Raw genomic sequence first — 110,884 nt, forward strand, 5'->3', positions numbered from 1 at the left:
TACTTTGTCTTAAGACACGGGAGAGTAGGTCGCCGCCAGGTCTGCAAAATGCAAACATCTCAATCCTCTTCACAATCCGCGCTCTCGGTATTCTGCGATAGCAAAATACCTGCCGCGGTTTAGCCGTTCCGGACTAAACGATATTTTGCATCACGCAAAAATCGGTCGGTATTTTGGCTCAGCCAAAAACCTGTTAACGCGGGGTGGAGCAGCCCGGTAGCTCGTCAGGCTCATAACCTGAAGGCCGCAGGTTCAAATCCTGCCCCCGCAACCAAAAAATCAAAACACATAAACATCAGCCCCAATGCACATCCGCAGAGGGGCTGTTTGCGTTTGAGGATGCGGAAACAAAGCCGTCATTAAGACAAAATTAACGTTTAAATATGCGTCGAGTAAATCCTTCCGGGATAGACGGAACCGCGGACTTCTCAGCCCCGTTCGGTAAATGTACCGAGGCCATATGATGCATGACAAATTCAACAGTGATTCGAAGGCGATAGACGCCGCTTCACCCAGACTTCGCGGCCAGATGCTTCGTGACTGCGACCAGGCCGCCATGACGAGGGCGATCTGGGCTTTGGCCGATTGCCCGGTGCTTCGGCTCTTCGCCGTGGCCCCGCCGTCGGACGATCGCCGCTATCATTGACTGCATAGCCAGCTGTGAATGCCATCGGCGGCCCTTGCGCCGGTCGAAAAGCAGGCCGTCAGCAGATAGCCTCCCGTCGGCGCCTCCCAATCCAGCATCTCTCCGGCCAGGAACAGGCCGGGCCTCTTTCTCACCATGAAACCGTCATCGAGTTCTGACCAGGCGACGCCGCCGGCGCTTGAAATCGCCTCTTCGATCGGCCGCGGCGCGACGACGGGGATCGGCAAGCGCTTGATCAGGCGCGCGACGCTGTCGGGCGTATAGGCCGCCATGTCATGGATGATTTCCCGCAACAAGGCCGCCTTGACGCCGTCGAGGCCCGCTCCCTTGCGCAGGCGATTGCTGAAGCTGACCTTGGCGCTTTGGCGGCGCAGTTCCTGCGCGATGCGGTCCATGCTGCGATCGGGTTGAAGATCGACGATAAGAGGCTCCGCCTCCCCTCTCTCCAGACCATCGCGAACGGCGGCGCTGTGGCCATAGACCAGGCTGCCCTCGATGCCATGCCGGGAGATCACGAATTCGCCGCGCGTCTCGCCGGCGGCCGATGTGAGCGCGACGGATTTGAGAGGCGCGCCGGCGAAACGGTCGCGAAAATGGGCGCTCCAGGCGACGTCGAAACCGCAATTGGCCGGGCGGAGCGGCGAAACCGCGACGCCGCGATCCCTCAGGAGGGAAACCCAGGCGGCGTCCGAGCCGAGCCGCGGCCAGCTCGCGCCGCCGAGGGCGAGCAAGGTCGCCGCGGGCTTGATGGCGATCTCCCCATCCGGCGTCGAAATGAGCAGCCTGTCGCCGTCGAAGCCGATCCATCTGCTGCGGGTTCTGATGTCGACGCCGAGATCCGCGAGCCGTCGCAGCCAGGCGCGCAGCAGCGGCGAGGCTTTCATCGATTGGGGGAAGACCCGCCCGGATGTGCCGATAAAGGTTTCGGCGCCGAGGGCGTCGGCCCAAGCGCGCAAAGCGTCGGGTGGAAATGCGTCGAGCGACGCCCGCAACCGGTCGGACGCGGCGCCGAAGCGCGCGGCAAAGCGCGCATAGGGTTCCGCATGGGTGAGGTTGAGACCCGATTTTCCAGCCAGCAGGAACTTGCGCGCCACGGTCGGCATCGCCTCATAGACAGTGACCTCATGGCCCAATCCCGCCAGCCGTTCCGCCGCCATCAGCCCCGCAGGGCCGCCGCCGATGATCGCAATATCCCTGTTCATGGCCTGTCATGGCCAAGCCGCGGCGGTGACGCAAGGGCTTTTATCGGAGAAGACGGCGACGATTGGCTTGCACGGCGCGGAGATAGCGGGAGACGGAGCGCGCCTGCGTGGTTTCGAAGGATTGGCCTCCGGCGAGAGCGAAGGCGTTTTCGACCGTCAAGAGGGCGGCAAGCCGCAGTTTTTCGGAAATCATCAGCTGCGCTTCAGCGGCGGCCTTCTGGCCGCCTGCTCCAAACGTCATCAATCTGAGACCGATCACCATGTTGGATTCGAAGGCCAGCTGCATCATGTTGAAGCCGAGGGCGACGGGCGGAAAGAACATTGGGAGACCTTTCGGCGCGGAAGGCGCGAGGGCTCAACGCTTCGCGGGCAGGCCGGTTCCCTTCAGGCAACGGTCTCGCCGCCATCGGCGACCAGGATCTGCCCAGTGATGTAAGAAGACCGCTGCGAAACGAGAAACAGAATCGGTTCGGCAATCTCCTCGACTTGGGCCCAACGGCCCATCGGCACGCGCCGGGAGATATAGGCCTCGATCGCCTCGCGGCCGCCGACCTGGCGGATGAAGGGGTCGTTGAACGGCGTGTCGACCCAACCCGGGCAGAGCGCATTCACCCGCACGCCATATTTGGCATAATCGCCGGCCATCTGCTTGGTCATGGCGATCACCGCGTGTTTGGTGGTGCAATAGGCGATCATTTCGCGATCGTAGAGTATGCCCGAGCTCGAGGCGGTGTTGAGGATGACGCCTCGTCCCGCAGTCTTCATGAACGGCATGACCGCCCGGGCGGCGATGAAATGCGCCCGGACATTGAGATCCCAGGACTTGTCGAAGCCGTCGAGGCTGACCTGCTCGAGATCGCCCTCGACCTGGGCGCCGGCATGATTGTGGAGAATGTCGATGCGGCCGCGGCGGCTATGAAGATCGGTGATCGCGGCGGTGAGGCCCGCGTCGTCGGTGACGTCAACGATCACAGCCTCCGCTTCCCCGCCGGCATCCTTGATCCGTTTCACGGTTCCCTCGGCGCCGGTCCTGTCGCGATCGAAGACGGCGACATAGGCGCCTTCGCGCGCCATGATTTCGGCGCCGGCGCGGCCGATGCCGGAGCCTGCGCCGGTGACGATCGCCGTCTGGTTTGCGAGGATCATGTCAGTCTCCTTCGGCGGCCCGGGGCTTCTTGTCGCGCATCAGCATACGCGCCAGGCCGATCAGCATGAGCGAGGCGACCAGCACCGAGGTGGCGATCGCGTTGATTTCAGGGGTGACGCCGCGACGGATCGAGGCGAAGACGTAGATCGGCAGCGTCGTCTTCGAGCCCGCGACGAAAAAGGCGATGATGAAATCGTCGAAGGAGAAGGTGAAGGCCAGCAAGAAGCCCGCCACGATCGACGGCATGATCTGCGGCAGCACGATCAGCCTGAAGGTGGTGAGCGGCGTGGCGTTGAGATCGCTGGAGGCTTCGACGATATCGCGGCCGAGCGAGGCGACGCGCGCCTTGACGATCATCGTCACCAGCGCCAGCGAAAACAGGCCATGCGCAGCGATGATCGAACCATAGCCGAGACCGAGCTTCGGCGGCGTCTCGCCCGGCCAGAGGCTCGCGATCAGCGGATTGACAGCGCCGAACACCGCCACCAGCGCCACCAGCGTGGCGATGCCGATCACCACGCCGGGCACGACGATGGCCGCAGCGAACAGCGCGTCGAACACCAGCCGGCTGCGCTTGCCCAGCCGCTCCATGCCGAGTGCGGCCATCGTGCCGAACACGGCGGCGAGGCCGGCGGAGACGAAGGCGATCAGCAGCGAATTCTGCAGCGCTTCGAGCAGAAACCGGTTGGAAAAGGCCTTGCCGTACCAGGCGAGCGAAAAGCCGGTGAATTCGGAGGCGCTGCGGCCGGCATTGAAAGAAAACAGCACCACCAGCGCGATCGGCGCATAGAGGAAGAGATAGACGGCTGTCACAAGCGCCCGCATCAGATCAGGTCCACCTGTTTGGTTCCGGCAATGCGGAAAGCGAGGCGCATCGACACGGTCAGCACGATCACCACCACAGCGACCAGCGTCAGCGCGATCGCCGAGCCGAACGGCCAGTTGCGCGATTGCAGGAAGAGATCGACCAGCGCATTGCCGATGAAGAACACCTTGCCGCCGCCCAGCAGCTGCGGGATCAAATATTCGCCGAGAAGAAGAATGGTGACGAGCGCGACCCCGGTCATGACTCCGGGGAGGGAAAGCGGCAGCGTCACCTGAAAGAAGGTCGCGATCGGCTTTGCGCCGAGATCGGAGGAAGCTTCGAGCAGGCGCCGGTCGAGTTTTTCGAGGCTGACATAGATGGGCATGATCATCAGCGGCAGATAGCCGTAGACGATGCCGACGATGACGGCGAAGGGGGTGTTGATCAGACGGAGATCTTCGATGCCGATCATGCCGAGCAGATTGGGAATGCCGCGCGAGCCGAGAATATACATCCAGGCATAGGTCCGGACGAGAAGGCTGGTCCAGAAGGGCGCCACGATCAGCGACACCAAGAGCAGCCGATAGCGCCGGTCGGCCTTCACCGCCAGGAAATAAGCGACCGGATATCCAACGATCAGGCAGACGAAGGCGCCCGTCGGGGCGAGGATCATCGTATTGAAGAAGGCCGTGGCGCGGCTCGGCAGATTGGCGAATTGGGCGAAGGTGAAGGCGGCCTGATAGCCGCCTTCGGGCGCCCGTTCGCCGAAGGCGAAGACGATGATGGCGATGAAGGGCAGGACGAGAAAGACCAGCATCCAGATCGCCGCCGGAGCCATCAGCCCCGCCGTCGTCAACGCCTGCTTTCTTTCCGCCGTCATCGCCATGGTTCGAGCTTTCCCGTCAGGCCGACTTGAAGCGCGCCATGACTTCGGCGCGGCCCGGATCGGTGAGCGTCACGGCGGCGCCGAATTCGAGCGGCGTCAGCGAGGCTTCGTCGGGATAGACGATAAGGTTGGAGGTGACGTCCTTGGGCAGGAGCGCCATGACGCGGGAATCGGTGGTCGGCGCGCCGTTGAAGATGTGCTCCTTCACCGCCACGTCTGGGGTCATCAGGTAGTCGAGCAGCGCATAGGCCGCCGCCTTGTTCGGCGCATCCTTGGGGATGGCGTAGAAGTCGCACCAGATCTCGCCGCCATCCTTGCCGAGCACGAATTTGATCTCCGGCATGTCGCGGTTGAGCTGGGCGCCGTCATTGGTCCAGCACATCGTCATCCAGGCGTCGGTCGAGCGCATCGACGGCTGGTAGTCGGAATTGATCGCAAACAGATGCGGCTTGACCTTGATCAGCAATTCCTCGGCCTTGGCGAGTTCGTCCGCCGCGATCGAGTTGAAGCCGTAGCCCAGCGCCACCAGCGCGCTGCCGATCGTAGTGAGCTGATAGTCATGCACCATGACGCGGCCGTCGGCCTCGCCTTGGGCGAGGTCGAAGAACTCCTTCCAGGAGGTCACCGGGCTCTTGAGCTTGGAAGAGTTGAAGGCGATACCGGTGGTGCCCCAGTTCTTCGGGACGGCATAGGTCTTGCCGTCGATCGCGCCTTCATGGGTAAAGCGCTGGTTCTCTGTCGCCGGCGAGAAATTCGGCAGCTTGGCGAGGTCGAGCTGGTCGATCAGGCCGAGCTTCTGATAGGTCGAGATGGTGTAATTGGTCGGAACGAACAGGTCCCAGCCCGAAGCGCCGGCTTGCAGCTTGGCGAGCATTTCCTCATTCGACCCGAAGACATTGACCTCGACGGCGACGCCGGTCTTGGCGGTAAAGGCTTCGAAGGTGGCGGGGTCGTGGTAATTCGGCCAGGTGGCGATCGACATCTGCGTGCCGAGATCGCCGGCGGCGTAAGCGGGCGAGCCGAAAAGGCCCGTCTGGCGACCCAGCACAGCCGCGGCCAGGCCGAGGCCGGTCACCTCAAGGAAATGGCGGCGGCTCACTGAGCCGCGCTTGTAGCGCATCAGTTCGTCGGCGAAACGTTCCTGCGTCAAAGGCTTGTCATTGGTCGTCATCACACTGTTCCCTTTGTTGTCGGTTATGTTGCGTCATGCGAAAAGACATGCGGGGCGGCGGGCGAGATCGTCAGCTCCACCCGCGCGCCCGGTTCGAAGAGGCTGGCCGCGCCGCTCTGTTGCGCGCGATCGGCATAGACCAAGAGATCGCCGAGGCCGGGGACGGCGACCGAATATTCGACCGACGAGCCGAGAAAGATCCGGTGCGTGACGTCGCCGACGAGACCTGTCGAGGCAGGTGTCGCAGGCTGGAGCGCGATGGCTTCGGGACGGATGGCGACGACGGATTTGCCGACCGCAACGCCAGGGCGGGAAAGCGGCAGAACGAGACCGTTGCCGAAGCGGGCCGCCACGGATCCACCCTGCTGTTCGACCACCGCGTCGAGACGATTGGTCTTGCCGACGAAATCGGCGACGAACAGGCTGGCGGGATTGTCGTAGATGTCCTGGGGACTCGCGAGTTGCACGATGCGGCCTGTATTCATCACGCAGACCTGGTCGCTCATCGACAGCGCTTCTTCCTGATCGTGCGTCACCAGCAGGAAGGTGATGCCGAGTTCGCGATGCAGGTTCTGCAGCTCCAGCTGCATGGCGATGCGCAGCTTCTTGTCGAGCGCGGCGAGCGGCTCGTCGAGCAGCAGCACGCGGGGACGGTTGACGATGGCGCGGGCGAGCGCGACGCGCTGCTGCTGGCCGCCCGACAATTCGTGGATGCGGCGCTTGGCGAATTTGCCGAGATGGACCATGTCGAGCGCTTCGGCGGCGCGGCGGCGGATCTCCCGGTCGTCGAGGCGCGGGCGGATCTGCCTGAGGCCATAGGCGACATTGGTCTCGACATCGAAATGCGGAAACAGCGCATAATGCTGGAACACCATGTTGACGGGGCGGCGATAGGCCGGCACGCCGCGCATGGACTGGCCGGCGATCAACAAATCCCCATCGCTCGGCTGTTCGAAGCCGCCGATCATGCGCAGGCAGGTGGTCTTGCCGCAGCCGGACGGGCCGAGCAGCGCGATGAAGGTGCCCCGCTTCAGCTGGAGATTGATCCCGGAAACCGCCGTCACCTCGCCGTAACGCTTGGCGACGCCGCGGAATTCCACATCGAATTCGGCTGGTTGGTCCACTGTTCTGTTCCCCTGGGGTCGCGGCGATTGCCTCGCCATCTATTCCCCTGATGTTGAAAGACTATGCGGATACCGCTTTTGGGGTATATACCCCGAAAGAGGTATTTTTCTAACATTTTGCACATCGGGGGAGTATGAGCGATCGGGGGAGCCGACCATGAGCGTCGATTTCAAATCCATGTTTCACGCGGCGGCGATGCTGTGGGCTGTGGCGGAAGATGCGGATGAGGAGCTTGGCCGCGGGCTAGCCGACATGCTCGGGGCGCTGGCGCGGTTCGATTACTGCGTGATCTTCGCCTATCGCGGCGAGGCCAGGCCCATCGATCTCTATTCGAGCTTCAACCGGCAGGATTATCATGTCTTCGTGAGGCTCTATCAGGAAGGACCCTATCTCCTCGATCCCTTCTACCGGGCCGCGACCCAGCCGCGGCCGGGCGTCTGGCGCATGCGCGACCTTGCGCCCGACAGATTCTTCGCCAGCGAATATTACCGCACCTATTATGTCGAGACGCGTCTTGCCGAGGAGATCGGTTTCTTCATCCCTGTCGAGGAGGGCGCGACCGTGGTGCTGTCCCTGATGCGCGCCCAGGCGACCGGGCCGTTTCGCGCCGCCGATATCGATCTCCTGCGCAAGGCGGAGCCTTTGGTCGCGGCCATGGTCAAACGCGTCTGGCGCAATCTCGCCCGGCGGTTTGCGCTGGCTGCGCCGTCGCCTCAACCTGCTTCCGACGCCGGGTCGCGGCCGATGCTGACCGAGCGCGAAAAGGCGATCATCGAACTGGTGCTGCAGGGACATTCCTCTGAGTCCATCGGACTGACGCTCGGCATCGCCACGGGAACCGTCAAGGTTCATCGGCGCAATATCTATCGCAAGCTCGGCATCGCCTCGCAGACGCAACTGATGTCGCATTACCTTGAAAGCCTCAAATCCAAATAAATCCGCGGCATTCCGGCGCGGAACCGGCCATTACTCGATTTCGACGCGACGAAGAAAATTTCTGTTAAGGCCTTGGGTCTAGTCTGGCGGAAAAATAATACTTTGCAGGCAGCCGCACGATGACCGCGACCAAGGCGCATTTCCTGAACAAGGAAGAGTCCTTCATGTATGATCGGGAGCACCGGTTCCCGATGGAAGAAACCATGAACGCCGCCCGGCTCGAATATACCGAGAAGGGCGTCATGCATATGGCGGCGCGGCGCTGCGACCTGATCATGATCGGACCGAGCGGCGCCGTGCTGGCGCTCAACACCCGATTCAATCTGCCAGAACAGTTCTATCTTGATGTTCCCGACGCCAAGATCGCCCGGGTCGGGTGCCTGATGATGCGCATCTACGCCAACAACACCGTGCAGGTTCGCTTTCTGTCGATCATGCCGCAGAAGGATATCGACCGCATCTTCGTCTACAGCACGCATCCGAAACACCGCAACAAACTGCTCGATCTCCGGGCCTGAGGGTATCTGATGGCGACCCAGCCGGTCATTCTGGTCGCGCCGGTGTTTTCGACGCTCGCCAATCTGGGCTTCCAGTTGCGCCGGACTGTGTTCGTGCTCGAGCAGAAAGTGCCGGCCGAGGAAGAGGTCGACGCAGACGATCTCACGGCGATCCATATGGTGGCGCTGATGGAGGGCGAAGTCGCGGGCGTGCTCCGCATCGTGCGCCGACCTGAACATCTGAAGATCGGTCGCGTGGCGGTCGACAGCGCCTTTCGCGGCCGCGGCATTGCCGGGGCGATGATGAGCCGGGTGCTGGAGGACTATTCGGGTGAAGTCGGCGGCCGGTTCTTCCTGACTGCCCAGACCGACAAGGTCGGTCTCTACGAGCGCTTCGGCTTCAAGGTCTTCGGTCAGGAATTCATGGATGCGGGCATTCCGCATCTCGCCATGAAGACCTATTAGAGTCTCAGCTTATCCGCCTCATTCTGTTGGTCCAAACCGGGATGATCCGCAAGGAGAAGGGCGCAGGTCGTAGCTGATGCTACGGCCAAGCTCTTCGACGACGCGGGCGCCCGGTTTCGACCAACCCTTCGGGCCGGATGAATTTCGGCCATTATCTTCGGCTTTTGGCTCCGCCGTACATCTGGGTACGCCCTCGCCAAAAGCCTTGATCCTGACCGAAATTGATCCGGCAGAATGAGGCGGATAAGCTGAGATACGCTCTAAGAGAGCCGCCCGGCGGACCGGGCGGCTCCTGAAACATCACTTTTCGATGTCGATGTGCTGGGTTTCCTCGCCCAGGAACAGGGCGATCAGCGTCAGACCCGCCATGACGGTGAGATAGACGCCGACCCAGAACGGGCTGCCCTGGCCATAGCTCCACAGCGCCACCGCGATGAACGGGGCGACAGCCGCGCCGAGGATCGAGGAGACGTTATAGGCGATGCCCGAGCCGGTGTAGCGCACATTGGCCGGGAACAACTCCGGCAGAAGCGCGCCCATCGGGCCGAAGGTCATGCCCATCAGGCTGAAGCCGATCACCAGCCAGGCGAGTACGCCGACTTTGCCGAGCGACAGGAGCGGAACCCAGCTGAGGCCGAACACGGCGATCCCGAGCGTCACTGCGATCAGCATCTTGCGGCGACCGAACTTTTCCGCCCAGGGACCTGACAGGAAGGTGAAAATGCCGAAGAACACCACGCCGAAGATCAGCATCATCACGAAGCTGCGATAATCGTAACCGAGGCCGGGCACGGCGGCGTCGACGGGCTTGCTGCCGAAGCTGAGCGAGAAGGCGGTCATCAGGTAGAACAGCACATAGGTCGCCAGCATATAGAAGGTGCCGAGCACGATCTGCTTGCCATGGGTCTGGAAGGCGGCGGCGAGCGGCAGCTTGCGCACCTGGCCCGTCTTGACCGTCTTGGCGAAGGCGCTGCTTTCGACGAGGTTCAGGCGCACCCACAGGCCGACGATGACCATCACGGCGGAGGCGAGGAAGGGAATGCGCCAACCCCAGCTCAGGAAGGCTTCGGACGGCATCGACGGATCCGACGACGGCAGAACCGCCGCGATCAGCAGGAAAAGCCCGTTGGCGAGAATGAAGCCGATCGGCGCGCCGAGCTGCGGGAAGGTGCCGAACACGGCGCGCTTGCCCTTGGGCGCGTTTTCGGTGGCGACCAGGGCTGCGCCCGACCATTCGCCGCCGAGCGCGAAGCCCTGCGCCATGCGCAATACGACGAGCAGCAGCGTCGCGAGCCAGCCGACGGACGGATAGGTCGGCAAGGCGCCGATCAGGAAGGTGGCGACGCCCATGGTCAGGAGCGCGCCCACCAGCGTCGCCTTGCGGCCGCGCTTGTCGCCGAGATGGCCGAAGAAGATCGCGCCGAGCGGCCGGGCGACCATGGCAGCGCCGAACACCGCAAAAGACGCCAGAAGCGCGGTGGTCGGATCGCCCTTCGGAAAGAACAGATGCGGGAACACCAGCACGGCGGCGGTGGCGTAGACATAGAAATCGTAGAATTCGATCGTGGTGCCGATCAGGCTCGCCAAAATCACTCGCGCGCGGCTGTTGGCCGGGGCGCCCGCCGATGCGGCGTCGTAGGAAGACATGATTTTACTACTCCGGTTCTTCTTGTTTTGCGGGTGGCCTACACGAATGAGGATGCGATAAAAAGTCGGAAATGGCTGAAAGCGTTCGGTTTGGCGGGCTTTTCGCGTGGGATCTGTCACAAAAGCTCGACTTGGGGCGGTTTCGCTGCCATAGAGTCTCGGGGGGAGCCAGGCGTTGCCACCAAGTAAACATTTACTAAAAATCGTTTGCCATGGCACGGCGCAGCGCCTAGCATCGGGGGAATGTCGGACTTACGCTCATGGTGACTATCAAGGAAATTGCAAAGGCCGTCGGCGTGTCGTCGGCCACCGTGTCGAGGGTGCTCAATTACGATCCCTCGCTGTCGATCTCGGCCGCCAAGCGTCAGGCGATCATCGAAACGGCCGAGGCGTTGAACTACGCCACGCCGCGCAATCGCAACCGGCCGACCGCGCTTCCCGGCGCCTTCGTCAATCACACCGCCCCGCTCACGGCGCTGCCGCGCCTCGCCATCGTGCATTTCCTCGAGCCGTCGGACGAGTTGGGCGATCCCTATTATATCGGCGTGCGACTGGGCATCGAGAACAAATGCCGCGAGTTCAAGACCGAGATCGTCAAGGTCTTCCATTCCGACGCACTGCCCGACCCGGCGCTGTTGCAGAGCGTCGCCGGCGTCATCGTCATCGGCAAACATTCCAAGAACGAGATCGACTGGCTGTCGAGCCATTGCAAGCATCTGGTCTTCGCCGATTTCGATCCGCGCAGCAGCCGCATCGACAGCGTGTTCAGCGATGTCGGCCTCGCCACTGAAACCATGCTTAACGACCTCGTTTCCACCGGTTACAGGCGGATCGCCTTCATCGGCAGCTACGAGCATCTGGACGGCCAGACCCAGCCCTTTGGCGAGCGCCGCTGTCGCGCCTATATCGACTGGCAGAAGGAGCGCGGCGGCTTCGATCCGGAGCTTTTGGCGCTCGGCCAGAACTGCAATTTCGGCCAGAACCTGCGTCTCGAGACCGGCTATATGCTGGCGCAGAACATTCTGAGCCTCGCCGAACGGCCCGACGTCATCCTCGCCGCCAACGACAATATGGCCATCGGCGCCTATCGCGCCATCCAGGAAGCGGGTCTGCGCATTCCCGAGGATATCGCCGTCGTCTCGTTCAACGACATTCCCGTGGCGCAATTTCTCAACCCGCCGCTGTCGACCATGAAGATCCATGGCGAGCATATCGGCGAGACGGCGGTCGACCTGCTGATCGAGCGGCTCAACGGGCGCGACTACGCCAAGACCGTCACCATCGCCACCGAAATGATCTGGCGCGACAGTTGCCGCAAGCCGGATTATTCCGCACCTGCGTAAGGCCATTTCGCAGGCGCAATAAATATTTACTAAAAATTTTCTTGCGTTCCCTGTTTTTTTGACGATACTTCGCGACAGGCAGGAGGGGCCTGCCGGCGTAACGCCATTTCCAGGGAGGATTTAATGGCTATTTCTCCGATTATGAAACGTATTGCGACCGCTGCTCTGGCAAGCGTCAGCGTCTTGACCGCGACCGCCGCCTTCGCCGGCGAGATCACCATCTGGTGCTGGGACCCGAATTTCAACGTGGCGATCATGAAGGAAGCCGGCGCGCGCTACACCGCGAAACACCCGGAAACCACCTTCAACGTCGTCGACTTCGCCAAGGCCGACGTCGAGCAGAAGCTGCAGACGGCTCTGTCGTCAGGCGCGACCGACACGCTGCCCGACATCGTGCTGATCGAAGACTACGGCGCGCAGAAGTATCTGCAGTCCTTCCCGGGCTCTTTCGCCGCTTTGTCCGACAAGATCGACTATTCCGGCTTCGCGCCCTATAAGGTGCAGCTGATGACCGTGGACGACAAGGTCTATGGCATGCCCTTCGACTCGGGCGTGACCGGCATGTATTACCGCAAGGATTACCTCGAACAGGCTGGCTTCAAGCCCGAGGACATGCAGAACATCACCTGGGACCGCTTCATCGAAATCGGCAAGGAAGTCGAGGCCAAGACCGGCCACAAGATGATGGGCTTCGACCCGAACGACGCGGGCCTGACCCGCATCATGATGCAGTCGGCTGGCGAATGGTATTTCGACAATGACGGCAACCTGAACATCGAGAAGAACGCCGCGCTGAAGGCCGCTCTCGAAACTCAGGGCAAGATCATGCAGGCCGGCATCTTCAAGCCGACCGCCGGCTGGAACGAATGGCTCGCCTCCTTCACCTCCGGCGATGTCGCCGCTGTCGTGACCGGCGTCTGGATCACCGGCACCGTCAAGGCTCAGGCCGACCAGTCCGGCAAGTGGGGCGTCGCCGCCACGCCGAAGCTGTCGATCGAAGGCGCGACCTCCGCCTCCAACCTCGGCGGCTCCAGCTGGTACGTGCTGGAAAGCTCCAAGGAGAAGGACGAGGCCATTGACTTCCTCAACGAAGTCTACGCCAAGGACACCGAATTCTACCAGAAGATCCTCACCGAGCGCGGCGCCGTCGGTTCGCTGATGGCGGCGCGCGAAGGCTCGGCCTATGGCGCTGAAGATCCGTTCTTCGGCGGCGAAAAGGTCTGGCAGAAGTTCTCCGATTGGCTCGCCCAGATCCCGGCCGTCAATTACGGCATCTTCACCAACGAAGTCGATACGGCCGTCACCGCCAATCTCGGCTCGATGGGCAAGGGCGCCAAGGTCGAGGATGTGCTGAAGGCCATCCAGAGCCAGGCTGAAGGCCAGATCCAGTAATCACCAAAAACGGGCGGCGGCTGCGCCGTCCGTTCCTCCCCGGGGCAGCGGCGGCGACGCCGCGGCCTTGATGCGCATTTCGACATCTGTCGACACCTCACACCAGCCAGTAGACGGACGACCATGGCCACTGCGAAACCCGGCGGATTGAAACGATATTTCGACGTGAACGGATGGCTGTTCGTGGCCCCCGCTCTCTTGTTGATCGGGACCTTCATGATCTTCCCGATCCTCAGGTCGCTCTGGCTGTCGCTCTATGCCGGCAAGGGCATGATGATGAAGTTCGCCGGCTTCGCAAACATCATGCGCCTGACCAACGATCCCGTCTTCCTGAAGGCGCTCACCAATACGGTGACCTTCTTTGTGATCCAGGTGCCGATCATGATCACGCTGGCGCTAATCCTGGCCGCCGCGCTCAACGATCCCAAGCTCAAATTTTCGGGCTTTTTCCGCACCGCGATCTTCCTGCCCTGCGTTTCCTCGCTGATCGCTTATTCCATCCTGTTCAAGAGCATGTTCGCGCTGGACGGCGTCGTGAATTCGGCGCTGATCGCGATCGGCGTCGTCGATACGCCGATTTCCTGGTTCACGGAGCCATTCTGGGCCAAGACGCTTGTGATCCTCGCCATCACCTGGCGCTGGACCGGCTACAACATGATCTTCTATCTCGCGGCGCTGCAGAATATCGACAAGTCGATCTATGAAGCCGCCCGCATTGACGGCGTTCCCGCCTGGGCCCGCTTCGTCTATCTCACCGTGCCCATGCTGAAGCCGGTGATCCTGTTCACCACCGTCACATCGACGATCGGCACGCTGCAGCTCTTCGATGAAGTCTACAGCCTGAGCGCCGAAGGCAAGGGCGGTCCGGCGGATTCGACCCTGACGCTCTCGCTCTACATCTACAATCTCACCTTCCGCTACATGCCGAGCTATGGCTACGCCGCGACGGTGTCTTATGTGATCGTGATCATGGTGGCGATCCTGTCCTTCCTGCAATTCTACGCCGCGAGGGAACGCAAATGAACGCGCAGCGCCTCATCCGCACCCTGCCTGCGGTCTTCCAATATCTGTTCCTGAGCATCGCGGCTTTTCTGTCGGTGTTCCCCTTCATCTGGATGGCGATCAGCGCCACAAACACCAATTCGCATATTCTCGAAGGCAAGATGACCTTCGGCAGCGCTTTCTTCGACAATGTCAACGCCTTCATGGCGGCGGTCGACCTGCCGCTGGTGCTGTGGAACTCCGCCAAGATCGCCATCATCGGCACGGCGGTGACCATGCTGATCTCGTCGCTCGCCGGCTATGGCTTCGAAATGTTCAAGTCGAAGTGGCGCGAGCGCATCTATGCGCTGATGCTGCTCACGCTGATGGTGCCCTTCGCCGCGATCATGATCCCGCTGTTCATGATGATGGCCAAGGCCAAGCTGATCGACACCCATATCGCCATCATCCTGCCCACCATCGCCTCGGCCTTCATCATCTTCTACTTCCGCCAGGCGACCAAGGCCTTTCCGACCGAGTTGCGCGACGCCGCCAAGGTCGACGGCCTCAAGGAATGGCAGATCTTCCTCTATATCTACATGCCGGTGATGCGCTCGACCTATGCGGCGGCTTTCGTCATCGTCTTCATGGCCAACTGGAACAACTACCTCTGGCCGCTGATCGTGCTGCAGTCGAACGACACCAAGACCATCACGCTGGTCGTGTCGTCGCTGGCCTCCAGCTACACCCCGCAATTCGGAACGGTGATGATCGGCACGATCATCGCCACGCTCCCGACCATCTTCGTGTTTTTCGCCATGCAGCGCCAATTCGTCCAGGGCATGCTTGGCTCGGTGAAATAGGATAGAACCATGCGTAGATACGAGACTTTCAATGGCGGCTGGACCTTCACCGCCGGCTTCGAACCGTGTTGGGTGAACGCCGCCCAGGCTGGCGAAACGGTTCGCCTGCCGCATACCGCGGTGGAACTGCCCTACAACTATTTCGACGAGACCAGCTATCAGAAGGCCTTCACCTATCAGAAGGTCATCGCCTGGGAGCCGTCTTTCGAGGGCCGCGAAGTCTCGCTCGTGTTCGATGCGGCCATGGCCGATTCCGTCGTCTATCTGAACGGTCATGAAATCATCGCGCACAAAGACGGTTACACCCCGTTCGAAGCGCGGCTGACGCCCCATCTCAAGCAGGGCGACAACCTGCTGACCGTCAAGATCGACGGTTCTGAAAATCCTGAAATTCCGCCCTTCGGCGGCATGATCGACTATCTCTGCTATGCCGGCATCTATCGCGATGTCTGGTTGAAGGTGACGAGCCCGGTCGCGATCAAGAATGTCAAGATCGAGACCCCGGACGCGCTGGCCGACGTTAAGACGGTGACCGCCAAGATCCAGCTCGCCAACCATCAGGGCCTCGACGCTGCCGGCTCCGCAACCGTGACGATTTCCGACAAGGCCGGCGCGACCATCGCGACCGCCAAGGCGACGCTGTCCGGCCCCGAGACGCTGGTGGAACTCTCGGGCATTTCAGGCGCAGAGATCTGGGATCTCGACACGCCCGTTCTCTACACGCTGACGGTCGAGATCGAGACCGCTTCGGGCAAGGACGCCTATTCCAGCCGCTTCGGCTTCCGCACCGCCGAATATCGCGTCGACGGCTTCTTCCTGAACGGCCGCAACGTCAAGCTCCGCGGCCTCAACCGCCACCAGGCCTGGCCGCATCTCGGCTACGCCATGGGCCGTCGCGGTCAGGAGAAGGACGCCGATATCCTGAAATATGAGCTGCGCTGCAATGTCGTCCGCACCTCGCACTATCCGCAGTCCAAGTGGTTCCTCGACCGCTGCGATGAGATCGGCCTGCTGGTGTTCGAAGAAATTCCCGGCTGGCAGCATATCGGCGACAAGGCCTGGCAGCAGGAATCGATCGAAAACGTCCGCCGCATGATCGAGCGCGACTGGAACCATCCGTCGATCATCATCTGGGGCGTACGCATCAACGAATCCCAGGACAATCACGATTTCTATCTCGAGACCAACCGTCTCGCCCATGAACTCGACACGACCCGCCAGACCGGCGGCGTGCGCTTCATCACCAATTCCGAACTGCTGGAAGACGTCTATACGCTGAACGACTTCATTCTCGGCCAGGAAGAAATGCCGGGCAACAATCGTGGCCGCGTCGTGCTGCGCGACCAGTCCGAAACCACGGGCATCCCGCACAAGGTGCCCTACATGATCACCGAATATAACGGTCACATGTATCCGACCAAGCGCGTCGACCAGGAACAGCGCCAGGCCGAGCACGTCACCCGCCATCTTCTGGTGCTCAACGCCGCTGCCGGCGACCCGTCCATCTCCGGCTCCACCGGCTGGTGCATGTATGACTACAACACCCACAAGGACTTCGGCGCCGGCGATCGCATCTGCTATCACGGCGTGATGGACATGTATCGCGAACCGAAATTCGCGGCCTATGCCTATGCCTCGCAGGGCGGCCCGGAAACCGGCGCGGTGCTGATGCCCGTTACCTATTGGGCGCGCGGCGAGCGCAATATCGGCGGCGTGCTGCCGTTGATCATTCTCACCAATTGCGACTATGTCGAAATCCAGTTCGGCGAATTCGCGCCCAAGCGCATCCATCCCGATCGCGACAGCTATCCGCATCTGCCGCATCCGCCCGTCATCGTCGACCTGCGCTCGGTGACGCCCGAGGAATTCGGCACCTGGGGCCGCATCTGGCGCGAAGGCGTGATCACCGGCTATGTCGACGGCAAGGCGGTGAAGACCGTGACGCTTCCGGCTGACCCGCTTCCGGCCAAGCTCGAAGTCGCTCCCGACGACACCAATCTTCGCGCCGGCGAAAAGGACACGGTCCGCGTGATTCTGCGCGCGCTCGACCAGAACGGCAATATCCTGCCCTTCATCGACGACCCGGTGGAACTGTCGGTCGAAGGCGCCGGCCGCCTCGTCGGTCCGACGCTCGCGAGTTTCAAGGGCGGCGCAACCGGCCTCTATATCGAAGCCGGCGATAACGCCGGAACCATCACCCTGACCGCCCGCTGCCGTCCGTTCGGCGAGCAGACGGTCACCTTTACCGTAAGCTGAGGCTGAAACCATGGCAGATGTGTCGCTCACCCAGATCCGCAAGATTTTCGGATCGCTTGATGTGATCAAGGGCGTGGACCTGGACATCAAGTCCGGGGAATTCGTGGTCTTCGTCGGCCCCTCGGGCTGCGGAAAATCCACGCTTCTGCGCATGATCGCGGGGCTCGAGGACATCACCTCGGGCAGCTTGAAGATCGGCGGCGTCGAAATGAACGACGTCGACCCTTCCAAGCGCGGCATCGCCATGGTGTTTCAGACCTATGCGCTCTACCCGCATATGACGGTGCGCGAAAACATGGGTTTCGCGCTCCGTTTCGCCGGCATGGCGAAGGACGAGATCGAAAAACGCGTCTCGGCCGCCGCCAAGATCCTCGAACTCGACGCGCTGATGGACCGCAAGCCCAAGGCGCTGTCTGGCGGCCAGCGCCAGCGCGTGGCGATCGGCCGCGCCATCGTGCGCAATCCTGATGTCTTCCTGTTCGACGAGCCGCTGTCCAACCTCGACGCGGAACTGCGCGTGCACATGCGCGTCGAGATCGCCCGCCTCCACAAGGAGCTCAACGCCACCATCATCTATGTGACGCATGACCAGGTTGAGGCGATGACGCTCGCCGACAAGATCGTCGTGCTGCGCGCGGGCAAGGTGGAGCAGGTCGGTGCGCCGCTCAAGCTGTATGACGATCCGGACAATGTTTTCGTCGCCGGCTTTATCGGCTCGCCGAAGATGAACTTCCTGCCGGCCCATGTGATCTCGGCTGAAGGCGGCCAGATTTCGGTGGGGCTGGACGACCAGCCGGAGACGCAGGTGACGCTGCCGATCGCCGCCGCGCTCAAGCAGGGCGACAAGGTGACGATCGGCCTGCGTCCCGAACATTTCCTGAAAGCCGGTCAGGGCGACGCGCAATTGACCGTCACGGTCGACGTCACCGAACATCTCGGCCATACCAGCTATATCTACGCCCATCTCAAGCCGGGCGAGCAGATCATCATCGAGCACGAGGAGAGCCGCGACAGCCGCGCGGCGGACAAGATGACGGTCGGCGTTTCGGCGGCTCAGGCGTTTCTGTTCGACAGCGCAGGCCAACGTCTGCGTTGAATTTGCCCGGCCCTCCCGGGCTGGGCTGGATCCGCCTCGACAATTGGATGTCCGGCGGGTCGCGATCGGGAGGAGTACGATCATGACGCAAGACAGACTGCGCTGGGGCATCATCGGCCCCGGCACGATAGCGCGCACCTTTGCAGAAGGCGTCGCCCATTCGAGAACCGGCCGCATCGCGGCCATCGGCACGCGCAATCCCAACAGGCCGGGTCTTGCCGAGGGATTTCCCGGCGCCCGCATCGTGTCAGGCTACCAGGCGCTGATCGATGATCCCGAGGTCGAGGCCGTTTATATCGCCACGCCGCATCCGTCCCACCCGGAATGGGCGATCAAGGCCATTCGCGCCGGCAAGCATGTGCTCGTCGAAAAGCCCTTGGCGCTCACCGCTTTCGACGCCGACGCCGTCTATCACGAAGCGCGCAAGGCCGGCGTCTTCGCCGGCGAAGCCTATATGTACCGGCTGCATCCGCAAACGGCGAAGCTCATCGATCTCATTCGCTCGGGCGTGATCGGTCAGGTCAGGCTGATCAAGTCGAGCTTCGGTTTCGACATGGGCGGCGTGCGCCCCGAACACCGGCTCTTCTCACAGGCGTCTGCCGGCGGCGGCATTCTCGATGTCGGCGGCTACCCCGTGTCCATGGCGCGGCTGATCGCCGGCGCGGTCGAGGGCAAGCCCTTCCTCGATCCCGTCAAGGTCACGGGCGCAGCGCGTCTCGGCGAAACCGGCGTCGACGAATGGGCTTCGGCCGTGCTGAAATTCCCCAACGACATCGTGGCTGAAGTCTCCTGCTCGATCATGGCCGATCAGGACAATGTCCTCCGGGTGATCGGTTCGGAAGGGCGGCTTGAGGTCGCCGATTTCTGGTTCGCCGCCGGCCACAAAGGCGGCGTCGGCAAGATCGAACTCTTCCGCAAGGATGGGGCGCACGAGACCATCGAATGCCCTGAGGACCGTTGGCTCTATTCCTTCGAGGCCGATGCGGCCGCTGACGCCATCCGCGCCGGCGAACGCGAATTCCGCGCCCCCGGCATGGGCTGGGCCGATTCGCTCGGCAATCTCCGCGCCATGGACGCCTGGCGGGCCGCGGTCGGGCTGAAATACGAACTCGAGACGCCGGCGCTCAGAACGAAGAATATCGCCGGTGATGTCGTGAAGGCGGGCCATAAGGTTCCCCGGCGCGCCATTCCCGGCCTCGCCAAGCAGGCGTCGACGGTGGCGCTGGGCTTTGAATTCTTCCCGGATTTCGCCTCGGCCTCGCTGACGCTCGACGCCTTCTACGAGGCGGGCGGTAATCTGTTCGACACCGCCTATATCTATGGCAACGGCGTCACCGAAGCGGTGTTCGGCGACTGGCATGCGAGCCGGGGCATCGACCGCGAGGAGATCGTGCTGATCGGCAAGGGCGTGCATTCGCCGCTCTGCTATCCCGACCAGATCGGCAAGCAGCTGACCGTGTCGCTGGAGCGGCTGAAGACCGACTATGTCGATGTCTATTTCATGCATCGCGACAATCCCGATGTGCCGGTCGAGGAATTCGTCGACGCCATGGATGCGGAAGCGAGCGCTGGCCGGATCCGCGGCATCTTCGGCGGCTCAAACTGGACGCGCGACCGCATGGACGCGGCGATCGCCTATGCCGAGAAAACCGGAAAGCGGGCGCCGTCGGCGCTGTCGAACAATTTCTCGCTGGCCGAAATGATCGATCCGATCTGGGCCGGCTGCGTCGCCGCTTCCGACAAAGACTGGAAGGAGTGGCTCTACAGGACGCAGACGCCCAATTTCGCCTGGTCGAGCCAGGGGCGCGGCTTCTTCACCGACCGCGCCGGCCGCGACCGCTTCGACGACGAGGAAATCGTCCGCTGCTGGTATTCGGAGCAGAATTTCATCCGTCGCGACCGGGCCTATGAACTCGCCGCCAAGAAAGGCCGTAGTCCTATCCACATCGCGCTCGCCTATGTGCTCGCGCAGCCTTTCCCGGTGATCCCGCTGATCGGGCCGCGCACTCTCAGCGAATTGGAAGACAGTCTTTCGGCGCTCGATATCGCGCTGACGCCGGATGAGGTCCGCTGGCTCGAAGGCTGACCGGCGCCAACCGGATCAGGCCGGCCCAGCCGGCCTGTCCAGGCCCGACCATTTCACCACCAGCCGCGCCAGCGCCGGGCCGGTGACCAGAATGAACAGGAAGCGGGCCAACTGCATGGCCATGACGAAGGAGACGTCGACGTCGCTGGAGGCGGAGATGATCGCCACCGTATCGGCCCCGCCGGGACTTGTCGCGAGATAGGCTGTGAGGGGATCGACCCCGGCGACATGCACCAGCACATACGCGAAGCCGCCGCAGATCACGATCAACGCGAGAATTGCGGCGACCACCCGTGGCAGCGCCTTTAGCGCATAGACCAGGATCGTGCGGGTGAACCGCCCGCCAATGCCCCAGCCAACCACGGCGTAACTCGCCGCCAGCAACCAGGGCGGCAATTCGATCTGCATCAGCCCGAGATCCTGCAAGAGCGCGCCGAGCGCCATGGGAACCAGCATCATGCCGGCCGGAATATTGGCGAGGTTCACGATCACGGCGGAAACCGCGATCAACAGAGCGGTCTGGCCGAGCGGCGCCCAGTCGATGGGCGGAAACCAGATGACCGATTGGGCGGCGCCCGTTTCGCCGATGAACATCCGCGACACCAGCGCAGCGGCCAGCGCCACGCAGAGAACCCGCATATATTGCATGATGGCGACAAGCCGCATATCGGCGCCGAAGCTCTCCGACATGATGGTCATGGCGGACGCCGCTCCAGGCACCGAGCCCCAGATGGCGGTCGAGCCCGGCAGCACCTGCATGCGGGCGAGCAGCCAGCCGAAGCCGACGGAGACGGCGATCACCGAGACGACGCCGGACAGAAAGATCGGCCAGGCGCGGCCGATCTCGACCAGCAGGTCCAGCGGGATGGCCTTGGCCATCAGGCAGCCGATCACCCCCTGGGCGATGAAGGTCGCCTGTTTCGGCACCGGCGCGGCGCGCCCCGCCGCCGCCAGAATGATCGCGGCGATCATCGGCCCCAGCAACAGCGCCGCCGGAAGATGGAAGATTTCGAGTCCCGCCACGAACGCCGCCGAGATGAGAAGAAGAATGAGCCAGTCCGTCAGGATGCGCGATAGAGACTGGGGCGGCATGAAAATTCCTTTTTCAAACAGTCGCGGCTATTGATTTGCCGGCTAACAAGGTCAGCCGGCTCGCCGGTCATAAGTCCTCGCTGTCGATGGCGAGCCGGCCGCTCGTCAGATCGACCAGCGATCGGATCAGCGCGTCGGCCTGATCGGCCGGCAACAGGCAGCGAAGAAACACCCCGTCTGCGCCGAACGTCTCCGATAGAATGGTCGCGCCCTCTATGCGCTCCAGGCGCGATTTTATCAATCCATGATCGGAAAAGACGATCTGCATGCCCTTTTCCACCTGCGGCGTCAGCCGGATTTTCTCAGCCGCCCGCAGGCATTCCGCGGCCGAGCCGCCATAGGCGCGGATCAAGCCGCCGGAGCCGAGCAGAATGCCGCCGAAGAAGCGGGTCACCACGACCGCCACCCCGTCGAGATCCTGCCCGTCGATCGCCTGCAGGATCGGTTTGCCCGCCGTTCCCGAGGGTTCGCCATCGTCGTTGAAACGATAGACCTGGCCGATACGATAGGCCCAGCAATTATGATTGGCCGAGGCGTCGCTTTCCGATGCTATGAAGGCTTTTGCGGCGGCCTCGTCGGCCACAGGCGCAGCAGCGACGATAAATCGGCTCTTCTTGATCTCGACGACATGGCGCGCAACGGCGGTGATGGTCTGCATGGAGGGATCTCAGGCTGCACTCAGTCTCCCATAGAGGCAATCGACGGCTTCGCCAAAGAAAAATGCCCGGGACGCCCAACCCCTGGATCGGTTCACGCTGCGCTGCAATTGTATTTTTCTATCACGCGATTGGAGCCGCGCCCTTGATCTTTCCTGGCGTTCGTCAAATACCTGACCAATGACAACAAGTTTTCTCGGAAAGAAGTCCTCGGCCGCCGGCGGCTGGGGCGCGTTGAAAAGCTGCGGCAAGCGGCTCCTGGAAACCGGCGCCCCGCTGTCGGGGGCGCGCGCCATGCTGAAGGCCAACCAGCCCGATGGCTTCGATTGCCCGGGCTGCGCCTGGGGCGATCCCGAACATGGCTCGTCCTTCGAATTCTGTGAGAACGGCGTCAAGGCGGTCGCCTGGGAAGCCACCGAGAAACGTGCGACGCCGGATTTTTTCGCCCGGAATCGCGTCTCCGATCTGCGCCTGTTGTCAGACTACGAGATCGAACGTCATGGCCGGCTGACGCATCCCCTGCGCTATGACGCGGCGTCGGATCGTTATCTTCCCGTCGCATGGGACGCCGCCTTCGCCGAGATCGGCGCACTGCTGAAGGGGCTCGGTAATCCCGACCGCGCCGAATTCTACACGTCCGGCCGCGCCAGCAATGAGGCGGCCTATCTCTATCAATTGTTCGTCCGCGCTTATGGCACCAACAATTTTCCCGATTGCTCCAACATGTGCCACGAGGCCAGCGGCGTGGCGCTGCGCCAGGCGATCGGCGTCGGCAAGGGCACGGTGCGGCTCGGAGATTTCGAACAGGCGGACGCGATCTTTGTCGTCGGGCAGAATCCCGGCACCAATCATCCCCGAATGCTCGGCGATCTCCGCCGCGCCGCCCTGCGCGGCGCCCGCATCGTGGTGTTCAATCCGGTCAGGGAGCGGGGCCTCGAACGCTTTTCCGATCCGCAGGACAAACTCGAAATGCTGCATGCGGGCTCGACGCCCATCGCCAGCCGCTATGTCCAGCCGCGGCTGGGCGGCGACATGGCCGCATTCCGCGGCATGAGCAAGGCTGTGTTCGCCGCTGACGACGCGGCGCTGGCCGCCGGCCGCGCTTCGGTTCTGGACCGTGATTTCCTAGCGACGCATTGCGAGGGTTTCGACGCCTATCGCGCCTCCGTCGATGCGACCGGCTGGGATGAGATCGAAGACCAGTCCGGGCTGAGCCGCGCGGAGATTGAAGAGGCCGCCGCGATCTATCTCAGCGCCGAACGCGTGATCGCCACCTGGGCGATGGGGGTGACGCAGCACCTGCATTCGGTGGCCACCATCCGCGAAATCACCAATTTCATGATGCTGCGCGGCCATATCGGCCGGCCGGGCGCGGGCCTCTGCCCGGTGCGCGGCCATTCCAATGTCCAGGGCGACCGCACCGTCGGCATCAATGAAAAGCCTGGAGACGCGTTTCTCGACGCGCTGGAAGCGCGGTTCGGCCTGCCCATGCCGCGCCAGCACGGACACAACGTGCTGGCGGCGATCGGCGCGATGCTGGACGGCTCGGCCCAGGCGTTTATCGGCCTTGGCGGCAATTTCGCGCGCGCCACGCCCGACAGCGCGCTGGTCGAAACCGCGCTCAGGCGACTGAAGCTCACGGTTCATATCGCCACCAAGCCCAATCATTCGCATCTGATGCCCGGCGAGATCTCCTTCATCCTGCCCTGCCTCGGCCGCACCGAGATGGATCTCAATTCTGAGGGACAGTCGCAGCTGATCAGCGTCGAGGATTCCATGAGCATGGTGCATGGCTCGGCCGGCATCAACCGTCCGGCCTCGCCGCATCTGCGGTCGGAAACCGCCATCATCGCCGGCATCGCCGCAGCGACCGTCGGGTCCGACAGCATCGACTGGCTGGCGCTCGCGGAGAACTACGATCTGATCCGCGACCATATCGAGGCGACCATACCAGGGTTTGACGACTTCAATCGTCGCCTGCGCCGACCACGAGGCTTTCATTTGCGCAACAGCGCCGCCCATCGCGAATGGGAGACGCCGTCGCGAAAGGTCGAATTCTCCTCCGGCGCCCTCCCGAAAGCGACGGTCCATCAGCAGGCGCTGGCGGCGAACAATCGCTTCGCGCTGCAGACCTTCCGCTCGCATGACCAGTACAACACCACCGTCTATGGTTTGGATGATCGCTATCGCGGCGTCTATGGCGAAAGACAGGTGATCTTCATGCACCCCGCCGATCTCGAAGCGCTGGGCGCCAAGGCGGGTGATCGCGCCGATGTGGTGGGCGAATGGCACGACGGCGTCGAACGCATCGCCCGCAATTTCCGCTTTGCGCCCTATGACATTCCGCGCGGCAGCGTCGCGGGCTACTATCCCGAGCTCAACGCGCTCGCGCCGCTCGACAGCGCCGGCGAAGAAAGCGACACGCCGACCTCGAAATCGATCCTCGTATCCTTCCGTCTCCTGAGCGCGGCGTGAGCGAAGACGAGGAGATCGCAGCGTTTCTCGCCGAGGTCGATCGCCTCATCGCCCGCGCGCCGCGTCTTGATCCTTTGCAGGCGGCGCTGCTCGCCGCGGCTGCCTCCGGCTTGCCGTCCGACAGCCGCAGCCTCTCCCGCCGTCTCGGCCTCGAGCATGCGCTGGTTCTCCGGGCGATCCAACAACTGCAACAGGCGCCGCCGCTAATCCGGATCACCCGCGAGGATCCCCGCACGATGAGGCGATGGTTCGAATTGACGGAAGAGGGGATATTCGTTTCCGAAGCCTAGCGCAAAAAAGTTAAGCCTGTGACTTTGTTGGAAGAAATGGCGGACAGAGAGGGATTCGAACCCTCGGTACGCTTTCACGTACACACGCGTTCCAGGCGTGCGCCTTCAACCGCTCGGCCACCTGTCCTTCACCCTGAAAGGGCGTCGCGAAGCGCTTGATTGGGACCGGTTTTGTCCGGCGCTTCGTTCGGGCGCGATCTATACCGATGCTGTGGCGATAATCAACCCTTCATGACAGAATTTTGATGCGGAAAATGAGGGCGATGGCGGGGCGGCATTGAAAGTCGGGGTGCGGACCGCTACTTCTTGGGCTCGGGGCGCGCATGGCGCTTCAGCCAGGATGGCCCGAGCGCGTTGCGCAAAGCGGCTTTGCGGAGAAAGGTCCCGGTGGCGGCATGCTTCTGGTGTTGCGATTCGTCAGTATGGTGTTTCTGGCCTCGGCCGTGATCGCCGGCGTGGTCGATTCCATTCAGTCGGTGGCGGCCAACGGCGTGATGATCACCTCGCTCGGCAATGCTTTGTTCGGCCTCTATCCCGATGTCGTGCTGGAAGCTGAACTTTATGTGCAGTCGCATCTCTCCGATTTCATCTGGGACGATGTGATCGCCTGGCTGTTGATTCAGCCCGCTTTCGCCGTGTTTCTCTGCCTGTCGCTGATCCTCTATCTCGCGGCCTATCGCAGCCCGGTCGCGGTGGCGAAACTGCCGTCTCGCCGCAAGTTCGGCTGAGAATATTGCTGCTTCAGGCCGATCGCGCCGCTTTCGATGGTTCGAACAAGGAAAGGAAAGACCATGTTCCTGATCGACATGTTCAACAAGAAGACCGTGATGCCCGATCCCGCCCATGCGCTGCCGGGGCGCGACGTCGAATTGCCGACGGCGGACACCCATTTCGTCAACGGCCAGCCGCTCAAGGGCCCCTATCCCGAGGGAACCGAGAAGATCCTGCTCGGCCTCGGCTGCTTCTGGGGCGCCGAGCGCCTGTTCTGGAAAACCCCCGGCGTCCATGTGACCGCAGTCGGCTATTCCGGCGGCTTCACCCGCAATCCGACCTATCAGGAAACCACCACGGGCCTGACCGGCCATACGGAAGTGGTGCTGGTGGTGTATGATCCCAAGGCCGTGTCGCTGCAGCAATTGCTGAAACTGTTCTTCGAAGAGCATGATCCCACCCAGGGCATGCGCCAGGGCAATGATATCGGCACGACCTACCGGTCGGCGATCTATGTCTACAATGAAGAGCAGAAGCGCGTGGCCGAGACGGTGCGCGACGCCTACCAGCAGGCGCTCGACCGCGCCGGCCGCAAGGCGCGCATCACCACGGAAATCGCCGAGGTCGGCCCGTTCTATTTCGCCGAGGAGTATCACCAGCAATATCTCGCCAAGAATCCCGGCGGATATTGTGGATTGAAGGGTACGGGCGTCGCCTGCATCGCCTAGCCAAAGCTGCTGAAGAATGACCCCATCCCTCTGTTTTTCATAGAGAAAGCAGAGGGATGAACCGATTTTTACCAACTGAAAAATTTTTGGTGAATTTTTCCCCTAGCCATGCAAGGATGCCGCGCGCTCGTCTCGAGAGGGAAAGAGGCAGGGCCGTTAGTTGAGAGCCGTTAGAGGGGTCTCCGGCTAATTCCGCAAACTGTGAGGCAACAGGGAAAAACAATGAAAAAAATCCTTTTGACACTGATGGCGACGGCGTCGATGGCCGCATCCGCTTTCGCCGCCGATGTGAAGCCGGCGATCATCTATGATCTGGGCGGCAAGTTCGACAAGTCGTTCAACGAAGCCGCCTATAACGGCGCAGAGAAGTTCAAGGCCGACACCGGCATTGCTTATCGCGAATTCGAAATCGCCAACGACGCCCAGCGCGAACAGGCGCTGCGCAAGTTCGCCGGCGACGGCAACAACCCGATCGTCGTGGCCGGCTTCTCCTGGGCCGCGGCGCTCGAGAAGGTCGCGGGCGAATATCCCGACACCAAGTTCGCCATCATCGACATGGTTGTAACAGGCAAGCCGAACGTCAAGTCGATCGTCTTCAAGGAACAGGAAGGCTCCTACCTCGTCGGCGTGCTCGCCGGCTTGGCCGCGAAGTCCGGCAAGGTCGGTTTCGTCGGCGGCATGGACATTCCGCTGATCCACAAATTCGCCTGCGGCTATGTCGGCGGCGTGAAGTCGGTCAACAAGGACGCCGAAGTGTTCCAGGCCTATACAGGCTCTGATCCGAGCGCCTGGAACGACCCGGTCAAGGGCGGCGAAATCGCCAAGTCGCAGATCGCTCAGGGCGCCGACGTGGTTTACCACGCTGCCGGCGGCACTGGCGTCGGCGTTCTCCAGGCTGCGGCTGAAGCCGGCAAGCTCGGCATCGGCGTCGATTCCAACCAGAACGGCCTGCAGCCGGGCAAGGTGCTGACCTCGATGCTCAAGCGCGTCGATGTCGCCGTCTACAACTCCTTCAACGATGTCAAGAACGACAAGTTCGTGGCCGACATCCAGAATCTCGGCCTGAAGGAAGAAGGCGTCGGCGCCGCCATGGATGACAACAACAAGCCGCTGATCACGCCCGAAATGAGCGCCGCCCTCGAAAAGGCCAAGGCGGACATCATCTCCGGCGCCGTGCAGGTGCACGACTATATGTCGGATGAAAAGTGCCCCTATTGATCGGTTGAATAATAAAAAGACCCGTCCTGGCCTGGGCCAGGGCGGGTCTTTTTTGGGACAAGAACCCTGCGGATGAACGGGGCTGACAATCAATAATGGGGCGGTTTGGTGACGGCGGGCGCTTCGAGCGTCGCGTCTTCAAGCGCGCGGAACTGCTCGGTGAGCCGTTCCAGGCGGAATTGAAGCTGGTCGATGATTTTCCATTGCCCGGCGATCTCCCCGGACAGATCTTCGATCGTCCGGCTCTGATGCGCGATTGTTTCCTCGAGCAGCGTCACGCGGGCCGAAAGGTCTTCGTCGCTCATGGCGTTTTCTCCGTCGCTGTCGGGCGAAAGCCGCTGGACAGGCGTCCCAAACCTCAACACTATCCGTCCAGAAAGCCGCGCCAGGTGGCCGGCCGTTCCGATATGGGCTGTCATGAGCGAATTTGCAATTGAACTCAAGGGCATCGACAAGAGTTTCGGCCCCGTCCACGCCAACAAGAATATCGACCTCAAGGTCCGCAAAGGCGCCATCCACGGCATTATCGGGGAAAACGGCGCCGGTAAATCCACCCTGATGTCGATCCTCTACGGCTTCTACCAGGCCGACAAAGGCGAGATCCACATCAACGGCCAGAAGGCCCACATCAAGGATCCCAGCGCGGCGATCTCCGCCGGCATCGGCATGGTGCATCAGCATTTCATGCTGGTCGAAAATTTCACCGTGCTCGAAAACATCATGCTCGGCGCGGAAGATTCCCCCATTCTCAACAAGGGCATCGCCAAGGCTCGTGCCGAGCTGAAACGGCTCGAGCAGGAATATGAGATGGAGGTCGATCCCGACGCCACGATCGAGGAATTGCCTGTCGGCATCCAGCAGCGCGTCGAAATCCTCAAAGCGCTGTTCCGCGGCGCGGAGATCCTCATTCTCGACGAGCCGACCGGCGTCTTGACGCCGGCCGAGGCCGATCACCTGTTTCGCATCCTCGCCCAGCTCAAGGCGCAGGGAAAAACCATCATCCTCATCACCCACAAGCTCCGCGAGATCATGGCGATCACCGATGAAGTCTCGGTCATGCGGCGCGGCGAAATCGTTGCGACGCGCAAGACCTCAGAGACGACGGTGGAAGAGCTTGCCGAACTGATGGTCGGCCGCCGCGTGCTGCTCAGGGTGGAAAAGGGCGAGGCCAATCCCGCCGGCGTCAAGCTGTCGGTGCGCAATCTCACCGTCAAGGACAGCCGCGGCGTGACCATGGTCGACGACGTCTCCTTCGATGTGCGCGCCGGTGAAATCGTCGGCATCGCCGGGGTCGCCGGCAACGGCCAGTCGGAACTCCTGGAAGCCATCGCCGGCATGCGTCGGGCCGTCTCGGGCGCCGTCGACCTGAACGGCAAGTCGGTCGACGTGACGGCTCACGGCGATCCGGCCGAGCTGCGCCGCCGGGGGCTGGCGCATGTTTCCGAAGACCGCCATCACACCGGTCTGGTGCTGAAGTTCGAGGAGGCCGAAAACGCTATTCTCGGCTATCACAATTCGCCGCAATACACCAAGGGCTGGCTGCTCGATGTCGATGCGATCCGCAAGGACGCCGAAGCTAAGATCGCCCAATATGACATTCGTCCGCCCAATCCGCGTCTCAAGACCGCGAATTTTTCGGGCGGCAACCAGCAGAAGATCGTGCTGGCGCGCGAGATGGAGCAGAACCCCGATGTGCTGATCATCGGTCAGCCGACGCGCGGCGTCGATGTCGGCGCGATCGAATTCATCCATCGCCGCATCATCGAAATGCGCGACGCCGGCAAGGCGATCCTACTGGTGTCGGTCGAACTCGACGAAATCCGTTCGCTGTCCGACCGCATCCTGGTCATGTTCGCCGGCCGCGTGGTCGGTGAGCGTAGTCCGGACGCGCCGGAAGGGGAAATCGGCCTGCTGATGGCGGGCGTGGAAGACAAGAAGGAGGCAGCCGAATGAGCGCGCCCTTTGCCAAGCTGCCGAATTGGGCCGAATACGGCCTGATCCCGCTGCTCAATCTCATCGCGGCCTTTCTGATCTCGGGGCTCGTCGTGCTGTTCGTCGGAGAAAATCCGCTCCGCGCCGCTGAACTGATGATCACCGGCGCTTTCGGCTCCGGCGAGGGCGTCGGCTATACGCTGTTCTACGCCACGAACTTCATCTTTGCAGGGCTCGCTGTGGCGGTCGCCGCCCATGCCGGCCTGTTCAATATCGGCGTCGAAGGACAGGCCTATATCGGCGGCATCGGGGTCGCGGTCGCCTGCCTGATGTTCGATTCGACCCTGCCCTGGTATGTGGTGTTTCCGCTGGCGATCATCGGCAGCATCGCCACCGGCGCGCTCTGGTCGCTGGTGCCGGCCTGGCTGCAGGCCTATCGCGGCAGCCATATCGTCATCACCACGATCATGTTCAACTACATGGCCAACAGCCTGATGCTGTGGATGCTGATCAATGTCTTCAAGCCGTTCGGCTCGATGGCGATCCAGTCCCGCACCTTCGAGGCCGGCGGACAATTGCCGAAACTCGATTGGCTGCTGGCGATCTTCGGTCTCGACAACCGCAATTCGCCGTTCAATCTCAGCTTCCTGCTCGCGCTTCTGGCCTGCTATCTGGTCTGGCTGCTGATCTGGCGCACGCGACTGGGCTATGAAATGCGCACGCTCGGCCATTCCTCGGGGGCGGCGCGTTACGCCGGCATCTCGGAAAAGAAGATCATCATCGTGACCATGCTGATTTCGGGCGCGCTGGCCGGCCTGCTTGCGATCAATTCGATCATGGGCGACCAGTTCCGCATCCAGCAGGAATTCGTCGCCGGCGCCGGCTTTGTCGGCATCGCGGTGGCGCTGATGGGTCGGTCGCATCCGGTCGGCATCATTCTCGCCTCGATCCTGTTCGGCATGCTCTATCAGGGCGGCGCCGAAATCGCCTTCGAGATGCCCAATATTTCGCGCGACATGATCGTCATCATCCAGGGTCTCGTCATCCTGTTCGCCGGCGCGCTGGAGCATCTGTTCCGCCCCGCTGTCACCCTGACTTTTGCCCGCATGCGCCGCGGCGGCGCGCCCACCACTGAAACTGCCGGAGGCTGATCATGGAAAATATCGATTGGTGGGTCTCCATCCTCCAGGGCACGATCCGCATGTCCGTGCCGCTCATCCTGACGGCGCTGGCCGGCCTCTATGCCGAGCGCTCCGGCGTGGTGGATATCGGTCTCGAAGGCAAGCTGCTGGCGGCCGCCTTCGCCGGCGCCTCGGGGGCGGCCGTCACCGGTTCGGCCGTGCTCGGCATCGCCTCGGCCATTCTCTGCGCCGTGGCGTTCTCTGCCGTGCATGGCTACGCCTCGATCTCCCAGCGCGGCAACCAGGTCGTCTCCGGCACGGCGATCAACTTCGTCGCGATGGGCGCGACCGTGATCATCGGTCAGGCCTGGTTCAATATGGCCGGCCGCACGCCCTCGCTGTCTGGTTCGGCCAAGCTGCAGACGGTGCAACTGCCTTTCGCCGCCGAGATCGGCCAGATTCCGGTCATCGGCGTCATTTATGAACGCCTCCTCTCGGGCCATCATCTGCTCACCTATTTCGCCTTTGCGATGATCCCGATCACCTGGTGGATCCTGTATCGCACCCGTTTCGGCCTGCGCCTGCGCGCCGTGGGCGAAAATCCGGGCGCGGTGGATACGGCCGGCATTTCCGTGGCGCGGCTGCGCTATATGGCGGTGCTGCTCGGCGGCGTGTTTGTCGGCCTCGCCGGCGCGTTTCTGTCGATGGCCGTCAGCGGCGGCTTCACCAAGGGCATGTCGGCGGGCAAGGGCTTTATCGCGCTCGCAGCCCTGGTCTTCGCCAATTGGAAACCGAAGAACATCCTGCTCACCTGCCTGCTGTTCGGCTTCCTGGAATCGCTTTCCATCGCCATGCAGGGCCAGCCGGTGCCGTTGATCGGCGAAATCCCGGTGCAGCTCTGGACGGCGCTGCCCTATATCCTCACCGTCGTGCTGCTCGCGGGCTTCATCGGCAAGGCCATGCCGCCCAAGGCGGCCGGCGTCCCCTATGTGAAGGAGCGTTGAGATGTCGCTGGACCAGCTTTTCGAGGCGGCGAAAGACGCCATGGGCAAATGCTATGCGCCCTATTCCAAATTCCCCGTCGGCGCGGCCATCCGCGCCGAGGACGGCGTGATCTACAAGGGCGCAAATATTGAAAATCTCGCATTTCCGCAGGGCTGGTGCGCCGAATGCACGGCGATCGGCGCCATGGTCATGGGCGGGGCCAAGAAGATCGTCGAGATCGCCGTGATCGCAGAGAAGATGGCGCTCTGCCCGCCCTGCGGCGGCTGCCGGCAGAAGATCGCCGAATTCGCCGACCGCAACACGCGCATCTATCTCTGCGACGGGACTGGCGTGAAGAAGACGATGACGATGGACGAATTGCTGCCGTTCAGCTTCGACACCGACGTCATCGGCTGAAGGAGACGGAAAGCATGATCCCGCAGGAAGTGATCCGCGCCAAGCGGAACGGCGAGACATTGCCGCCCGACGCCATTTACGAGTTCGTCAGCGCGCTGTCGCGCAATGCGATTTCGGAGGGGCAGGTGGCGGCCTTCGCCATGGCCGTGTGGTTTTCCGGCATGAGCGCCGAGGAAACCGTGGCGCTGACGCTGGCTATGCGGGATTCCGGCGACGTCCTGTCCTGGCCGGATCTCGATCGCCCGGTTGGCGACAAGCATTCCACCGGCGGCGTCGGAGACAATGTCTCGCTGATGCTGGCCCCTATCGTCGCCGCCTGCGGGCTAGCCGTGCCGATGATATCAGGGCGCGGCCTCGGCCATACCGGCGGCACGCTCGACAAGCTGGAATCGATACCGGGCTATGACATTTTCCCGAGCAAGCAACGCTTTTCCGAGATCGTTCGCGATGTCGGCTGCGCCATCATCGGCCAGACCGGCGAGATCGCGCCTGCCGACAAGCGCCTTTACGCCATCCGCGACGTCACCGCGACGGTGGATTCCGTGCCGCTGATCACCGGCTCCATTCTCTCCAAGAAGCTGGCGGCCGGCCTGCAATCCCTGGTCATGGACGTGAAGACCGGAAACGGCGCCTTCATGCAGACCATGGAGGAGGCGGAAACGCTGGCCCGCTCGATCGTCGACGTCGCCAATGGCGCGGGCGTGAAGACCACGGCGCTGATCACCGACATGAACGAACCGCTCGCCGATTGCGCCGGCAACGCCGTCGAAGTCGCCCACGCCATGGAATTTCTCGAAGGAGGCAAGTCCGGCACGCGCAGCTACCGGGCGGTGATGGCGTTCGCGGCCGACATGCTGGTCAATGCGGGCCTTGCAGCCGATCTCGCCGAGGCAGAACAGCGGGCCTCCGAAGCCCTGTCTTCGGGCCGCGCCCTGGAGGTTTTCGGTCGGATGGTTCATGCCCAGGGCGGACCCGCCGATTTCGCGAGCTCCTGGCGCGCGCATCTGCCGAAAGCGCTGGTCGTCAAGCCGGTCGCAGCGCCGAAATCCGGTTTCGTCGCCGGTTATAAGACGAGGGATATCGGTCTCGCCGTGATCGGGCTCGGCGGAGGACGGCTGAGGCCGGAAGATGCTGTCGATCATCGCACCGGCTTCACCGGCATCATTCCGGTCGGTGGAAGCGTCTCCGCAGGCGAACCGCTTGCCTTCGTGCATGCCGCCGATGACGCAGCGGCAACCGCCGCTGCTGCGGCCTATCTCGATTGCGTGACGATTTCGGACGAGCCGACGACGGCGCTCCCCGTCGTCTTCAAGCGGATCAGTTGACCAGCCGCATTTCGCTGTCGTCGGCGGAATAGGAATCGAGCTTTCGCATGAAGCTCATGCCGATGAGCGGCGAGGCGAGCTTGCGGCCTCTCAACACCAGCGCATCGACATTGCGGACTTGCACCGTGCCGATTTCCACCGAGCGCAACTGGATGCGCGCCGCCTTGGCGGGGCCGTTGGCTGTGTCCACCTCATAGCGGAAGTTCAGTTCGTTGCCGCCATAGCCGAGGTTTCGCGCATCCGCTTCGTTGACGGTGACGAAGGTCGCGCCGGTGTCGATCATCGCGTCCAGCGGCTTGCCGTTCAGGCGGAACCGGCCTTCGAAATGGCCGGCGTCATTGGATTTCAGCACATAACTGCGCGACGGCGACGTGGCGACGTTGATCGCTGCGGTCTCGCCGCCCAATGCTGGTTTCTTGGCCGGTTCGACCATTGCCGGCACGTTGACGGCCACCACAATCACCGAGGACCAGATGAGAAGCGCGCGCCCGATCATAGAATTCTCCTATTCGCACAGGAGAACGACGCTAGGACGGAATTGCTAAGAGATGTGTAAAAACAAAGGCGCCGAGCGGCGCCTTTCAGGCTTTTTCGAGAAAAGCGTTAAACCCGATTTAAGATAATCGTTCACTTTGTTCCGTACATGCGGTCGCCGGCGTCGCCGAGACCGGGAACGATATAGCCTTTCTCGTTCAGATGGCTGTCGATCGAGGCGGTGTAGACGGGCACATCCGGATGGAAGGCATGGAAGTTCTTGATGCCTTCGGGCGCGGCCAGCAGGCACAGGAAACGGATATTGGTCGCCCCGCGCTCCTTGAGCTTGTCGATCGCGGCGATCGAGGAATTGCCGGTGGCGAGCATCGGATCGACCACGATCACCAGGCGCTCGTTGATGTCTTCCGGAGCCTTGAAATAGTATTCGACGGGCTTCAGCGTTTCATGGTCGCGATAGACGCCGATATGCGAGACGCGGGCCGAGGGCACGAGATCCAGCATGCCTTCAAGCAGGCCGTTGCCGGCGCGCAGGATCGAGGCGAAGACCAGTTTCTTGCCTTCGAGGATCGGCGCGGTCATCGGAACCAGCGGCGTCTCAATCTCTTCATAGGTGATTTCGAGGTCGCGGGTGACTTCATAGCAGAGCAACGTGGAAATCTCGCGCAGCAGGCGGCGGAAGCCGGCGGTCGAGGTTTCCTTCTTGCGCATGATCGTGAGCTTGTGCTGCACGAGCGGATGATTGATGACTGTCACGCCGTCCATGTCGGAATGCCTCTTCTTGTTCACTTGTCTGCTGTCGGGCGAGTTTTTTCACGATGGCGGCGACCCCGCAAGCGCCCATTTCGCCTTTGTCCCGTCATCCCCATCAAAGAGGCGGAAATCAGGCCTTTCAGGCCGACGTCGACCAGAAGCCCGCCCCATGCGGACCCGGCTGCACGTCGAGGATCTGCGCGACCGTTTCTCCGATATCGGCGAAGCTCTTTCGCTGGCCATGTGAGGCGGGGCGCACGGACGGGCCGAAGATCAGCACCGGAACCTGTTCGCGCGTGTGGTCCGCGCCGCGCCAGGTCGGATCGCAGCCGTGATCGGCGGTGAGGATCGCGACGTCGCCCTGCTTCATGCGCGCAGCGAAGTCCGGCAGCCTGGCGTCGAAGGCTTCGAGCGCCGCCGCATAGCCGGCGACATCACGGCGATGGCCGTAGAGCATGTCGAAATCGACGAAATTGGTGAAGACGAGATCGCCGTCTTCGGCCGTCTCCATCACCTTCAGCGAGGCGTCGAACAGCGCCATGTTGCCGTTCGCCTTGGTCAGCGTCGACACGCCCTGATGGGCGAAGATGTCGCCGATCTTGCCGACGGCGTGAACCTTGCGGCCGGCGGCGACGAGGCGGTCGAGCAGGGTCGGTTCAGGTGGCGGCACGGAGAAGTCACGGCGATTGCCGGTGCGTTCGAAGGTTTCGGCGCTGTCGCCGAGGAACGGACGGGATATCACCCGACCGATATTCAGAGGATCGAGAATGACGCGCACCGTCTCCGACAGCGCCATCAACCGTTCCAGCCCGAAGCTCTGCTCATGGGCGGCGATTTGAAACACCGAGTCCGAGGATGTGTAGCAGATCGGCTTTCCGGTCCGCATATGCTCCTCGCCGAAACGGGCGATGACCTCGGTCCCCGAGGCGTGGCAATTGCCGAGAATGCCAGGCAGATCGGCCGCCTGGCAAATCTTCTCGACGAGATCAGGTGAAAAAGCATCGCCTTCGCTCGGGAAATAACCCCAGTCGAACATGACGGGCGCGCCGGCGATCTCCCAATGGCCCGAAGGCGTGTCCTTGCCTTTCGACGTCTCCTGGGCGGCGGCAAAAGCGCCGAGCAGGCGCGGCGCATGGCGCATTCCGGCCGGCAGCCCGCCATTGGCCGCCTCATAGGCGTGCAGCAGGCCGAGGCTGGTCATGTGCGGCAGCAGAAGCGGCCCTTCACGAAGACCGGCGCGATCAGCCGCGCCCGCCGCGCAGAATTCCGCGATATGGCCGAGCGTATCGGCGCCGAGATCGCCGTAGCGCTCTGCGTCGGGCGCGTTTCCGATGCCGAAAGAGTCGAGCACGAAGAGAAAGACGCGGGCCATGTGGATCCTGTGGGATGAAAATGAAGCTGTCCCCGTCAGTTAAGCGGCCCCGCCGCCCTTGGCAAGAAGTGCGTCTCTTCAGGAACAGTCGCCGCAGGGAATTTCGTCGCCCAATCGCTGCTTGAAGTAGAATTCGCGGTTGAGAGTGATGCTGCGCGTCGATCTGTCGAAGGAGCCCGCGCTGGTCATGTAGAGCAGGATTTCGTGGGGAAGTGATGCTTCGGCCCTGATGAGAAAGCTTGATGGTGTTTTCAGATCGTCGGGCGCATCGACCTCGCTGCCTTTGACATAGGGCGCGTTGCCGTCTTGATCCCACGACCAGAGCACGCTCGCATTGCCGGCGCTGTCGACAGATACACCGGTGATCTTCAGACCGAGCCCATCGGCGCTTTCAGGCGCAAGCGTTGCCTTTGCCGCGTCGATCATTTCGGCAAGCGTCGCCTTGGTCACCGTACTATGCCGCGCAACCGAATCCGCCACCGTGCTCGCCGCCTTCAAAACTTTCGTCGAAGCGGTATAGGCGGTGGTGATCTCGTAGGAGCTGAGATAGAGCGCGATCAGCACCGGCATCAGAAACGCGAATTCGATGGCGCTCGCACCTGAGCGACTGTCGAGAAGGCGCTGAAGAGCGACAAGCCGTAGACGCCACGAGTTCCCCCTCCGCTCACTCATAATCTTCATTCTCGAAAACAGATGTTGCGACGATCAGGAATTGAGTGGGGCGCGTCTCGCCGGATGGCTTGAGATTGGCGACATAGGGGCGGACGAGATCGGTGACGACGCCCCAGCGATAATAGGCGCGCACCATGTTCTTGCTGTCGGCGCCGCCGGGCGAAAAGGCGAATTCGCTGGTGTCGAGGTCGGAATAGGCCGCAGTCGAGATCTTGGGAACATCGAGCGGCATGTCCGAATAGGTCGAAAACTGGCGGACATCGATATAGAGCTTGGAAGGCGTGGCGGCTTCCGCGTCGTCGCACATGTGAAAGATGGCGATCTCGTCGCAAAACGCCTGCCGAAACTCCGCCTCGGTCATATCAGTCGATTTGCCCTGGCCGAAGGTGATCTCGCCGGTGCGGATCTTGCGCGCCATGGTGTCGACCGCATTGCCGACAAGCTGTTCGCCAGCAAAGGCGGTGAACGTCTCGAAGATCGCGAACACCAGGATCGAGAACGGCAGAATAAGGATGGCGAATTCGATTGCCGCAGCGCCGTCGGAGGCGCGTCGAAAGCCGCCAAAGGCGCGTGCCGCCCTGTCAAGAAATTTGTCTCCCAACATCGGAGCCCTTCATCGTCATCATGAACGTGCGGCGATGATAGGCGTCCCGATTTAAAACCGGGTTTGTCCGACTGCTGCAAATTTAACGGTTTTCTCGACCGTATTGGAGTGAGTTAGTTGCTGCTCGACGATGTCAGAGCCTGATGCTGCTCGCAGGCTGGGGTGCATGAGAAGACCGTGCGCTCAGTTTGCCGGAAGAGACGGAGCGTGTTGTCTTCATCGATGGAGACGAGCACGCGCTCGTCAAGCATAGCGTTGCCCGATGCATCGAGCAGCACGAGATTGGTTGTTCCGAAGGCCTTGCCGGTCAGCACGATTGTTTTGGCGTCCGCTACAGTCGCATCCGCGACGGCCGCGTTGCCGACGATGACCTTCGCTACCGGACGGTCAAGCTTCAGGACTTTCGCATGATTGAGGAAAACCTGCATGAAGTCGTCTTCCGCATGCGCGAACGCGACGCCGAAGGTGGCGGCGAGGCAAGATCCAAGCAAAGCGATGAGGGCCGGCGAACGCATAGGCAGATCCGATCATAGAGCGATTTGCCGAAATTATGCGGCGAAAGGGTAAATGGCCGCTTAACGCCGCACTAAGCGCTTTCGAACGCAAAGGTCGAGGGGAAATCTTCAGCGCGTCCTCTGAGCAAGGTGTTTTGTGCGGTTTTCGCTGGTGAAAAACAACATAGGCGAGATGCTCGACGAGGCTGTTAACCAAAGATCTAAAGTGAAATTCAAGACTATCGCCCTAGCGTTCGGCGGTGTCGCTAAATGGAAGATCGTTTGGCAGCTATCGAGGGTAAAGCGTTTTGTCTCTTCCCCCTGATAGTCAACAAATGAATCCGGCGCTGCCGAAATCGAATGCGGCCTACCGCCGTTTTGGGTGATGAGTTCGATAATGAGTTTGACAACCTCGCAAGCAAACTGACCGTGAACTGGCCTTGGCAAGAATACTGCGACTTGCTGAAATCTGGATTGCTGCAATCAGAGCATCATTTCGCGCAGCGGCAAAATTAAGACAAACGCAATTGTGGTGACCTAAAGTCGCAATTGATTGTCGGGTGTCGGAAAGGAAGCGTATGACGAAATTGATCGAGAGTTTCCTTGCAGACAGATCCGGTGCGACTGCCGTGGAGTATGGCTTGATCACTGCGATCATTAGCGCTGCTCTGCTAGGGGGACTCGGCACATTCAGCAACAAGCTAAACGCCCAGTTTTTCTTCATCACCAACACGATCGAAAATGCTGTGGCGGATCAGTAAAGCCTTTTTTGGCGAACAAGTAAGAGGAAAGACGTCATGCTGATAGCTGCAGTTCTGGTTATATTTCCGCTCTGCATGGCGATGACGGCAACGAATGACTTCTTGTCTATGACGATTCCGAATCGCCTTTCCGTTATTCTCGTTGTGTCCTTTCTGTGCCTGGCGCCCTTTTCCGGATTGGGCGTCATGGATATTGGCTGGCATCTTCTCGCCGGTCTTGTGGTTTTTGCAGCGGGATTTGCGCTTTTCGCGCTCAGGGTTATGGGCGGCGGCGATGCGAAGATTTTGGCGGCAAGCGCCATCTGGTATGGTTGGACCGCCTCGACCACTACCTATTTCGCCTATGTTGGTTTGTTTGGTGGGTTATTGTCTGTCTTGGTGCTTTTGTTGCGGGCCAACGCCAACTTCATCATAGTCTCCCGGTTGCCTGTTCCCGCCACCATGATGCAACAGAAGAAGGTGCCGTATGGCATCGCGATCGGCGCGGCGGCCTTCGCGACCTTTCCGCAATCGCCAATGTTTCAGAACATTGTCGGCATTCTGCCGGGCTGATCACCACCAAACTCGCGCGGCGCACCGGCAAATATTTTTCTTGTTGATCGACGGCCCTGCCGTCGATCTCTTTTTTGCCGCTGATTGCCTTAGATGTCGCCGAACAGTCGCGCTCAGCGCGCTGGGTGAACGATACAGTCATTCCCTGCGATTTGTTAAATTCGGTCGATCACCTTCATCTGTAGACGCAAGGACTGTTTCGTATCCGGACACGACGCCTGATGCCTTGTTCGACAATGACCTTGGTTTTGTCACGACGTCTTGCGGCGTGTGAATCGTGTTTCGGTTCAACGCCTTGAAAACCAGTGGGTCGGCAAAAGCCGACCTCGTCACATTTAAGCGCTCGAATTTTACAAATCACTTTTTCAAATGATTCACCACAAGAAATAGCTTGGCCTCGTTAGGGCGATTTTAACCTCGTCTGTTAAGGCGGTCGCAATCAGCTCGCGGCTAGGGTGTGCTCATCCGATCGACGGAAACAGTTGACGGAAGTGCTGAAGTTCATCCCACAGGAGACAATGATGTCCTCGATTTTTTCTCGCTTCATGAATGACGAGTCTGGCGCCACCGCAATTGAATACGGCCTGATCGCCGCCCTGATCTCCGTCGCCCTCATCACCGGCGCCACTGCGCTTGGCAATGCGCTCGACAACAAGTTCGACGACCTGGCCACCACGCTGAACGCGACCTGATCGTTACACGCATATCGATTTCGATTTCGATATCGCTTCGAAGAGCCCGCCCCACCAGGCGGGCTTTTCCTTTTTGTTCGGGGCGCGCCGTTTGCGAGCGCCATGCGATGTAAAGGCTTCCTTTACCAGTCTCGTAGTTATTTTGTTAACTATAATTACACCAATTCCTGATCATTCTGCGGACGGAAATTCACCCATTCGCAGGGACCATGGAATGAAACCCGCCCGTCTGATCATTCTCACTGTCGCCGTCGTCGCGGCCGGCGCGGCCGCCTTCATGGCCATGAATCTCAAGCGTGGTCAAACGGTCGTTCAGATGCAGTCTGAAACGGTCGTCCAGAAAGAGCCTGTCGTCGATGTCTTGGTCGCCTCTGCCAATCTGCCCATCGGGGCACGTCTCAACGAAGAATCGATGAAATGGGTGGGATGGCCGCAAAGCGGCGTCGTCGAAGGTTTCATTACGGTCGAAAAGCGGCCGGAAGCGCTCAAGGAACTCAACAACGCCATCGTCCGCATGCCGATCTTCGAAGGCGAGCCGATCCGGCCGGAAAAGATCGCCGATCCAAACGGCGCCGTGATGTCCTCCCTTCTTCCATCTGGCAAACGCGCCGTGGGCACGGAAATCTCGGTGTCCACGAGCGCCGGCGGCTTCATCCTGCCCAACGATCGGGTTGACGTCATCATGGTCAAGAAGTCCGACGAGGGCGCCTATGACACGGAAACGATCCTGAGCAATATCCGCGTTCTCGCCATCGACCAGGAAATCCAGGAAAAAGAAGAGGGGCAAAAGACGGTTGTCGGCACCACCGCGACCCTCGAACTGACCCCCGATCAGGCCAAGGTGATCGCGGTGGCCCAGCAGATGGCAGACAAGTTGACGCTCGCCCTGCGTTCGGTCGCCGATGCGCAAGAGCCGGATTCGGTCGTTGCCAAGCATCTCTTGTCCGGTGAGGCGGGCGAAGGCTCGGTCCAGGTCATCAAGTCGGGCGTGATCCAGAAGCTCAGCACCAGCCAAGCCCCAGAAAACGATAGTCATTGACCGGGAGCGGAACCGTGAGAGTCACAAACAAGAAAATTCTTCTGCCCATGACCACGGCGCTCAGCTTCTCGCTTGGCTTCGCGGGCATTCCCGGCGCGCCCTTCATGTCGATCTCGCCGGCTCTGGCGGCGACGCAGTCGATCTATAAGATCTCCCAGGTAGGCCCGGGGGTGAGCAAGAGCCTGAAGCTTGGCCTCAACAAGGCGATCGTCATCGATCTCCCTGTCGACGCGCACGACATTCTCGTCGCCGATCCATCGATCGCCGACGCCGTTACCCGCACTTCCACGCGCCTCTACATTTTCGGCAAGACCGTCGGTCAGACCAATGTGTTCATCTTCGGCGCAGGCGGCGAGGAACTGGTGACGATCGAGCTCGAAATCGAGCGCGACATCTCCACGCTGCAGACACAACTCAAGCGCTTCCTTCCGGACTCCGACATTCAGGTCGAAATCATCTCGGACAACATTGTCTTGTCGGGAACGGTGCGGACTCCCCAGGATGCGGCTCAGGCCGAACGCCTGGCGCAGATCTTCGTGACGGGCGGCGAAGCGACGACCCGCAATGCCACGGCGTCGTCGAGTTCCACAAACGGGGACACTGAAGTGGCGATGTTCAACGAAGTCCGCCAGGAATCGCAAATCGTCAACATGCTGACGATCGAGGCGGAAGATCAGGTGACGCTCAAGGTCACCGTGGCCGAGGTTAGCCGCAGCATCGTCAAGCAACTTGGCTTCAACACTTCCATCTCCGGGGACAATGGCGGAATCAGTTTCCAGAATCCGACCAACCTCGGCGGCTCCGTCAATTGGACGGCGGCGGCTAACGCAAGCGGCTCAATCGGCAGTCTCGACATCTCGTCCTATATGAACGCGATGGAGCAGGCCGGTGTGATGAAGACGCTTGCCGAGCCGAGCCTCACCGCGATCTCCGGCGAGCAGGCCAAATTCTATGTGGGCGGCAGCTTTCGGATGGCGTCCAGTCAGGATATTGGAGACGACGGCTCGATCTCGCGCGAATATGAGTCCGTGGACTACGGCATCCGTTTGAATTTCAAGCCAGTCGTCCTGTCTCCGGGACGCATTTCGCTCAACGTTCTCACCGAAGTGTCGGAACCGACCTTCGAAGGCTCCGCCACGATGGCGACGCAGAAATCTGTTCCGGGCCTCACTTATCTCGGCATTCGCAAGCGTGAGGCGTCGACCACTGTCGAGCTGCCTTCTGGCGGCTCCATCGTCATCGGCGGCCTTGTGCGCGACGAAGTCCGGCAGGCCATGTCGGGAAATCCGGCCTTGGCGCAAATCCCGATTCTCGGCACGCTGTTCCGCTCGCGCGACTTCCAGCGCAACGCTACCGAACTGGTCATCATCGCCACGCCCTATCTGGTGCGTCCGGTCGAGCGCTCCAAACTTGCGCGCCCCGACGACAATCTCGTGCCCGAGGGAGACGTCGCGATGTATTTCCTCAATCGCGTCAACAAGGTCTACGGCCTGCGCGAAACGACCAAGACTCCGGGCCGCTACAACGGCGCTGTCGGTTACATCTACAAGTAAGGATTTCGAGCGATGACGACCTTTTCGACCAAGCGCCAGATCCGCACCGCATCCCGTCTTCGCCGGAGCGGCGGCCTTGTCCTCGCGCTCATTGCGGCGCTGACGGCGTCGTCCTGCGCTTCGAGGCGCGATATGCAAACGACGGGCTCGATCCCCGACGATTATCGCACCCGCCATCCGATCACGCTCGCTGAAGTTCGTCACGATCTCGACGTGCCGCTCGGCGCTGGCGAGACGGACCTCACCGCAGCCACCCGCGACCTGATCCGCGGCTTCGCGCAGGATTACACGACGACGTCCAAGAGCACGATGACCATCGCCATTCCGGTCGGCGCCCCCAATTCCGGGGCCGCCCATCGCTTGAGCGGCGCGATCCGGCAGACGTTGGTCGGCTATGGCGTCAAGCCGCAGCGCATCGTTATGTCCTCCTATGGCTCGTCCTCGTCTGACGGCTCTGCGCCTGTCCGCCTCAGCTTCGTGGCGGTCAAGGCGGTCACCGAAGGATGCGGGCAATGGCCGACCGACATGTTCGGCCGCACCCTGCGCGACAACGAGAACTGGGAGAACTTCGGCTGCGCCAGCCAGCAGAACCTAGCCGCCCAGATCTCCAATCCCACCGATCTCGTCGGCCCGCGCGGCATGAGCCCGATCGACGCGCAACGCCGCGCCACCGTGATCACCACCTATCGCGACGGGGAGTGAGGCGCATGCGCGATCTCCTTTCCGCCCAAACCGAGAGCCATATGTCATGAACGCTGTCGAATATGGAATTCTTCGCGACGAAGGGCCCGTGGTCGAAAACGAGATCCGGCCCGGAGATCTCGATCAGATGCGTCCTCTGCCGCGGATCTCGGTGCATGCTTTCTGCGAAACGGAGAACATGTTCCGGCTGATGGAAAAGCTGGCGCAGGATCGCCGCATGGCAAAGGTCAGCTTCCGCATCAATCAGGGAAGTACCGAAGCCGCCGTCAACATGTTCAGCGGCGCCCCCACGCCAAATCTGATTCTGCTCGAAACCAGCGCCCAGCCCGGCGCCATTATGGACGAACTCGCGCCGCTTGCCGACGTCTGCGATCCCACCACAAAAGTGGTGATCATCGGCCGCCATAACGATATTCCGCTCTATCGAGACCTGATCCGCAACGGCATCTCCGAATATATGGTGTCGCCGATTTCCCTGGTCGATGTGATCTCCGCCATCTCCGCCATCTTCGTTGATCCCGACGCCGAGCCGCTCGGCCGCTCCATCGCCTTCATCGGCGCCAAGGGCGGCGTCGGTTCTTCCACGATCGCCCACAACATCGCCTGGGGCGTCTCCTCGCTGTTTTCCTCGGAAGTCATCCTGGCCGATCTCGATTTTCCGTTCGGAACCGCCAATATCGACTTCGACCAGGATCCCGCGCAGGGGATCGCCGAAGCCGTCTATTCCCCCGAGCGGCTGGACGAGGTGTTCCTCGATCGTCTCCTGACCAAATGTTCGGAACATCTGTCACTGCTCGCCGCGCCGTCCATCCTCGATCGCGCCTATGATTTCGATCGCGCCGCCTTCCAGCCGGTGCTCGAAATTTTGCAGCGCGCCGCGCCGGTCAACGTTCTCGACGTGCCGCATGCCTGGAGCGAGTGGACCCGCACGCTGCTGGCGGATGTCGACGAGGTCGTGGTCACCGCCGCCCCCGATCTCGCCAATCTCCGCAACGCCAAGAACATGTTCGATCAGTTGCGCAAGCTGCGCCCCAACGATCGGCCGCCGCATCTGATCCTCAACCAGGTCGGCCTGCCCAAGCGTCCGGAGATTTCGATGGCGGATTTCTGTGAGCCGCTCGAGATCGAGCCGATCGCCGTCATCCCCTTCGACGCCGCGCTGTTCGGGTCGGCTGCGAACTCCGGTCGGATGATCGGCGAGTTGGACGGGAAATCGCCGGTGGCGGAAGTGCTGTCGCAGATCGCCCATGTCGTGACCGGCCGCGTGAGCGTGAAGAAGGCCAAGAAGAGCGCCCTCGGCTCGATCCTCGGCAAGCTCACGGCCAAGAAGTAAACAGACTTAAGACACTGGAGCGGACGCGCCGATGTTTGGCAAACGTGGAAATGATGGGTTCGGCAAGGCAGGCGGAGCGACCTCCGCTCCTCCGCCCGTAACGACGGCGGCTCCGGCACCCATGCCGTCCCCGGTCGCGCCGCCGCCGCTCGCGCCGTCGCATGTCCCCGTCCTGCAGGAGCCGCAGCGCGACGCACAGTCGGCCCTGCGCATGGCGCCGCCAGCGCCGCGCCGCAAGACGCAGCGTTCTGAGAGTTACTACACAACCAAGAGCCAGGTGTTTTCCGCGCTGATCGACACCATCGATCTGTCGCAGCTCGCAAAGCTGGACTCGGAAAGCGCACGCGAAGAAATTCGCGACATCGTCAACGACATCATCACCATCAAGAATTATGCGATGTCGATTTCCGAGCAGGAGGAACTGCTCGACGACATCTGCAACGACGTTCTCGGCTATGGCCCACTCGAGCCGCTTCTCGCCCGCGACGACATTGCCGACATCATGGTCAACGGCGCCGGCCAGACCTTCATCGAAGTCAACGGCAAGATCGAGGAGAGCGAAATTCGCTTTCGCGACAATGCCCAGCTCCTGTCCATCTGCCAGCGCATCGTCAGCCAGGTCGGCCGCCGCGTCGACGAATCCTCGCCGATCTGCGACGCGCGTTTGCCCGATGGCTCGCGCGTCAACGTCATCGCGCCTCCGCTCGCCATCGACGGTGCGGCGCTCACCATTCGTAAATTCAAGAAGGACAAGCTCACCCTCGACCAGCTGGTCAAGTTCGGCTCCATCACGCCCGAGGGCGCGGCGGTGCTGCAGATCATCGGCCGCGTGCGATGCAACGTGGTCGTCTCGGGCGGCACCGGCTCAGGCAAGACGACGCTTCTCAACTGCCTGACGCGCTATATCGACACCGACGAACGCATCATCACCTGCGAAGACTCGGCTGAACTGCAACTCCAGCAGCCGCATGTGGTGCGCCTCGAAACGCGTCCGCCGAACATCGAAGGCGAAGGCGAGATCACCATGCGCGATCTCGTCAAGAACTGCCTGCGCATGCGTCCCGAACGTATCATCGTCGGCGAAGTGCGCGGACCGGAGGTGTTCGACCTTTTGCAGGCGATGAACACCGGTCACGACGGCTCGATGGGCACCATCCACGCCAACAGCCCGCGCGAATGCCTCAATCGCGTCGAATCGATGATCGCCATGGGCGGCTTCACGCTGCCGGCCAAGACTGTCCGCGAGATCATTACGGGCTCGATCGATGTCATCGTCCAGGCCGCGCGTCTGCGCGACGGCTCGCGCCGCATCACCCACATTACCGAGGTGATCGGCATGGAAGGCGACGTGATCATCACCCAGGATTTGATTCGCTATGAGATCGAGGGCGAGGACGCCAACGGCAAGCTGATCGGTCGCCACAAATCCACCGGCATCGGTCGGCCGCATTTCTGGGATCGCGCCCGCTATTACGGCGAAGACAAGAGGCTGGCTGCCGCGCTCGACGCCATGGAACAGACAAGAGGCTAACTGTAACGCCGGCTAGCCTTGGGCTTTCCGGATGTTGGGGATACGGGAAAAGGCTATGTTCGGATTCGACCTGACGACGATTGCGATCATTGCGCTGGCTGCCATTTCGGCAGCCGCGGTCGCCTATGGCGTCCTGTTCTCCGATCTCGAGAATGAAAAGAAGACCAAGAGCCGGTTCGAAAAAGTCGGCATGTCTGATGTGGACAAGACCAAGGTCAAGGCATCCCGCGATCGCCTCGCTGAATTGTCCAAACGACGAAAGTCGGTGCAGGATTCGCTCAAGGAACTGGAAAAGAAGCAACAAGAGGCCAACAAGAAGAAGGCCGCCACCCTGAAGTCGCGGATCGTGCAGGCGGGATTGAATTTCACTGAAACGCAATTCTATCTCGGCAGCGCGATGCTTGGCGGCGGCGTAGCTCTCTTGCTGCTCCTGTCAGGCGCTTCCATTCTCATCATCGCAGGCGTCAGCTTCGTGGTCGGGGTCGGTCTGCCGCGGCTCTTCGTGGCGTTCATGTTCAAGCGCCGGATGAAGCGTTTCATCGAAGAATTGCCCAACGCCCTTGATGTCATGGTGCGCTCGATCAAGTCTGGTCTGCCGCTCAACGACGCCATTCGACTGATCGCATCGGAAGCCAAGGAGCCGGTAAAGACCGAATTCCGACGCGTCATCGAGGCGCAGCAGATGGGAATGAGCATCCCTGAAGCGGTGGGCCGAATGTCACAAACCGTTCCGCTGCAAGAAGTCAATTTCTTCGGCGTCGTGATCGCAATCCAGGCCCAGGCGGGCGGCAATCTGTCGGAAGCGCTCGGCAACCTCTCACGCGTGCTGCGCGACCGGAAGAAGATGAAGGCGAAAGTCTCCGCTCTTTCGATGGAAGCGAAAGCCTCCGCCGTGATCATCGGCGCATTGCCGTTCATCGTCGCCTTTCTGGTCTACCTGACATCGCCGGGCTATATGATGATCCTGTTCACGGATCCTCGCGGTCATCTCATCATGGGATTGTCGGCGGTCTGGATGTCGATTGGCATTTTCGTCATGCGCAACATGACCAACTTCGAAATCTAGGACGGAACCGCCATGGAGCTTGCACAAACGCTCACAAATCCACAGGTCGTGTTCGCCGTCCTCGTCGGCATCGCGGTCTTTGCCACTCTATACAGCCTCGTTCTGCCCTATTTCGACAATGGCGGCCTGCAGAAGCGCATGAAGGCGGTGACCACCGAGCGAGATCAGATCCGCAGCCGTGAACGCGCGCGGCTCAATGCCGAAGGCGCAATTCAGCGCAGCAGCCTGCGTCATCAGAACAACACCAATATCCGCCAGATCGTCGAGCGGCTCAACCTGCGCGAAGCGCTGGTGGACGCCGGTACAGTGGATAAGCTGAAGGCGGCCGGTTATCGTTCGCAGAACGCTCTCAACGTTTTTCTGTTCGCCCGATTCTTCCTGCCATTCATCTTCATGATGGTGGCGGCTTTTTATGTCTTCTTCCTGGGCTATCTCGCCGATCAGACCTTCATGGTGCGGCTGTTGACCGTACTTGGCATCGGCTATCTCGGTTTCTATGCGCCAAACATCTTCATCTCCAACAAGATCAACAAACGTCAGGCCTCCATCCGCAAAGCATGGCCCGACGCCCTAGACCTGATGCTGATCTGCGTGGAATCGGGTGTGTCGATCGAAGCGGCGATCAAGCGCGTGTCGGAGGAAATGACGGCCAACTCGCCTGAACTGGCCGAGGAAATGGTGCTGACCAATGCAGAACTCTCCTTTCTGCAGGAGCGGCGTGCGGCGTATGAAAATCTTGCCAAGCGCACGCAACTCGATGCGGTGCAAGCGGTGACCCAGGCTCTCATTCAGGCGGAGCGCTACGGCACGCCGATCGCGCAGGCCCTGCGCGTCTTGGCTCAGGAAAGTCGCGACCAACGCATGAACGAAGCCGAGAAGAAGGCCGCCGCTCTGCCGCCGAAACTGACGGTGCCTATGATCCTGTTCTTCCTGCCGGTGCTGATCGCCGTCATTCTTGGGCCTGCCGGCATTCAGGTTTCCGACAAGTTCTGATTCAGATCCGCTGGGGGCCTTGGCCCGGGCGGGTCACATTGTCCTCAAACGACAATCGCCGCCCCAAAAAGGGCGGCGACGGCATTGGGAGCGGTGTAGAAAAATCAATTGGTTCCGTTGTCGGCGTTCGCCAGCTTCTTCCAGCTGTTGTCTTGCGAAAGCATGCCCTTGAGATAGGCTACGTTGGCTTCGGCCTGTTCCGCGGTCAGCTCCTGCCGAGCGATGTTTTCCGCCTCCTGGAAGCGGCCCTGAAGTCCGACGACGAGGGCGAGGTTCTGCCGGACGCGGCTGTCGGCGCCGGGTTGGGCGACGGCGGAGCGGAGATAGGTTTCGGCCGTGCGCAGATCGCGGGTCAGGAGATAGGACATTCCGAGATTGGAAAGCACGGATGGCTCGTTGGGATGAATGTCGAGCGCGTTGCGATAAGCGAGGCGGGCCTCCTGGGTGCGCCCCAGTTGATCGAGGATCGCGCCCTTGGCGGATTCGAGCTTCCAGTCCGGCCGGTCGGGCGTCTGTGCTCGGTTGACCGTTGAAAGCGCCTGTTCGAGTTGACCGGCGGCGGCCTGCGCCTTGCCATAGGCGGCGAGCACGACGCGATCATTCGGATTGTGGATCGCCACCTGCTGCATCACGGCCAGCGCCTGATCGTTCTTGCCGTTCATCCGCAGCAGGGCGGCGTAGTTGAGGCCGGCGTTGCGGTCATTGGGACTTTTGGCGTAGGCCTCGCCGATTTTGCGCGAGGCGGCCTGCAGCTCCGGCTGCGTCATCGATTCGACGGGCTTGTTCAGATTGGCGGGTATTGACCCAGTCGTCTCCCGGCTTGCCGTCGAGCAGGAGCTCAGGAGAATGGTCAGGAAAATCGCGGCGCCGACCGACGCCATGGTCTTGGACTTCATCCTATCGCCTCGTGCCAATACATGCGGCGTTTCTAAAAAATCTCGAGCCGCAACTTTCGCTCCAGCAATACTCTGTTAACCCTAACAGAGTGTTAATTTGGCGAATCCGCACCAACCGATTCCCGCAAGGACTGTGAATGGCCCCCTTTCAATTCATCGAGCGTCCCACACCGTTCAACACGAAGCTAGGCAAGACGCTGCCGATTTTTGCGGTGACGCCGGCCCATATCGAGACGGGGCTCGTCGACCCCATTGCGCTCGATTGGGCGCGCAAGGTCGGCTATAAGGCCGAAGCCGGATCATTGCTGCTGGTGCCGACGGAAGACGGCCATCTCGGCGGCGCGCTTTTCGGTCTCGGCGGCTATCCGTCTGAAAGCCCCTACCTCACCGGAAAACTGCCGCGCATCCTGCCTGCCGGCGAGTGGCATATCGAAACGGCGCCCCTGACCGCGAACCGCCTGGCTTTGGGTTATGGGCTCGGAAGCTATCGTTTCGAAAAATACAAGAGCGGATCGACAACTCCGCCGACGCTTCTCATTCCTTCCGACGCCGACGCCGCCCGGGTCAAGCGCCTGCTGGCCGGGGTTTTCCTCGCTCGCGACCTGATCAATACGCCGGCGAATGATATGGGGCCGGATGCGCTTGAGGCCGCCTTCCGCGCTCTTGCGGCCCATTACAAGGCGGAAGTGTCCGTTGTCAGGGGAGATGCCCTGCTGCAGGAGAATTTTCCGCTGATCCACGCAGTCGGGCGCGCCTCCGAACAGGCGCCGCGCCTTCTCAAGATGCGCTGGGGCAAGAAGGGCCACAAGCGCGTGACTCTGGTTGGCAAGGGCGTGACATTCGACACCGGCGGGCTCGATATCAAGCCTTCCTCCTCTATGGCGCTGATGAAGAAGGATCTGGGCGGCGCGGCCAATGTCCTGGGTCTCGCCCTGATGATCATGGACGCCAAGCTGAAGATCGACCTGACCGTCCTCGTGCCCGTGGCGGAAAACTCGATCTCCGGCAACGCCTTCCGCCCTGGCGACATCTATCGCAGCCGCGCCGGCCTCACCGTGCAGATCGACAATACCGACGCCGAAGGCCGGCTCATTCTCGCCGACGCTCTGGCGCTGGCGGATGAGGACGAGCCCGATCTCCTCATCGACATGGCGACGCTGACCGGCGCCGCCCGTGTCGCGCTCGGCCCGGACGTGCCGCCATTCTTCACCGACGACGAAGATCTCGCCCATCAGCTGATGGAATCGAGCCTCGAAGTCGACGATCCCATCTGGCGGTTGCCGCTCTACAAGGGTTACGAGAAGGACGTGACCGCCAAGATCGCCGATCTCACCAATGCGCCGGCCGGCGGCATGGCTGGGGCGATCACGGCGGCGCTGTTCCTCAAGCGCTTCGTCAAGAAGACGCGCAGCTGGGCGCATTTCGATATCTATGCCTGGACGCAGACTGAGCGCCCGCATTGCCCGGGCGGCGGCGAGGCGCAGGCGATCCGCGCCATCTTCGACATGCTCGACGCCAAGGGACGCGCGGATTAACCCTCCGCGCAGGCCGCGCTTGCGGGGGCGGCAGGTTTGTTCAAGAATGAAACGGTTACGAAACAATCCTGCCGGAGGGGCGAGTGACCGTCGAACTAACCGCCTCGCAGGCGCTGGGGCTTTGGCATGCGGTGTCGGTGGATGCGGTGCGCTCCGGCGATGGCGATCTCTCGATGCGCCAGATGGCCATTCTGCTGCATGTCTATCTGACGCCGCCGCCGCACACGGTGCGCGGTCTCGCCGCGACGCTCGGCGTCACCAAACCGGTTATCACCCGCGCGCTCGACACGATGGGCGCGATGGGGGTAATTGATCGCATCCGTGACGACAAGGACCGGCGCAATGTGCTGATCAAGCGCACGCTGGCCGGCGCCGTCTATCTAGAAAAATTCGGTGATGTCATCATCGCCAAGGCCCGTGATCTCAGCTGACGGATCAGTCATGACGCTAGACAGACGCATTCACGCATTCCGCCCAGATCTCGCCGAGGCGTCGCTTCAAGGCCGCGTCGAAGCGGAGCGCTTCACCGAGGGGGCGGTCGCGCAGGTGCGGGTTCCCAAGATCGCGCTCCGGGCCAAGCCGGATGTGTTCTGCGGTCTGGACACCGAACTGATGCTGGGCGAGGGGGTCAAGGTGCTCGACGTCGCCGAAGGCTGGGCCTGGGTGAAATCGGACCTCGACGACTATGTCGGCTATCTGCCGCAGGCGGCGATTATCGATACGGCGCCCGCGCCGACCCATTGGGTCACTGTTCCCCGCACCTTTCTCTATCCGGAACCGGACATGAAGCGCCCTCCCGTCGACGCGGTGTCGATGGGCAGCCGCATGACGGTGACGGGAGAGACTGAGACGCGCGGAACTCGCTATCTTCTCACCACCGAAGGCGCTGTGATCGCCCGCCATCTCGCTCCGCTCGGCGCGACGATCTCCGACGACTATGTCGATATCGCCAGTCTCTTTCTCGAAACGCCCTATCTCTGGGGCGGACGCACCGGCTTTGGTCTCGATTGCTCGGGTCTCGTGCAGCTTGCAATGATGATGGCGGGCCGCGCCGTGCCGCGCGATTCCGATCAGCAGGCGGCAATGCCGGGCGAGGCGCTCACGCGCGCCGATCTCGCTCGCGGCGATCTGGTGTTCTGGAAAGGACATGTCGGGGTCATGGAAAATCGCGATACGCTTCTGCACGCCAATGGCCATACGATGAGCGTGGCGCGGGAGAAACTGGATGACGCCATCGGCAGGATCGCGTCCCTCTACGGCCAGCCGACCGGCTTCAAACGACCGAACTGTAAATAGAATATATCTCCGTTCAAAATTCCTGTCTTCGTTTTGTGAACAATCCGTGCCTGTCGGAGGGGATACACGGATCGGGGCGCAAGGGGCATATTCGCATCCAGAACGGAACGCCGCTTGGGCGCTCCCGAAAATCAGGCCTCAGCGCCGGAAAGGATGCCATCATGCTCGATCAGATCAAGGGGCTTCACCACGTCACCTCCATGGCCGCCAATGCCCCGGTCAACAATCACTTCTTCACCAAGACGCTCGGCCTTCGCCGCGTCAAGAAGACGGTGAACTTCGATTCGCCTGACGTCTACCACCTCTATTATGGCGACGAAGTCGGCACGCCCGGCACGGTTATGACCTATTTCCCCTTCCCCAATATCGGACGCGGTCGTCCGGGCACGGGCGAAGTCGGGACCACGGTGTTCTCCGTGCCGAAGGGCGCACTGGGCTACTGGTCCGAACGGCTCTCTAGCCAGGGCGTCGATGGCCTGCAGGCCGAGGAAACCTTCGGCCAGAAGCGGCTGAATTTCGCCGGCCCCGATGGCGACGGCTTCGCGTTGGTGGAAGTGGACGGCGATGACCGCGCGCCCTGGACTGACAATGGCGTCGACGCCGACCACGCCATTCGCGGCTTTCATTCGGTCGCCATGCGTCTGCGCGATGAAGGCGCGACCGCCGAACTGTTGAAATATATGGGCTACCAGGAACTCGACCGGAAGGACGGCGTCGTCAGGCTCATCGTGCCCGGCGGCAACGAAGCCTCCACCGTCGATCTCGAAACCATGCCCAACATCAACAGAAGCCTGCAGGGCGCGGGCTCGGTGCATCACGTCGCTTTCGCGGTCGAAAATCGCGCAAAGCAGCTGGAAGTGCGTAAAGCGCTCATGGACACCGGCTATCACGTCACCCCCGTGATCGACCGCGACTATTTCTGGGCGATCTATTTCCGCACCCCGGGCGGCGTGCTGTTCGAAATCGCCACTAACGAACCGGGCTTCACCCGCGACGAGGATGTCGCCACGCTCGGCGCCGATCTGAAACTGCCGCAGCAGCATAAGCATCTGCGTCCGATTCTGGCCCAGCATCTCGAAAAGCTTGAGGATTGAACCATGGACTATCAGCACAGGATCCGGGCCGGCGCGCCCGGATCGCCGATCCTGTTCGCCTTTCACGGCACGGGCGGCGATGAAAACCAGTTCTTCGATCTCGCCGGCGATCTCATGCCCGGGGCGACGATCGTGTCGCCGCGCGGCGATGTCTCGGAATATGGCGCAGCGCGCTTCTTCCGCCGCACCGGCGAGGGCGTCTACGACATGGCCGACCTGGCGCGCGCCACCGACAAGATGGCGGCTTTCGTGGAACGGTTGAAGCAGGAGCATCAGGCCTCCGCCGTTTACGGCTTCGGCTATTCGAACGGCGCCAATATCCTCGCTAACATGCTGATCGAGAAAGGCGCACTGTTTGATCGGGCGGGTCTTCTGCATCCGTTGATCCCGTTTGCGCCGAAGCCGCAAGAGGGGCTCAAGGGGGTGAAGACGCTGATCACCGCTGGCGAGCGAGATCCGATCTGCCCGGCGCCCCTGACCCAGCGCCTGCAGGACTATCTGGAAAGCCAGGGCGCGGAAGCTTCCCTCGTCTGGCATTCCGGCGGTCATGAACTCAGGCCGCAGGAAGTCGAGGCGCTGACGCGCTTCTTCGCCTGATCCGGGCAGTTTCGTAAACACCGATGAGACGGTCTCGCCTTGCGGGGCCGTCTCTTTTCTTCCTGACGATTGCGCCTTATGGTCCGGCGCAAACCAGATACAGGGAGAGAGACATGTTGCGTTTCGGCATAATTTCCACGGCGCGGATCGGCCGCGAGCTGGTAGTCCCCGCCATTCAGGATGCGGAAAACTGCGTCGTTACGGCCATCGCCAGCCGCAATCTCGACAGCGCCCGCGCCATGGCCGACCGCTTCGGCGCGCCGCACGCCTTCGGCTCCTACGAGGAGATGCTGGCGTCAGATAAGATTGACGCTGTCTATATTCCGCTGCCGACTTCGCAGCATGTCGAATGGACGATCAAGGCGGCCGACGCCGGCAAGCATGTGCTGTGCGAAAAGCCGATCGCGTTGAAAGCCGACGACATTGACCAGCTGATTGCCGCCCGCGACCGCAACAAGGTGCTGGTGTCGGAAGCCTATATGGTCACCTATTCGCCGGTCTGGCGCAAAGTGCGCGAGCTCCTGGCGGACGGCGCGATCGGCAAGCTCCGCTTCGTCCAGGGCGCCTTCACCTATTTCAACCGCGACCCCGGCAATATGCGCAATATCCCGGCGCTCGGCGGCGGCGGCCTGCCCGATATCGGCGTCTATCCCACCATCACCACGCGGTTCACGACCGGCAAGGAGCCGCTGCGCATCCAGGCCAACACAGACCGCGATCCGGAATTCGGCACCGATATCTTCTCGTCGGTCAGGGCGGATTTCGGCGATTTCGAGCTGAGCTTCTACATCTCCACCCAGCTCGCCGCCCGCCAGATCATGGTCTTCCATGGCGACAAGGGCTTCATCGAAGTGAAATCGCCCTTCAACGCCGATCGCTACGGCGCCGAAGAAATCGAACTCACCAACCAAAACCATTCGCAATCCCAGCATTTCCGCTATCAGGATTGCCGTCAGTACCGCTTGGAGGCGGAAGCCTTCGCCCGCGCGGCGCTGGGCGGCGAGGCGGAGGTGGTGACGCTGGAAAATTCCAAGCTGAACCAGAAGGTCATCGACGCGATCTATCGCGCTTCCGAAAAGGACGGCTGGGAGACGGTCTGAGCTCGGTTCAGCGTCCGAACACCAGGCGCGAATAGCCGAACCAGGAAACCCCCATCGCCGCGACCGAGGCAATCGCCGCGGCGATGACGGGGTAGAGCCCGGGAAATGCAATGAGAATGGCTGAATAGATCGCGTAGTTGACCAGCGCGGAAAAAATGCCGACGCCCCCGTAACGCGCGCCTTCCGAGGCCAGCGACCGACCGCTCCTGCCGAAGGTCAGGCTGCGGTTGAAGATCCAGGTCGCGCACATGGCGAAGGCGATGGCGACGACGCGCGCCCAGAATGGTCCGATCGGCGTCGCCCAGATCAGAAACGCCAGCATGCCGGCGTCGGACACGAAGCCGAGGCCGCCGGCTATAGTGAAGAGAAAAAGCCGTTTCACGCTGCTCTCTTGCGGGGCGCCCGGACAGGCGAGGGGGCCGGTTCGGCGGGGACAGGGCGGCGGCGGGTTTCCGACAGCGCCGGCAGATCCATATAGTGGATGCGCAAAAGTTCGGCGCGCGACCGCGCCAGACTGTCGAGGATCAGGCCGGCGGTAAACGTCATGCCCGACATGATCAGCAGCACCATCGACAGCACCCAGGTCGGCATGCGCGGCACGAGCCCGGTCTGCGCATATTCGATCAGCACCGGCGTCATGAAGGTCAGCGAGGCCGCCATGAGCGCCGAGGAAATCGCAAAATAGAAGGCGAAGGGCCGGACTTCCTTCATCAGCATGGCGAACATGAACAGGATCTTGCCGCCGTCGCCGAAGGTCGAGAGTTTGGAGAACGAGCCTTCGGGGCGGCGTCCGTAATCGAGTTCGAGTTCGATCACCGGCAATTTCAGCCGGGAGGCGTGCACCGACATTTCCGTCTCGATCTCGAAACCGTTGGACACGGCGGGGAAGCTCTTGGCGAAGCGGCGCGAAAAGGCGCGATATCCAGAGAAGATGTCGGTGAAATCCTTGCCGAACAGCGAGCGGTAGAGTGTGTTGAAGATCTTGTTGCCGAAGGCGTGGCCCTGGCGGCCGGCGTCGCGGGTCACGTCGCGGCGCGTGCCGACCACCATGTCGGCGCGTTCGGTCACCAGCGTGGTGATGAGGTTTTCGGCGTCTTCGGGGGCATAGGTGCCGTCGCCGTCCGCCATCAGATAGATATCCGCGTCGATATCGGCGAACATGCGGCGCACGACATTGCCCTTGCCCTGGCGGCGCTCGCGAAACACCGTGGCGCCCGCAAGCGCGGCGCGAAGCGCGGTGTCGTCGCGGGAATTATTGTCATAGACATAGATGCGCGCCGAAGGGAGCGCCTGGCGGAAGCCTCGCACGACATCGCCGATCGTCAGCGATTCATTGTAGCAGGGTATCAGGACTGCGATGTCGAGATCGTCGTTCATTCGTGCTCCTCGCCGGCGACCGATGTCGGGCTCCTCGATGGCTTTACTCTTTCTTGAGAAGGTTAAGCTTAGGTTTCGCCCCAATGGTCTTTCGCGCTCGGGCGGCGGGCATATGTCTGAAAACGGTAAAGAAGCGATGACTTCTCCCAAACTCCTGGAAAGTTTCCGCACGGACGACGAGCGCGCGGGCGCGGGCTGGCTCCTGCGGATGATCCTGCTGTTTACCTTTCTGGGCGTGGCCGCGCAGATCGGCTCGCATCTGTCGACCTACAAGGATTATGTCGGTCCCGACCCCGACGACGTCATGCGGCTCGTGGAAGTGCGAGACTGGCTCGGCGGCCAGAGCTGGTTCGATCTGCACCAGTATCGCATGGGGCCGCCCGGCGGCATGCTGATGCACTGGTCGCGCTTCGTCGATGCGCCGATCGGCGGCCTGATCCTGCTGTTCGGCCTGTTTATGAGCCCCGAAATGGCGGAAGCCGCCGCCGCCTTCGTCTGGCCGCTGGTGTTGATCCTGCCCTTGATGGCGGGCGTCGGTCTCGGATCCTATCGCTTGGGCGGCAAGCCCGCCGTGGTGATCGGGCTCGTCCTCGGCTCCATGTTTCTGTTCACGATGATGCGGTTCCGCCCCGGCGGTCTCGATCATCACAATGTGCAATTGGCCGTGGTCGCGCTTTTGGCCGCCTTTCTCCTCGATCCCCTGGCGCGGGCCTGGTCTTTCGCAGTCGCCGGCGGCTTGGCCGCCTTCGCGCTCGCTATCGGCGCCGAGACCACGCCGCTGGTCGCGGTCGCGGCCACGGGCGTCGCCATCATCTGGGCCGTGCGCGGGCAGGATCATCGCCGCGCCGCGATCGCCTTTGGTCTGGCTTTCGCGGGCTTCGCTGCTGTGTTCTTCTTCGCCACCACGCCGAAGGCGCTTTGGAGCCGCGTCACCTGCGACACCCTGTCGATCGGCTTCCTGTCGCTTGCCGTCATCGGCGGCGGAGGACTTGCCGCCGCTGCCGCCTTTACGTCGCAGCGCGGCCCATTGTGGCGCTGGGGCTCGCTTGCCGTTCTCGCTGCGCTGGCCGGCGTCGCGGCTCTCCTCGTCGCGCCCGAATGCCTCGGCAATCCGCTGTCCAGTCTTGATCCCATGGTGCAGAATCTCTGGCTCGGCGGCATTTCCGAGGCGCAGCCGATCGGCAAACAGTTCGAGGTCAGCCCCGACGCGATCGGCAGCATTTACGGCGTCGGTTTGATCGCGCTTGGCGTCGCCCTGTTCCGCATTCTGCGCGGCGAGCAGGTTCTTGCCTATAGCCTTCTCGCCGGCATGATCGCCATCAGCTGGATCGTCAGCGCCATCCAGGTGCGCGGCATGATCTTCACCAATCTTCTGTCCGCGCTGCCGCTATCGGTGATCGTCGCCGATCTCCGCGCTCACTATCTCGCCCATCGCAATGAACCCAAGGCGGCCATCGCCTTCATTCTCGCCGCCCTGGCGAGCGTGCCCTCCGCCTGGGCCTTTTCCGGCGCGGCAGTGACGATCGCAGTCAATAAGGTAGCCGGCGTTCCGCCTGAGGAAAAAGAGGATGAGGACAAGCCAGCCTGCATCCGCAAGGACAGTCTGGCGGAGGTTTCTAAGCTGCCGCCCGGCCGCATTCTCACCGCCTTCAACGCCGGCCCGGCCATCCTCCGGTTCACGCCGCATGCCGTGTTGACCGGAAATTATCACCGCAACGCCAAGGGCCTGCTCGACGGCTTGAAGATGGCGACCTCGGACCCCGCTATCGCCGCCGCTTTGATGGAGGAGGATAAGGTCGGTTACGTGCTGCTGTGCATGGACGATCCCCAGGTGGAAGCGCTCAAGGAAAAATTCCCGAACGGCTTCTGGGCGCGGCTCGCCCGCGGCGAGATCCCAGAGTTCCTGGAACCCGTCGACGCCGCGGGCGATCCGCGCATGAAGATCTTCCGGGTGATCCGCTAGCGTCTTACACCAGCCCCACGAGGCTGCTTGCGGTCGTGCCCGTGGCCAGCACGCGCACGATCCGCGCAGGCAGGATCGCGCCTGCCGCAACAGCCGCAAAGGTCGCGACCGCGCCGGATTGAAGCTCGGCGGTCACCGCGCCGCCCGAGCCGACATAAAGCGCGCGGGTGGTCTCCGGCAGGGCGGCTGTGTCGTCCGGGGTGACCGGAAAAGCGTGAATGGCCGGGCCGTTGAGCGAGGCGGTGGTGGTCTCGAAGCGATCAGTCATGTCGATGTCTCCTTCTGTTTCTGACGGATCATCATCGCATAGCGCTCGAAGTGGGGGACGAAGCGGGGGAAAACTCTCGCCCGGCGCCGAGAAGGAGGCAGGGTTCTGGAGCGGAGCGGGCAGGCGCTGATATAGAAGGCCATGAGCTTTCTCGACAACGATTCGCCCGGCAACCTCGCCGAATACACGGTTTCCGAGATCTCGGGCTCCATCAAGCGCACGATGGAGACCGCTTTCGAGCATGTGCGGGTTCGGGGTGAAATCTCCGGCTATCGCGGCCCGCATTCCTCCGGTCACGCCTATTTCGCGCTGAAGGATGACCGGTCCCGGCTGGAAGCGGTGATCTGGAAGGGCTCCTTCACCCGCCTGAAGGTCCGGCCTGAAGAGGGCATGGAGGTGATCGCCACCGGCAAGATCACCACCTTCCCCGGCTCGTCGAAATATCAGATCGTCATCGAAAGCCTGGAGCCGGCCGGCGTCGGCGCGCTGATGGCGCTGCTCGAAGAGCGCAAGCGGAAGTTCGCGGCCGAAGGCCTGTTCGACCCTTCGCGCAAGCAGCTTCTGCCCTATATGCCGGCCGTGATCGGCGTGGTGACCTCGCCGACCGGCGCCGTGATCCGCGATATCCTGCACCGCATTTCCGATCGCTTTCCGCTGCATGTCATCGTCTGGCCGGTCAGGGTCCAGGGCGATGGCGCGGGAGCGGAAATCGCCGCGGCCATCGACGGCTTCAATGCGCTTGGTCCCGACGGTCCCATCGCCCGGCCCGATGTGCTGATCGTCGCCCGCGGCGGCGGCAGTCTCGAAGATCTCTGGTGCTTCAATGACGAAGCGGTGGTGCGCGCCGCCGCCAATTCCGCCATTCCGCTGATCTCGGCTGTCGGCCATGAAACCGACTGGACGCTGATCGACTACGCATCGGACCAGCGCGCGCCGACGCCGACGGGCGCCGCCGAAATGGCCGTGCCTGTTAAAGCCGACCTCGAAGCGCAACTCGCAGGCCTTTCGGCGCGTCTGGCCTCGGCCATCAACCGGCAGATGGACAATCGCCGCCAGGGGCTGAGGGGGCTTGCCCGGGCGATGCCGTCGATAGACCAGCTGCTGGCTCTGCCCCGCCGGCGCTTCGATGAAGCGGCCTCCCGGCTCGATCGCGGCCTGGAACTGACCGCGCTCAACAAGCGCCGCATGCTGGAGCGGGCGGCTTCGCATCTCCGCCCCGATATGCTTGCGGCGCGTTTTGCGGAACGGCGTCAGCGGCTTAGTGATCTCGGCCTGCGCGCCGAACGCGTGGTGGAGCGGCGCATCGACCAGCTCAAGGCGCGTATCGCCCGCGCCGACGCAGTTTTTTCCGGCCTGCCCGCCCGCCTCGCCAACGAGACGGCGCGAAGCCGCGACCGGCTCAACAATATCGCCCGGCGCAGCGATGGCGCGCTTGATGTGCGCCTGAGGCGCGAACGCCAGGCGCTCGCCGCCCATGACCGCATTCTGCAATCGCTGTCCTACAAGAATGTGCTGAAGCGCGGCTATGCCGTGATCCGCGACGAGAATGGTCAGCCCTTGACCAGAGCGGAGCAGGTAGCCGCAGGTCAGGCGCTCGCGATCCAGTTTGCCGATGGAAACATTGTCGCGACAGCGGGCGAGGGGTCCGAGCCGTCCCCGTCTTCTCCTCCGGCGGCTGCGCCGTCGCCGCGCAAGAAATCCGCCAAGGGCCCTGTCATCGATCAGGGGAGCCTGTTCTAGCCATGGCTCGCCGTTTCATCGTCGTTCTCGCCCATCCTCTGCCGGAAAGCTACGCGGCGTCCGTGGCGAAAACCGTGGTCGAAACGTTGCGCGACCGGGGGCATCAGGCGGATCTCCTCGATCTCTACCGGGAGGATTTCGACCCCCGGCTTTCGGCGGCCGAGCGCGCCGCCTATTTCGATACGCCCTGCGATACGAGCGGGGTCGATCCGATCATTGCCCGGCTCAGGGCGGCCGATGGGCTGATCCTGGTTTTTCCGCAGTGGTGGTTCAATTTCCCCGCCATTCTCAAGGGCTTCTTCGACCGGGTTTTCGCGCCGGGCGTCGCTTTCACCCATGATCTGGCGGGCGGACGCATCAGGCCCGCGCTCGGCAATATCCGCCATCTCTACGCCTTCACCACCACGGGTTCGCCCTGGTGGATGGTGAAATTCTATATGGGCGATCCCGTGCGCAGGCTGCTGAAACGCGGCATCGCCGCCTTCTGCGCCAAGGACGTCGATTTCCGCATGCTGGCGCTGCACGATATGGATCGCGTCTCCGAAGCCCAATTGACCGCGCATCTTGACCGCGTGCGGGCGCTGACGGCGCGGCTTTAATGTCCGTCCATCCTCGAAATCCCACGGGTTTCGCTCAAGAAAAGACCCGCGCGCGAGTATGCGGCGGGTCCAAACATTTCTCGATAGATCTTCAGGCGGGCCTTACGCCCATTCGCCCTTGCGGAACACCGGCGTGCGGGTTCCATCGGCGGCGACGCCGTCGATGTCGACCTCGCCCGAACCGATCATCCAGTCGATATGGATGAGGCTGGAATTGCCGCCCTGGGCCTTGATCTGATCGGGGGTGAGATCGGCGCCGCCGACGAAGCATTTCGAATAGCACTGGCCGAGCGCGATGTGGCAGGCGGCGTTTTCGTCAAACAACGTGTTGTAGAACAGAAGGCCCGAGGCCGAGATCGGCGAGGAATGCGGCACCAGCGCCACTTCGCCGAGCCGGCTTGCGCCTTCGTCGGTTTCCAGCACCTTCTTCAGCACCGCTTCGCCCTTGGACGCCTTGGCCTCGACGATGCGGCCGCCTTCGAAACGCACCTGAATGTCGTCGATCAGCGTGCCCTGATGTGAGAGCGGCTTGGTGGAAGAGGCCACGCCCTCGACGCGCAGCGCATGTGGGGTGGTGAAGACTTCCTCGGTCGGGATGTTGGGATTGCAGGTCACGCCGTTCTTGGCCACCGATGCGCCGCCATGCCACTCATGGCCGTCGGCCAGACCGACGGTGAGATCGGTGCCCGGACCCCTAAAGTGCAGGGCGGAGAACCGCTGCTCGTTCAGCCATTTGGAGCGGCGATGCAGCGCGGCGTTATGCTCCCGCCAGGCGGCGACGGGATCGTCGCGATCGACGCGCGAAGCGGCGAAGATGGCGTCGGCCAGCTTGCGCACTGCGTCATCTTCGCTGAGTTCCGGAAAGATCTGCCGCGCCCAGGATGGGTTGGGATAGGAGACGATGTTCCAGTTGATGTCGAAATTGGAGATCTTCTCGAGCGCCGGCTTGTAGGCGGTCGACATGGCCCGGTTGGCGCGGGCGACCTTGGACGGGTCCTGCTGAGACAGCAGCATCGGATTGTCGCCTGATACCGCGAGGCGCGCCGCGCCATTGGCGTAGGCCTTGGCCATGCCTTCATAGAGCCAGCTTGCGGCGCGGTCGAAAGTGTCGTCGGCCGCATGTTCGTAGCGCGCTAGCGTGACGACCTCGTCATTGTAGAAGGTGGTGACGAGCCCGCCGCCGGCCTTGTAGGCGTGTTTGGTGATCTCGCGCACCAGAGGCGCCGCCGCCATCGGCGCGGTTACGACGAGGTCCTGACCTTTCTGCAGGTCGAGGCCGATCTTGATCGCGACTTCGGCGAGTTTTTCCAGCTTGACGGGATCGATTGCGGACGCGCTCATGACTGCTCCATGCCTTGCTTTTCTCTGATCCCGTTATGTGGATGATTTGGGCGGCGATGTGAAGGCGGCGCGGCGAATTAACCCTGCGCGGCGTTTGCGAGACGGGGAAGCCGCCAATCCCGCGCTATTCCGTTGCGCCCGCGGCCCCGACCGCCTATTTTCCGCCGGGAAAAGACATGGCGGAGAAGGACATCATGGCGAAGACCGGCACGCTTTCGGGCAAGCGCATTCTCCTGATCATCGCAGGCGGCATCGCCGCCTATAAGAGCCTCGATCTCATCCGCAGGCTCCGTGAACGCGGCGCCCGCGTCATCCCGGTCATGACCCGCGCCGCCACCGAATTCATCACCCCGCTCGCGGTCGGCGCGCTGGCCGCCGAAAAGGTGCATCTGGAACTGTTCGACCGCGAAGATGAAATCGATGTCGGCCATATCCGGCTGGCGCGCGATTGCGATCTCGTGGTCGTGGCGCCCGCCACTGCCGATCTGATCGGCAAGATGGCCAATGGGCTGGCCAATGATCTCGCCTCCACCATTCTTCTCGCCACCGAGCGCCCGGTGCTGATCGCGCCGGCCATGAACCCGACCATGTGGTCCAATCCCGCCGTCAGCCGCAACGCCTCGCAACTGCTGATCGATGGCGCCCATTTCATCGGCCCGGTCAGCGGCGAAATGGCGGAGAAGGGCGAGGCGGGCGTCGGCCGCATGGCCGAACCGCTCGACATCGTCGCTGAAATAGAAACGCTGCTCGACAACAGGCCCAAACCGCTTGCCGGCCGGCGCGCCATCGTCACCTCGGGCCCGACGCATGAGCCGATCGACCCTGTCCGCTACATCGCCAACCGCTCCTCTGGAGCCCAAGGCCATGCGATCGCCGCCGCGCTCGCGGGCGCAGGCGCCGATGTGACGCTGATCTCGGGGCCGGTGACGCTGCCCGATCCGCGCGGCGTCAAGGTCGTCAGGGTCGAACGCGCCGTCGAGATGCGCGACGCCACGCTTTCGGCGCTGCCCGCCGATATCGCGGTGATGGTGGCGGCGGTTGCGGATTGGCGCGTCGACGGCGAAGCCTCGGAAAAGATCAAGAAGACCCCGGGCGATGCCCCCCCGGCGTTCGCGCTCACGGAAAATCCCGACATTCTCAAGATCATCGGCCATCATGAAAAGCGGCCGAAACTGGTGGTCGGCTTCGCCGCCGAAACCAATGACGTCGAGGACAATGCGCGGGCGAAACTGGCGCGCAAGGGCGCGGACCTCATCGTCGCCAATGACGTGTCGCCGGAAACCGGGGTGATGGGCGGCAGCCGCAACACTGTGTCGATCATTGCCGCCGATGGCGTCGATCGTTGGCCCGACATGGACAAGGCGGAAGTCGCCGAGCGTCTCGTCGCCCTGATCGCCGAACGGCTCAATCCGCTCTGAGCGCTATTCGGCTGGAACCTTGAGATCTTCGGACTTCTCAAAGGCGGCGACGCCCGTCGAGAACGGAGTGATCTTGATGCCGTCGTCGGACAGCACCACGGCGCTGCCGTCGGGTATCTCGCCCCAGGTGCGTTCGTCTTCATCAAGCGGTTCTGAGACGAGGCAGTAGCCGCCGCCCATGCGCGACGCATAAAGCGTCGGCGCCGAAGCGCCCGTGGCGTAGCGGACGCCATAAAGCGTGTCGCCATCGGAAAAGGCGGCGGTGAAGCGCACATCCGGCGTGATGCCCATATGCAGGGCCTGTCGTTCAACCAGCGCCAGCGCCTCGCGCAGCGCCGTCATCGGCATGTCGTCCAGCCCGAAATGCAGGGCCAGCATGAAGATCAGTTCGGAATCGGTGGTGCCGCGGCGGGCGGCGTAGAGCTCGTCCGGCAGCAGGCTTTCCAGCGCCCGGCGCATGCGGTCATACTGGCCGATCTGGCCGTTATGCATGAAGGACCAGCGGCCATGGGCGAAGGGATGGCAATTGTCGCGCCGGGTTGCGCCATAGGTGGCGGCGCGCACATGGGCGAGAAACAGCGTCGAGCGGATCTGGCGGGCAAGGCTCTTGAGATTGCAATCGGCCCAGGCCGGCATCACGTCGCGATAGAGACCGGGTTCATCGCGGTCGCCATACCACGCGATGCCGAAGCCGTCGCCATTGGTGGGGGTCTTGGCCTGCGTGGCCGAAAGGGACTGCACGACGAGCGAATGAGCGGGCGCCGACACGATATCTTCAAGAAACAACGGCTCTCCGCGATACGCGGCCCAGCGACACATATTTCACCCACTCGGTTTTGGCGCCGCACAGCGCCGACTTGCGATTCATCTTCCGACCAGCCTGGTTAATAAAAGATGAAGTCACAAAAGTGTCAAAGACATTTTGCGCTGCAGCATGCGGAAAATGAACACAGCGTTACCTTGGCGCTGCTGTCATGGCCGATCCGGAGGAACTATATTCGAGAAAATTAACCGAGGAGCCGTCATGTCCATTCGTCCCGTCAAGCATGAAAGCCACGCCACGCCGACCATGGAAGGCGCAGGCGTGCATCTTCATCGCGTCTTCGGTTTCGGCGATCCCTCGCTGACTGACCCCTTCCTGATGATGGACGATTTTCGCAACGACAATCCCGCCCATTACCAACGTGGTTTTCCCTGGCATCCGCATCGCGGCATCGAGACGATCACCTATGTGCTGGCGGGAACCGTGGAGCATGGCGACAGCCTCGGCAATCGCGGCCTGTTGGGCGCGGGCGACGTGCAATGGATGACGGCGGGCCGCGGCATCATGCATCAGGAAATGCCGCAGGGCGATTTCGCCGGTCGTATGCATGGCTTCCAGCTCTGGGCCAACCTGCCGTCGTCGCTCAAAATGACCGCGCCGCGCTATCAGGACGTCAAGGCCGCCGATATTCCGGTGGTGATCGATGACGACGGCACGGCGGTGCGGGTCATCACTGGCGAATTCTGGGGCAAGACCGGACCGGTCGACGGCATCGCCGCCGAACCCGTCTATCTCGATATCTCCGTGCCGCCAGGCCGTCGCAAGAGTTTCGCCGTCGACACCTATCGCAAGGCCTTCGCCTATATCTTCGCCGGCTCCGGCACGTTCCGCGACGCCTCCCGCCCGATGGGAGTGAAGATCGAGAAGGAGATCGCTGGCGAGGAAGTGACCATTCGCGACATGTCGGGCAATCGCACGCTCGTCGTGTTCGACAGCGGCGACGAAGTGACGGTGCAGGCGGGCGACGAAGGCATCCGCTTCCTGCTGGTCTCCGGCAAGCCGATCGAGGAGCCTGTCGCCTGGCATGGACCGATCGTGATGAACAGCCGCGAAGAGATCATGCAGGCGATGCGCGATCTGCAGAACGGCACCTTCATCAAGGCCGATCACTGACTCTGATTTTCCCGGCGACGAAAAGCGTGAATTTTTCACATCCCGACGTCCCTTTTCCGCCGGGATGTCCTAGGCTGCCCCGGATGACCAAGGAAGGGGATTTAGCCTATGTACAGGCTCTATGGACGGATCGGATCCGGCAGCGCCGCAGTTGAGGCGGCGCTGGCGATCATCAGTGCGCCGCATGAGATCATCTGGATCGACACATCGGCAGGCGAACATCTCACAGAGGCTTTTACTGCCATCAATCCGCGCCGGCAGGTGCCGGCCCTCATCCTGCCCGATGGAAGCGTGATGACCGAAAGCGCAGCCATGCTGCTTCATCTTGCCGACGCGTTTCCGGAGGCCGGGCTCGCCCCGAAGCCGGGAACCAGCGCCAGGGCCGCGCATGACCGCTGGCTGATTTTCATGGCGGTCAACATCTATGAGGGCGAGTTGCGCATGGCCTATGCCGATCGCTACACGACCGATCCTGATGGCGCCGACGCCGTGCAAGCGGCGGCTGAAGATTATCTGAGCGCCCAATATGCGATCATCGAGACGGAGATGACGGGCGATTACCTCGTGGGCAACAGTCTCTCCATGGCCGATCTCTATCTCTGGATGGTCGCAAGCTGGCGCGATCCGCAGCAGATGAACGCCGAGACGCCATGCGTCGCAGCGCATTCCCGCCGGCTGCGCGCCATCCCTCAGGTGCAGGCGATCGCGGAGCGCCATGGCGTCTGAAGAAAAATTGGCGCGCCGCTGACCTACTTGCCGCAGAAATGCCGCTTCCTTGGCAAAGAGGTCGCTGATATAGGCTGGACTTAGATTGGAATGATTCTAACGAGATCGGACGGCGACATGCAGTGGAAACGACTCTTCAAGCGAATGGCGCTCGGCGTTGGCGTGATCGTCCTCGCCGGCGGCGTGTTCCTCGGCCAGCAATTCCTGCGCGGGAACTTCCATGAAGTGATCCCCGGCGAATTCTATCGCTCGGCGCAGCCATCCGGCGACGATATCGCCTATTATGCCAAGACCTACGGCATCAAGACTGTGATCAACCTGCGCGGCGCGAGCAAGAAGGGCTCGAGCTGGTATGTCGACGAGATCAAGGAGTCCAAGGCGCTCGGTCTCCATCACGTCGATTTCGCCATGTCGGCCGCCAAGGAATTGAATGCGGTGCAGATGGCCGACCTCACCCGCATCATGCGCGACGCCCCCAAGCCGATCCTGGTTCACTGCATGTCCGGCGTCGACCGCACCGGATTGGCCTCGGTGCTCTATCTCCAGCAGATCGCCGGCGTTGATGAGGAGACGGCGGAGTGGCAGCTGTCACTGATCTACGGCCATTTCAGCATTCCCTTCATCAACAGGGCTTATGCCATGGATGAAAGCTGGGAAGCCTTCGAAAAGGTCATCGGCCTCGAAAGCTGAGAATTGAACATTTTCCTGTTCCGTCGCATTGTCCGGTCACAGCCAGGAGAGGACAATGCGGATCACAGGACGGTGCCATTGCAGCCAGGTTTCTTATGAGGCGGAGATCGACCCTGAGCGCGTCTCAATTTGCCATTGCACCGATTGCCAGTCGCTCACCGGTTCGCCCTTCAGGGTCACGGCGCTGACCGGGCGGGACCAGATCCGGCAGACCGGCGCGCCACCGAAACTCTATGAGAAACGCGGCGACAATGGCGCCATTCGTCTTCAGTATTTCTGCCCCAATTGCGGGTCGCCGCTTTTCGCCACCGGACAGGGCGCGGCTTTCGAGACCTGGGGCATCCGCTGGGGCAGCATCGATCAGCGGGCGGAATTGACGCCGAGCCGGCAAAAATGGACCCGATCTGCCGCGCCCTGGATCGGAGAGATCGGCGATCTCCCCGGCTCCCAGGGCGAGTGAGGTCAGCCGAACACCAGCCCGCCATCGACGATCAGGTTCTGGCCCGTCACCGCGCGCGCCCAGGGGCTGGCGAAGAACAGCACGGCGTCGGCGGCCTCTTCCGGCGTCGTCACCCGCTGAAGCGGCGTGTTGGCGGCGATGAGATCGAAAACGACTTCCGGCGTGGCCGCGCTGGCGTCGGTCGTCCGCAGCAATCCCCCCGAGACCATGTTGACCGTGATCCCGTCAGATCCCAATTCCTTGGCCGCTGTGCGGGTCAGCGACAGGAGCGCGGCCTTGGCGGCGGTGTAATCATGATAGGGCACGACGGGATTCTGGAACAGATTGGTGCCGATGAAAACGAAGCGGCCAAAACCCTGCGTCGCCATGCCGGGCTGGACAGCCCGGATCAGATTAAGCGCGCCCTTGAGGCCTGTTTCCAGATGCGCATTGACCGCTTCCCAGGAGAGTTGGTCGAGCTTGTCTCTCGCGTCGCCGTTGAAGCTGAAATCGGCCAGCGCATTGTGAACCAGCGTATCGACGCCGCCGAAAGCGTCCTTCGCCGCCGCGATCAACGCTTCGACGTCGCTTGCATTCCGCACATCCGCGCGGATCGCTCTCGCTTTCGGCCCTAGCGCGTCAGCCAGCCCCTCCGCTTTCTCCCGGCTGTTGCGGTAGTTGATGATGACATTGGCGCCTTCGCGCGCAAAGACGCGGGCGATCGCGGCGCCGAGGCCGCGACCTGCGCCTGTCACGATGACGGTCTGTTCTGCAATCGGCTTGCTCATCGGGAAATATCCTTTTCGGTCCAGAGATGATGAAAGTGATGGATGGGGCCATGGCCCGAGCCGACGCCTAGCGCGTCCGCAGCCCCGATCGCGCCGCTCAACCAGTGTTTGGCGGCGCCGATAGCCTCGGGGATGCTGCATCCCTTGCCGAGTTCGGCGGCGATGGCGCTCGACAGCGAGCAGCCGGTGCCATGGGTGTTCTTCGTCGATGTGCGCGGGCTTTCGAACCAGACGAGTCCATCCTTCGTCGCCAAAACATCCGGGCTCTCGCCGCCTGATAAATGCCCGCCCTTGATCAGGGCGGCGCCGAGGCCGAGATCCAACAGCGTGCGTGCCTGCTCCGCCATCTGCTCGCGTGTTTTCGCTTCTGGCCGGTCGAGCAGAGCCGCAGCCTCTGGCAGGTTTGGCGTGACGACGGTGGCGAGCGGTAGAAGTCTTCGCCGCACCGTCTCCATCGCCTGGGGGTCGAGCAGGGGCGCGCCGCCCTTGGCGATCATCACCGGATCGAGCACCACAGGCGCGCGACAATAAAGGCGGAGGGCTTCCGCCACCGCCGCGGCGATCTCGGCATTGGCGATCATGCCGATCTTGACCGCATCGACACGGATATCGGCAAACACCATGCGGATCTGTTCCGCCACGAAATCTGCGGGCAGGGCGTGCACGGCGGAGACCCCTTGGGTGTTTTGCGCGGTCAGCGCGGTCAGCGCCGCCATGCCGAACACGCCGCGGGCGGAAAAGGCCTTGAGGTCGGCCTGGATGCCAGCGCCGCCCGAGGGATCGGAACCGGCGATCGATAGGACATTGGCGATCATGTCAGGCTCCTGTCAATCGCGTCGCGAAGCGCCTGCGCGGCGACTTCGGGATCTGGCTGGCCGCAGATCGCCGACACGACGGCGACGCCCTTTGCCCCTGTCGCCAGGATCTCCCCGACATGACCGATCTTGACCCCACCGATCGCCACGGCGGGCAGATGCGTGGCGCGGATCACGTCCCGAAGTCCGTCAATGCCGATCGCCGGCGGATGACCCGGTTTCGTCGCGGTCGGAAAGACCGGACCGACGCCGACATAATCCACCAGCGTCGGGTCGAGCGCTTCGGCTTCCGTGACGCTGCCGATCGACAGGCCGAGAAGCATCTCGGAACCAATCCGGTCGCGCGTCGCCCGCACGCCCAGATCGCTTTGACCGATATGGACGCCGTCGGCGTCGATCGCCAGGGCTGCGTCGACATTGTCATTGACGATCAGCCTTGCGTCTGTGCCCGCCAGCGCCGCCTTCAGGAGACGCCCGGTTTCGATCATTCGTTCGGTCGTCGCCGTCTTGTCGCGCAATTGCACCATGGTCGCGCCGCCGCGCACCGCGCGCCGCGCCGTTTCGATCAAGCCGAAGGGTTCCGAAAGCATGGGGTCCAGCACGAGATAGAGCGAGAGATCGAAGCGGCTCATGCGGCCTCCCTCCGATCGGCGGCGTCGAGCGCCTTGCCGTCGAGCGCGGCGAGGTGATCGAGAAAGTGGGCGGAGAAGCTGCCCGGTCCCGTTGCGTCGGCCTCAGCGCGTGCGCCAGCAACCGCGAAATGCGAGAGCGCTGCGGCGCTCGCGTCGAACAGGTCGGCGCCCTTCACACCGGCATAGGCGCCGATCAGGCAGGTCAGCGAGCAGCCGAGCGCCGTCACCTTCGGCATCAGCGGCGAACCGCCCGAGATGCGAAGGGCGCGTGTTCCGTCGGTGACGAAATCGGTCTCGCCGGTCACGGCGACGATCGCGCTCAGTTCGCCCGCCAGTCGCCGGGCGGCGTCCTCCGCGGCATGGACGGGATCGCGGGCGTCCACGCCTTTGGCCGTGCTTTCGCCGCCGGCCAGCGCGAGGATCTCAGACGCGTTGCCCCTGATGATATCTGGTTTCAGCGCGATCAAGGTCTCGGTCGCCCGTCGCCGATAGGCTGTGGCGAAATGCGCGACCGGATCGAGCACCCAGGGAGCGCCCGCGTCACGCGCGCTTCGGGCAGCAACGGTCATGCCGTCCACCCAATCCGGCGAAAGCGTGCCGATATTGATGGTGAGCGCCGCAGCGAAGCGTGCGAATTCGCCTGCTTCCTCCGCCACATGCACCATCGCGGGCGATGCGCCGGCCGCGAGCAGGCAGTTGGCGGCGATGTTCATCGCCACGTAATTGGTGATGCATTGCACGAGCGGCGCTTCAGCGCGCATGACCTCGAGATAGTCGCCGGGAGTGGTCAAATCCGTCATCTTGCCCCTTTCAGGCGGGGCAAGCAGCAGGAATGATCCGATAGAATGCGCTGGTCGCGCGGGCGGATCATCCGAGCGACTCCCTCCGCCAGCATTATCTGGTTCAGGTTCGAAGGGTGCTTCTCAGCCCGTCTTGCGACGAACGCCCCTGTCTCTCAACGGCGTCATACATGCCAGCTTTGACGCGGTCTGTCATCCGGAAAACTTTCGCCTCTCAGCGGGAACTTCTGCGACGTCCTCGGCGTTCGAAAGACTGGGGAGGATCAGGTTCGGAGTGTGGCGGCATGACCAAGACGGAAAACATGGGGCTGAATGCTGGTTCGGGCGCTGCAAAAACGGTGGGTGACGTCTTTTCCGACATCCGCGCCAATCCTGCCGCCTATGCGCTGTTTCTGGATATCGACGGCACGCTGATCGATCTTGCGGCGACGCCTGACGCCATCCGCGTTCCTCCAGAACTGCCATCTATCCTCGCCAGCCTGTCGCAAACGCTCGGCGGCGCGCTGGCTCTCGTCACCGGTAGATCCCTGCCTTACGCCGACCGGCTGTTCGAACCGCATTGCTTTCCCATTGCCGGATTGCATGGCGCCGAGCGCCGCAGCGCCGATGGACGGGTCGTCCGAAGCGCCGCCACGCCCGCCTTTGAAGAGGCCAAGCGCGAATTGGCGCGCACCGCGAAAGCCTGGCCCGGCGTGATCCTCGAAGACAAGATCGCAGCGATCGCCATTCATTACCGCCAGGCGCCCGCCTATGCGATGGAGGTCGACGTCGCCATGCAGGCCGCGCTCTCGGCCATCGGCCCAGGTTATGAATTGCAGCGCGGCAAGATGGTGGTCGAGATCCGCCCCGACAGCGCCGACAAGGGCCGCGCGGTGCAGGCCTTTCTCGGTGAGACGCCTTTCGCCGGGCGAATTCCGGTCGCCATCGGCGACGACCTCACCGATGAGGCCATGTTCAAAACCGTCAACGCGCTCGGCGGCGCCTCGATCCGCATTGTCGAAACGCCGGCCGTAACGGCGGCGCATTGGCGGCTTCCATCTCCCCAGTCTCTGCGAGCAGCTTTGTCGGCGCTGGCCGCCTGCTCCTGATTTCCATTAGCATGAAAGGATTTTCGCCATGAGCAGACTTGTGGTCGTCTCCAACCGCGTTCCTCTTCCCGACAAGTCGGGCGCCGCTCCCGCCGGCGGCCTTGCCGTCGCTCTGCAGGCCGCCTTGAAAGAACGCGGCGGCATCTGGATGGGCTGGTCGGGAAAGTCCTCGGGCGACCAAGAACCTGCTGACCTGACGATCCTGGAGCAGGGCGCCATCACCTATGCGCTGACGGATCTCACCGACCGCGACGTTGATGAGTATTACCACGGCTTCGCCAATCGCGTTCTCTGGCCGATTTGCCACTACAGGCTGGATCTCGCCGAATATGCGCGCAAGGAGATGAGCGGCTATTTCCGCGTCAACCGCTTCTTTGCCGCCAAGCTCGCGCCGATGCTGGAGCCCGACGACATCATCTGGGTGCATGACTATCACCTGATCCCGCTCGCCACCGAACTGCGCGCTCTGGGGGTCAAGAACAAGATCGGCTTCTTCCTGCATATTCCCCTGCCGCCCGCCGATGTGCTGTTCGCGATGCCTGTGCATGAGGAGATCATGAAGGGGCTGGCCGATTACGATCTCGTCGGCTTCCAGACCGATCACGACTTCGCCAATTTCGCCGGCGGCCTCGTGCGCGAAGGCATTGGCGAACAGTTGGCGGATGGCCGGCTCACCTCCTTCGGCCGCACCTTCAAGGGCGGCGCCTATCCGATCGGCATCGAGACGGAAGGTTTCGCGGCCTATGCCCGCCGCGCCGCCAGGCATCCGATGGTGGCCAAAGCCCGCGCCAGCATCGAGGGCCGCAATCTGATCATCGGTGTCGATCGCCTCGATTATTCCAAGGGGCTGACGCAGCGCATCGATGCGTTCGAAAAATTCGTGACCGCCAATCCCGAGCAGCACAACAAGGTCACCTATCTGCAGGTCACGCCGAAATCACGCTCGGAAGTGCCCGAATATGAAGCGATGCAGCGCACGGTCGCCGAACAGGCCGGCCGCGTCAACGGCGCGCTCGGCACGGTCGACTGGGTTCCGATCCGCTATATCAACCGCTCTGTCGCCCGGCCAGTGTTAGCCGGGCTCTACAGGCTGGCGCGGGTGGGGCTGGTGACGCCCTTGCGTGACGGCATGAATCTGGTGGCGAAGGAATATGTGGCGGCCCAGGATCCAGAGGATCCCGGCGTTCTCGTGCTCTCACGCTTCGCCGGCGCAGCGCGCGAACTCAAGGGCGCGCTGCTCGTCAATCCCTATGACATCGAAGGCGCGGCCAACGCTATTGCCCGCGCCATCCATATGCCGCTCGACGAGCGCAAGGAGCGCTGGAGCGGCATGATGGAACACCTGAAAACGCAGACGGTGCAGCGCTGGTGCGACGACTTCCTGAGCGACCTCACGGCCTGACGGCTGGCGGCCTGGGGTCAGGCCGCCTTCTGGACGTGATATTCCTTGATGGCGATCATCTTGATGGCGGGATGGCGCTCGGCTTCATAGCGAAGCGAGAAGCCGTCCTGAGCCATGAACACCGGATCGCCGTCGAGATCGCGGCAGATGTCGCCGCGGCGGGCATCGAGAAATTTCTGCAGATCCGCCGGGCTCTCGGCCGAAATCCAGCGGCAGACTGAAAAGCGCGACATTTCGAACGACACCGGCAGCGTATACTCCGCCGACAGACGCTCCTTGAGCACGTCGAGCTGCAGCGCGCCGACCACGCCGACGATCGCCGGCGAACCATCCTCGGGCGAAAACAGCTGCACCACGCCTTCCTCGGCCATCTGATGCAGCGCTTCCTTGAGCTTCTTGGCCTTCATCGCGTCTTCGAGCCGCACGCGGCGCAGGATCTCCGGCGCGAAATTCGGCACGCCCTGGAACACCAGCGATTCCCCCTCGGTCAGCGTGTCGCCGATGCGCAGCGTGCCGTGATTGGGAATGCCGACCACATCGCCCGCATAGGCGGTGTCGGCGAGCTGGCGCTGCGAGGCGAAGAAGAATTGCGGCGCCGTCAAGCCCAGCTGCTTGCCGGTGCGGGCAAGCCGCGCCTTCATGCCGCGCTCGATCTTGCCGGAGCAGACCCGGGCGAAGGCGATGCGGTCGCGATGGTTGGGGTCCATATTCGCCTGGATCTTGAAGACGAAGGCGGTCATCTTGTCTTCAGCGGCATGCACCGTGCGGGTGTCGGCCACCTGGTCGCGCGGCGCGGGCGCAAACTCGCCGAGCGCGTTGATCAGGTCGCGGACGCCGAAATTGCGGAGCGCCGAGCCGAAGAACACCGGCGTGAGATGGCCTTCGAGGAAAGCCTCGCGGTCGAACGGCTTGCAGGCCTCGATCGCCAAATTGACCTCGTCGACAAAAACCTCTCGTTCGTTTTCCGGCAGACGGTCGGCCACCGCTTCCGGTCCGTTGACCGGCGTGCCCACGACCTCGGTGTCGGAGCCGCGCACCGTATTGTCGGCGAGATTGTAGGAGCCGCAGAAGGTCTTGGACCGACCGATCGGCCAAGTGACCGGCGCGGTGTCGAGCGCCAGTTTTTCTTCGACCTCGTCGAGGATTTCGAAGGGATCGCGGCTCTCGCGGTCCATCTTGTTGATGAAGGTGATGATGGGGATGTTGCGGAGACGGCAGACTTCGAACAGTTTCAGCGTGCGCGGCTCGATGCCCTTGGCGGCGTCGATCACCATCACGGCCGCGTCGACGGCGGTCAGCGTGCGATAGGTGTCGTCGGCGAAGTCCTCGTGACCGGGCGTATCGAGAATGTTGAAGACATTGTCGTTATACTCGAAGGTCATCACCGAGGTGACGACCGAGATGCCGCGTTCGCGCTCGATCTTCATCCAGTCCGACCGCGTCTGGATGCGGTCCTTCTTGGCCTTCACTTCACCGGCGAGCTGGATGGCGCCGCCGAACAGCAAGAGCTTTTCGGTCAGCGTCGTCTTGCCTGCGTCCGGATGCGCGATAATAGCGAAGGTGCGGCGGCGGGAGATCGCCTCGGCCAAGGTCTCGGTCATGTTCTCAGAAAATCCTGTTGAGCGCGGGCCTTCTACCGTTTCGAGCCGCAAAATGCAATTGACCGGCGGCGCTGGCGAGGCGACAAGTCCGCCATGAGCAACTCCACCGCAATTCCCACGATTGGCCTCGTGCGCCTGCCGCACGCCGCCGATCTGCCGCTGCCCTCCTACGAAACCAGCGGCGCCGCCGGTATGGACATCCGGGCCGCCGCGCCGGAAGATCAGCCCATGGTGCTCGAGGCCGGGGAGCGGGCGCTCATCCCCACCGGTTTCGTGTTCGAGATCCCCGAAGGTTTCGAGGTGCAGGTGCGGCCGCGCTCGGGGCTGGCGCTCAAACATGGCGTGACCTGCCTGAATACACCGGGAACGATCGACAGCGATTATCGCGGCGAGGTGAAGGTGCTGCTGGTCAATCTGGGTTCGGAACCATTCACGGTGGAGCGCGGCATGCGCATCGCCCAACTCGTCGTCGCGCCCGTAGTCCAGGCCGGCGTTGAAGAGCGGGCGCATGTGAGCGACACGACGCGGGGGGGCGGCGGTTTCGGCTCCACAGGCGTCTGAGAAAAGACCGTCGAGCCGGTGATTTTGCGGCGGCGCGGCGCGGGGAGATCGATGGTCGATCCTGACGCGCGCTGCAGGCGGTCACAAGAATGCGTCTGCGCCGTGATTTTTCCGCCGGTTTCAGCGCAAATGAGGCTTAACTCCGGTTTTGTGCCAAGATGATGTAAAGTTGCGAAAAGTCGTAAAATAAACGGACATTTAGTAATATATCCGGATTTATTGACGTATATACCTACCCATGATAGAACCCGCTCATTCCGAGAGAGTCCAGTCATGACAGTTTCAGCCCTTGCCGCCTATTCCCTCGCCCTTCTCCTCGCCGCCGCCATTCCCGGGCCGGGGATCACGGCGCTTGTGGCGCGGGCGCTTGGCGCCGGCATGGTCGAAGGCATCGGCATGGCGCTCGGCCTGATCCTCGGCGATATGGTGTTTTTGACTGCCGTCGTGCTCGGACTGGCCGTGCTGGCGCATGCGTTCAGCGAGGTGTTCACCGTGATCAAGATCTTGGGCGCTCTATATCTCGCCTGGATCGCCTATAAGATCTGGACCGGGGGCATCCTCAGCGCCGAGATCGGCGCCGCTCCGAAAAAGAGTTTCACGCAGGCCTTTGCCTCGGGACTTTTCGTGACGCTCGGCAATCCCAAAGCCATGCTGTTTTATGTCGCGCTGGTGCCGACGATCATCGATCTCGAAAGCATCGGGGTTACGGATTATCTGCTGCTGCTTGCCGCGACATTCCTGGTGCTCGTAGCCGTGACTTTTCCCTATGTGGCTCTGGCCGGAAAGGCGCGCGAGGCCTTCAAGCATCCGAAAGCGCTCAGTCGGCTCAACAAGGCGGCTGCGGCCTGTCTCTTCGCGACCGCCGGCTATATCGCCAGTCGGGCAGCGTAGCAGGTTCACTCGTCCGCAATGCCGAAAAAGGGTGGAATTTTCTCGATATTCGCCCTCCTGCGCGCCGATCTTGCTGGAAAGCGCGCCCATTCCTCCCTAACCTGCTGTCACAAACACAGGGAGAAGCACCATGACCGACACGCGCAAAGCCGGACGGGGAAAAATCTACGGCTCGATCACTGAGACTATCGGCGACACGCCGATCGTGCGGCTCGACAAGCTGGCCAAGGAAAAGGGCGTCAAGGCGAACCTGCTCGCCAAGCTCGAATTCTTCAACCCGATCGCGTCGGTGAAAGATCGCATCGGCGTCGCCATGATCGAATCGCTCGAAGCCCAGGGCAAGATCGCGCCGGGCCGCACCACGCTGGTCGAGCCGACCTCCGGCAACACCGGCATCGCGCTGGCTTTCGCCGCCGCCGCCAAGGGCTACAAGCTGATCCTGACGATGCCCGAGACCATGTCGATCGAGCGCCGCAAGATGCTGGCGCTGCTCGGCGCCGAACTCGTGCTGACCGAGGGCCCGAAGGGCATGAAGGGCGCGATCGCCAAGGCGGAGGAACTGGCCGCCTCTCTGCCGGACGCTGTCATTCCCCAGCAGTTCGAAAATCCCGCCAATCCGGACATCCATCGCAAGACGACGGCCGAGGAAATCTGGAACGACACCAATGGCGAGATCGATATTTTCGTTTCCGGCATCGGCACCGGCGGCACCATCACCGGCACGGGTCAGGTGCTGAAGGCGCGCAAGCCGTCGGTTCAGGTGATCGCAGTGGAGCCTGCCGATTCTCCTGTTCTCTCCGGCGGCAATCCGGGTCCGCACAAGATCCAGGGCATCGGCGCCGGCTTCGCGCCCGCGATCCTCGACAAATCCATCTATGATGAAGTCGTCACGGTCAGCAATGACGAAGCCTTCGCCCAGGCTCGCCTCGTCGCCCGTCTCGAAGGCGTGCCGGTCGGCATCTCCTCGGGCGCCGCGCTGACGGCGGCCATCAAGGTGGGCCAGCGCGAAGAGAACGCCGGCAAAAACATCGTCGTGATCATTCCCTCCTTTGCCGAACGTTATCTGTCGACAGCCCTGTTCGAAGGCCTCGGCGGCTGATTTTTTGCAGACATCGGAGCCGTGCTTTTGCGGCTCCGGTGTTTTCTGGACCCACCGCCCTGAGAGAAAAACCGATGCTTCATCACATTTCGCTGGGCGTCGCAGACATCCTCAAAGCCGCGCGGTTCTACGACGCCGCTCTCAGGCCGCTCGGGTATATCCGCGTCTGGGAGGATATCCGCCCCGGCGAGGACGATCAGGCAGTCGGTTACGGATTACCCGGCGGCGGCGACAAACTGGCCCTGAAACACAGGCCGCATGACGCCAGCCCACCGGGTTCAGGTTTCCACCTCGCTCTCGCCGCCCCGAGCCGCGTGAGCGTTGAGCAGTTTCACGCCGAAGCCATCGCCCATGGCGGCATCGACAATGGCGGCCCGGGACTCCGGCCCCATTATGGCCCCCACTATTTCGCGGCCTTCGTGATCGACCCCGACGGGCATCATATCGAAGCCGTTATCAATAAACCCGAATAGGCTATGCGGCGTTCTGTAAGGCTGTCCCGGCAATCCGGTAGGAAATCGCTTCCGCCAGATGAATACGGCCCACGCGCGGGGCCTCGTCGAGATCGGCGAGCGTGCGCGCCACCTTCAGGATGCGGTGATAGCCGCGCGCCGAGAATTTCATCTTGTCGGCGGCGTCGCGCAGCAATTGCAAGCCGGCGGGATCCGGTTCGGCGATCGCCTCGATCAGCGCGGTGGCGCAGCGGGCGTTGCTGCCGATCTCGGGCAGGCCTGCGGCCATGAAGCGGTCGCGCTGAAGCGCGCGAGCCCGGGCGACGCGGGCTGCCACCACCGAACTCGGCTCCGCAGGCCGGGGCCGAATGAGATCGGTGGCGCTGACGGCCGGCACGTCGATGCGGATGTCGATGCGGTCGAGCAGTGGGCCGGAAAGCCGCGCCTGATAATCGCTCATGCAGCGCGTCCCCCGCGCGCAGGTATGGCCCGGTTCGCCGGCCATGCCGCAGCGGCAGGGGTTCATCGCCGCGATCAGCTGAAACTTAGCCGGGTAACTAACGTGATGATTGGCGCGAGCAATGACGCATTCGCCGGTTTCCAAGGGTTGACGCAACGCATCCAGCGTCTGCGGGTGAAATTCCGGCAGTTCATCGAGAAACAATACGCCGTGATGGGCGAGCGACGCTTCTCCGGGCTTGGCGCGCAGCCCGCCGCCGACCAGCGCCGCCATGGTCGCCGAATGATGCGGCGCGCGAAACGGCCGGCGATCCGACAATTTTCCGCCCGCGAGCTGCCCGGCGATCGAATGGATCATCGAGACTTCCAGGAGTTCGGCGGAATCGAGCGGCGGCAGGATCCAGGGCAGGCGTTGGGCGAGCATCGACTTGCCCGAACCGGGAGGTCCGACGAACAACAGATTATGGCCGCCAGCCGCCGCGACTTCGAGCGCCCGCTTGGCGCTTTCCTGCCCCTTGATGTCGGCGAGATCTGGACTGTTGGCGGGCAGCGCCCGGACTGCCGGCTGCGGCCGTGACAGCACTTGGGTGCCGCGGAAATGATTGGCGAGGCCAACCAGGCTGCGCGGCGCGAGAATGTCGATGTCGGCGCCCGCCCAGGCGGCTTCGGGACCGCTGTCCTGCGGGCAGATCAGTCCCTTGCCCATGGCGTTGGCGGCGATCGCCGCAGGCAGCGCGCCGGCCACCGGCGCGATCGTGCCGTCGAGATTGAGTTCGCCGAGGATAAGATAGTTTTGCAACGCATCCGCCGGGATCGCGCCGAGCGCCGCCATCATCGCCAGCGCAATAGGCAGATCGAAATGGCTGCCTTCCTTGGGGAGGTCCGCCGGCGCGAGATTGACGGTGACCTTCTTCTGCGGCAGCGCCAGCCCCGAGGCGTGCAGCGCCGCCTGTACGCGCTCGCGGCTTTCGGCCACCGCCTTGTCGGGCAGGCCGACAATCTGCATCACATGCTTACCGGGCCCCACCATGACCTGGACGTCGACCGGCACCCCTTCGATGCCCTGGAATGCGACTGTGCTGACTCTCGCCACCATATTGCCCGCGCCCCCGCTTGCTCGCCGGAAAGGAGCAAAGGTCGCCCTCCTCGGCACTGGGTTGCAGTCAATCACGGAAACCGGAATAAAACAAGAACAAATTTCACCCCCCGGCTGCAATTGGGTTGCAACCGGTTGAGCGACAAGAACAAAATCGTGAATCAGGCGCGCTTCTTTTCCACCGCGTCCCAGAACAGCGAGGCGATATCGGCGCCGCCGAACTTCTTGACCTCGCGGATGCCGGTGGGCGAGGTGACGTTGATCTCGGTCATGTAGTCGCCGATCACGTCGATGCCGACCAGCAGGAAGCCGCGTTCGCGGAGCGCAGGCCCGATGCGGGCGCAGATTTCCTGTTCGCGCGCGGTGAGTTCGGTATGCTCGGCGCGGCCGCCGACATGCATGTTGGAGCGCGAATCCGTCTCGGCCGGCACGCGGTTGATCGCGCCCACCGCCTCGCCGTCGATCAGGATGATACGCTTGTCGCCCTTGCGGACATCAGGCAGATATTGCTGGGCGATGAAGGGCTCGCGGAACATCTGGCCGAACATTTCCAGCAGCGAGGTGAAGTTGCGGTCGTCGCGCGAGGAGTGGAACACGCCGGCCCCGCCATTGCCGTAGAGCGGCTTCAGGATGATGTCGCCCATTTCCTCGCGGAAGCGGGCGATTTCCTTGACGTCGCGGGTGATCAGCGTCTGCGGCATCAGATCGGCGAATTCGGTGACGAAGATCTTTTCCGGCGAATTGCGCACCCAGGCGGGATCGTTGACCACCAGCGTCTTGGGGTGAATGCGCTCGAGCAGATGCGTCGAGGTGATATAGGCCATGTCGAAGGGCGGATCCTGGCGCAAGAGCACCACATCCATGGTCGACAGATCGACGCGCTCTGGATCTCCCAGCGTGAAATGGTCGCCCTTCACGTCGCGCAGTTCCATCGGCTCGACGGTGGCGTAGATCTTGCCGTCGCGCATCGACAATTGGTTCGGGGTGTAGTGGAACAGTTTGTAGCCGCGCGCCTGCGCTTCCAGGCTCATGGCGAAAGTGGAATCGCCGGCGATATTGATGGAGGACACATGGTCCATCTGCACAGCGACGTTCTTGATATTGGCCATGAAAAGGCGCTCCCGGGATGATCAAAGCCGGCCAGATGTAGGACCGGGCCGGGCGCTTGGCAAGCCCGGCGAAGAGAAGGAAAGCCGAGGCTCAGAGAAAGCCCAGAATGCGCGTCGTGATCGGATCGTGATCGGAAAGCGGCCGGCCCGAGGGATCGAGCGACGGCGTGATGACAGTCTCCGACATCTCGAGCCCGCGCGTCAGGAACCAGTCGAGTTTCATCGCCCTGTCAGGCCAGCGGGTGATCAGGCTGGGTCGCGTCGTCATCTGATCGAGCGGACCGCCATGGCGGGTGAAGCCGCGCGCCGCGCTCATCGAAAACAGGCCTTCCGCCTCGAAATCGCCGCCGGCGTGGTTGCCGGTGTTGAGATCGCCGCCGATCAGGATCGGCAGGTCGGGAAAGGCTTGCTCCAGCCGGTCGATCATATCAGCCGTCTGTTTTTCGCGATAGGCGGCGGTCGTTGCGCTTTCAAGATGGACGGAGACGGCGACGAAGGGGCCGGATGTGGTGTCGATCAGCCCGCCCACGGCGCAGCGCTCGCCAATGCGCGGCTGGTCCTTATCGCCGCGCCAGAGACGCTCGCCCCACAGCCGGATCATGAACGGCTCGCGGATCGGCGCGGCAGACAGGAGGCCGTTGCCGTGAAAGCCCTTGAGGTTGAACGAGTCGGTGCAGAACTCCCGCTCCGTGTCCGAGCCCAGGCCGAGTTCGAGAAACTCGACGCCATAGGCATAGGCCATGTTCATCTGCTTCGCGAGGTCGCGCGTCGTGTGCCGCTGGCCGGTGCGGGCCATGCCGTTGTCCATTTCGGACAGCAGCACCAGATTAGGCGCGTGTTGCTTCAGATGGATGGCGCTGTCCTCGACAAACAGGCAGCGTTCCAGATTCCAGGCCGATACGGTGATTGGAAAGGCGAGGGGGCCTGATGTGGATGCGGTTCCGGCCGCCTCAAGCGAGGTCATTGCGGCAAGCCCCGACATCACGGAGTCATGCTCCAGCACCGTTTCAATGGCGCGGGGGAGGGCGTCGCGCATCGCCTGGGAGGGAGCGGCGAGTTCGGAAACCAAGGTCCTGATCATGCCAGCGCCTCCGCCCGGTGCGCCGCAGCGACGCCGTCGCTCTGCCCCAGCCGCTTGCCCGTCTGCGCCGAGAAGGCGTGCAGCTTGTTCTCGGTTATCGACAGTCCCATTTCGCCCCGGAAGGCGTGAATGCTGGCGGTGACGACCGACACCGGCTGGCCGCCGACCAGTCCATGCAACAGCCGCTGGGCGCCGAGTTCCTCGACATAATCCAGTTCGAAGCGAAGTCCCTGTGCGGGATCCATGGAGAGAGCGGCGTCTTCGGGACGGAAGCCGAGCGTCAGAGACGCATCTGATGTGAGCGGCTTCGACAGCGCCAGCCATTGATCGCCGATCTTCACGCCGGCGCCTTCGGCCTGCGCCTTCACGAGGTTCATCGCCGGCGAGCCAATGAAGCTCGCGACGAAGGTGGAGGCGGGGCGATGATAGACGTCGAGCGGGCTGCCGATCTGCTCGATCTCGCCCTTGTTGAGCACAACGAGGCGGTCCGCCAGCGTCATCGCCTCCAGCTGGTCGTGGGTGACATAGATCGAGGTCGTGCCGAGCCGGCGCTGCAGGCGCTTGATCTCGCCGCGCATGGTGACGCGCAGCTTGGCGTCGAGATTGGAGAGCGGCTCGTCGAACAGGAAGGCGGCGGGCTGGCGAACGATCGCCCGGCCCATGGCCACGCGCTGGCGCTGGCCGCCGGAAAGCGCCCGAGGCTTGCGGTCGAGATAGGGCTCGATCTCCAACATGCGGGCGGCGTCGGCCACGCGGGCAGCGATCTCGGCCTTGGGCGTCTTGCGGTTCTTGAGGCCGTAAGCGAGGTTGTCGCGCACGGTCATATGCGGATAGAGCGCATAATTCTGGAACACCATGGCGATGTCGCGATCGGCGGGATCGACATCGTTGACGCGGCGGTCGCCGATGCGGACTTCGCCGGCGGAGATTTCCTCGAGCCCGGCTACCATGCGCAGCAGCGTGGACTTGCCGCAGCCGGAGGGGCCGACCAGCACGATGAACTCGCCGTCCTTGATGGCGATGGAGATGTCCCGTACGGCCTGCGCGCCGCCGGCATAGATTTTCGAAACGGATTTGATGTCGATGGTCGCCATGGCGGTTCTCACTTGTCGCTTTCGGTCAGGCCCTTGATGAACCAGCGCTGGAAGATCACGACGATCAGCACCGGCGGGACCATGGCGAGCACGGCCATGGCGAAGGCTTCGTTATAGTCGGGGATCTGGGCGCCCACCCAGACGACGAGGATCTGCTTGATGCCGCGCACCAGCGTGTAGAAGCTCTCGTCATTGGTCATCAGCATCGGCCAGAGATACTGGTTCCAGCCATAGACGAACATGATGATGAACATGGCCGCCATCATGGTGCGCGACAGCGGAACGAGAATGTCGATGAAGAATTTGAACGGCCCCGCGCCATCGATGCGGGCCGCTTCGAGGATCTCGTCCGGCACCGACTTGAAGAATTGCCGGAAGAAGAAGGTGCCTGTGGCGGAGGCGAGCAGCGGCACGATCAGGCCGGTATAGGTGTTGATCAGGCCGAGCTTGTGCATCACCTCGTAGGAGGGAAGAATGCGCACTTCGAGCGGCAGGAGCAGCGTGGTGAAGATGATCCAGAACATCAGCGTGGCGGCGCGAAAGCGGAAATAGACGATCGCATAGGCCGCCAGCATCGACAGCACGATCTTGCCGACCGCAAAGCCGATGCCGAGGATCAGCGAATTGGTCAGCATGGTCAGGCCCGTCACCTTGCCGGTGAAGCCGCCCTGATGGCTGAGCACTTTCTGATAGGTCTCGGTGAAATGACCGCCGAGTGAGAAGGTCAGCCCGTTCATATGGATGTCGGCCGCCTCATGCGTCGAGGTGGTGAAGGCCACCACCACCGGCAGGATCATCAGCAGCGAGCCGAGAATGAGGATGAGGTGATCGAAAGGCGATGTGCGGCGCATGGCGTTCTCCTCAACCGTAATGGACGCGCCGCTCGATGAAGCGGAACTGGAAGATGGTCAGCACCAGCACGATCACCATCAGGATGACCGATTGCGCCGAGGAGCCGCCGAGATCATTGCCGCGGAAGCCGTCCATATAGACCTTGTAGGTCAGTGTGATCGGATTGTTGGCCGCCTTGTCCTTCACCATCACGTCGATGACGCCGAATGTGTCGAACAGCGAATAGGTGAAGTTGATGATCAGCAGGAAGAAGGCGGTGGGCGTCAGAAGCGGAGCGGTCACCGTCCAGAATCGCCGGAAGCCGTTGCGGCAATCGATCGCGGCGGCCTCGCGGATCGAGGCTGGAATGCCCTGAAGCCCGGAGAGGAAGAAGATGAAGTTGTAGGGTATCTGCTTCCAGACCGCGACGAAGATCATCGCAAAGGCCGTGTCGTTATAATCGAGCCCCACCTTCATGTCCCAGCCGAACAGGGCGGCGAAGCGGACGAAGGGGCCGATATGCTGGTCGAAAAACATCATGCCGGTGAGGCCGGCCACCGGCGGGGCGATGGCGTAGACGGAAATCAGGATGGTCTTGTAGGTCGAGGCGCCGCGAATGACCCCATCCGCCTTGACCGCGAGCAGCAGGCCGATCGACAGCGAAAAGAAGGTCACGACCACGGTGAAGAAGGCCGTGAAGCCGGCAATGCCGCGATATTCGGGCGAGGTCAGCGTGTCCCAGTAATTCTGCAGGCCGACGAAGGTCGAGCCGAAGCCGAACGGATCTTCCAAATAGAAGGAAGACTGGATCGCCTGCACCGACGGCCAATAGAAGAAAATGAAGATCACCGCGAGCTGCGGCGCGAGAAACAGATAGGGAATGACGGGCGATGAAAATTGGACGCGCTTCATCTGAGGCCTCTTCTGGCTCAAAGGAAGAACCGCCTCCGGATGAAGGCGGTCCTCATGATCGTCAGGTCCCTTCCATGCGAGGAAGGGGCGATGGCGTCAGCCAGACGTCTTGGCGAAGCGGGCGAGCAGTTCGTCGCCTTCCTTCTTGATCGTGGCGAGCGCGTCCTTCACCGAGGTCTCGTTGGCGAAGATGCGGTTGTATTCGCGCTCCATGATCTCGCGGATCTGCGGATAGAAGCCGAGGCGATAGCCCTTGGACCACTGGCCCGACGGCAGCATCAGCTGCTTGATGCCGACTTCGGCGACCGGCTTCTTCTCGTACCAGCCTTCTTTCTTGGCCAGTTCATAGGCTGCCTTGGTGACGGTCACATAGCCGGTTTCTTCATGGTAGAACTTCTGCACTTCCGGCGAGGTCAGGAACTGGAAGAAGTCGGCGACGCACTTGTTTTCTTCATCCGACTTGCCGGACATGGCGAACAGCGCCGCGCCGCCGATGAAGGAGTTGACGCCGGCGCCCTTGATGCCACCCCAGTAGGGCAGGAAGTCGGCCGAGAATGGCATCTGAGCCGTCTTCTGCAATCCGCCGAAAGAGCCCGACGAACCGATCCACAGAGCGGCCTTGTTTTCTTCGAAGACCTTCTGGTTGTCGGACCAGCCGGCGCCGTAATAGCCGAACCAGCCCTTGTCGGCCCAATCCTTGAGCTTGGTGAACATCATTTCGAGGTTCGGATCGGTGACGTTGAGCGTCGTGCCTTCGGTCGAATCATAGCCGTTGTTGTTGGAGGCGAACTGGATGTTGTTGCGCGAGAAGAAGTTCTCGGTGAACTGCCAGGTCAGCTGGGCCTGAACGAGCGGCACGAAACCGGCGTCCTTGAGCTTCGGCGCGATGGCTTCGAACTCTTCCCAGGTCTTCGGGGCTTCGACGCCGGCCTTCTTCAGCGCGTCGGTGTTGATATACATGATCGGGGCGGACGAGTTGAACGGCATGCCGACGAACTTGCCGTCAGCGTCGGCGTAGAAATAGCGGATGCCGTCGATGAAGGCTTCGCGGTCGAACTTGTAGCCGGCCTTGTTGATCAGGTCTTCAGCCGGGATGACGGCGCCCTTGGCGTTGATGATCGTGGCGGCGCCGGCGTCGAACACCTGCAGGATGTTGGGCTGCTCGCCCGAACGGAAGGCGGCGATGCCGGCGGCCAGCGCCTCTTCATAGGTGCCCTTGGAGACGGGGGTGAGCGCGCAAGCCGACTGGGCGGCGTTGAACTTCTTGGCGACTTCGTTGATCACTTCGCCGTTCTTGCCGCTCATGCCGTGCCACCAGGTGATGTTGGTGGCGGCGAAGGACGTGGTGGCGGAGAGCGCGACGGCCATCACGGCCAGCGAGAACTTCTTCAACATGTGCGTTTTCCCTGTTGTTGACCGGGTATCGGTTCGGGGAGTGCACTAGTCTGTTCCAGTGACAGCGCGGTTACGCTTTTGTGACAGCTTGTTGACGTTAACTGTTAGAAATAGCTCATAAAATGCGCGGGCCAGCGCCATGGCCTGATGACCACCACATCATAACGCGCCCCAAGATCAGCCGCCTGCTGCTGGCGCGAGAGCCAGATGTCGCTTGCGCGCCGGATGCGTTCTTGCGTCTCGGCGGTCACCGCATTCAGCCCGTCTTCTATCGAAGCCCGCGCCTTGACTTCGATGAAGACGGCGAGATCCTTCTTGCGGGCGACGATGTCGATTTCGCCGGAGCGCGTCTTGTAGCGCATTGCCATGATCCGGTAGCCCTTGGCGATGAGATAGAAGGCGGCGAGATGTTCGGCGACATGGCCGCGAAGGAAGGCGCGTCGGCGATTCCTCGACGGCGCTGTCATCCCCGCTCCTCCTTGAGCTCCAGGAGGCGCTGATAGAGATCCTTGCGGGGCAGCCCCGTTTCGCGAGCGGCTTCCGCGGCCGCCTTGGCGGTGGGCAAGGAGACAGAGAGTTCGCGCAGATAGGCGTCGAGCGCTTCGCCTTCGGGCGCCGCTTCCGCTTCCGGCGGCGCGATGGCCAGCACGATCTCGCCCTTCACATTGTCCTGCGCGCTATAGAATTGAGCGAGCTCGCCGAGGCTGCCGCGCCGGAACTCCTCATAGGTCTTGGTCAGTTCTCTGCAGACGCAAGCCTGCCTGTTTTCACCCAGAACCAGGGCTGCGTCCGCAAGGGAGGCCGCAATCCGGTGCGGCGATTCGAACATGATCAACGTGCCCGGTACAGTGGCGATTTCCTTGAAGCGGTCGCGCCTGGCCTTTTCCTTCTGCGGCAGGAAGCCGCCGAAGAAAAACGAATCGCTCGGCAGGCCCGCCGCCGACAAAGCGGTGATCACCGAGGAAGGGCCGGGAATCGGGATGGCCTTTCGCCCCGCCTCGACCACGCTCTGCACCAGCCGGAAGCCGGGATCCGAAACCAGGGGCGTGCCGGCGTCCGAAATCAGCGCCACCGATTTTCCCGCCTCGATCTCCGCGATCAGGCGCGGTCCGGCCTCCGTGGCGTTGTGTTCGTGATAGGGATAGGGCCGGCGGCTGATGCCGTAGCGTTCCAGCAGCACCCGGCTCACGCGGGTGTCTTCTGCGGCGATAATGTCTGCCGCAGCCAAAGTCTCCAGCGCGCGCAGCGTAATGTCGCCGAGATTGCCGATCGGCGTGGCCACCAGATAGAGGCCGGGCTCGAGCGGACGCGCCGGGATTTCGAGCGTGCGGATGCGGAATTTCCGGTCGCCGGAAGGCGCTGCGCTATCGTCGTCGTCCAAGTCTTGCTCCGGAAGTGAATGAAGTCAGGCCTTTATGGGCCGGGGGCGGATCATGTGCAAGGCGCGTTTTTCGGATCGAAAGCACTTGCAATATCATTGCGCTTTCTGCCATTTTGCCCGTCCGCGCGGGGGCGGGCGACGCCGGAACGTCCGGCAAGAACAAAAAACGGTAGGATCATGCGTATCACACTCGAGCGTTCCAATCTCCTGAAATCCCTGGGACACGTCCATCGCGTAGTGGAGCGTCGCAACACGATCCCGATCCTGTCCAACGTGCTGCTGAAGGCAGAGGGCGCGTCGCTGACCATGAAGGCGACCGACCTCGATCTCGAAATCACCGAGGCCGCGCCGGCGCTGACCGAGCAGGCGGGCGCCACCACGGTGCCCGCGCATCTTCTCTACGAAATCGTCCGCAAGCTGCCCGACGGCTCGGAAGTGTCGCTCAGCACCTCGGCCGACGGCGCAACCATGAGCGTCGCCTCGGGTCGGTCGAAATTCTCGCTGCAATGCCTGCCGGAAAACGATTTTCCGGATCTGACCGCCGGGACTTTCGCCAACGCCTTCACCATCAAGGCGGCCGATCTCAAGATGCTGATCGAGCGCACCCAATTCGCCATCTCCACCGAGGAGACGCGCTATTATCTGAACGGCATCTTCCTGCACACGGTCGAAACCGGCGGCGCGCTGAAGCTGCGCGCGGTGGCGACCGACGGGCATCGCCTGGCCCGCGCCGAAATCGAAGCGCCCTCGGGCTCCGAAGGCATGCCGGGCATCATCGTGCCGCGCAAGACAGTCGGCGAAATCCAGAAACTGATCGAAAATCCCGAGGCCGAAATCCGTTTCGAAGTCTCCGACGCCAAGATCCGCCTGTCCTTCGGCGAGATCGTGCTGACCTCAAAGCTGATCGACGGCACCTTCCCGGATTACCAGCGCGTCATTCCCTCAGGCAATGACAAGGAAATGCGGGTGGATTGCGCCACCTTCGCCAGCGCCGTCGATCGCGTGTCGACCATTTCCTCAGAGCGCGGTCGCGCCGTGAAGCTCGCGCTCTCCGAAGGGCAGATGGTGCTGACGGTGAACAATCCCGACTCGGGCAGCGCGACGGAAGAACTCGCCATTTCCTATGATGGCGACCCGCTCGAGATTGGCTTCAATGCCCGCTATCTGCTCGACATCACCGGTCAATTGGCCGGCGACGATGCGGTGTTCAAGCTCGCCGATCCCGGCTCGCCGACGATCATTCTCGATTCGACGGGCGCGGACGCGCTTTACGTTCTGATGCCGATGCGCGTCTGACACAGCCGAAATATTTCCGGTTCGTTAACCATGGGCCCCTTGCCTCTTGGGCCGCGCCGCTTCACATATCGGTCAACGACCATGAAGGGCGCAGGCGCATGCATCGACTGAAGACACGATTCGCCGAAAAGTTCGACGACGAGATCCGTTTCATCAAGGGGATGATGTCGCGTCCAAAGACGGTCGGAGCCATAGCCCCGACCTCGTCGCGAACCGCCCGCGCCATGGCCGAAGCGGTCGACGTCAATTCCAGGCTACCCGTTCTCGAACTCGGACCCGGCACCGGCGTCATCACCCGCGCCATTCTCCAGCATGGCGTCGAGCCCTCCCGGATTTTTTCCATCGAATATTCCGAGGATTTCCTCAGCCATCTCCGGGTGAAATATCCGGGCGTGAATTTCCTGCATGGCGACGCCTTCGACGTTTTCAATGCGTTGCCGGCCCATGCTGGACGGCAGTTCGATTGCGTGATCTCCGGCATTCCACTCCTTAATTTTCCGATGGAGGCGCGCATCCGCCTGATCGAGGATCTGCTCGACCTGGTGCCGCGCGGCCGTCCGGTGGTGCAATTCTCCTATGGACCGGTGTCTCCGGTCATCGCCAAGCCCGAGAGCTATCGCATCAAGCACCATCACTTCATCGTGCGGAACCTGCCGCCGGCGCAGATCTGGCATTATTACCGCCCCGTGTCCTGATGTTCGGGGTCTACGTCACCCATCCGCAGGTTCGGATCGATCCCGTGGTTCCCGTGCCGAATTGGGGGCTGTCGGATGTGGGTCGAGCACGTGCGGAAAAGACCGCCGCCGCGGCCTGGATCCGGGACATCGACCGAATTGTTTCCAGCGACGAAACCAAGGCCACCGAGACCGCGCATATTCTTGCTTCCGCCAAGGGGCTGGATGTCGAGATCGGCGAGGGCATGGGCGAGAACGACCGCAGCGCCACCGGCTTTCTGCCGCCGCCTGAGTTCGAAAAGGCTGCCGACTGGTTCTTCGCCCATCCCGACGAGAGCTTTCACGGCTGGGAGCGCGCCGTGGACGCCCAGGCGCGGATCGTCGCGGCCGTCCGGACGGCGCTTGCAGACTGGCCTGTCGATCGTCCGATCGCCTTCGTCGGCCATGGCGGCGTCGGAACTCTTCTCAAATGCTGGCTCGGAAACATGCCGATCAGCCGAACGCCGGATCAGAAGGGCGGCGGCGGCGGCAATCTCTTCGCGTTCCGCCTCGAGAATCTGGCCCTGATGTCGGACTGGACGCCGATGGAAGACTGGGCCGGCCCTGACGGAAGCGGTTGATTTCGCGGCCTTGACGCCGCTCCTGTCTTGCGGCTCGCGCCTGCTCGTGGCACTGCTGCCGCAACGCGAAAAGGAGAGGCTCTCATGTCGGCGAAGGACAGGCTGATCGTCGGGCTCGACGTGCCCAATGTGCAGGAAGCGGACCGCATCGTCACGAAACTCGGCGCGACGGTCTCTTACTATAAAGTCGGCTACCAGCTGGCTTTCGCCGGCGGGCTGGAATTCGCCCGCGATCTCGCCCGCGACGGCAAGAAAGTCTTTCTCGACATGAAGCTTCTCGACATCGACAACACGGTGGCGAGCGCGGTCGAAAACATCGCCAAGATGGGCATGAGCATGCTGACGCTGCACGCCTATCCCAAGGCCATGCGCGCCGCGGTCGAGGCGGCCAAAGGTTCGGACCTCTGCCTGCTCGGGGTCACCGTGCTGACCTCCATGGATGAAGCCGACCTCATCGAGGCAGGCTACGAATATGATCCGCATACGCTGGTGCTGCGCCGGGCCGAACAGGCCCGTCGCGCCGGCATGGGCGGCATCGTCTGCTCTGCGGAGGAAGCCAAGGCGGTCCGCAAGGTCGTCGGCCCCGAACTCGCCGTGGTCACGCCCGGCATTCGCCCGGCCGGCGCCGAGAAGGGCGACCAGAAGCGGGTCATGACGCCCGCAGACGCCATTCGCGCCGGCGCGTCGCATCTCGTCGTCGCCCGTCCGATCGTGAAAGCGCCGGAACCGCTGGCTGCGGCAAAGGCGATCCTTGCCGAGATGGAGACGGTGCTCTAACACAGATTGCAGTCTGTCCGAGCAAGGTGGAGGCCCGTCATGGCAAAAGGTTATTGGATCGCCCGCGTCGATATCCGGGATCCCGAGCGCTACAAGGATTATGTCGCGACCGCCAAGCCGGCCTTCGAGGAATATGGGGCGGTGTTCCTGGCGCGCGGCGGCGACTATCGCCGGCTCGAAGGCCAGGTCCGCGCCCGCAATGTGGTGATCGAGTTCCCGTCGCTGCAGGCTGCCTATGATTGCTACCATTCCGCCCAGTACCAGAAGGCCGCCGCCATCCGTCAGGAAGTCGCCGACGCCGAAATGGTGATCGTGGAAGGCGTAGCCTGAACTAACAACTTCATTTCGCGCGCCGATTCGGATATGACCGGCCAAAAGGCGCCGAATTTCAGGAGATCAAGATGACGCTGTCGAATTTGCCGAAACTCGTGACTGTGTTTGGCGGATCGGGTTTCGTGGGCCGGCATGTCGTTCGCGCGCTGGCGCGGCGCGGCTACCGTATCCGTGTGGCGGTCCGCCGCCCCGATCTGGCGCTGTTCTTGCAGCCGCTCGGCAATGTCGGCCAGATCTCCTTCGTTCAGGCCAATCTGCGCTATCGCAATTCCGTCGACGCTGCCGTCAAGGGCTCCGATTACGTGGTCAACTGCGTCGGCCTTCTCTTCGAACAGGGCCGCAACAGTTTTGACGCCGTGCAGGAATTCGGCGCGCGCGCCGTGGCCGAAGCCGCTCGCGCGACGGGCGCCGGCCTGACCCACATCTCCGCCATCGGCGCGGATGTGCATTCCGCCTCCGCCTATGCCCGCTCCAAGGGCCGCGCCGAGCAGTCGATCCTGCAGACCAAGCCGGACGCAGTGATCCTGCGCCCGTCGGTGGTGTTCGGCCCGGAAGACCAGTTCTACAACAAATTCGCCGACATGGCCCGCATCGCCCCCTTCCTGCCGCTGGTCGGCGGCGGCAAGACCAAGTTCCAGCCTGTTTTCGTGGATGACGTCGCCGAAGCCGTGGCGCGCTCGGTCGACGGTCTGGTCGAAGGCGGCAAGGTCTATGAACTCGGCGGCGCCGAAGTCGTGAGCTTCAAGGAAATCCTCGACGACATTCTGCGCGTGACCTGTCGCAACAAGTCGCTCGTCACCATTCCCTTCGGCGTCGCCTCGCTGCTGGGCTCCGTCGCCTCGCTCGTGCCCTTCATCACCCCGCCGATCACGGCCGATCAGGTCACCTTGCTGAAAAAAGACAATGTCGTCTCCGACGCCGCCATCCAGGAGGGCCGCACGCTCGAAGGTCTGGGCATCAAGCCGACGCTAGCCGCCGCCATCCTGCCGACCTATCTGGCAAGATATCGTCCCGAGGGCCAGTTCACGCAGACCGACGCGGCCGGCTGATCGCCAAACATTAAGAATTGATGAAACGGCTCCGGGGCGACTGGGGCCGTTTTTCTTTGACCATGCTTTCCGCCCGAGTCCATTCCTACGGATCGATTACGCTTCATTAACCAGTTGCTGACAATTTTAACTGAATTTTATTTTCAGACCTTGCGTGGAAGCTGGAGTTGCCCAAAAGTCGCACAGGGCGGCTAGTTTTGTTAAACTTGGATAAAGCCATTCGCCTGACATTGATTGCGCAGACGCAACTGATTAGAAGCCGCTCAGATGCGTCAGGGACAAGGCGGCTCCGCCAACTCTGCAAACTTTTTTGAGGAAATTATGGGCAAATCGATCGCATTGTTCTTTGCGTCTGCGGCGCTTGTCATTCTTGCTGGCTCCTTCATGGCGCCGCATACCGATGCCGCCGACAAGAACCGTTGCGCCCCCGCCTATGGCGTGGATCCCTGCGCCGTGACGGGCTCCGTTCCCGCCCATTGATCTCTGGTCATGAAAAAGGACGCCGGCGGCGTCCTTTTTCATGATATCTGTTCTGCTTGAAGGCCGGCTCGACGCCGGCCTTTCGCATTCCGGTCAGCCCTGCAGATAGAGGCCGATCAGGCTCGCCGTCCCGACGATGATCCGCCACCAGGCGAAGGGCGCATAGCCGCGACGCGAGACGAAAGCCAGCAGCGAGCGCACCACGATGAGGCCGCTGACGAAGGCGGCGACGAAGCCGACGCCGATATTGGTGACGTCGTCGAGATTGAGATCGTTGCGGTTCTTGATCAGGTCGAGCGCAAAGGCGCCGACCATGGTCGGCATGGCGAGAAAGAACGAAAACTCGGCCGCAGACCGTTTGTCGGCCCCCATCAGCAGCGCCCCGACAATGGTCGCGCCGGAGCGCGACGTGCCCGGGATCATGGCGATGCACTGGCAGAGCCCGATCTTCAGGGACAGCGGCAGCGGATAGTTCATGGCGTCGAAATGGCGCGGCTGGAACTTCATCTTGTCGACGGCGAGCAGGATGACGCCGCCGATGATCAGCACATAGCTGATCAGCACGGGCTCCTCGAACAGCACCTTCTTGATGAAGTCATGCGCGAGCGCTCCAATGATGGCGGAGGGCAGGAAGCCGACCAGGATCGACAGCACGAACCAGCGCGACCGCTCCGACGAATGCAGCGTCATCGCCACGTCGAGCAGCTTGCGGAAATAGACGAGCAGGATCGCCAGAATCGCGCCGAGCTGGATCAGAACCGGGAAGGTGTTGCCCGTGCTCTTGAAGCCCAGGAAATGGCTCGCAAGCAGAATATGCGCCGTGGACGATACCGGGATGAATTCGGTCGCGCCTTCGAGAAGCCCGAGAATAAGCGCGCTGAAGATGGAATGACTTTCCATGTGAGCCTCGTGACATGCCTGTCTTGTTGTCGGTCGATAGACCGGGTTTTCGCATCAATTTGTTAAAGTTCGCCGCAGTTTTGCCTCGGCTTTGTCGATTTATTTACCGGGTTTGAGGGACGCATCACGACTTTGCCCCAAATCGGCCATAGGGCGCTTGACGATTCTGCGCGCCATGCGCACCTGTATGATTATGGCGCAACGGGTGACGTCCGCGCGTGACACGCGAGGCGCGAGCCTGTCCTCTCACAAAGTCGGTTAAACATTTATGCCCGTCCTTTATCACCATCCGATGTCGACCGCCTCGCGATTCGTGCGCCTTATCTTTTCGGAATATGGCGTTCAGGCGGAATTGATAGAGGAAGCCGTCTGGGAGAAGCGAAAAGATTTCCTCGCCCTCAATCCGGCCGGCCAGTTGCCTGTCTTCGTGGACGACAATATGCGCGCGCTCTGCGGCGCGACCATCATTTCGGAATTTCTCGATGAGACCAGCGGCGTCCTGAAGCGCGACCGGCGCCTGCTTGCCGAAGATCCCTTCCAGCGCGCCGAGATCCGTCGCCTCACCGAATGGTTCCTCAACAAGATGGAACAGGACGTGACACGTCCGTTGGCGCGGGAACGGGTGTTCAAACTGTTCATGACGCCCGATCAGGGCGGCGGCGCGCCTGATTCCAAGGTGCTGCGCACCTCGCGCAACAATATTCGACAGCATATGCGCTATCTCGCCTGGCTTGCGGGCTCGCGTACCTGGCTGGCTGGCGAGCGGATGAGCTATGCCGATCTCTCGGCCGCGTCGGCCATTTCCGTGCTCGATTATCTCGGCGAGATCGACTGGAACGAATGGCCGCAGGTGAAGGACTGGTATCAACGCATCAAGTCTCGCCCCGGCTTCCGGCCGCTTCTCAACGATCGCATCCGCGGCGTGACGCCGGTGTCGCATTACGCCGACCTGGATTTCTGACATGTCGGGCGCGGCGGGCCGCGGCAACGACATCCGCGGGCGCGCCGACTGGGTGAAGACGCTCGCCCGCGAGGTCGGCTTCGATGTCTGCCGCATCACCGCTCCTGACGATCTCGAGGCCGCCCGCGCCGATCTCGCCGGTTTCATCGATGCAGGCCATCACGGAACGATGGCCTGGATGCCCGAAACGAAAGAGCGGCGCGGCGATCCGCGCGTGCTCTGGCCTGATGTCCGCTCGATCATCATCCTCGGCATTAATTACGGGCCGGAGGGCGATCCCCGCGACAATCTCATCCGGCCCGAGATCGGCAACATCTCCGTCTATGCCCGCCATCGCGATTATCACGACGTCATCAAGGGCAAGCTCAAGGAGATCGCCCAGAAATTCGCGGCGCGTACGAACGCCGAGGTCAAGGTCTTCGTCGACACTGCGCCGGTGATGGAAAAGCCGCTGGCCGCGAAAGCCGGACTTGGCTGGCAAGGCAAGCACACCAATCTCGTCAGCCGTGATTTCGGCTCCTGGCTGTTTCTGGGCAGCATTTTTACAGCGGCGGACCTGGAGTTCGACCCCCCCGAGCGCGATCACTGCGGCTCCTGCCGCTCCTGTCTCGACGCCTGCCCGACCGGCGCTTTTCCCGCGCCCTACCGGATCGATGCGCGGCGATGCGTCTCTTACCTCACCATCGAGCACAAGGGGCCGATCGACCGGGAGATCCGGCCGCTGATCGGCAATCGTATCTATGGCTGCGACGATTGCCTCGCGGCCTGTCCCTGGAACAAATTCGCCGAGGTCGCCCGCGAACAGAAACTGCGCGCCCGCGAGGATCTCGCCTCTCCACCGCTCGCGGATCTCCTGGCGCTGGATGACGCCGGATTCCGCGCGCTGTTTTCCGGCTCGCCGGTCAAGCGCATCGGGCGCAACAGGTTCATCCGCAACTGTCTGATCGCCGCCGGCAATTCCGGCGAGGCGCGTCTTGCGGAGCACTGTCGCCGTCTGCTGTCCGACGAGGCGGCGGAGGTGCGCGGCATGGCGATCTGGGCCCTGGCGCGGCTCGGCGCACTGAAGGATGACGACAAGACCGGTGCGCAAAACGAGCCGGATGACTATGTAAGAGAAGAATGGAAACAAGCGGGACTATTGCCATGACGATGACGATTTTGGGCGCGGGCTTTTCAGGCAAGGCGATCGGCAGGCTCGCAAGCGCGCGTTTTCCCGTGTTCGGCACGACGCGCAGCCAGGCGAAGTTTCCGGCGCTGGAACGCGCGGGCGTCCGGCCGCTGCTGTTCGACGGCGAGACCGTCTCGGACGAATTGGCCGCCGCCCTGTCCGAGACAACGGCGCTCGTTCAGTCCATTTCCCCGGACGAAAAAGGCGACGCCTTCCTCAGGCTCATTCCTTCTCTGAAGGCTTTGGCCCCGCGGCTCGAATGGGTCGGCTATCTCTCGACCATCGGCGTCTATGGGGACCACAAGGGCGCTTGGGTGGATGAAGCCGCCGAGCCGACGCCGCTGTCGAACAGGTCGCGCGAGCGCGTGCTCGCCGAAAATCAATGGCTGGAGGCCGGCGCCGGCGAGGACATTCCGGTGGCGTTGCTGCGTCTGTCCGGCATTTACGGGCCGGGCCGCAATCCCTTCGTCAATCTCGACAACGGCACGGCGCGGCGCCTGGTGAAGAAGGATCAGGTGTTCAATCGCATCCGCGTCGAGGATATCGCCCGCGCCACGCTCTTTCTGATGGACCGTAAGCAAGCGGGCGCTTTCAATGTGACCGACCACATGCCGTCACCCTCGCAGGATGTCGTGGCCTATGCAGCGGAACTCATGGGCGTGCCCGTGCCGCCCGATATCCCGTTCGAGACGGCGGAACTGAGCCCGATGCAACGCTCCTTTTATGGAGAAAACAAGCGGGTCGGAAACGCCAGAATCCGCGATCTCGGCTTCGAATTTCTCTATCCGGATTACCTGGTTTCGATGCAACAGCTCTGGAAAGACGGCGTCTGGCGAGGTTGAATTGTGGCATTTATGCGGCAAAGGCGCTTATTGAGCTATAAATACAGCTGTAAAAATTCGTGAAGATTTGATTAAACGCGCTTTTCTCAGCGTTTTTTGTGAGGGTGCAGGACTTTTGGCGGCGCGGGAGAAAGACGCCGCTTACCGTCTGAATCTTCTAGACTCTCATTCTCAGGTTGTGGCGCTGATTCCCATATTGGCGCAACGAGCCCTCCGTTAATATTTCAGTTTTTACATTGCGTGAACGCATGAGGCACGTTTTTGCCTCTTTTTGCCCGAACAAGGTCGTCCCCAGGAATAAACGTCTTGGGAAGTCTAAATGTTCGAAAAAAAATCTCGCCACGCTCTCGCGCTTGCTGCTGTGGTTACCACGTTTGCCCTCGGGCAGACCCCGGCTGAGGCTAGAGACGGTTGTGGCGGAGCCTCCTGGTATGCGCTGCATTCCCGCACCGCATCCGGCGAACGCATGAACCCGTCCAAACTCACCGCCGCTCATCGCAATCTGCCTTTCGGGGCCAAGGTGAAAGTCACCAACCGCAACAATGGCCGCGCCGTCGTCGTTCGCATCAATGATCGCGGTCCATTCATTCGCGGACGCGTCCTCGACCTCTCCCGCGCCGCCGCCCACCAGATCGGCATGGTCAGCAGCGGCACCGCCAAGGTCTGTTTCGAAGTCATCGGCTGATCCCTTCCGAATTAGCGCCGCCCCCACGCTTGCTCTTCGGACAATTCGCGGGTACCACCCCGGGAAACAAGGAGATTGAAGCAATGCGGCTGGGCGGACGCCTTTCGGGGGCGATCGAAGTGTTGAGCGATATCGAAACGCGCCGTCGACCGGTCGCCGACGCGCTCAAGGATTGGGGTCTCTCCCGCCGCTTTGCCGGTTCCGGCGATCGCGCCGCTGTCGGCAACATCGTCTATGACGCGCTCCGGATGAAGCTGTCGCATGCCTGGCTGATGGACGATGCGTCTCCTGCAGCCCTCGCTTACGCGGTGATGCTGCGTCAGTGGGGATATGGCGCGGCAAGTCTCGCCCGCGAATTCGACGGCGACAAATTCGCGCCCGAGCCGCTGTCCGAGGACTGTCTCGCCGCTTTCGCCGCCCGCCGGCTCGACGATGCGCCCGATTATGTGCGCGGCGATATTCCGGAATGGGTGGTCGACCATTTCCAGGCCAATTTCGGCGAGGCCTGGCTGAGGGAAGCCCAGGCGCTGGCCGAGCGCCCCACGCTCGATCTGCGCGCCAACACGCTGAGAGCCACCCGCGACAAGGTCGTCCGCGCGCTCGAACAGGCTCAGGCGCGTCCCTCCGTGATCGCCCGCCTCGGCGTGCGCATTCCGGCCGGCGAAGGACCGTCGCGGCTGCCCAATGTCACGGCGGAACTGTCCTTCCAGAAGGGCTGGTTCGAGGTTCAGGACGAGGGATCGCAGATCGTCGCCGACCTCATCCTGGCCCGCGAAGGCGAGCAGATCCTCGATTATTGCGCCGGCGGCGGCGGCAAGACGCTCAGCCTCTCGGCCTCCATGGCCAACAAAGGCCAGGTCCACGCCTTCGACGCCGATCGCAAGCGGCTCGCCCCGATCATCGAACGCCTGCGCCGCGCCGGCGCGCGCAATGTTCAGGTCCACGAGCATGAGAAATCCATGGCGTCGATTTTGAGCAGATGCGACCGCGTCCTGGTCGATGCGCCCTGCACCGGCACGGGCACCTGGCGGCGGCGTCCCGACACCAAATGGCGCCTGACGCCGAAAAATCTCGAGGAGCGGCTGAGCCAGCAGCGCGAGGCGCTCACCAAGGCCAGCGCCTATGTGCGGCCGGGCGGCGTGCTCTGCTACGTCACCTGTTCGATCCTGCCCGAGGAAAATCAGCGTCAGGTCGAGGATTTCCTCGCCGCCAATCCGTCTTTCTCGCTGGTTTCGGCGCTCGACGGCTGGACGTCGCTGTTCGGCGCCGCTGCGCCGCAACCCTATTCGCCGGACGGCCTGTCGGTAACGTTGACGCCGGCCTCCACGGATACGGACGGCTTCTATTTCGCGATGATGCGCCGAACCGGCTGAACTATCTTTCGAGCCTCAGCGGATATTGCTGGCTCGGCGGCAGCCGATGATGCAGCACCGCAATCGAGATCATCAGCGCGCTTCCGGCCGACACTACCGCCATCAGAAGCGGCAGGCTGAAATGGCTGGCGAAGGCGACGAGCGGGATCGCGCCCGCCGGCGGATGTGTGACCCTGAGGATCAGCATCACCGCAATCGTCAGGCCGACCGCGACCGCTGCGGCGAGCCAGGCGCCGGGAAACAGCCAGACGGCCAGCGATCCGATCAAAGCTGCGACAAAATAGCCGCCGAACACATTGGCCGGCTGGGCGAGCGGGCTCTTCGGTTGGCCAAACAGCAGCACTGCGGTCGCGCCGAAGGGGGCAAGCAGGAAGGGCATGCCGGTGGCGACCGCCACGCCGCCGATGCCCGACATCGCGAGCACTGCGCCGCAGCCGGATTTCAGATGCGACAAAGCCTGCCCCGGCGGCTCATGGCGTTGAATGAAGTGCCTGAGGTGTTTGATCATGTCGCCCGCGGATGTGATGATTTCGCGAGCATAATGCGCAAAATTTAATCTGCAAGCCGGGGATTTTCTGATCGGTTCCCCTGGGAAGGAATAGTTGCCCTCGACAGTCTCATATCTGGATGATTTGACACCAGTTTGGAGATGAGTCAGAACAGCGCCAATCCATCTGATGTCAAGGAGCGTCCATGACTCGTCTTCCCTTCGCCCGGCTGAGCCTGGGCCTCGTGTCGGCCACCGCCCTTTTCGGCATGTCCAGCGCCTTCGCCGCCACCGATATCGGCGCAGTGGTCAAGACATATGCCGAAATCGGCCACGCCAAATATGAAGACTCGCTAATCACCGCCAAGGCGCTGGACAAGGCGATCGACGCGCTGATCGCCAATCCCTCCGAAGACACGCTGAAGGCCGCCCGCGAGGCCTGGATCAAGGCCCGCGTTCCCTATCAGCAGACGGAAGCCTATCGTTTCGGCAATCCCATTGTTGATGACTGGGAAGGCAAGGTGAACGCCTGGCCGCTCGATGAAGGCCTGATCGACTATGTCGACAAGTCCTACGGCACGGAAAGCGACGAAAACGAGCAGTATACGCTCAACGTCATCGCCAATCCCAAATTCACCATCGGCGGCAAGGAAATCGACGCGACCAAGATCACGCCGGAACTGCTGTCGGGAACGCTTCAGGAAGCCGGCGGCTCGGAATCCAACGTCGCCACCGGCTATCACGCGATCGAATTCCTGCTTTGGGGTCAGGATCTCAACGGCACGGGTCCCGGCGCCGGCGCGCGGCCCTACACCGATTACGACGTCAAGAACTGCACCAACGGCCATTGCGACCGTCGCGCCCAGTATCTGAAGGCCGCCTCCAGCCTGCTGGTCAGCGATCTCGACTATATGGTCAAGCAGTGGACGCCCGAAGGCGAGGCCTACAAGGCCGTGCTCGCCGATCCCAAGAAGGGCATCGTCGCCATGCTCACCGGTATGGGCTCGCTCTCCTATGGCGAACTGGCCGGCGAGCGCATGAAGCTCGGCCTGCTGCTGCATGATCCCGAAGAAGAGCACGATTGCTTCTCCGACAACACCTTCAATTCGCATCTCAACGACGCCATCGGCATCGCCGGCGTCTATGAGAACGCCTATACCCGCGTCGACGGCACTAAACTCAATGGTCCCTCGCTCTCCGATCTCGTCAAGGAGAAGGACGCCGCTCTCGACACGGAAATGAAAACAAAGCTCGGCCATACGCTCGACGCCATGCACGCCATGGCCAAGCGCGGCGAGACGGTCGAGGCCTATGACCAGATGATCGGCGAAGGCAACAAGGACGGCAACGCCGTGGTCCAGGCGGCGATCGATGGTCTGGTGGATCAGACCAAATCCATCCAGCGCGTCATTTCCGCGCTCGACCTCGGCCAGATCCAGCTCGAAGGCTCCGATAGTCTGGACAATCCCAACGCCGTGTTCCAATAAGCGGATAGGGCCTGATTGGCCCCGTTTCACGGTTTCATGGTGCAAATGATGCGACGCCCGGCTCTGCGGTTGAACCTTCTGGTCCTCCCCTTGCTGGGCGTTTCCGCATTCGCGTCTGCCGATACCGCCAAACGCCCGGATCTCGATCCACGCGACCAGGCGCGCGTCGCTGATGTGGTCAGGCCCACGACGGATTTCTCCAAGGCCGAGCCCTATGAAGCGATGCAGGCCGGGGCCGCGACCTCGATCGAAGATCCCGACCGCAACGCGTTTTCGCATTTCTCCGCCAATCTGCCTGATGAAGACGTGATGAATTTCCGTCTCGGCAATGCGCTTTTCCGAAAGATCTGGGTTCCCGCGCCGTCATCCACCCAGGCCTCGGATGGTCTGGGGCCATTCTACAACGCCCGCTCCTGCGACGCCTGCCACATCAATGACGGTCGTGGTCATCCGCCGGAAGGCAAGGCGGACATGACCTCGATGTTCCTCCGTCTGGCGCGTGAGCCGACGAACGATGCGGAGAAGGCTGCGCTCAAGGATCATCTGCGGCTCAATTTCCCCGATCCCGTCTATGGCGGTCAGCTGCAGGACAAGGCCATCGCCGGCGTCGCGCCCGAGGGACGGATGCGGATCAGCTATCAGCCGCAGCCGTTCCGTTTCCCCGACGGGACCGTCGTCGAACTTCGCAAGCCCATCTACCAGGCCGTCGATCTACGCTACGGGCCGCTCGATCCCCACACATCGCTCTCGCCGCGCATGGCCCCGGCCATGATCGGCCTCGGCCTCATCGAGGCGATCGCCGAGGGTGACATACTGGCCAGGGCCGATCCCGACGACCGTAACGGCGACGGCATTTCCGGCCGTCCGCAATGGACCCGCGCGAGCAATGGCGCGGTGCAGGTCGGTCGTTTCGGTTGGAAAGGCGAGCAGGCCAATGTGCGCGACCAATCGGCGCATGCCTTTCTCGGCGATATCGGCATTTCCACGCCGATACTTCCCGATGATCATGGCGACTGCTCCCCCAAGCAGGCCGACTGTCTGGCGCTCGCGGGCGGAAGCCAAGCCCGCCTCGGCCCCAGTGAAGCCCCCGATCCCGTTTTGCCGCTGGTGAGTTTCTACTCGGAAAATCTCGCTGTTCCCGCTCGCCGCAAGGCGTCCTTTTCGGAAACTCTGGCGGGAAAGAAACTGTTTTACGACGCAGGCTGCGCTGGCTGCCACACGCCGAAATATGTGACGCGCAAGGACTGGCCGGCCAAGCCGCAACGCTTCCAGTTGATCTGGCCCTATTCCGATTTCCTACTGCACGATATGGGAGACGGTCTGGCCGATGGTCAGACTGTGGGGGTAGCCTCGGGGCGGGAGTGGCGCACGCCGTCGCTTTGGGCTATTGGCCTCACCCGGGTGGTCGGCGGGCAGGAATTCTACCTGCATGACGGCCGCGCCCGATCTCTGGAAGAGGCCGTGCTCTGGCATGACGGCGAAGGCCGCGCCGCCCGTGACGCCTATGCCAAGCTCGACAAACGCGACCGCGATCTCATGATCCGTTTTCTGGAGTCGCTCTGATGACGATGAAATCCATCCTTCTGATCGCCGCCCTCATGGCGCCGCTGGCGACGCCCGCGCTCGCGGTCGACGACGCGCTCGCCCGCAAGATCATGGTCAACGCGGTCGACGGCTATATCAGGCCGTCCTACAGCGCCCTAGAGGATGCCGCCCACGGGCTCTCGGATAACACCGCCGCCTTCTGCGCCGCGCCCAGCGATGACGGCCTGAAGGGTCTGAATGCGCGGTTCGGCGACCTCGTCGAAGCCTGGGCGCGCATCGAGATCGTGCGCGAGGGGCCGGTGCTCGAAAACAACCGCTATGAGCGGATCCTCTTCTATCCCGACCGCAAGTCAACGGGTCAGAAACAGGTTCAGAAGATCCTCGCCGATCCCGACGCCTCCGACATGGATGCAGCCGGTCTCGCCGCCAAGAGCGTCGCGGTTCAGGGCCTCGGCGCCTATGAACTGACCTTCTTCGGCCGTGAGGCCGGGCTGGTCGCCAGCCCTGACGACGCCGACCAGTGCCGTTATGGACTTGCGGTGTCCCGTAACATCGAAGCCATCGCCGGCGAACTCTCCGCCGCCTGGGATGCGCCCGATGGCGTGGCGAAGAACTGGAAAGAGCCCGGCCCCGCCAATCCGGTCTTCCGCACCGGCGACGAAGCGCTGCAGGCGATGATCGGCATCTTCGTGCATGGGGTCGAAACCGTGCGCGACCAGCGCGTGAAACCCTTCTACAAGGGCGCGGGTGAAAAGACCTCGCCGCGCCTCGCCTTGTTGTGGCGGTCTGAAAACACCATGCGCGCCATTCACGGCAATGTCTCGGGTCTCGCCGATCTCTGGAAGACCTCGGACATGCGAAGCCTGTTGACCGGCGACGCCGAAGCCCTGGCCGACGCCGTGGAGTTCGACTTCAAGGCTGCCGCCGGCGCTGTCGGCAAAATGGAGCAGCCTACCGCCGAAAAGCTGGCGGATGGCAAATATCAGCGCAAGATCGATTTCATCCTGTTCAATCTGCGCGACGCCAGCACACGCATCGATCGCGATGTCGGCGCCGCCGTGGGATTGAGCGCCGGCTTCTCCTTCGGCGACGGAGACTGACCCATGCGGAGCCTGCTGATCGAGCGGCGGACCTTTCTCAAGGCGGCCGGCATGTTGTTCGTCAGCGGTTTGTCGGCGCGCGGTCATGACGTTCTCGCCGCCAGCCCTGCCGTCTTCGCCAGCGCTTTCATGGATGCGGGCGGCGCCTATGGCGTGGCGTTACTGGCGGAAGACGGCGGCGAAATCGGCCGGGTCGCGTTGCCCGATCGCGGTCATGACGTCAGCTTCGATCCGCTTAACGGCCGCGCTGTGGCCTTCGCCCGGCGTCCGGGGACGTTTGCGCTGGTGATCGACACCGCCACGGGCGCGCCGCTCAAACTCATCCAGGCTGCCGAGGACAGGCATTTCTTCGGGCACGGCGCCTTCTCGCCGGATGGCCAAAGGCTCTATGTCGCCGAAAACGACTTCGACAATTACGCCGGCAAGATCGGCGTTTACGACATCAGGGCCGGCTGGACGAAGATCGGCGAATTTTCTGCCCATGGCATGGACACCCACGATATCCAGATCCTTGAGGGCGGACGGTATCTAGCCATCGCCAATGGCGGTATCAAGCAGCATCCGTCGATGGGCCGCGCCAAGCTCAATCTCGATCACATGGAGCCGTCTCTGGTCATCATCGACCTGAGCGACGGCCGACTTGTGGAGAAACACGATCTCCCGGCCGAGATCCGCCAATTGTCGACCCGGCATATGGATATCGACGCCTCCGGCCGCGTCTGGTTCGGATGCCAATATGAGGGTCCCAAGACGGATTATCCGCAGCTTCTCGGCAGCTTCAAGCGTGGCGAGGACCTGCGTTTCCTCGACATGCCGGAAGAGGTTCTACGCGGCTTCGACAATTACATCGGCTCGGTGATGGTCAATCTCGACGCCGGACTGGTGGCCGTCTCTTCGCCGAAAGGCGGACAATGGGCGGCGTTCGACGTAAAATCGCATAGCCTTGTCCTCCAGGAAAAGATCGGCGGCGTCTGTGGCCTGGCGGCCGAGCAGGCGACGTTCATCCGCTCGACCGAAACCGGCTGGTTCGAGGCGCAAAAGACCGACCTCGCCTGGGACAATCACATTACCCGGCTTGCCTAGCAGGCCGATCTCGGATCAAGTTAAGCCAAGCAGATGCTTGGTTTAGGGAGGTCCAATGTCCATCTACGAAAATTTGCGAAAGCCGCCGTTCAGCCTCGATGACCGGGCGGTCGATTGGGTGCGCAAAACTTATGACGGCCTGACGCTGCAAGAGCGCGTGGGTCAAATTTTCGTGCTGATCATGATGGGGCGCAACGAGGAGGAGTTCGCCCGCATCCGCGCCCTCAAGCCCGGAGGCGTCACGCGCTTCTTCACGCCGGATTTCGACTATGAGCGGAGAGTGCTGACCGAAATGAACGAGGCGGTCGCCGCGCCTCTGATCATCACCGCCGATCTCGAAGGCAGCCGATACTCGTTTTCCTTCGGCACGCCGGTGCTGGGCCAGTTGGGTCTCGCCGCCGTCGACGATGTCGAGGCGACCCGCAAATCGGCCGAGATCCTGGCGACGGAGGCGCGGGCGCTCGGCGTGACCTGGTCGTTCACGCCGGTGATCGACATCAACGCCGCGTTCCGTTCGGCAATCGTCGGCACGCGATCTTATGGGTCGGATGTCGACCGGATCGAACGCCACGCGCTTGCCCATATCCAGGGATTGCAGGCAAACGGCGTCGCCGCCACGGTCAAGCATTGGCCGGGCGAAGGTTTCGATGATCGCGACCAGCATCTCGTCACCACCATCAATCCGCTCAGCCTCGATGAATGGCAGGCAAGCTTCGGCCGTCTTTATCGCCGCATGTTCGACGAGGGCGTCTTGTCGGTCATGAGCGCCCATATCGCCTTTCCAGCCTATGTTCGCTCGAAAATGCCGGACGCCGGTCTCGAAGCGTTCCGTCCCGCTTCCGTTTCGCCGCTTCTCAACCAGACCCTGCTGCGCGACGAACTCGGCTTCAATGGACTGATCGTATCCGACGCCACCAGCATGGGCGGCTTGAGCGCCTGGGGCCAGGATCGCATCACCAAGCCGGAGATCATCGCCTCGGGCTGCGACGTGATCCTGTTTTCCGACGATCCAGAGCGCGACATGGCGGCGGTGAAGGAGGCGGTGATTTCGGGACAGATCAGCCAAACGCGATTGCAGGACGCCGTTTGCCGCATGCTGGGGCTCAAGGCCAAGCTCGGCCTGTTCGAAAAGTCCGACGTCTTCCCGCCGGTCGAGACGGCGAAGGCCGCCTTCGCCAAGCCGGATAATGTCGAGGTCGCACAGACCTACATCTCCCGGTCTCCGACCCTGGTGAAGGACGTCCAGTCGCTCTTTCCGCTATCAGTGGAGACGCACAAGCGCATCCTGCTTGTCGATGGCGGCATCGTTCATCCCTTGATGCCGGAAACGCCGCCACTGATCCTGCCCGAACTTCTCCGGCAGGAGGGGTTCGAGGTGACGATCGATCGGCCCGACATCAAGCCCACCGGCGGTGACTACGATCTCGTGCTCTATGCGCTGGCGGAGGAGTCGCTGTTGATCCGGGGCCATATCTTCCTCGACTGGAGAAAGCTCGCTGGCGGCAATCTCTACCGCGCCATGCACCGGACCTGGACGCATCTGCCGACCGCCATCATCTCCTTCGGTCATCCCTACTATCTTTATGACGCGCCGCGCGTTCCGGCCCTGATCAACGCCTATTCCAGCATGGATCCGGTGCAGCGCGCCGTGGTCGATTGCATGATGGGGCGCGCGGCTTTCAACCGCACCAGCCCGGTCGACGCTTTTTGCGGGCTGGAGGACGCGCATTACTGAGCGTCGTGGCCAAAACGGACGGCAAGCCGTCGCTGGCGGGAGCGCGGCTTGCCCCGGAACCCGAAATCATGTTGAACCATCCGCTATGCGTCGCGATCGGTGATGGAGGACGGGACAATGAAGACAGTGATTATCGGCGGCAGCCATGCCGCGCTTTCGGCTGCGGCCGAGCTTCGAAAACTGTCCGCCGAGGCGGAGATCGTCATCATCTCCAGCGATCGGGAATTGCCCTATCAGCGCCCGCCGCTCTCCAAGGCTTATATGTCCGGCAAATCGACGTTCGAGCAGATCCTGCTGCGGCCTGAAGACTGGTATGCAACGAACCGGATTGGCCTGAAGCGCGGCGTCTTCGCCGATCGCATCGATCGCGCCGAGAAGATCGTGCATCTCGCCGATGGCGAGGCGTTGCCCTATGACCGGCTGCTGATCGCCACCGGCGCGCGTCCGCGCCGTCTGCCCGAGGAAATCGGCGGCCATCTGCCGAATGTGCATGTGATGCGCGATCTCGGCGACGCGCATGCGCTGATGGACCAGATGAAGGATGGCGCGCGGCTGGTGGTGATCGGCGGCGGTTATATCGGCCTCGAGGCCGCCTCAGAAGCCTCCAAGAAGGGCGCTGTCGTCATCGTGATCGAAGCCGCCGACCGCATCTTAAAGCGCGTCGCTTGCGCCGAGACCGCAGAAGATGTCCGCGCGCTGCATCATGCCCATGGCGTCAGGATCTTCGAGAACGCCGCGCTCAAGCAGATCGTCGAGGAAGGCGGCCGCGCGACAGGCGTCGAGCTTTCGGACGGATCGGTGATCGCGGCGGATTTCATTGTCACCGGCATCGGCGTGACGCCGGATGTGGCGCTCGCCGATCAGGCGGGCCTTTCGATCGCGAATGGCGTCGTGGTGGACCGTGAACTGCGCACCAGCGACCCCGAGATCTTCGCTATTGGCGATTGCGCGAGTTTCCCTTATGGCGGTCACCATATCCGGCTCGAATCGGTGCAGAACGCCAATGACATGGGCCTGGTCGCCGCACGCAACATGCTGGGCGACAGCGTCGACTACAGCCCGACGCCGTGGTTCTGGTCCGATCAGTTCGAACTCAAGCTGCAGATCGCCGGCCTCAACACCGGCTATGATCAGGTCGTCACCCGGCCAGGCGCGCGCGAGGGCGCGAAATCACATTTCTATTTTCGGGAAGGCCGTTTCCTCGCCGCCGACTGCCTCAATGACGGCGCAACCTATATGGTCGCCCGGCGCATTCTCGAAGGCGGCAAGGCGCTGACGCCCGAACAGGTCGCCGACGCCGGCTTCGCCCTTAAATCCCTTCTCTGACGCATCGGAGCAAATTCATGTCCGCGCCTGAAAACCGCCTCAAGCAACGGCTTGCCGCAGGCGACAAGACCACCGGCATCTGGCTGGCGCTCGCCAACAACTACACGTCGGAACTCGCCGGCACGATCGGTTTCGACTGGGTGCTGATCGACGGCGAGCATGCGCCCAACGATCTGCGCTCGATCATGACGCAGTTGCAGGCGCTCAAGGGCTCGGCGTCCTCGGTCGTCGCCCGACCGCCCAGCGCCGATGTCCATCTCATCAAGCAATATCTCGATATCGGCGTGCAATCGCTGCTGTTGCCGATGATCGAGAGCGGCGCCCAGGCCGCATTGATGGTGAAGGCGGTGCGCTATGCGCCCGAGGGCATCCGCGGCGTCGGCGCCAGCATCGCTCGCGCCTCGATGTTCAATTCCATCCCCAACTATATGCCGACGGCAGCAGACCAGATCTGCCTGATGCTGCAGGTCGAAAGCCGGGCCGGGCTTGCAGCGCTGGATGATATTGCCGCGACCGATGGCGTCGACTGCGTCTTCATCGGCCCCTCCGATCTCGCCGCCGATATGGGCCATCCCGGCAATTATCATGCGCCGGAAGTCGAGGCCGCGATCGAGGACGCCATCCGCCGCATCCAGAGCCATGGCAAGGCCACGGGCATCTATATGCCCGATCCCGTCCACGCCAAACGCTATCGCGACATGGGCGTCAACTTCATCGCGGTCGGCGCCGACGCCGCCGTGCTGATCAAGGCGCTGCGCGATCTCAAGGCGCTCTACGAATAAGCGTCAACAAATGTGACATTGTTCACATTTCTGTTGACCATCCTGTGAAACATGCGCCATTTTCCTCTCGAAGAGGTGCAGCATGAAAAAACAGGACAGGCTCGACCGGTTGACGGCGATGATTTCGGAGCGGGGGATCGTGCATCTGAAGGATGCCGCCCGCGCCTTGGATGTGTCTGAAATGACCATCCGCCGCGATATCGCCGCCGAAACCGGGCGTTTCGCCTTTATCGGCGGCCACATCATGCCGGCCCAGGCGGTGGAGCCGGAGCAGCCTTATGAACTGGCCTCGGCCAGCGACCGCCACGCCTCTGCCAAGGAGCGCGCCTCCGCCCAGGCGCTGCCGCATATCCGCGCCGAGGACACGCTGTTCATCGATTGCGGCAGCACCATGATGCATCTCGCCGATCTCCTGCCGGAAGATAGGCCGCTCACGGTCTGCTGCTACGCGCTCAACATCGCCGAACGGCTGGCGCGCAAGCCCAATGTCAGGCTGATCATGCTGGGCGGCGTCTACCATCCCGCCTCCGCGTCCTTCTCCGGTCCCGCAGCGCTGCAAACGCTGGATGAGCTTGGACTCAACGTCGCCTTTCTCTCGGCCGCCGGCCTCGAGGAGGGCCGGGGCGCGACCTGCGAGCATTTCCACGAAGCCGAGATCAAGAAGAAGGCGATGGCGGTCGCCGCACGCAGCATCCTCATTCTCGACGACAGCAAGCTCGGCCGCATCCGGCCGGCCTTCTTCGCGCCGTCCGACGCTTTCGATGCGATCTATACCGAAAGCGGTCTCTACGCGCCGGAAGAGAATGGCGCTTGACCAAATCGCATTTTGGTGTGAAAGTAACACAGAATGTAAAAAAGATAACATCTTGCCGGGAGGCTCTGGTGGAGACTGCAACAATGGACAAGGCCGCTCAGGCCCATGCCGCCAATCATGGCTGGCCGAGAAATCCGGGCATGGAGCTCGATCTCGGCTGGGTCATGGACCAGCGGGTCAATCTTTCGGCCGGCGAACGGCGGGTGGCGAGCCTGCCGGGCCGCCGCACGGTCAAGAAGGAGGCGCAGGCTGCCTGGCTTCTGAAAGCGCTGACCTGCATCGACCTGACGACGCTGAACGGCGACGACACCGCCGGCCGCGTGCGCCGTCTCTGCGCCAAGGCCGCCAATCCGGTGCGCCAGGATCTCTTGGACGCGATCGGCATGGGCGACCGTCGCATCACCACCGGCGCCGTTTGCGTCTATCATCGCTTCGTGGCGACCGCCGTCGAGGCGCTGGAAGGCACGGGCATTCCGGTCGCCGCCGTCTCCACAGGCTTCCCCGCCGGTCTGTCGCCGCATGAGACCAAGGTCAAGGAAATCGAAGCCTCGGTCGCCGACGGCGCCAAGGAAATCGACATCGTCATCACCCGCGAACATGTCCTGACCGGCAATTGGGAAGCGCTCTATCGCGAAATGCAGGACTATCGCGCTGCCTGCGGCGACGCCCATGTCAAGGCGATCCTGGCGACCGGCGATCTCAAGACGCTGCGCAACGTCGCCCGCGCCTCGATCGTCTGCATGATGGCCGGCGCCGATTTCATCAAGACCTCCACCGGCAAGGAAGGCGTCAACGCCACGCTTCTGGTGACGCTGACCATGATCCGCACCATCCGCGATTATTATGAGCGCACCGGCTACAAGGTCGGCTACAAGCCCGCCGGCGGCATTTCCGCCGCCAAGGATGTGCTGAACTACCAGTTCCTGATGAAGGAGGAGCTGGGCCGCGAATGGCTGGAGCCGGATCTGTTCCGCATCGGCGCCTCCAGCCTGCTCGCCGATATCGAGCGCCAGCTCGAACATCACGTCACCGGCGCCTATTCCGCCTTCGTCAGACATCCGATCGGTTGATCGAGGAGCCGACTTCCATGAGCAAATCCGTTTCAGATTATTTCGACGACATGTCCTACGGTCCCGCCCCCGAAGCCGACACCGAAGCCCGCGCCTGGCTGAAGCGCCATGGCGCAACGTTTGGTCATTTCATCAATGGCGAATTCCGGGCGTCCGGCTCGGGCCGCATATTCGACACCTTCGAGCCCTCCACTGGCGCCAAACTCGCGACCCTCGCCCATGGCGAGGTTGCCGATGTCGACGCCGCAGTCGCCGCCGCCCGCAAGGCGCAGATCGCCTGGGCCAAGCTGCCGGGTCATCAGCGCGCCCGCCATCTCTATGCGCTGGCGCGGATGATCCAGCGCCACGCCCGCCTGATCGCTGTGGTCGAGGCGATCGACAATGGCAAGCCTGTGCGCGAAACCCGCGACATCGATGTGCCGCTCGCCGCCCGTCATTTCTACCACCACGCCGGCTGGGCGCAGCTGCAGGACAGCGAATTCGCCGATCAGCAGCCCATCGGCGTCATCGGCCAGATCATTCCCTGGAATTTTCCCTTCCTGATGCTGGCCTGGAAGGTGGCGCCCGCTCTGGCGCTCGGCAACACCGTGGTGCTGAAGCCCGCTGAATTCACCTCGCTGACCGCGCTGTTGTTTGCCGAACTCGCCGCCGCCGCGGGCCTTCCCGCCGGCGTCCTCAATGTGGTGACCGGCGAGGGTGACACCGGCGCGCTGATCGTCGAACATCAGGGCGTCGACAAGATCGCCTTCACCGGCTCGACCGACGTGGGCCGCGTCATCCGCGAGCGCACCGCCGGCTCCGGCAAGTCGCTGACGCTGGAACTCGGCGGCAAGTCGCCCTTCATCGTCTTCGACGACGCCGATCTCGACGGCGCGGTGGAAGGCGTGGTTGACGCCATCTGGTTCAATCAGGGCCAGGTTTGCTGCGCCGGCTCGCGCATTCTGGTGCAGGAAGGCGTGGCGGATCGGTTCCATGCCAAGCTCAATCGTCGCCTGCAGACGTTGCGCGTCGGCCAGCCGCTCGACAAATGCATCGACATGGCGGCCATCGTCGCTCCCGTTCAGCTGGCGCGCATCGAAAAGCTGGTGAAGCAGGGCGTCGAGGAGGGCGGCACGCTCTACCAGTCCGATTGCGAACTTCCCGTTGGCGGCAGCTTCTTCCGCCCGACGCTGATCGCCAATGTGCAGCCGACTTCGATCGTCGCCACCGAAGAGATCTTCGGACCGGTGGCGGTGTCCATGACCTTCCGCACCCCGGATGAGGCTCTGCAGCTCGCCAACCATTCCCGCTACGGTCTCGCCGCCAGCGTCTGGAGTGAAACGATCGGGCTCGCGCTCAATGTCGCGGCGAAACTCTCGGCCGGTGTGGTCTGGGTCAACGCCACCAATATGTTCGACGCCTCCGCCGGCTTCGGCGGCAAGAAGGAATCGGGCTTTGGCCGCGAAGGCGGTCGCGAAGGCGCCTATGAATATCTAAAGCCCAAGGCCTGGGCCAACGCCAAGCTCCGGCCCGATACAACGACCCCGGCGCTCAAGACGACGCAGGGCGATTTCGCCGCACCCGTGATCGACCGCACCGCCAAATTGTTCATCGGCGGCAAGCAGGCGCGTCCTGACGGCAATTACAACCGTCCCATCCTTTCGCCCAAGGGCAAGGTCGTGGGCGAAGTCGGCGAGGGCAATCGCAAGGACAT

Annotated in this window: 112 protein-coding genes, 2 tRNA genes and 1 riboswitch (1 of these 115 cut by a window edge); of the genes, 74 read left to right on the top strand and 40 right to left on the bottom strand. The window is 62.4% G+C overall.

Going from position 1 to position 110,884, the window contains the following annotated elements; all coding sequences use genetic code 11:
- Positions 1-197: 197 nt before the first annotated feature.
- Together E8Q41_RS08925 and E8Q41_RS08930 are read left to right on the top strand one after the other, a co-directional pair.
- Positions 198-274: transfer RNA gene (locus E8Q41_RS08925), tRNA-Met, on the top strand.
- A 186-nt stretch (positions 275-460) separates the two neighbouring features.
- On the top strand, positions 461-646 hold the full coding sequence (locus E8Q41_RS08930; protein WP_137155186.1) for a hypothetical protein: 186 nt from the start codon (positions 461-463) through the stop codon (positions 644-646).
- On the opposite strand, the gene E8Q41_RS08935 is transcribed toward E8Q41_RS08930, so the two are convergent.
- The 7 genes from E8Q41_RS08935 to E8Q41_RS08965 form a co-directional block, all read right to left on the bottom strand.
- Positions 640-1,848, bottom strand: a complete 1,209-nt coding sequence (locus E8Q41_RS08935; RefSeq protein ID WP_137155187.1) for a TIGR03862 family flavoprotein — start codon at positions 1,846-1,848, stop codon at positions 640-642. The two genes, E8Q41_RS08930 and E8Q41_RS08935, sit on opposite strands and share 7 nt — an antisense overlap.
- 40 nt (positions 1,849-1,888) lie before the next feature.
- The gene (locus E8Q41_RS08940) at positions 1,889-2,170 is read right to left on the bottom strand and encodes a hypothetical protein (protein WP_137155188.1); all 282 of its coding nucleotides are present in this window, start codon (positions 2,168-2,170) and stop codon (positions 1,889-1,891) included.
- 62 nt (positions 2,171-2,232) lie between these two features.
- Positions 2,233-2,994: an SDR family oxidoreductase gene (locus E8Q41_RS08945; protein ID WP_137155189.1), complete on the bottom strand. Its 762-nt coding sequence runs from the start codon at positions 2,992-2,994 to the stop codon at positions 2,233-2,235.
- A 1-nt stretch (position 2,995) separates the two neighbouring features.
- Positions 2,996-3,820 (bottom strand): ABC transporter permease, encoded by an 825-nt coding sequence (locus tag E8Q41_RS08950; RefSeq protein ID WP_137155190.1) that lies wholly within the window; start codon positions 3,818-3,820, stop codon positions 2,996-2,998.
- Positions 3,820-4,686 (bottom strand): ABC transporter permease, encoded by an 867-nt coding sequence (locus E8Q41_RS08955; protein ID WP_137155191.1) that lies wholly within the window; start codon positions 4,684-4,686, stop codon positions 3,820-3,822. Before E8Q41_RS08955 ends, E8Q41_RS08950 begins: the two co-directional genes overlap by 1 nt.
- A gap of 16 nt (positions 4,687-4,702) precedes the next feature.
- Entirely contained in the window at positions 4,703-5,857 is a 1,155-nt protein-coding gene (locus E8Q41_RS08960; protein WP_137155192.1) for a spermidine/putrescine ABC transporter substrate-binding protein, read from the bottom strand.
- Between the two features lie 23 nt (positions 5,858-5,880).
- The gene (locus E8Q41_RS08965; RefSeq protein WP_137155193.1) at positions 5,881-7,020 is read right to left on the bottom strand and encodes an ABC transporter ATP-binding protein; all 1,140 of its coding nucleotides are present in this window, start codon (positions 7,018-7,020) and stop codon (positions 5,881-5,883) included.
- Between the two features lie 214 nt (positions 7,021-7,234).
- Here E8Q41_RS08965 and E8Q41_RS08970 point away from each other — a divergent pair, with 214 nt between their 5' ends.
- The 3 genes from E8Q41_RS08970 to E8Q41_RS08980 all read left to right on the top strand — a co-directional run bounded on the left by E8Q41_RS08970 (position 7,235) and on the right by E8Q41_RS08980 (position 8,880).
- Positions 7,235-7,918 carry a LuxR C-terminal-related transcriptional regulator gene (locus E8Q41_RS08970; protein ID WP_246660142.1) on the top strand — a complete coding sequence of 228 codons (684 nt, stop codon included), beginning with the start codon at positions 7,235-7,237 and terminating at the stop codon, positions 7,916-7,918.
- A 164-nt stretch (positions 7,919-8,082) separates the two neighbouring features.
- Positions 8,083-8,436 carry a hypothetical protein gene (locus tag E8Q41_RS08975; protein WP_170976428.1) on the top strand — a complete coding sequence of 118 codons (354 nt, stop codon included), beginning with the start codon at positions 8,083-8,085 and terminating at the stop codon, positions 8,434-8,436.
- Between the two features lie 9 nt (positions 8,437-8,445).
- A complete protein-coding gene (locus tag E8Q41_RS08980; protein ID WP_137155196.1) occupies positions 8,446-8,880 on the top strand; it encodes a GNAT family N-acetyltransferase in 435 nt (144 codons plus the stop codon).
- A gap of 300 nt (positions 8,881-9,180) precedes the next feature.
- Here E8Q41_RS08980 and E8Q41_RS08985 read toward each other — a convergent pair whose 3' ends face one another.
- On the bottom strand, positions 9,181-10,527 hold the full coding sequence (locus tag E8Q41_RS08985; RefSeq protein WP_137155197.1) for an MFS transporter: 1,347 nt from the start codon (positions 10,525-10,527) through the stop codon (positions 9,181-9,183).
- Between the two features lie 260 nt (positions 10,528-10,787).
- Here E8Q41_RS08985 and E8Q41_RS08990 point away from each other — a divergent pair, with 260 nt between their 5' ends.
- The 7 genes from E8Q41_RS08990 (at position 10,788) to E8Q41_RS09020 (ending at position 20,544) form a co-directional block, all read left to right on the top strand.
- Positions 10,788-11,870 carry a LacI family DNA-binding transcriptional regulator gene (locus tag E8Q41_RS08990; protein WP_137155198.1) on the top strand — a complete coding sequence of 361 codons (1,083 nt, stop codon included), beginning with the start codon at positions 10,788-10,790 and terminating at the stop codon, positions 11,868-11,870.
- 123 nt (positions 11,871-11,993) lie between these two features.
- Positions 11,994-13,262, top strand: a complete 1,269-nt coding sequence (locus tag E8Q41_RS08995) for an extracellular solute-binding protein (protein ID WP_137155199.1) — start codon at positions 11,994-11,996, stop codon at positions 13,260-13,262.
- A 123-nt stretch (positions 13,263-13,385) separates the two neighbouring features.
- Positions 13,386-14,285, top strand: coding sequence for a sugar ABC transporter permease (locus E8Q41_RS09000; protein WP_137155200.1), 900 nt, complete (start codon positions 13,386-13,388; stop codon positions 14,283-14,285).
- Positions 14,282-15,106, top strand: a complete 825-nt coding sequence (locus E8Q41_RS09005) for a carbohydrate ABC transporter permease (protein WP_137155201.1) — start codon at positions 14,282-14,284, stop codon at positions 15,104-15,106. The genes E8Q41_RS09000 and E8Q41_RS09005 overlap by 4 nt, the downstream gene beginning before the upstream one ends.
- A 9-nt stretch (positions 15,107-15,115) precedes the next feature.
- Entirely contained in the window at positions 15,116-17,362 is a 2,247-nt protein-coding gene (locus E8Q41_RS09010) for a glycoside hydrolase family 2 TIM barrel-domain containing protein (RefSeq protein WP_137155202.1), read from the top strand.
- Positions 17,363-17,372: 10 nt separating this feature from the next.
- Positions 17,373-18,458, top strand: coding sequence for a sn-glycerol-3-phosphate ABC transporter ATP-binding protein UgpC (ugpC, locus tag E8Q41_RS09015; protein ID WP_137155203.1), 1,086 nt, complete (start codon positions 17,373-17,375; stop codon positions 18,456-18,458).
- A gap of 82 nt (positions 18,459-18,540) precedes the next feature.
- Positions 18,541-20,544: an aldo/keto reductase gene (locus E8Q41_RS09020; RefSeq protein WP_137155204.1), complete on the top strand. Its 2,004-nt coding sequence runs from the start codon at positions 18,541-18,543 to the stop codon at positions 20,542-20,544.
- Between the two features lie 15 nt (positions 20,545-20,559).
- Here the strand turns inward: E8Q41_RS09020 and E8Q41_RS09025 are convergent, their stop codons facing one another.
- Positions 20,560-21,636: an AbrB family transcriptional regulator gene (locus E8Q41_RS09025; RefSeq protein ID WP_137155205.1), complete on the bottom strand. Its 1,077-nt coding sequence runs from the start codon at positions 21,634-21,636 to the stop codon at positions 20,560-20,562.
- A 67-nt stretch (positions 21,637-21,703) separates the two neighbouring features.
- On the bottom strand, positions 21,704-22,294 hold the full coding sequence (locus tag E8Q41_RS09030; RefSeq protein WP_137155206.1) for a YigZ family protein: 591 nt from the start codon (positions 22,292-22,294) through the stop codon (positions 21,704-21,706).
- Positions 22,295-22,472: 178 nt separating this feature from the next.
- Between E8Q41_RS09030 and E8Q41_RS09035 the strand changes: the two genes are divergently transcribed.
- Together E8Q41_RS09035 and E8Q41_RS09040 are read left to right on the top strand one after the other, a co-directional pair.
- Positions 22,473-24,767 carry an FdhF/YdeP family oxidoreductase gene (locus E8Q41_RS09035; RefSeq protein ID WP_137155207.1) on the top strand — a complete coding sequence of 765 codons (2,295 nt, stop codon included), beginning with the start codon at positions 22,473-22,475 and terminating at the stop codon, positions 24,765-24,767.
- Positions 24,764-25,057, top strand: coding sequence for a hypothetical protein (locus E8Q41_RS09040; protein WP_137155208.1), 294 nt, complete (start codon positions 24,764-24,766; stop codon positions 25,055-25,057). The genes E8Q41_RS09035 and E8Q41_RS09040 overlap by 4 nt, the downstream gene beginning before the upstream one ends.
- A gap of 37 nt (positions 25,058-25,094) precedes the next feature.
- Here the strand turns inward: E8Q41_RS09040 and E8Q41_RS09045 are convergent.
- Positions 25,095-25,184: transfer RNA gene (locus tag E8Q41_RS09045), tRNA-Ser, on the bottom strand.
- A 196-nt stretch (positions 25,185-25,380) separates the two neighbouring features.
- Here E8Q41_RS09045 and E8Q41_RS09050 point away from each other — a divergent pair.
- The 3 genes from E8Q41_RS09050 (at position 25,381) to E8Q41_RS09060 (ending at position 27,714) form a co-directional block, all read left to right on the top strand.
- On the top strand, positions 25,381-25,785 hold the full coding sequence (locus tag E8Q41_RS09050) for a hypothetical protein (protein WP_137155209.1): 405 nt from the start codon (positions 25,381-25,383) through the stop codon (positions 25,783-25,785).
- Positions 25,786-25,848: 63 nt separating this feature from the next.
- Positions 25,849-26,496 (top strand): peptide-methionine (S)-S-oxide reductase MsrA, encoded by a 648-nt coding sequence (gene msrA, locus E8Q41_RS09055; protein ID WP_137155210.1) that lies wholly within the window; start codon positions 25,849-25,851, stop codon positions 26,494-26,496.
- A 222-nt stretch (positions 26,497-26,718) separates the two neighbouring features.
- Positions 26,719-27,714: a BMP family ABC transporter substrate-binding protein gene (locus E8Q41_RS09060; RefSeq protein ID WP_137155211.1), complete on the top strand. Its 996-nt coding sequence runs from the start codon at positions 26,719-26,721 to the stop codon at positions 27,712-27,714.
- Between the two features lie 89 nt (positions 27,715-27,803).
- Here the strand turns inward: E8Q41_RS09060 and E8Q41_RS09065 are convergent, their stop codons facing one another.
- On the bottom strand, positions 27,804-28,019 hold the full coding sequence (locus E8Q41_RS09065) for a SlyX family protein (RefSeq protein WP_137155212.1): 216 nt from the start codon (positions 28,017-28,019) through the stop codon (positions 27,804-27,806).
- Positions 28,020-28,131: 112 nt separating this feature from the next.
- On the opposite strand from E8Q41_RS09065, the gene E8Q41_RS09070 reads away from it, so the two are divergent.
- The 5 genes from E8Q41_RS09070 to deoA are packed head-to-tail and all read left to right on the top strand — an operon-like array spanning position 28,132 to position 33,493.
- The gene (locus E8Q41_RS09070; RefSeq protein ID WP_137155213.1) at positions 28,132-29,667 is read left to right on the top strand and encodes an ABC transporter ATP-binding protein; all 1,536 of its coding nucleotides are present in this window, start codon (positions 28,132-28,134) and stop codon (positions 29,665-29,667) included.
- Positions 29,664-30,797, top strand: coding sequence for an ABC transporter permease (locus E8Q41_RS09075; RefSeq protein ID WP_137155214.1), 1,134 nt, complete (start codon positions 29,664-29,666; stop codon positions 30,795-30,797). Before E8Q41_RS09070 ends, E8Q41_RS09075 begins: the two co-directional genes overlap by 4 nt.
- A 2-nt stretch (positions 30,798-30,799) precedes the next feature.
- Positions 30,800-31,771, top strand: a complete 972-nt coding sequence (locus E8Q41_RS09080) for an ABC transporter permease (RefSeq protein ID WP_137155215.1) — start codon at positions 30,800-30,802, stop codon at positions 31,769-31,771.
- 1 nt (position 31,772) lies between these two features.
- Complete coding sequence (locus E8Q41_RS09085; RefSeq protein WP_137155216.1) at positions 31,773-32,168, top strand: cytidine deaminase; 396 nt, start codon at positions 31,773-31,775, stop codon at positions 32,166-32,168.
- Positions 32,169-32,182: 14 nt separating this feature from the next.
- Positions 32,183-33,493: a thymidine phosphorylase gene (gene deoA, locus E8Q41_RS09090; RefSeq protein ID WP_137155217.1), complete on the top strand. Its 1,311-nt coding sequence runs from the start codon at positions 32,183-32,185 to the stop codon at positions 33,491-33,493.
- On the opposite strand, the gene E8Q41_RS09095 is transcribed toward deoA, so the two are convergent.
- The 6 genes from E8Q41_RS09095 to E8Q41_RS09120 all read right to left on the bottom strand — a co-directional run bounded on the left by E8Q41_RS09095 (position 33,486) and on the right by E8Q41_RS09120 (position 37,901).
- Positions 33,486-33,989 carry a TIGR02281 family clan AA aspartic protease gene (locus E8Q41_RS09095; protein ID WP_137155218.1) on the bottom strand — a complete coding sequence of 168 codons (504 nt, stop codon included), beginning with the start codon at positions 33,987-33,989 and terminating at the stop codon, positions 33,486-33,488. The two genes, deoA and E8Q41_RS09095, sit on opposite strands and share 8 nt — an antisense overlap.
- A gap of 131 nt (positions 33,990-34,120) precedes the next feature.
- A complete protein-coding gene (gene upp, locus E8Q41_RS09100; protein WP_137155219.1) occupies positions 34,121-34,750 on the bottom strand; it encodes a uracil phosphoribosyltransferase in 630 nt (209 codons plus the stop codon).
- A gap of 127 nt (positions 34,751-34,877) precedes the next feature.
- Positions 34,878-36,110 (bottom strand): phosphopentomutase, encoded by a 1,233-nt coding sequence (locus E8Q41_RS09105; protein WP_137155220.1) that lies wholly within the window; start codon positions 36,108-36,110, stop codon positions 34,878-34,880.
- Positions 36,111-36,188: 78 nt separating this feature from the next.
- Positions 36,189-36,791 (bottom strand): TadE/TadG family type IV pilus assembly protein, encoded by a 603-nt coding sequence (locus E8Q41_RS09110; RefSeq protein WP_137155221.1) that lies wholly within the window; start codon positions 36,789-36,791, stop codon positions 36,189-36,191.
- Positions 36,775-37,386 (bottom strand): TadE/TadG family type IV pilus assembly protein, encoded by a 612-nt coding sequence (locus E8Q41_RS09115; protein ID WP_137155222.1) that lies wholly within the window; start codon positions 37,384-37,386, stop codon positions 36,775-36,777. Before E8Q41_RS09115 ends, E8Q41_RS09110 begins: the two co-directional genes overlap by 17 nt.
- A 113-nt stretch (positions 37,387-37,499) precedes the next feature.
- Positions 37,500-37,901: a pilus assembly protein N-terminal domain-containing protein gene (locus E8Q41_RS09120; protein ID WP_137155223.1), complete on the bottom strand. Its 402-nt coding sequence runs from the start codon at positions 37,899-37,901 to the stop codon at positions 37,500-37,502.
- Between the two features lie 557 nt (positions 37,902-38,458).
- Between E8Q41_RS09120 and E8Q41_RS09125 the strand changes: the two genes are divergently transcribed.
- The 10 genes from E8Q41_RS09125 (at position 38,459) to E8Q41_RS09170 (ending at position 48,102) form a co-directional block, all read left to right on the top strand.
- The gene (locus tag E8Q41_RS09125; protein ID WP_137155224.1) at positions 38,459-38,641 is read left to right on the top strand and encodes a Flp family type IVb pilin; all 183 of its coding nucleotides are present in this window, start codon (positions 38,459-38,461) and stop codon (positions 38,639-38,641) included.
- 36 nt (positions 38,642-38,677) lie between these two features.
- Complete coding sequence (locus tag E8Q41_RS09130; RefSeq protein ID WP_137155225.1) at positions 38,678-39,193, top strand: prepilin peptidase; 516 nt, start codon at positions 38,678-38,680, stop codon at positions 39,191-39,193.
- 521 nt (positions 39,194-39,714) lie between these two features.
- Entirely contained in the window at positions 39,715-39,885 is a 171-nt protein-coding gene (locus tag E8Q41_RS09135) for a Flp family type IVb pilin (protein WP_137155226.1), read from the top strand.
- A 214-nt stretch (positions 39,886-40,099) separates the two neighbouring features.
- Positions 40,100-40,924, top strand: coding sequence for a Flp pilus assembly protein CpaB (cpaB, locus tag E8Q41_RS09140; RefSeq protein WP_137155227.1), 825 nt, complete (start codon positions 40,100-40,102; stop codon positions 40,922-40,924).
- Between the two features lie 47 nt (positions 40,925-40,971).
- On the top strand, positions 40,972-42,477 hold the full coding sequence (locus E8Q41_RS09145; protein WP_137155329.1) for a type II and III secretion system protein family protein: 1,506 nt from the start codon (positions 40,972-40,974) through the stop codon (positions 42,475-42,477).
- A gap of 12 nt (positions 42,478-42,489) precedes the next feature.
- Entirely contained in the window at positions 42,490-43,179 is a 690-nt protein-coding gene (locus tag E8Q41_RS09150) for a CpaD family pilus assembly lipoprotein (RefSeq protein ID WP_137155228.1), read from the top strand.
- A gap of 46 nt (positions 43,180-43,225) precedes the next feature.
- Positions 43,226-44,512, top strand: a complete 1,287-nt coding sequence (locus E8Q41_RS09155) for a CpaE family protein (protein ID WP_137155229.1) — start codon at positions 43,226-43,228, stop codon at positions 44,510-44,512.
- Between the two features lie 31 nt (positions 44,513-44,543).
- A complete protein-coding gene (locus tag E8Q41_RS09160; RefSeq protein WP_137155230.1) occupies positions 44,544-46,043 on the top strand; it encodes a CpaF family protein in 1,500 nt (499 codons plus the stop codon).
- Positions 46,044-46,098: 55 nt separating this feature from the next.
- Complete coding sequence (locus E8Q41_RS09165; protein ID WP_137155231.1) at positions 46,099-47,109, top strand: type II secretion system F family protein; 1,011 nt, start codon at positions 46,099-46,101, stop codon at positions 47,107-47,109.
- Positions 47,110-47,121: 12 nt separating this feature from the next.
- Complete coding sequence (locus tag E8Q41_RS09170) at positions 47,122-48,102, top strand: type II secretion system F family protein (RefSeq protein ID WP_137155232.1); 981 nt, start codon at positions 47,122-47,124, stop codon at positions 48,100-48,102.
- Between the two features lie 104 nt (positions 48,103-48,206).
- On the opposite strand, the gene E8Q41_RS09175 is transcribed toward E8Q41_RS09170, so the two are convergent.
- Complete coding sequence (locus E8Q41_RS09175; protein WP_137155233.1) at positions 48,207-48,998, bottom strand: tetratricopeptide repeat protein; 792 nt, start codon at positions 48,996-48,998, stop codon at positions 48,207-48,209.
- A 137-nt stretch (positions 48,999-49,135) separates the two neighbouring features.
- Here E8Q41_RS09175 and E8Q41_RS09180 point away from each other — a divergent pair, with 137 nt between their 5' ends.
- The 6 genes from E8Q41_RS09180 to E8Q41_RS09205 all read left to right on the top strand — a co-directional run bounded on the left by E8Q41_RS09180 (position 49,136) and on the right by E8Q41_RS09205 (position 54,620).
- Positions 49,136-50,533 (top strand): M17 family metallopeptidase, encoded by a 1,398-nt coding sequence (locus tag E8Q41_RS09180; RefSeq protein ID WP_137155234.1) that lies wholly within the window; start codon positions 49,136-49,138, stop codon positions 50,531-50,533.
- Between the two features lie 83 nt (positions 50,534-50,616).
- Positions 50,617-50,964, top strand: a complete 348-nt coding sequence (locus E8Q41_RS09185) for a MarR family winged helix-turn-helix transcriptional regulator (protein WP_137155235.1) — start codon at positions 50,617-50,619, stop codon at positions 50,962-50,964.
- A gap of 10 nt (positions 50,965-50,974) precedes the next feature.
- Positions 50,975-51,829: an NlpC/P60 family protein gene (locus E8Q41_RS09190; RefSeq protein ID WP_137155236.1), complete on the top strand. Its 855-nt coding sequence runs from the start codon at positions 50,975-50,977 to the stop codon at positions 51,827-51,829.
- Between the two features lie 161 nt (positions 51,830-51,990).
- Positions 51,991-52,923: a VOC family protein gene (locus E8Q41_RS09195; RefSeq protein ID WP_137155237.1), complete on the top strand. Its 933-nt coding sequence runs from the start codon at positions 51,991-51,993 to the stop codon at positions 52,921-52,923.
- A gap of 3 nt (positions 52,924-52,926) precedes the next feature.
- Positions 52,927-53,520, top strand: a complete 594-nt coding sequence (locus E8Q41_RS09200; RefSeq protein ID WP_137155238.1) for an alpha/beta hydrolase — start codon at positions 52,927-52,929, stop codon at positions 53,518-53,520.
- 113 nt (positions 53,521-53,633) lie between these two features.
- Positions 53,634-54,620, top strand: coding sequence for a Gfo/Idh/MocA family oxidoreductase (locus E8Q41_RS09205; protein ID WP_137155239.1), 987 nt, complete (start codon positions 53,634-53,636; stop codon positions 54,618-54,620).
- A 7-nt stretch (positions 54,621-54,627) separates the two neighbouring features.
- Here the strand turns inward: E8Q41_RS09205 and E8Q41_RS09210 are convergent, their stop codons facing one another.
- Positions 54,628-55,002 (bottom strand): GtrA family protein, encoded by a 375-nt coding sequence (locus tag E8Q41_RS09210; protein ID WP_137155240.1) that lies wholly within the window; start codon positions 55,000-55,002, stop codon positions 54,628-54,630.
- Complete coding sequence (locus E8Q41_RS09215; protein WP_137155241.1) at positions 54,999-55,997, bottom strand: glycosyltransferase; 999 nt, start codon at positions 55,995-55,997, stop codon at positions 54,999-55,001. The genes E8Q41_RS09210 and E8Q41_RS09215 overlap by 4 nt, the downstream gene beginning before the upstream one ends.
- Before the next feature lie 136 nt (positions 55,998-56,133).
- Here E8Q41_RS09215 and E8Q41_RS09220 point away from each other — a divergent pair, with 136 nt between their 5' ends.
- Complete coding sequence (locus E8Q41_RS09220; RefSeq protein ID WP_137155242.1) at positions 56,134-57,960, top strand: hypothetical protein; 1,827 nt, start codon at positions 56,134-56,136, stop codon at positions 57,958-57,960.
- Positions 57,961-57,964: 4 nt separating this feature from the next.
- Here E8Q41_RS09220 and E8Q41_RS09225 read toward each other — a convergent pair whose 3' ends face one another.
- The gene (locus E8Q41_RS09225) at positions 57,965-58,228 is read right to left on the bottom strand and encodes a hypothetical protein (protein WP_137155243.1); all 264 of its coding nucleotides are present in this window, start codon (positions 58,226-58,228) and stop codon (positions 57,965-57,967) included.
- A gap of 141 nt (positions 58,229-58,369) precedes the next feature.
- Between E8Q41_RS09225 and xseA the strand changes: the two genes are divergently transcribed.
- Together xseA and E8Q41_RS09235 are read left to right on the top strand one after the other, a co-directional pair.
- Positions 58,370-59,968 carry an exodeoxyribonuclease VII large subunit gene (gene xseA, locus E8Q41_RS09230; RefSeq protein WP_137155244.1) on the top strand — a complete coding sequence of 533 codons (1,599 nt, stop codon included), beginning with the start codon at positions 58,370-58,372 and terminating at the stop codon, positions 59,966-59,968.
- 2 nt (positions 59,969-59,970) lie between these two features.
- Positions 59,971-60,567: an NAD(P)H-dependent oxidoreductase gene (locus tag E8Q41_RS09235; protein ID WP_137155245.1), complete on the top strand. Its 597-nt coding sequence runs from the start codon at positions 59,971-59,973 to the stop codon at positions 60,565-60,567.
- A 102-nt stretch (positions 60,568-60,669) separates the two neighbouring features.
- On the opposite strand, the gene E8Q41_RS09240 is transcribed toward E8Q41_RS09235, so the two are convergent.
- Positions 60,670-61,908: an aminopeptidase gene (locus tag E8Q41_RS09240; protein ID WP_137155246.1), complete on the bottom strand. Its 1,239-nt coding sequence runs from the start codon at positions 61,906-61,908 to the stop codon at positions 60,670-60,672.
- 176 nt (positions 61,909-62,084) lie between these two features.
- Between E8Q41_RS09240 and coaBC the strand changes: the two genes are divergently transcribed.
- Entirely contained in the window at positions 62,085-63,326 is a 1,242-nt protein-coding gene (gene coaBC, locus E8Q41_RS09245) for a bifunctional phosphopantothenoylcysteine decarboxylase/phosphopantothenate--cysteine ligase CoaBC (RefSeq protein ID WP_246660138.1), read from the top strand.
- A 3-nt stretch (positions 63,327-63,329) separates the two neighbouring features.
- Here the strand turns inward: coaBC and E8Q41_RS09250 are convergent, their stop codons facing one another.
- Positions 63,330-64,145 (bottom strand): class II glutamine amidotransferase, encoded by an 816-nt coding sequence (locus E8Q41_RS09250; protein ID WP_137155247.1) that lies wholly within the window; start codon positions 64,143-64,145, stop codon positions 63,330-63,332.
- 205 nt (positions 64,146-64,350) lie between these two features.
- Here E8Q41_RS09250 and E8Q41_RS09255 point away from each other — a divergent pair, with 205 nt between their 5' ends.
- From E8Q41_RS09255 to E8Q41_RS09270, 4 genes are all read left to right on the top strand, one after another.
- Entirely contained in the window at positions 64,351-65,262 is a 912-nt protein-coding gene (locus E8Q41_RS09255) for a pirin family protein (RefSeq protein ID WP_137155248.1), read from the top strand.
- A gap of 108 nt (positions 65,263-65,370) precedes the next feature.
- Positions 65,371-65,988: a glutathione S-transferase gene (locus E8Q41_RS09260; protein ID WP_137155249.1), complete on the top strand. Its 618-nt coding sequence runs from the start codon at positions 65,371-65,373 to the stop codon at positions 65,986-65,988.
- A 117-nt stretch (positions 65,989-66,105) separates the two neighbouring features.
- Positions 66,106-66,678: a dual specificity protein phosphatase family protein gene (locus tag E8Q41_RS09265; RefSeq protein ID WP_246660139.1), complete on the top strand. Its 573-nt coding sequence runs from the start codon at positions 66,106-66,108 to the stop codon at positions 66,676-66,678.
- Positions 66,679-66,733: 55 nt separating this feature from the next.
- The gene (locus tag E8Q41_RS09270) at positions 66,734-67,138 is read left to right on the top strand and encodes a GFA family protein (RefSeq protein WP_137155250.1); all 405 of its coding nucleotides are present in this window, start codon (positions 66,734-66,736) and stop codon (positions 67,136-67,138) included.
- A 2-nt stretch (positions 67,139-67,140) separates the two neighbouring features.
- Here the strand turns inward: E8Q41_RS09270 and E8Q41_RS09275 are convergent, their stop codons facing one another.
- The 4 genes from E8Q41_RS09275 to thiM are packed head-to-tail and all read right to left on the bottom strand — an operon-like array spanning position 67,141 to position 70,152.
- Entirely contained in the window at positions 67,141-67,905 is a 765-nt protein-coding gene (locus E8Q41_RS09275) for a 3-oxoacyl-ACP reductase (RefSeq protein ID WP_137155251.1), read from the bottom strand.
- Positions 67,902-68,720 carry a bifunctional hydroxymethylpyrimidine kinase/phosphomethylpyrimidine kinase gene (gene thiD, locus E8Q41_RS09280; protein ID WP_137155252.1) on the bottom strand — a complete coding sequence of 273 codons (819 nt, stop codon included), beginning with the start codon at positions 68,718-68,720 and terminating at the stop codon, positions 67,902-67,904. Before thiD ends, E8Q41_RS09275 begins: the two co-directional genes overlap by 4 nt.
- The gene (gene thiE / locus E8Q41_RS09285; RefSeq protein WP_137155253.1) at positions 68,717-69,352 is read right to left on the bottom strand and encodes a thiamine phosphate synthase; all 636 of its coding nucleotides are present in this window, start codon (positions 69,350-69,352) and stop codon (positions 68,717-68,719) included. Before thiE ends, thiD begins: the two co-directional genes overlap by 4 nt.
- Complete coding sequence (gene thiM, locus E8Q41_RS09290) at positions 69,349-70,152, bottom strand: hydroxyethylthiazole kinase (RefSeq protein ID WP_137155254.1); 804 nt, start codon at positions 70,150-70,152, stop codon at positions 69,349-69,351. The genes thiE and thiM overlap by 4 nt, the downstream gene beginning before the upstream one ends.
- Before the next feature lie 63 nt (positions 70,153-70,215).
- Positions 70,216-70,312, bottom strand: a riboswitch (TPP riboswitch).
- A 124-nt stretch (positions 70,313-70,436) separates the two neighbouring features.
- On the opposite strand from thiM, the gene otsB reads away from it, so the two are divergent.
- On the top strand, positions 70,437-71,240 hold the full coding sequence (gene otsB / locus E8Q41_RS09295; protein ID WP_137155255.1) for a trehalose-phosphatase: 804 nt from the start codon (positions 70,437-70,439) through the stop codon (positions 71,238-71,240).
- Positions 71,241-71,268: 28 nt separating this feature from the next.
- Positions 71,269-72,642 carry an alpha,alpha-trehalose-phosphate synthase (UDP-forming) gene (gene otsA / locus E8Q41_RS09300; protein ID WP_137155256.1) on the top strand — a complete coding sequence of 458 codons (1,374 nt, stop codon included), beginning with the start codon at positions 71,269-71,271 and terminating at the stop codon, positions 72,640-72,642.
- A gap of 17 nt (positions 72,643-72,659) precedes the next feature.
- On the opposite strand, the gene E8Q41_RS09305 is transcribed toward otsA, so the two are convergent.
- Positions 72,660-74,243, bottom strand: coding sequence for a peptide chain release factor 3 (locus tag E8Q41_RS09305; protein WP_137155257.1), 1,584 nt, complete (start codon positions 74,241-74,243; stop codon positions 72,660-72,662).
- A 93-nt stretch (positions 74,244-74,336) separates the two neighbouring features.
- Between E8Q41_RS09305 and dut the strand changes: the two genes are divergently transcribed.
- From dut to E8Q41_RS09325, 4 genes are all read left to right on the top strand, one after another.
- The gene (gene dut, locus E8Q41_RS09310) at positions 74,337-74,804 is read left to right on the top strand and encodes a dUTP diphosphatase (protein WP_137155258.1); all 468 of its coding nucleotides are present in this window, start codon (positions 74,337-74,339) and stop codon (positions 74,802-74,804) included.
- Positions 74,805-75,077: 273 nt separating this feature from the next.
- Positions 75,078-75,695 carry a LysE family translocator gene (locus tag E8Q41_RS09315; protein WP_137155259.1) on the top strand — a complete coding sequence of 206 codons (618 nt, stop codon included), beginning with the start codon at positions 75,078-75,080 and terminating at the stop codon, positions 75,693-75,695.
- Positions 75,696-75,825: 130 nt separating this feature from the next.
- Positions 75,826-76,794, top strand: coding sequence for a cysteine synthase A (cysK, locus tag E8Q41_RS09320; RefSeq protein WP_137155260.1), 969 nt, complete (start codon positions 75,826-75,828; stop codon positions 76,792-76,794).
- Positions 76,795-76,868: 74 nt separating this feature from the next.
- Positions 76,869-77,267 (top strand): VOC family protein, encoded by a 399-nt coding sequence (locus E8Q41_RS09325; RefSeq protein ID WP_137155261.1) that lies wholly within the window; start codon positions 76,869-76,871, stop codon positions 77,265-77,267.
- 1 nt (position 77,268) lies between these two features.
- Here E8Q41_RS09325 and E8Q41_RS09330 read toward each other — a convergent pair whose 3' ends face one another.
- The 9 genes from E8Q41_RS09330 to rsmI all read right to left on the bottom strand — a co-directional run bounded on the left by E8Q41_RS09330 (position 77,269) and on the right by rsmI (position 86,556).
- The gene (locus E8Q41_RS09330; protein ID WP_137155262.1) at positions 77,269-78,801 is read right to left on the bottom strand and encodes a YifB family Mg chelatase-like AAA ATPase; all 1,533 of its coding nucleotides are present in this window, start codon (positions 78,799-78,801) and stop codon (positions 77,269-77,271) included.
- A 161-nt stretch (positions 78,802-78,962) separates the two neighbouring features.
- The gene (gshB, locus tag E8Q41_RS09335) at positions 78,963-79,910 is read right to left on the bottom strand and encodes a glutathione synthase (protein WP_137155263.1); all 948 of its coding nucleotides are present in this window, start codon (positions 79,908-79,910) and stop codon (positions 78,963-78,965) included.
- Between the two features lie 91 nt (positions 79,911-80,001).
- Positions 80,002-80,991, bottom strand: coding sequence for an endonuclease/exonuclease/phosphatase family protein (locus tag E8Q41_RS09340; protein WP_137155264.1), 990 nt, complete (start codon positions 80,989-80,991; stop codon positions 80,002-80,004).
- The gene (locus tag E8Q41_RS09345) at positions 80,988-82,085 is read right to left on the bottom strand and encodes a sn-glycerol-3-phosphate import ATP-binding protein UgpC (protein ID WP_137155265.1); all 1,098 of its coding nucleotides are present in this window, start codon (positions 82,083-82,085) and stop codon (positions 80,988-80,990) included. The genes E8Q41_RS09340 and E8Q41_RS09345 overlap by 4 nt, the downstream gene beginning before the upstream one ends.
- Before the next feature lie 8 nt (positions 82,086-82,093).
- Complete coding sequence (gene ugpE / locus E8Q41_RS09350; RefSeq protein WP_137155266.1) at positions 82,094-82,936, bottom strand: sn-glycerol-3-phosphate ABC transporter permease UgpE; 843 nt, start codon at positions 82,934-82,936, stop codon at positions 82,094-82,096.
- A 10-nt stretch (positions 82,937-82,946) separates the two neighbouring features.
- Positions 82,947-83,828: an ABC transporter permease subunit gene (locus E8Q41_RS09355; RefSeq protein ID WP_137155267.1), complete on the bottom strand. Its 882-nt coding sequence runs from the start codon at positions 83,826-83,828 to the stop codon at positions 82,947-82,949.
- A gap of 96 nt (positions 83,829-83,924) precedes the next feature.
- Positions 83,925-85,223 (bottom strand): extracellular solute-binding protein, encoded by a 1,299-nt coding sequence (locus tag E8Q41_RS09360; RefSeq protein WP_137155268.1) that lies wholly within the window; start codon positions 85,221-85,223, stop codon positions 83,925-83,927.
- Between the two features lie 104 nt (positions 85,224-85,327).
- Positions 85,328-85,690 (bottom strand): YraN family protein, encoded by a 363-nt coding sequence (locus E8Q41_RS09365; RefSeq protein WP_137155269.1) that lies wholly within the window; start codon positions 85,688-85,690, stop codon positions 85,328-85,330.
- Complete coding sequence (gene rsmI / locus E8Q41_RS09370) at positions 85,687-86,556, bottom strand: 16S rRNA (cytidine(1402)-2'-O)-methyltransferase (RefSeq protein WP_246660143.1); 870 nt, start codon at positions 86,554-86,556, stop codon at positions 85,687-85,689. The genes E8Q41_RS09365 and rsmI overlap by 4 nt, the downstream gene beginning before the upstream one ends.
- Positions 86,557-86,781: 225 nt before the next feature.
- Here rsmI and dnaN point away from each other — a divergent pair, with 225 nt between their 5' ends.
- The 7 genes from dnaN to E8Q41_RS25515 all read left to right on the top strand — a co-directional run bounded on the left by dnaN (position 86,782) and on the right by E8Q41_RS25515 (position 91,833).
- Positions 86,782-87,900 carry a DNA polymerase III subunit beta gene (gene dnaN, locus E8Q41_RS09375; protein WP_137155271.1) on the top strand — a complete coding sequence of 373 codons (1,119 nt, stop codon included), beginning with the start codon at positions 86,782-86,784 and terminating at the stop codon, positions 87,898-87,900.
- Between the two features lie 98 nt (positions 87,901-87,998).
- Positions 87,999-88,595, top strand: a complete 597-nt coding sequence (gene pmtA / locus E8Q41_RS09380; protein ID WP_137155272.1) for a phospholipid N-methyltransferase PmtA — start codon at positions 87,999-88,001, stop codon at positions 88,593-88,595.
- Positions 88,595-89,194 carry a histidine phosphatase family protein gene (locus E8Q41_RS09385; protein ID WP_137155273.1) on the top strand — a complete coding sequence of 200 codons (600 nt, stop codon included), beginning with the start codon at positions 88,595-88,597 and terminating at the stop codon, positions 89,192-89,194. The genes pmtA and E8Q41_RS09385 overlap by 1 nt, the downstream gene beginning before the upstream one ends.
- Before the next feature lie 84 nt (positions 89,195-89,278).
- The gene (pyrF, locus tag E8Q41_RS09390; RefSeq protein ID WP_137155274.1) at positions 89,279-89,971 is read left to right on the top strand and encodes an orotidine-5'-phosphate decarboxylase; all 693 of its coding nucleotides are present in this window, start codon (positions 89,279-89,281) and stop codon (positions 89,969-89,971) included.
- A 39-nt stretch (positions 89,972-90,010) separates the two neighbouring features.
- Complete coding sequence (locus E8Q41_RS09395) at positions 90,011-90,301, top strand: DUF1330 domain-containing protein (RefSeq protein ID WP_137155275.1); 291 nt, start codon at positions 90,011-90,013, stop codon at positions 90,299-90,301.
- Positions 90,302-90,372: 71 nt separating this feature from the next.
- Complete coding sequence (locus E8Q41_RS09400; RefSeq protein WP_137155276.1) at positions 90,373-91,353, top strand: complex I NDUFA9 subunit family protein; 981 nt, start codon at positions 90,373-90,375, stop codon at positions 91,351-91,353.
- A gap of 321 nt (positions 91,354-91,674) precedes the next feature.
- Positions 91,675-91,833 carry a hypothetical protein gene (locus tag E8Q41_RS25515; protein ID WP_170976425.1) on the top strand — a complete coding sequence of 53 codons (159 nt, stop codon included), beginning with the start codon at positions 91,675-91,677 and terminating at the stop codon, positions 91,831-91,833.
- Positions 91,834-91,926: 93 nt separating this feature from the next.
- On the opposite strand, the gene E8Q41_RS09405 is transcribed toward E8Q41_RS25515, so the two are convergent.
- Positions 91,927-92,733 (bottom strand): undecaprenyl-diphosphate phosphatase, encoded by an 807-nt coding sequence (locus E8Q41_RS09405; RefSeq protein ID WP_137155277.1) that lies wholly within the window; start codon positions 92,731-92,733, stop codon positions 91,927-91,929.
- A gap of 268 nt (positions 92,734-93,001) precedes the next feature.
- Here E8Q41_RS09405 and E8Q41_RS09410 point away from each other — a divergent pair, with 268 nt between their 5' ends.
- The 5 genes from E8Q41_RS09410 (at position 93,002) to E8Q41_RS09430 (ending at position 97,762) form a co-directional block, all read left to right on the top strand.
- Complete coding sequence (locus tag E8Q41_RS09410; protein ID WP_137155278.1) at positions 93,002-93,694, top strand: glutathione S-transferase family protein; 693 nt, start codon at positions 93,002-93,004, stop codon at positions 93,692-93,694.
- A gap of 1 nt (position 93,695) precedes the next feature.
- Positions 93,696-94,841, top strand: coding sequence for a tRNA epoxyqueuosine(34) reductase QueG (gene queG, locus E8Q41_RS09415; RefSeq protein ID WP_137155279.1), 1,146 nt, complete (start codon positions 93,696-93,698; stop codon positions 94,839-94,841).
- Positions 94,838-95,704 carry an SDR family oxidoreductase gene (locus E8Q41_RS09420; protein ID WP_137155280.1) on the top strand — a complete coding sequence of 289 codons (867 nt, stop codon included), beginning with the start codon at positions 94,838-94,840 and terminating at the stop codon, positions 95,702-95,704. The genes queG and E8Q41_RS09420 overlap by 4 nt, the downstream gene beginning before the upstream one ends.
- A 319-nt stretch (positions 95,705-96,023) precedes the next feature.
- Positions 96,024-96,389, top strand: coding sequence for a septal ring lytic transglycosylase RlpA family protein (locus E8Q41_RS09425; RefSeq protein WP_137155281.1), 366 nt, complete (start codon positions 96,024-96,026; stop codon positions 96,387-96,389).
- An 83-nt stretch (positions 96,390-96,472) separates the two neighbouring features.
- The gene (locus tag E8Q41_RS09430; protein ID WP_137155282.1) at positions 96,473-97,762 is read left to right on the top strand and encodes an RsmB/NOP family class I SAM-dependent RNA methyltransferase; all 1,290 of its coding nucleotides are present in this window, start codon (positions 96,473-96,475) and stop codon (positions 97,760-97,762) included.
- 1 nt (position 97,763) lies between these two features.
- On the opposite strand, the gene E8Q41_RS09435 is transcribed toward E8Q41_RS09430, so the two are convergent.
- Positions 97,764-98,270, bottom strand: a complete 507-nt coding sequence (locus tag E8Q41_RS09435) for an HPP family protein (RefSeq protein WP_137155283.1) — start codon at positions 98,268-98,270, stop codon at positions 97,764-97,766.
- A 248-nt stretch (positions 98,271-98,518) separates the two neighbouring features.
- Here E8Q41_RS09435 and E8Q41_RS09440 point away from each other — a divergent pair, with 248 nt between their 5' ends.
- The 10 genes from E8Q41_RS09440 to E8Q41_RS09485 all read left to right on the top strand — a co-directional run.
- Entirely contained in the window at positions 98,519-99,736 is a 1,218-nt protein-coding gene (locus E8Q41_RS09440; RefSeq protein WP_246660144.1) for an imelysin family protein, read from the top strand.
- A 48-nt stretch (positions 99,737-99,784) separates the two neighbouring features.
- Positions 99,785-101,299 carry a di-heme oxidoredictase family protein gene (locus E8Q41_RS09445; protein WP_246660140.1) on the top strand — a complete coding sequence of 505 codons (1,515 nt, stop codon included), beginning with the start codon at positions 99,785-99,787 and terminating at the stop codon, positions 101,297-101,299.
- Entirely contained in the window at positions 101,299-102,381 is a 1,083-nt protein-coding gene (locus tag E8Q41_RS09450; protein ID WP_137155285.1) for an imelysin family protein, read from the top strand. The genes E8Q41_RS09445 and E8Q41_RS09450 overlap by 1 nt, the downstream gene beginning before the upstream one ends.
- 3 nt (positions 102,382-102,384) lie before the next feature.
- Positions 102,385-103,464 carry a DUF1513 domain-containing protein gene (locus E8Q41_RS09455; RefSeq protein ID WP_137155286.1) on the top strand — a complete coding sequence of 360 codons (1,080 nt, stop codon included), beginning with the start codon at positions 102,385-102,387 and terminating at the stop codon, positions 103,462-103,464.
- 55 nt (positions 103,465-103,519) lie between these two features.
- On the top strand, positions 103,520-105,199 hold the full coding sequence (locus E8Q41_RS09460) for a glycoside hydrolase family 3 N-terminal domain-containing protein (protein ID WP_137155287.1): 1,680 nt from the start codon (positions 103,520-103,522) through the stop codon (positions 105,197-105,199).
- Between the two features lie 117 nt (positions 105,200-105,316).
- On the top strand, positions 105,317-106,525 hold the full coding sequence (locus tag E8Q41_RS09465) for an FAD-dependent oxidoreductase (RefSeq protein ID WP_170976426.1): 1,209 nt from the start codon (positions 105,317-105,319) through the stop codon (positions 106,523-106,525).
- Positions 106,526-106,542: 17 nt separating this feature from the next.
- The gene (locus tag E8Q41_RS09470) at positions 106,543-107,307 is read left to right on the top strand and encodes an aldolase/citrate lyase family protein (RefSeq protein WP_137155289.1); all 765 of its coding nucleotides are present in this window, start codon (positions 106,543-106,545) and stop codon (positions 107,305-107,307) included.
- An 82-nt stretch (positions 107,308-107,389) separates the two neighbouring features.
- A complete protein-coding gene (locus tag E8Q41_RS09475) occupies positions 107,390-108,121 on the top strand; it encodes a DeoR/GlpR family DNA-binding transcription regulator (RefSeq protein ID WP_137155290.1) in 732 nt (243 codons plus the stop codon).
- An 83-nt stretch (positions 108,122-108,204) separates the two neighbouring features.
- Positions 108,205-109,191: a deoxyribose-phosphate aldolase gene (gene deoC / locus E8Q41_RS09480; protein WP_137155333.1), complete on the top strand. Its 987-nt coding sequence runs from the start codon at positions 108,205-108,207 to the stop codon at positions 109,189-109,191.
- A gap of 17 nt (positions 109,192-109,208) precedes the next feature.
- Positions 109,209-110,884 carry the 5' portion of an aldehyde dehydrogenase family protein gene (locus E8Q41_RS09485; RefSeq protein ID WP_170976427.1) on the top strand. It continues 715 nt past the right edge of the window, so only the first 1,676 of its 2,391 coding nucleotides appear in the window; its start codon is at positions 109,209-109,211; its stop codon lies off the right edge, out of view.

It is taken from the genome of Rhizobium sp. FKL33, from assembly GCF_005222915.1.
GTDB lineage: Bacteria > Pseudomonadota > Alphaproteobacteria > Rhizobiales > Rhizobiaceae > Rhizobium_E.

Bases quoted from the DNA above. Each gene is read 5' to 3' on its own strand.
- E8Q41_RS08930 (WP_137155186.1), top strand. From the start codon at position 461: ATGATGCATGACAAATTCAACAGTGATTCGAAGGCGATAGACGCCGCT.
- E8Q41_RS08935 (WP_137155187.1), bottom strand. From the start codon at position 1,848: ATGAACAGGGATATTGCGATCATCGGCGGCGGCCCTGCGGGGCTGATG.
- E8Q41_RS08940 (WP_137155188.1), bottom strand. From the start codon at position 2,170: ATGTTCTTTCCGCCCGTCGCCCTCGGCTTCAACATGATGCAGCTGGCC.
- E8Q41_RS08945 (WP_137155189.1), bottom strand. From the start codon at position 2,994: ATGATCCTCGCAAACCAGACGGCGATCGTCACCGGCGCAGGCTCCGGC.
- E8Q41_RS08950 (WP_137155190.1), bottom strand. From the start codon at position 3,820: ATGCGGGCGCTTGTGACAGCCGTCTATCTCTTCCTCTATGCGCCGATC.
- E8Q41_RS08955 (WP_137155191.1), bottom strand. From the start codon at position 4,686: ATGGCGATGACGGCGGAAAGAAAGCAGGCGTTGACGACGGCGGGGCTG.
- E8Q41_RS08960 (WP_137155192.1), bottom strand. From the start codon at position 5,857: ATGACGACCAATGACAAGCCTTTGACGCAGGAACGTTTCGCCGACGAA.
- E8Q41_RS08965 (WP_137155193.1), bottom strand. From the start codon at position 7,020: ATGGCGAGGCAATCGCCGCGACCCCAGGGGAACAGAACAGTGGACCAA.
- E8Q41_RS08970 (WP_246660142.1), top strand. From the start codon at position 7,235: ATGCTCGGGGCGCTGGCGCGGTTCGATTACTGCGTGATCTTCGCCTAT.
- E8Q41_RS08975 (WP_170976428.1), top strand. From the start codon at position 8,083: ATGTATGATCGGGAGCACCGGTTCCCGATGGAAGAAACCATGAACGCC.
- E8Q41_RS08980 (WP_137155196.1), top strand. From the start codon at position 8,446: ATGGCGACCCAGCCGGTCATTCTGGTCGCGCCGGTGTTTTCGACGCTC.
- E8Q41_RS08985 (WP_137155197.1), bottom strand. From the start codon at position 10,527: ATGTCTTCCTACGACGCCGCATCGGCGGGCGCCCCGGCCAACAGCCGC.
- E8Q41_RS08990 (WP_137155198.1), top strand. From the start codon at position 10,788: ATGGTGACTATCAAGGAAATTGCAAAGGCCGTCGGCGTGTCGTCGGCC.
- E8Q41_RS08995 (WP_137155199.1), top strand. From the start codon at position 11,994: ATGGCTATTTCTCCGATTATGAAACGTATTGCGACCGCTGCTCTGGCA.
- E8Q41_RS09000 (WP_137155200.1), top strand. From the start codon at position 13,386: ATGGCCACTGCGAAACCCGGCGGATTGAAACGATATTTCGACGTGAAC.
- E8Q41_RS09005 (WP_137155201.1), top strand. From the start codon at position 14,282: ATGAACGCGCAGCGCCTCATCCGCACCCTGCCTGCGGTCTTCCAATAT.
- E8Q41_RS09010 (WP_137155202.1), top strand. From the start codon at position 15,116: ATGCGTAGATACGAGACTTTCAATGGCGGCTGGACCTTCACCGCCGGC.
- ugpC (WP_137155203.1), top strand. From the start codon at position 17,373: ATGGCAGATGTGTCGCTCACCCAGATCCGCAAGATTTTCGGATCGCTT.
- E8Q41_RS09020 (WP_137155204.1), top strand. From the start codon at position 18,541: ATGACGCAAGACAGACTGCGCTGGGGCATCATCGGCCCCGGCACGATA.
- E8Q41_RS09025 (WP_137155205.1), bottom strand. From the start codon at position 21,636: ATGCCGCCCCAGTCTCTATCGCGCATCCTGACGGACTGGCTCATTCTT.
- E8Q41_RS09030 (WP_137155206.1), bottom strand. From the start codon at position 22,294: ATGCAGACCATCACCGCCGTTGCGCGCCATGTCGTCGAGATCAAGAAG.
- E8Q41_RS09035 (WP_137155207.1), top strand. From the start codon at position 22,473: ATGACAACAAGTTTTCTCGGAAAGAAGTCCTCGGCCGCCGGCGGCTGG.
- E8Q41_RS09050 (WP_137155209.1), top strand. From the start codon at position 25,381: ATGGCGCTTCAGCCAGGATGGCCCGAGCGCGTTGCGCAAAGCGGCTTT.
- msrA (WP_137155210.1), top strand. From the start codon at position 25,849: ATGTTCCTGATCGACATGTTCAACAAGAAGACCGTGATGCCCGATCCC.
- E8Q41_RS09060 (WP_137155211.1), top strand. From the start codon at position 26,719: ATGAAAAAAATCCTTTTGACACTGATGGCGACGGCGTCGATGGCCGCA.
- E8Q41_RS09065 (WP_137155212.1), bottom strand. From the start codon at position 28,019: ATGAGCGACGAAGACCTTTCGGCCCGCGTGACGCTGCTCGAGGAAACA.
- E8Q41_RS09070 (WP_137155213.1), top strand. From the start codon at position 28,132: ATGAGCGAATTTGCAATTGAACTCAAGGGCATCGACAAGAGTTTCGGC.
- E8Q41_RS09075 (WP_137155214.1), top strand. From the start codon at position 29,664: ATGAGCGCGCCCTTTGCCAAGCTGCCGAATTGGGCCGAATACGGCCTG.
- E8Q41_RS09080 (WP_137155215.1), top strand. From the start codon at position 30,800: ATGGAAAATATCGATTGGTGGGTCTCCATCCTCCAGGGCACGATCCGC.
- E8Q41_RS09085 (WP_137155216.1), top strand. From the start codon at position 31,773: ATGTCGCTGGACCAGCTTTTCGAGGCGGCGAAAGACGCCATGGGCAAA.
- deoA (WP_137155217.1), top strand. From the start codon at position 32,183: ATGATCCCGCAGGAAGTGATCCGCGCCAAGCGGAACGGCGAGACATTG.
- E8Q41_RS09095 (WP_137155218.1), bottom strand. From the start codon at position 33,989: ATGATCGGGCGCGCGCTTCTCATCTGGTCCTCGGTGATTGTGGTGGCC.
- upp (WP_137155219.1), bottom strand. From the start codon at position 34,750: ATGGACGGCGTGACAGTCATCAATCATCCGCTCGTGCAGCACAAGCTC.
- E8Q41_RS09105 (WP_137155220.1), bottom strand. From the start codon at position 36,110: ATGGCCCGCGTCTTTCTCTTCGTGCTCGACTCTTTCGGCATCGGAAAC.
- E8Q41_RS09110 (WP_137155221.1), bottom strand. From the start codon at position 36,791: ATGAAGATTATGAGTGAGCGGAGGGGGAACTCGTGGCGTCTACGGCTT.
- E8Q41_RS09115 (WP_137155222.1), bottom strand. From the start codon at position 37,386: ATGTTGGGAGACAAATTTCTTGACAGGGCGGCACGCGCCTTTGGCGGC.
- E8Q41_RS09120 (WP_137155223.1), bottom strand. From the start codon at position 37,901: ATGCGTTCGCCGGCCCTCATCGCTTTGCTTGGATCTTGCCTCGCCGCC.
- E8Q41_RS09125 (WP_137155224.1), top strand. From the start codon at position 38,459: ATGACGAAATTGATCGAGAGTTTCCTTGCAGACAGATCCGGTGCGACT.
- E8Q41_RS09130 (WP_137155225.1), top strand. From the start codon at position 38,678: ATGCTGATAGCTGCAGTTCTGGTTATATTTCCGCTCTGCATGGCGATG.
- E8Q41_RS09135 (WP_137155226.1), top strand. From the start codon at position 39,715: ATGTCCTCGATTTTTTCTCGCTTCATGAATGACGAGTCTGGCGCCACC.
- cpaB (WP_137155227.1), top strand. From the start codon at position 40,100: ATGAAACCCGCCCGTCTGATCATTCTCACTGTCGCCGTCGTCGCGGCC.
- E8Q41_RS09145 (WP_137155329.1), top strand. From the start codon at position 40,972: ATGACCACGGCGCTCAGCTTCTCGCTTGGCTTCGCGGGCATTCCCGGC.
- E8Q41_RS09150 (WP_137155228.1), top strand. From the start codon at position 42,490: ATGACGACCTTTTCGACCAAGCGCCAGATCCGCACCGCATCCCGTCTT.
- E8Q41_RS09155 (WP_137155229.1), top strand. From the start codon at position 43,226: ATGAACGCTGTCGAATATGGAATTCTTCGCGACGAAGGGCCCGTGGTC.
- E8Q41_RS09160 (WP_137155230.1), top strand. From the start codon at position 44,544: ATGTTTGGCAAACGTGGAAATGATGGGTTCGGCAAGGCAGGCGGAGCG.
- E8Q41_RS09165 (WP_137155231.1), top strand. From the start codon at position 46,099: ATGTTCGGATTCGACCTGACGACGATTGCGATCATTGCGCTGGCTGCC.
- E8Q41_RS09170 (WP_137155232.1), top strand. From the start codon at position 47,122: ATGGAGCTTGCACAAACGCTCACAAATCCACAGGTCGTGTTCGCCGTC.
- E8Q41_RS09175 (WP_137155233.1), bottom strand. From the start codon at position 48,998: ATGAAGTCCAAGACCATGGCGTCGGTCGGCGCCGCGATTTTCCTGACC.
- E8Q41_RS09180 (WP_137155234.1), top strand. From the start codon at position 49,136: ATGGCCCCCTTTCAATTCATCGAGCGTCCCACACCGTTCAACACGAAG.
- E8Q41_RS09190 (WP_137155236.1), top strand. From the start codon at position 50,975: ATGACGCTAGACAGACGCATTCACGCATTCCGCCCAGATCTCGCCGAG.
- E8Q41_RS09195 (WP_137155237.1), top strand. From the start codon at position 51,991: ATGCTCGATCAGATCAAGGGGCTTCACCACGTCACCTCCATGGCCGCC.
- E8Q41_RS09200 (WP_137155238.1), top strand. From the start codon at position 52,927: ATGGACTATCAGCACAGGATCCGGGCCGGCGCGCCCGGATCGCCGATC.
- E8Q41_RS09205 (WP_137155239.1), top strand. From the start codon at position 53,634: ATGTTGCGTTTCGGCATAATTTCCACGGCGCGGATCGGCCGCGAGCTG.
- E8Q41_RS09215 (WP_137155241.1), bottom strand. From the start codon at position 55,997: ATGAACGACGATCTCGACATCGCAGTCCTGATACCCTGCTACAATGAA.
- E8Q41_RS09220 (WP_137155242.1), top strand. From the start codon at position 56,134: ATGACTTCTCCCAAACTCCTGGAAAGTTTCCGCACGGACGACGAGCGC.
- E8Q41_RS09225 (WP_137155243.1), bottom strand. From the start codon at position 58,228: ATGACTGATCGCTTCGAGACCACCACCGCCTCGCTCAACGGCCCGGCC.
- xseA (WP_137155244.1), top strand. From the start codon at position 58,370: ATGAGCTTTCTCGACAACGATTCGCCCGGCAACCTCGCCGAATACACG.
- E8Q41_RS09235 (WP_137155245.1), top strand. From the start codon at position 59,971: ATGGCTCGCCGTTTCATCGTCGTTCTCGCCCATCCTCTGCCGGAAAGC.
- E8Q41_RS09240 (WP_137155246.1), bottom strand. From the start codon at position 61,908: ATGAGCGCGTCCGCAATCGATCCCGTCAAGCTGGAAAAACTCGCCGAA.
- coaBC (WP_246660138.1), top strand. From the start codon at position 62,085: ATGGCGGAGAAGGACATCATGGCGAAGACCGGCACGCTTTCGGGCAAG.
- E8Q41_RS09250 (WP_137155247.1), bottom strand. From the start codon at position 64,145: ATGTGTCGCTGGGCCGCGTATCGCGGAGAGCCGTTGTTTCTTGAAGAT.
- E8Q41_RS09255 (WP_137155248.1), top strand. From the start codon at position 64,351: ATGTCCATTCGTCCCGTCAAGCATGAAAGCCACGCCACGCCGACCATG.
- E8Q41_RS09260 (WP_137155249.1), top strand. From the start codon at position 65,371: ATGTACAGGCTCTATGGACGGATCGGATCCGGCAGCGCCGCAGTTGAG.
- E8Q41_RS09265 (WP_246660139.1), top strand. From the start codon at position 66,106: ATGCAGTGGAAACGACTCTTCAAGCGAATGGCGCTCGGCGTTGGCGTG.
- E8Q41_RS09270 (WP_137155250.1), top strand. From the start codon at position 66,734: ATGCGGATCACAGGACGGTGCCATTGCAGCCAGGTTTCTTATGAGGCG.
- E8Q41_RS09275 (WP_137155251.1), bottom strand. From the start codon at position 67,905: ATGAGCAAGCCGATTGCAGAACAGACCGTCATCGTGACAGGCGCAGGT.
- thiD (WP_137155252.1), bottom strand. From the start codon at position 68,720: ATGATCGCCAATGTCCTATCGATCGCCGGTTCCGATCCCTCGGGCGGC.
- thiE (WP_137155253.1), bottom strand. From the start codon at position 69,352: ATGAGCCGCTTCGATCTCTCGCTCTATCTCGTGCTGGACCCCATGCTT.
- thiM (WP_137155254.1), bottom strand. From the start codon at position 70,152: ATGACGGATTTGACCACTCCCGGCGACTATCTCGAGGTCATGCGCGCT.
- otsB (WP_137155255.1), top strand. From the start codon at position 70,437: ATGACCAAGACGGAAAACATGGGGCTGAATGCTGGTTCGGGCGCTGCA.
- otsA (WP_137155256.1), top strand. From the start codon at position 71,269: ATGAGCAGACTTGTGGTCGTCTCCAACCGCGTTCCTCTTCCCGACAAG.
- E8Q41_RS09305 (WP_137155257.1), bottom strand. From the start codon at position 74,243: ATGACCGAGACCTTGGCCGAGGCGATCTCCCGCCGCCGCACCTTCGCT.
- dut (WP_137155258.1), top strand. From the start codon at position 74,337: ATGAGCAACTCCACCGCAATTCCCACGATTGGCCTCGTGCGCCTGCCG.
- E8Q41_RS09315 (WP_137155259.1), top strand. From the start codon at position 75,078: ATGACAGTTTCAGCCCTTGCCGCCTATTCCCTCGCCCTTCTCCTCGCC.
- cysK (WP_137155260.1), top strand. From the start codon at position 75,826: ATGACCGACACGCGCAAAGCCGGACGGGGAAAAATCTACGGCTCGATC.
- E8Q41_RS09325 (WP_137155261.1), top strand. From the start codon at position 76,869: ATGCTTCATCACATTTCGCTGGGCGTCGCAGACATCCTCAAAGCCGCG.
- E8Q41_RS09330 (WP_137155262.1), bottom strand. From the start codon at position 78,801: ATGGTGGCGAGAGTCAGCACAGTCGCATTCCAGGGCATCGAAGGGGTG.
- gshB (WP_137155263.1), bottom strand. From the start codon at position 79,910: ATGGCCAATATCAAGAACGTCGCTGTGCAGATGGACCATGTGTCCTCC.
- E8Q41_RS09340 (WP_137155264.1), bottom strand. From the start codon at position 80,991: ATGATCAGGACCTTGGTTTCCGAACTCGCCGCTCCCTCCCAGGCGATG.
- E8Q41_RS09345 (WP_137155265.1), bottom strand. From the start codon at position 82,085: ATGGCGACCATCGACATCAAATCCGTTTCGAAAATCTATGCCGGCGGC.
- ugpE (WP_137155266.1), bottom strand. From the start codon at position 82,936: ATGCGCCGCACATCGCCTTTCGATCACCTCATCCTCATTCTCGGCTCG.
- E8Q41_RS09355 (WP_137155267.1), bottom strand. From the start codon at position 83,828: ATGAAGCGCGTCCAATTTTCATCGCCCGTCATTCCCTATCTGTTTCTC.
- E8Q41_RS09360 (WP_137155268.1), bottom strand. From the start codon at position 85,223: ATGTTGAAGAAGTTCTCGCTGGCCGTGATGGCCGTCGCGCTCTCCGCC.
- E8Q41_RS09365 (WP_137155269.1), bottom strand. From the start codon at position 85,690: ATGACAGCGCCGTCGAGGAATCGCCGACGCGCCTTCCTTCGCGGCCAT.
- dnaN (WP_137155271.1), top strand. From the start codon at position 86,782: ATGCGTATCACACTCGAGCGTTCCAATCTCCTGAAATCCCTGGGACAC.
- pmtA (WP_137155272.1), top strand. From the start codon at position 87,999: ATGCATCGACTGAAGACACGATTCGCCGAAAAGTTCGACGACGAGATC.
- E8Q41_RS09385 (WP_137155273.1), top strand. From the start codon at position 88,595: ATGTTCGGGGTCTACGTCACCCATCCGCAGGTTCGGATCGATCCCGTG.
- pyrF (WP_137155274.1), top strand. From the start codon at position 89,279: ATGTCGGCGAAGGACAGGCTGATCGTCGGGCTCGACGTGCCCAATGTG.
- E8Q41_RS09395 (WP_137155275.1), top strand. From the start codon at position 90,011: ATGGCAAAAGGTTATTGGATCGCCCGCGTCGATATCCGGGATCCCGAG.
- E8Q41_RS09400 (WP_137155276.1), top strand. From the start codon at position 90,373: ATGACGCTGTCGAATTTGCCGAAACTCGTGACTGTGTTTGGCGGATCG.
- E8Q41_RS25515 (WP_170976425.1), top strand. From the start codon at position 91,675: ATGGGCAAATCGATCGCATTGTTCTTTGCGTCTGCGGCGCTTGTCATT.
- E8Q41_RS09405 (WP_137155277.1), bottom strand. From the start codon at position 92,733: ATGGAAAGTCATTCCATCTTCAGCGCGCTTATTCTCGGGCTTCTCGAA.
- E8Q41_RS09410 (WP_137155278.1), top strand. From the start codon at position 93,002: ATGCCCGTCCTTTATCACCATCCGATGTCGACCGCCTCGCGATTCGTG.
- queG (WP_137155279.1), top strand. From the start codon at position 93,696: ATGTCGGGCGCGGCGGGCCGCGGCAACGACATCCGCGGGCGCGCCGAC.
- E8Q41_RS09420 (WP_137155280.1), top strand. From the start codon at position 94,838: ATGACGATGACGATTTTGGGCGCGGGCTTTTCAGGCAAGGCGATCGGC.
- E8Q41_RS09425 (WP_137155281.1), top strand. From the start codon at position 96,024: ATGTTCGAAAAAAAATCTCGCCACGCTCTCGCGCTTGCTGCTGTGGTT.
- E8Q41_RS09430 (WP_137155282.1), top strand. From the start codon at position 96,473: ATGCGGCTGGGCGGACGCCTTTCGGGGGCGATCGAAGTGTTGAGCGAT.
- E8Q41_RS09435 (WP_137155283.1), bottom strand. From the start codon at position 98,270: ATGATCAAACACCTCAGGCACTTCATTCAACGCCATGAGCCGCCGGGG.
- E8Q41_RS09440 (WP_246660144.1), top strand. From the start codon at position 98,519: ATGTCCAGCGCCTTCGCCGCCACCGATATCGGCGCAGTGGTCAAGACA.
- E8Q41_RS09445 (WP_246660140.1), top strand. From the start codon at position 99,785: ATGCGACGCCCGGCTCTGCGGTTGAACCTTCTGGTCCTCCCCTTGCTG.
- E8Q41_RS09450 (WP_137155285.1), top strand. From the start codon at position 101,299: ATGACGATGAAATCCATCCTTCTGATCGCCGCCCTCATGGCGCCGCTG.
- E8Q41_RS09455 (WP_137155286.1), top strand. From the start codon at position 102,385: ATGCGGAGCCTGCTGATCGAGCGGCGGACCTTTCTCAAGGCGGCCGGC.
- E8Q41_RS09460 (WP_137155287.1), top strand. From the start codon at position 103,520: ATGTCCATCTACGAAAATTTGCGAAAGCCGCCGTTCAGCCTCGATGAC.
- E8Q41_RS09465 (WP_170976426.1), top strand. From the start codon at position 105,317: ATGAAGACAGTGATTATCGGCGGCAGCCATGCCGCGCTTTCGGCTGCG.
- E8Q41_RS09470 (WP_137155289.1), top strand. From the start codon at position 106,543: ATGTCCGCGCCTGAAAACCGCCTCAAGCAACGGCTTGCCGCAGGCGAC.
- E8Q41_RS09475 (WP_137155290.1), top strand. From the start codon at position 107,390: ATGAAAAAACAGGACAGGCTCGACCGGTTGACGGCGATGATTTCGGAG.
- deoC (WP_137155333.1), top strand. From the start codon at position 108,205: ATGGACAAGGCCGCTCAGGCCCATGCCGCCAATCATGGCTGGCCGAGA.